This is a genomic window from Azospirillum sp. Sh1, from assembly GCF_008365135.1.
Classification (GTDB): Bacteria; Pseudomonadota; Alphaproteobacteria; order Azospirillales; family Azospirillaceae; genus Azospirillum; species Azospirillum oryzae.
In genome coordinates this window covers 1-110,787 of sequence record NZ_VTTK01000014.1, presented here as the reverse complement: position 1 = coordinate 110,787, position 110,787 = coordinate 1, and the positions used below count along the sequence as shown (strand labels likewise).

General features: G+C 66.5%; 110 protein-coding genes (1 of these 110 only partly in view). 48 read left to right on the top strand and 62 right to left on the bottom strand.

Annotated features, from left to right (window positions below; translation table 11 throughout):
- A protein-coding gene (locus FZ029_RS16340; protein WP_149270130.1) for an alpha/beta hydrolase crosses the window boundary here: on the top strand, positions 1–487 show its 3' portion. The gene continues 320 nt to the left of window position 1, outside the view; only the last 487 of its 807 coding nucleotides appear in the window; its start codon lies off the left edge, out of view; the stop codon is at positions 485–487.
- A 7-nt stretch (positions 488–494) separates the two neighbouring features.
- Here the strand turns inward: FZ029_RS16340 and FZ029_RS16335 are convergent, their stop codons facing one another.
- The 3 genes from FZ029_RS16335 to FZ029_RS16325 form a co-directional block, all read right to left on the bottom strand.
- Positions 495–725, bottom strand: a complete 231-nt coding sequence (locus tag FZ029_RS16335; RefSeq protein WP_149197127.1) for a zinc ribbon domain-containing protein — start codon at positions 723–725, stop codon at positions 495–497.
- Positions 726–814: 89 nt separating this feature from the next.
- Positions 815–1,021 carry a heavy metal-associated domain-containing protein gene (locus tag FZ029_RS16330; protein ID WP_149270127.1) on the bottom strand — a complete coding sequence of 69 codons (207 nt, stop codon included), beginning with the start codon at positions 1,019–1,021 and terminating at the stop codon, positions 815–817.
- A gap of 28 nt (positions 1,022–1,049) precedes the next feature.
- Entirely contained in the window at positions 1,050–2,189 is a 1,140-nt protein-coding gene (locus FZ029_RS16325) for a divergent polysaccharide deacetylase family protein (protein WP_247892329.1), read from the bottom strand.
- Between the two features lie 126 nt (positions 2,190–2,315).
- Here FZ029_RS16325 and FZ029_RS16320 point away from each other — a divergent pair, with 126 nt between their 5' ends.
- From FZ029_RS16320 to lexA, 8 genes are all read left to right on the top strand, one after another.
- A complete protein-coding gene (locus FZ029_RS16320; protein ID WP_149270125.1) occupies positions 2,316–2,768 on the top strand; it encodes an STY0301 family protein in 453 nt (150 codons plus the stop codon).
- Positions 2,769–2,928: 160 nt separating this feature from the next.
- The gene (locus FZ029_RS16315; protein WP_149270123.1) at positions 2,929–3,537 is read left to right on the top strand and encodes an aminodeoxychorismate/anthranilate synthase component II; all 609 of its coding nucleotides are present in this window, start codon (positions 2,929–2,931) and stop codon (positions 3,535–3,537) included.
- Complete coding sequence (trpD, locus tag FZ029_RS16310; protein WP_149270121.1) at positions 3,534–4,568, top strand: anthranilate phosphoribosyltransferase; 1,035 nt, start codon at positions 3,534–3,536, stop codon at positions 4,566–4,568. The genes FZ029_RS16315 and trpD overlap by 4 nt, the downstream gene beginning before the upstream one ends.
- On the top strand, positions 4,568–5,371 hold the full coding sequence (gene trpC, locus FZ029_RS16305) for an indole-3-glycerol phosphate synthase TrpC (RefSeq protein WP_149270119.1): 804 nt from the start codon (positions 4,568–4,570) through the stop codon (positions 5,369–5,371). The genes trpD and trpC overlap by 1 nt, the downstream gene beginning before the upstream one ends.
- 4 nt (positions 5,372–5,375) lie before the next feature.
- Positions 5,376–5,849 (top strand): GNAT family N-acetyltransferase, encoded by a 474-nt coding sequence (locus tag FZ029_RS16300; RefSeq protein ID WP_149270117.1) that lies wholly within the window; start codon positions 5,376–5,378, stop codon positions 5,847–5,849.
- Complete coding sequence (gene moaC / locus FZ029_RS16295; RefSeq protein WP_149270115.1) at positions 5,846–6,340, top strand: cyclic pyranopterin monophosphate synthase MoaC; 495 nt, start codon at positions 5,846–5,848, stop codon at positions 6,338–6,340. Before FZ029_RS16300 ends, moaC begins: the two co-directional genes overlap by 4 nt.
- 4 nt (positions 6,341–6,344) lie before the next feature.
- On the top strand, positions 6,345–7,574 hold the full coding sequence (gene glp, locus FZ029_RS16290; RefSeq protein WP_149270113.1) for a gephyrin-like molybdotransferase Glp: 1,230 nt from the start codon (positions 6,345–6,347) through the stop codon (positions 7,572–7,574).
- 200 nt (positions 7,575–7,774) lie between these two features.
- The gene (lexA, locus tag FZ029_RS16285; RefSeq protein ID WP_149270111.1) at positions 7,775–8,500 is read left to right on the top strand and encodes a transcriptional repressor LexA; all 726 of its coding nucleotides are present in this window, start codon (positions 7,775–7,777) and stop codon (positions 8,498–8,500) included.
- 121 nt (positions 8,501–8,621) lie between these two features.
- Here the strand turns inward: lexA and FZ029_RS16280 are convergent, their stop codons facing one another.
- Positions 8,622–10,775 (bottom strand): ComEC/Rec2 family competence protein, encoded by a 2,154-nt coding sequence (locus FZ029_RS16280; RefSeq protein ID WP_149270109.1) that lies wholly within the window; start codon positions 10,773–10,775, stop codon positions 8,622–8,624.
- A 156-nt stretch (positions 10,776–10,931) separates the two neighbouring features.
- On the opposite strand from FZ029_RS16280, the gene gltX reads away from it, so the two are divergent.
- The 3 genes from gltX to FZ029_RS33025 all read left to right on the top strand — a co-directional run bounded on the left by gltX (position 10,932) and on the right by FZ029_RS33025 (position 13,948).
- Positions 10,932–12,338: a glutamate--tRNA ligase gene (gltX, locus tag FZ029_RS16275; protein ID WP_149270106.1), complete on the top strand. Its 1,407-nt coding sequence runs from the start codon at positions 10,932–10,934 to the stop codon at positions 12,336–12,338.
- A 100-nt stretch (positions 12,339–12,438) separates the two neighbouring features.
- Complete coding sequence (gene gltA / locus FZ029_RS16270) at positions 12,439–13,752, top strand: citrate synthase (RefSeq protein ID WP_149197138.1); 1,314 nt, start codon at positions 12,439–12,441, stop codon at positions 13,750–13,752.
- 22 nt (positions 13,753–13,774) lie between these two features.
- Complete coding sequence (locus FZ029_RS33025) at positions 13,775–13,948, top strand: hypothetical protein (protein WP_158280154.1); 174 nt, start codon at positions 13,775–13,777, stop codon at positions 13,946–13,948.
- Positions 13,949–13,957: 9 nt separating this feature from the next.
- Here the strand turns inward: FZ029_RS33025 and FZ029_RS16265 are convergent, their stop codons facing one another.
- Positions 13,958–14,356: a rhodanese-like domain-containing protein gene (locus FZ029_RS16265; protein ID WP_149270104.1), complete on the bottom strand. Its 399-nt coding sequence runs from the start codon at positions 14,354–14,356 to the stop codon at positions 13,958–13,960.
- A gap of 100 nt (positions 14,357–14,456) precedes the next feature.
- Here FZ029_RS16265 and ftrA point away from each other — a divergent pair, with 100 nt between their 5' ends.
- A complete protein-coding gene (gene ftrA, locus FZ029_RS16255) occupies positions 14,457–15,485 on the top strand; it encodes a transcriptional regulator FtrA (RefSeq protein ID WP_149270102.1) in 1,029 nt (342 codons plus the stop codon).
- 12 nt (positions 15,486–15,497) lie between these two features.
- On the opposite strand, the gene gloA is transcribed toward ftrA, so the two are convergent.
- The 16 genes from gloA to aspS all read right to left on the bottom strand — a co-directional run bounded on the left by gloA (position 15,498) and on the right by aspS (position 31,738).
- Positions 15,498–15,893, bottom strand: coding sequence for a lactoylglutathione lyase (gene gloA, locus FZ029_RS16250; RefSeq protein WP_149270101.1), 396 nt, complete (start codon positions 15,891–15,893; stop codon positions 15,498–15,500).
- Positions 15,894–15,910: 17 nt separating this feature from the next.
- Entirely contained in the window at positions 15,911–17,122 is a 1,212-nt protein-coding gene (gene lpxB, locus FZ029_RS16245) for a lipid-A-disaccharide synthase (RefSeq protein WP_149270100.1), read from the bottom strand.
- Positions 17,119–17,976: a UDP-2,3-diacylglucosamine diphosphatase LpxI gene (gene lpxI, locus FZ029_RS16240; protein ID WP_149270099.1), complete on the bottom strand. Its 858-nt coding sequence runs from the start codon at positions 17,974–17,976 to the stop codon at positions 17,119–17,121. The genes lpxB and lpxI overlap by 4 nt, the downstream gene beginning before the upstream one ends.
- Before the next feature lie 12 nt (positions 17,977–17,988).
- On the bottom strand, positions 17,989–18,783 hold the full coding sequence (gene lpxA, locus FZ029_RS16235; RefSeq protein WP_109151385.1) for an acyl-ACP--UDP-N-acetylglucosamine O-acyltransferase: 795 nt from the start codon (positions 18,781–18,783) through the stop codon (positions 17,989–17,991).
- Positions 18,780–19,262, bottom strand: coding sequence for a 3-hydroxyacyl-ACP dehydratase FabZ (fabZ, locus tag FZ029_RS16230; protein WP_085089229.1), 483 nt, complete (start codon positions 19,260–19,262; stop codon positions 18,780–18,782). Before fabZ ends, lpxA begins: the two co-directional genes overlap by 4 nt.
- Before the next feature lie 214 nt (positions 19,263–19,476).
- The gene (locus tag FZ029_RS16225; protein WP_149270098.1) at positions 19,477–20,121 is read right to left on the bottom strand and encodes an OmpH family outer membrane protein; all 645 of its coding nucleotides are present in this window, start codon (positions 20,119–20,121) and stop codon (positions 19,477–19,479) included.
- A 1-nt stretch (position 20,122) separates the two neighbouring features.
- Positions 20,123–22,462: an outer membrane protein assembly factor BamA gene (gene bamA, locus FZ029_RS16220; RefSeq protein WP_149197144.1), complete on the bottom strand. Its 2,340-nt coding sequence runs from the start codon at positions 22,460–22,462 to the stop codon at positions 20,123–20,125.
- 27 nt (positions 22,463–22,489) lie between these two features.
- Complete coding sequence (gene rseP / locus FZ029_RS16215; protein WP_149197145.1) at positions 22,490–23,623, bottom strand: RIP metalloprotease RseP; 1,134 nt, start codon at positions 23,621–23,623, stop codon at positions 22,490–22,492.
- 36 nt (positions 23,624–23,659) lie between these two features.
- Entirely contained in the window at positions 23,660–24,868 is a 1,209-nt protein-coding gene (locus tag FZ029_RS16210; protein WP_149270097.1) for a 1-deoxy-D-xylulose-5-phosphate reductoisomerase, read from the bottom strand.
- Entirely contained in the window at positions 24,859–25,671 is an 813-nt protein-coding gene (locus tag FZ029_RS16205; protein ID WP_247892328.1) for a phosphatidate cytidylyltransferase, read from the bottom strand. The genes FZ029_RS16210 and FZ029_RS16205 overlap by 10 nt, the downstream gene beginning before the upstream one ends.
- Before the next feature lie 19 nt (positions 25,672–25,690).
- Positions 25,691–26,431 (bottom strand): isoprenyl transferase, encoded by a 741-nt coding sequence (locus tag FZ029_RS16200; RefSeq protein ID WP_149197148.1) that lies wholly within the window; start codon positions 26,429–26,431, stop codon positions 25,691–25,693.
- Between the two features lie 6 nt (positions 26,432–26,437).
- Positions 26,438–26,959, bottom strand: coding sequence for a ribosome recycling factor (gene frr, locus FZ029_RS16195; protein WP_042442829.1), 522 nt, complete (start codon positions 26,957–26,959; stop codon positions 26,438–26,440).
- 40 nt (positions 26,960–26,999) lie between these two features.
- Complete coding sequence (gene pyrH / locus FZ029_RS16190; protein WP_149197149.1) at positions 27,000–27,755, bottom strand: UMP kinase; 756 nt, start codon at positions 27,753–27,755, stop codon at positions 27,000–27,002.
- A gap of 66 nt (positions 27,756–27,821) precedes the next feature.
- Positions 27,822–28,754, bottom strand: coding sequence for a translation elongation factor Ts (gene tsf / locus FZ029_RS16185; protein WP_149197150.1), 933 nt, complete (start codon positions 28,752–28,754; stop codon positions 27,822–27,824).
- Between the two features lie 133 nt (positions 28,755–28,887).
- On the bottom strand, positions 28,888–29,670 hold the full coding sequence (gene rpsB, locus FZ029_RS16180; RefSeq protein ID WP_109155550.1) for a 30S ribosomal protein S2: 783 nt from the start codon (positions 29,668–29,670) through the stop codon (positions 28,888–28,890).
- Positions 29,671–29,911: 241 nt separating this feature from the next.
- Positions 29,912–31,738: an aspartate--tRNA ligase gene (gene aspS / locus FZ029_RS16175; RefSeq protein WP_149197151.1), complete on the bottom strand. Its 1,827-nt coding sequence runs from the start codon at positions 31,736–31,738 to the stop codon at positions 29,912–29,914.
- A 343-nt stretch (positions 31,739–32,081) separates the two neighbouring features.
- Between aspS and rnd the strand changes: the two genes are divergently transcribed.
- Complete coding sequence (gene rnd / locus FZ029_RS16170) at positions 32,082–33,272, top strand: ribonuclease D (protein WP_149270095.1); 1,191 nt, start codon at positions 32,082–32,084, stop codon at positions 33,270–33,272.
- 283 nt (positions 33,273–33,555) lie between these two features.
- On the top strand, positions 33,556–34,842 hold the full coding sequence (locus FZ029_RS16165; RefSeq protein ID WP_149197153.1) for an EAL domain-containing protein: 1,287 nt from the start codon (positions 33,556–33,558) through the stop codon (positions 34,840–34,842).
- 10 nt (positions 34,843–34,852) lie between these two features.
- Here FZ029_RS16165 and FZ029_RS16160 read toward each other — a convergent pair whose 3' ends face one another.
- Entirely contained in the window at positions 34,853–35,614 is a 762-nt protein-coding gene (locus tag FZ029_RS16160) for an SDR family NAD(P)-dependent oxidoreductase (protein WP_149270094.1), read from the bottom strand.
- A gap of 142 nt (positions 35,615–35,756) precedes the next feature.
- On the opposite strand from FZ029_RS16160, the gene FZ029_RS16155 reads away from it, so the two are divergent.
- On the top strand, positions 35,757–36,623 hold the full coding sequence (locus FZ029_RS16155; RefSeq protein WP_149270093.1) for a YicC/YloC family endoribonuclease: 867 nt from the start codon (positions 35,757–35,759) through the stop codon (positions 36,621–36,623).
- Positions 36,624–36,645: 22 nt separating this feature from the next.
- The gene (gene gmk / locus FZ029_RS16150; protein WP_149270092.1) at positions 36,646–37,293 is read left to right on the top strand and encodes a guanylate kinase; all 648 of its coding nucleotides are present in this window, start codon (positions 36,646–36,648) and stop codon (positions 37,291–37,293) included.
- Here gmk and FZ029_RS16145 read toward each other — a convergent pair whose 3' ends face one another.
- Positions 37,294–38,025, bottom strand: coding sequence for a DUF6065 family protein (locus FZ029_RS16145; RefSeq protein WP_149270091.1), 732 nt, complete (start codon positions 38,023–38,025; stop codon positions 37,294–37,296).
- 234 nt (positions 38,026–38,259) lie between these two features.
- On the opposite strand from FZ029_RS16145, the gene FZ029_RS16140 reads away from it, so the two are divergent.
- The 3 genes from FZ029_RS16140 to FZ029_RS16130 all read left to right on the top strand — a co-directional run bounded on the left by FZ029_RS16140 (position 38,260) and on the right by FZ029_RS16130 (position 41,604).
- Positions 38,260–39,948 (top strand): cache domain-containing protein, encoded by a 1,689-nt coding sequence (locus tag FZ029_RS16140; protein WP_188051955.1) that lies wholly within the window; start codon positions 38,260–38,262, stop codon positions 39,946–39,948.
- Between the two features lie 92 nt (positions 39,949–40,040).
- Positions 40,041–41,168, top strand: coding sequence for a PLP-dependent cysteine synthase family protein (locus FZ029_RS16135; RefSeq protein ID WP_149270089.1), 1,128 nt, complete (start codon positions 40,041–40,043; stop codon positions 41,166–41,168).
- A gap of 16 nt (positions 41,169–41,184) precedes the next feature.
- Positions 41,185–41,604, top strand: coding sequence for a winged helix-turn-helix domain-containing protein (locus FZ029_RS16130; RefSeq protein ID WP_149197160.1), 420 nt, complete (start codon positions 41,185–41,187; stop codon positions 41,602–41,604).
- A 96-nt stretch (positions 41,605–41,700) separates the two neighbouring features.
- Here the strand turns inward: FZ029_RS16130 and FZ029_RS16125 are convergent, their stop codons facing one another.
- Both FZ029_RS16125 and FZ029_RS16120 read right to left on the bottom strand, forming a co-directional pair.
- A complete protein-coding gene (locus FZ029_RS16125; RefSeq protein ID WP_085089209.1) occupies positions 41,701–41,943 on the bottom strand; it encodes an Lrp/AsnC ligand binding domain-containing protein in 243 nt (80 codons plus the stop codon).
- Positions 41,944–41,947: 4 nt separating this feature from the next.
- Positions 41,948–43,522 carry a DEAD/DEAH box helicase gene (locus FZ029_RS16120; protein ID WP_149270088.1) on the bottom strand — a complete coding sequence of 525 codons (1,575 nt, stop codon included), beginning with the start codon at positions 43,520–43,522 and terminating at the stop codon, positions 41,948–41,950.
- 257 nt (positions 43,523–43,779) lie between these two features.
- Between FZ029_RS16120 and FZ029_RS16115 the strand changes: the two genes are divergently transcribed.
- Together FZ029_RS16115 and FZ029_RS16110 are read left to right on the top strand one after the other, a co-directional pair.
- Positions 43,780–44,325 (top strand): hydrolase, encoded by a 546-nt coding sequence (locus tag FZ029_RS16115; protein ID WP_149270087.1) that lies wholly within the window; start codon positions 43,780–43,782, stop codon positions 44,323–44,325.
- Between the two features lie 16 nt (positions 44,326–44,341).
- A complete protein-coding gene (locus FZ029_RS16110) occupies positions 44,342–45,070 on the top strand; it encodes an alpha/beta fold hydrolase (protein ID WP_149270086.1) in 729 nt (242 codons plus the stop codon).
- A gap of 5 nt (positions 45,071–45,075) precedes the next feature.
- Here the strand turns inward: FZ029_RS16110 and FZ029_RS16105 are convergent, their stop codons facing one another.
- From FZ029_RS16105 to parE, 5 genes are all read right to left on the bottom strand, one after another.
- Entirely contained in the window at positions 45,076–45,630 is a 555-nt protein-coding gene (locus FZ029_RS16105; protein ID WP_149270085.1) for a hypothetical protein, read from the bottom strand.
- A gap of 89 nt (positions 45,631–45,719) precedes the next feature.
- Positions 45,720–46,526: a hypothetical protein gene (locus FZ029_RS16100; protein WP_247892327.1), complete on the bottom strand. Its 807-nt coding sequence runs from the start codon at positions 46,524–46,526 to the stop codon at positions 45,720–45,722.
- Between the two features lie 125 nt (positions 46,527–46,651).
- Positions 46,652–47,146 (bottom strand): hypothetical protein, encoded by a 495-nt coding sequence (locus FZ029_RS16095; RefSeq protein WP_149197165.1) that lies wholly within the window; start codon positions 47,144–47,146, stop codon positions 46,652–46,654.
- A complete protein-coding gene (locus FZ029_RS16090; protein WP_211104158.1) occupies positions 47,088–47,762 on the bottom strand; it encodes a hypothetical protein in 675 nt (224 codons plus the stop codon). The genes FZ029_RS16095 and FZ029_RS16090 overlap by 59 nt, the downstream gene beginning before the upstream one ends.
- A gap of 9 nt (positions 47,763–47,771) precedes the next feature.
- Positions 47,772–49,760: a DNA topoisomerase IV subunit B gene (parE, locus tag FZ029_RS16085; protein ID WP_149197167.1), complete on the bottom strand. Its 1,989-nt coding sequence runs from the start codon at positions 49,758–49,760 to the stop codon at positions 47,772–47,774.
- 108 nt (positions 49,761–49,868) lie between these two features.
- Here parE and FZ029_RS16080 point away from each other — a divergent pair, with 108 nt between their 5' ends.
- On the top strand, positions 49,869–50,264 hold the full coding sequence (locus tag FZ029_RS16080) for an acyl-CoA thioesterase (RefSeq protein WP_085089201.1): 396 nt from the start codon (positions 49,869–49,871) through the stop codon (positions 50,262–50,264).
- A 6-nt stretch (positions 50,265–50,270) separates the two neighbouring features.
- On the opposite strand, the gene FZ029_RS16075 is transcribed toward FZ029_RS16080, so the two are convergent.
- The 4 genes from FZ029_RS16075 to FZ029_RS16060 form a co-directional block, all read right to left on the bottom strand.
- Positions 50,271–50,705, bottom strand: a complete 435-nt coding sequence (locus FZ029_RS16075; protein WP_149270083.1) for an ArsC/Spx/MgsR family protein — start codon at positions 50,703–50,705, stop codon at positions 50,271–50,273.
- A 150-nt stretch (positions 50,706–50,855) separates the two neighbouring features.
- Entirely contained in the window at positions 50,856–51,884 is a 1,029-nt protein-coding gene (locus tag FZ029_RS16070; protein ID WP_149270082.1) for an ABC transporter substrate-binding protein, read from the bottom strand.
- A gap of 24 nt (positions 51,885–51,908) precedes the next feature.
- The gene (locus FZ029_RS16065) at positions 51,909–52,709 is read right to left on the bottom strand and encodes an ABC transporter permease (RefSeq protein WP_149197170.1); all 801 of its coding nucleotides are present in this window, start codon (positions 52,707–52,709) and stop codon (positions 51,909–51,911) included.
- 7 nt (positions 52,710–52,716) lie between these two features.
- Positions 52,717–53,538, bottom strand: a complete 822-nt coding sequence (locus tag FZ029_RS16060) for an ABC transporter ATP-binding protein (protein ID WP_149270081.1) — start codon at positions 53,536–53,538, stop codon at positions 52,717–52,719.
- 268 nt (positions 53,539–53,806) lie between these two features.
- Between FZ029_RS16060 and ftsH the strand changes: the two genes are divergently transcribed.
- From ftsH to FZ029_RS16040, 4 genes are all read left to right on the top strand, one after another.
- A complete protein-coding gene (ftsH, locus tag FZ029_RS16055) occupies positions 53,807–55,588 on the top strand; it encodes an ATP-dependent zinc metalloprotease FtsH (RefSeq protein WP_149270080.1) in 1,782 nt (593 codons plus the stop codon).
- Positions 55,589–55,718: 130 nt separating this feature from the next.
- Positions 55,719–56,507, top strand: coding sequence for a transporter substrate-binding domain-containing protein (locus FZ029_RS16050; RefSeq protein WP_149270079.1), 789 nt, complete (start codon positions 55,719–55,721; stop codon positions 56,505–56,507).
- On the top strand, positions 56,504–58,114 hold the full coding sequence (locus FZ029_RS16045) for a SpoIIE family protein phosphatase (RefSeq protein WP_149270078.1): 1,611 nt from the start codon (positions 56,504–56,506) through the stop codon (positions 58,112–58,114). Before FZ029_RS16050 ends, FZ029_RS16045 begins: the two co-directional genes overlap by 4 nt.
- A gap of 165 nt (positions 58,115–58,279) precedes the next feature.
- The gene (locus tag FZ029_RS16040; protein WP_149270077.1) at positions 58,280–59,038 is read left to right on the top strand and encodes a response regulator transcription factor; all 759 of its coding nucleotides are present in this window, start codon (positions 58,280–58,282) and stop codon (positions 59,036–59,038) included.
- 1 nt (position 59,039) lies between these two features.
- Here the strand turns inward: FZ029_RS16040 and FZ029_RS16035 are convergent, their stop codons facing one another.
- The 4 genes from FZ029_RS16035 to FZ029_RS16020 all read right to left on the bottom strand — a co-directional run bounded on the left by FZ029_RS16035 (position 59,040) and on the right by FZ029_RS16020 (position 62,943).
- Positions 59,040–60,095 (bottom strand): HAMP domain-containing sensor histidine kinase, encoded by a 1,056-nt coding sequence (locus FZ029_RS16035; protein WP_149270076.1) that lies wholly within the window; start codon positions 60,093–60,095, stop codon positions 59,040–59,042.
- Positions 60,092–60,490: a DUF1987 domain-containing protein gene (locus tag FZ029_RS16030; RefSeq protein WP_149270075.1), complete on the bottom strand. Its 399-nt coding sequence runs from the start codon at positions 60,488–60,490 to the stop codon at positions 60,092–60,094. Before FZ029_RS16030 ends, FZ029_RS16035 begins: the two co-directional genes overlap by 4 nt.
- A gap of 23 nt (positions 60,491–60,513) precedes the next feature.
- Positions 60,514–61,065, bottom strand: coding sequence for a SiaB family protein kinase (locus FZ029_RS16025; RefSeq protein ID WP_149197178.1), 552 nt, complete (start codon positions 61,063–61,065; stop codon positions 60,514–60,516).
- Between the two features lie 117 nt (positions 61,066–61,182).
- A complete protein-coding gene (locus FZ029_RS16020; protein ID WP_247892326.1) occupies positions 61,183–62,943 on the bottom strand; it encodes a DUF3369 domain-containing protein in 1,761 nt (586 codons plus the stop codon).
- A 479-nt stretch (positions 62,944–63,422) separates the two neighbouring features.
- On the opposite strand from FZ029_RS16020, the gene FZ029_RS16015 reads away from it, so the two are divergent.
- Entirely contained in the window at positions 63,423–65,117 is a 1,695-nt protein-coding gene (locus FZ029_RS16015) for a histidine kinase dimerization/phosphoacceptor domain -containing protein (protein ID WP_149270073.1), read from the top strand.
- Between the two features lie 36 nt (positions 65,118–65,153).
- On the opposite strand, the gene hisE is transcribed toward FZ029_RS16015, so the two are convergent.
- Positions 65,154–65,594, bottom strand: coding sequence for a phosphoribosyl-ATP diphosphatase (hisE, locus tag FZ029_RS16010; protein ID WP_149270072.1), 441 nt, complete (start codon positions 65,592–65,594; stop codon positions 65,154–65,156).
- 261 nt (positions 65,595–65,855) lie between these two features.
- Between hisE and FZ029_RS16005 the strand changes: the two genes are divergently transcribed.
- Together FZ029_RS16005 and FZ029_RS16000 are read left to right on the top strand one after the other, a co-directional pair.
- Complete coding sequence (locus tag FZ029_RS16005) at positions 65,856–66,050, top strand: hypothetical protein (protein ID WP_247892325.1); 195 nt, start codon at positions 65,856–65,858, stop codon at positions 66,048–66,050.
- Positions 66,051–66,090: 40 nt separating this feature from the next.
- Positions 66,091–66,288 carry a hypothetical protein gene (locus FZ029_RS16000; protein WP_149270070.1) on the top strand — a complete coding sequence of 66 codons (198 nt, stop codon included), beginning with the start codon at positions 66,091–66,093 and terminating at the stop codon, positions 66,286–66,288.
- 113 nt (positions 66,289–66,401) lie between these two features.
- Here the strand turns inward: FZ029_RS16000 and FZ029_RS15995 are convergent, their stop codons facing one another.
- Positions 66,402–67,136 carry a Crp/Fnr family transcriptional regulator gene (locus tag FZ029_RS15995; RefSeq protein WP_149270069.1) on the bottom strand — a complete coding sequence of 245 codons (735 nt, stop codon included), beginning with the start codon at positions 67,134–67,136 and terminating at the stop codon, positions 66,402–66,404.
- 203 nt (positions 67,137–67,339) lie between these two features.
- Here FZ029_RS15995 and FZ029_RS15990 point away from each other — a divergent pair, with 203 nt between their 5' ends.
- Together FZ029_RS15990 and FZ029_RS15985 are read left to right on the top strand one after the other, a co-directional pair.
- Entirely contained in the window at positions 67,340–67,741 is a 402-nt protein-coding gene (locus FZ029_RS15990; protein ID WP_149270068.1) for a hypothetical protein, read from the top strand.
- A gap of 127 nt (positions 67,742–67,868) precedes the next feature.
- Complete coding sequence (locus tag FZ029_RS15985; RefSeq protein WP_149197185.1) at positions 67,869–68,657, top strand: DUF502 domain-containing protein; 789 nt, start codon at positions 67,869–67,871, stop codon at positions 68,655–68,657.
- Here FZ029_RS15985 and recG read toward each other — a convergent pair.
- Positions 68,609–70,690, bottom strand: coding sequence for an ATP-dependent DNA helicase RecG (recG, locus tag FZ029_RS15980; RefSeq protein ID WP_149270067.1), 2,082 nt, complete (start codon positions 70,688–70,690; stop codon positions 68,609–68,611). The genes FZ029_RS15985 and recG overlap by 49 nt on opposite strands.
- 703 nt (positions 70,691–71,393) lie before the next feature.
- Between recG and FZ029_RS15975 the strand changes: the two genes are divergently transcribed.
- Complete coding sequence (locus FZ029_RS15975) at positions 71,394–71,633, top strand: hypothetical protein (RefSeq protein WP_149270066.1); 240 nt, start codon at positions 71,394–71,396, stop codon at positions 71,631–71,633.
- Between the two features lie 26 nt (positions 71,634–71,659).
- Here the strand turns inward: FZ029_RS15975 and FZ029_RS15970 are convergent, their stop codons facing one another.
- From FZ029_RS15970 to FZ029_RS15940, 7 genes are all read right to left on the bottom strand, one after another.
- Positions 71,660–71,950, bottom strand: coding sequence for a DUF2934 domain-containing protein (locus FZ029_RS15970; protein ID WP_149270065.1), 291 nt, complete (start codon positions 71,948–71,950; stop codon positions 71,660–71,662).
- 124 nt (positions 71,951–72,074) lie between these two features.
- The gene (gene mltG / locus FZ029_RS15965) at positions 72,075–73,082 is read right to left on the bottom strand and encodes an endolytic transglycosylase MltG (protein WP_149270064.1); all 1,008 of its coding nucleotides are present in this window, start codon (positions 73,080–73,082) and stop codon (positions 72,075–72,077) included.
- A gap of 48 nt (positions 73,083–73,130) precedes the next feature.
- A complete protein-coding gene (gene fabF / locus FZ029_RS15960) occupies positions 73,131–74,393 on the bottom strand; it encodes a beta-ketoacyl-ACP synthase II (RefSeq protein WP_149270063.1) in 1,263 nt (420 codons plus the stop codon).
- A gap of 127 nt (positions 74,394–74,520) precedes the next feature.
- Positions 74,521–74,760, bottom strand: a complete 240-nt coding sequence (locus FZ029_RS15955) for an acyl carrier protein (RefSeq protein ID WP_014247969.1) — start codon at positions 74,758–74,760, stop codon at positions 74,521–74,523.
- Between the two features lie 188 nt (positions 74,761–74,948).
- Complete coding sequence (gene fabG, locus FZ029_RS15950) at positions 74,949–75,686, bottom strand: 3-oxoacyl-[acyl-carrier-protein] reductase (RefSeq protein ID WP_109074453.1); 738 nt, start codon at positions 75,684–75,686, stop codon at positions 74,949–74,951.
- A 41-nt stretch (positions 75,687–75,727) separates the two neighbouring features.
- Complete coding sequence (gene fabD / locus FZ029_RS15945) at positions 75,728–76,669, bottom strand: ACP S-malonyltransferase (protein ID WP_109074454.1); 942 nt, start codon at positions 76,667–76,669, stop codon at positions 75,728–75,730.
- Positions 76,670–76,935: 266 nt separating this feature from the next.
- Positions 76,936–77,922 (bottom strand): acyltransferase, encoded by a 987-nt coding sequence (locus tag FZ029_RS15940; protein ID WP_247892324.1) that lies wholly within the window; start codon positions 77,920–77,922, stop codon positions 76,936–76,938.
- A gap of 418 nt (positions 77,923–78,340) precedes the next feature.
- Here FZ029_RS15940 and rpsF point away from each other — a divergent pair, with 418 nt between their 5' ends.
- The 9 genes from rpsF (at position 78,341) to FZ029_RS15895 (ending at position 85,731) form a co-directional block, all read left to right on the top strand.
- Positions 78,341–78,781, top strand: a complete 441-nt coding sequence (rpsF, locus tag FZ029_RS15935) for a 30S ribosomal protein S6 (protein ID WP_149270061.1) — start codon at positions 78,341–78,343, stop codon at positions 78,779–78,781.
- Positions 78,782–79,051, top strand: coding sequence for a 30S ribosomal protein S18 (gene rpsR / locus FZ029_RS15930; protein WP_012974291.1), 270 nt, complete (start codon positions 78,782–78,784; stop codon positions 79,049–79,051).
- A 48-nt stretch (positions 79,052–79,099) separates the two neighbouring features.
- The gene (locus FZ029_RS15925; RefSeq protein WP_149270060.1) at positions 79,100–80,059 is read left to right on the top strand and encodes a DUF2232 domain-containing protein; all 960 of its coding nucleotides are present in this window, start codon (positions 79,100–79,102) and stop codon (positions 80,057–80,059) included.
- The gene (rplI, locus tag FZ029_RS15920) at positions 80,059–80,619 is read left to right on the top strand and encodes a 50S ribosomal protein L9 (protein WP_149197194.1); all 561 of its coding nucleotides are present in this window, start codon (positions 80,059–80,061) and stop codon (positions 80,617–80,619) included. The genes FZ029_RS15925 and rplI overlap by 1 nt, the downstream gene beginning before the upstream one ends.
- A 254-nt stretch (positions 80,620–80,873) precedes the next feature.
- The gene (locus FZ029_RS15915; RefSeq protein ID WP_247892323.1) at positions 80,874–82,142 is read left to right on the top strand and encodes a cyclopropane-fatty-acyl-phospholipid synthase family protein; all 1,269 of its coding nucleotides are present in this window, start codon (positions 80,874–80,876) and stop codon (positions 82,140–82,142) included.
- A gap of 325 nt (positions 82,143–82,467) precedes the next feature.
- Positions 82,468–83,691: an NADP-dependent isocitrate dehydrogenase gene (locus tag FZ029_RS15910; RefSeq protein ID WP_085089173.1), complete on the top strand. Its 1,224-nt coding sequence runs from the start codon at positions 82,468–82,470 to the stop codon at positions 83,689–83,691.
- Between the two features lie 148 nt (positions 83,692–83,839).
- Positions 83,840–84,220, top strand: a complete 381-nt coding sequence (locus FZ029_RS15905; RefSeq protein ID WP_149270059.1) for an oxidoreductase — start codon at positions 83,840–83,842, stop codon at positions 84,218–84,220.
- 106 nt (positions 84,221–84,326) lie between these two features.
- Positions 84,327–85,283 carry an SPFH domain-containing protein gene (locus FZ029_RS15900; RefSeq protein ID WP_149270058.1) on the top strand — a complete coding sequence of 319 codons (957 nt, stop codon included), beginning with the start codon at positions 84,327–84,329 and terminating at the stop codon, positions 85,281–85,283.
- 4 nt (positions 85,284–85,287) lie between these two features.
- A complete protein-coding gene (locus FZ029_RS15895) occupies positions 85,288–85,731 on the top strand; it encodes an NfeD family protein (RefSeq protein ID WP_149270057.1) in 444 nt (147 codons plus the stop codon).
- Between the two features lie 93 nt (positions 85,732–85,824).
- On the opposite strand, the gene FZ029_RS15890 is transcribed toward FZ029_RS15895, so the two are convergent.
- From FZ029_RS15890 to FZ029_RS15865, 6 genes are all read right to left on the bottom strand, one after another.
- On the bottom strand, positions 85,825–86,193 hold the full coding sequence (locus FZ029_RS15890; protein ID WP_149197199.1) for a GcrA family cell cycle regulator: 369 nt from the start codon (positions 86,191–86,193) through the stop codon (positions 85,825–85,827).
- 174 nt (positions 86,194–86,367) lie between these two features.
- On the bottom strand, positions 86,368–87,168 hold the full coding sequence (locus FZ029_RS15885; protein ID WP_149270056.1) for an anti-sigma factor: 801 nt from the start codon (positions 87,166–87,168) through the stop codon (positions 86,368–86,370).
- Positions 87,168–87,719, bottom strand: coding sequence for an RNA polymerase sigma factor (locus tag FZ029_RS15880; RefSeq protein WP_149270055.1), 552 nt, complete (start codon positions 87,717–87,719; stop codon positions 87,168–87,170). Before FZ029_RS15880 ends, FZ029_RS15885 begins: the two co-directional genes overlap by 1 nt.
- 42 nt (positions 87,720–87,761) lie before the next feature.
- Entirely contained in the window at positions 87,762–89,207 is a 1,446-nt protein-coding gene (locus FZ029_RS15875) for an NADP-dependent isocitrate dehydrogenase (protein WP_149197202.1), read from the bottom strand.
- Positions 89,208–89,346: 139 nt separating this feature from the next.
- Positions 89,347–91,458 carry a multicopper oxidase family protein gene (locus FZ029_RS15870; RefSeq protein WP_149270054.1) on the bottom strand — a complete coding sequence of 704 codons (2,112 nt, stop codon included), beginning with the start codon at positions 91,456–91,458 and terminating at the stop codon, positions 89,347–89,349.
- A gap of 181 nt (positions 91,459–91,639) precedes the next feature.
- Positions 91,640–92,380 carry a hypothetical protein gene (locus tag FZ029_RS15865; RefSeq protein ID WP_149270053.1) on the bottom strand — a complete coding sequence of 247 codons (741 nt, stop codon included), beginning with the start codon at positions 92,378–92,380 and terminating at the stop codon, positions 91,640–91,642.
- 215 nt (positions 92,381–92,595) lie between these two features.
- Between FZ029_RS15865 and FZ029_RS15860 the strand changes: the two genes are divergently transcribed.
- A complete protein-coding gene (locus FZ029_RS15860; protein WP_149270052.1) occupies positions 92,596–92,820 on the top strand; it encodes a hypothetical protein in 225 nt (74 codons plus the stop codon).
- A 141-nt stretch (positions 92,821–92,961) separates the two neighbouring features.
- On the opposite strand, the gene FZ029_RS15855 is transcribed toward FZ029_RS15860, so the two are convergent.
- Positions 92,962–93,723 carry a hypothetical protein gene (locus FZ029_RS15855; RefSeq protein ID WP_149270051.1) on the bottom strand — a complete coding sequence of 254 codons (762 nt, stop codon included), beginning with the start codon at positions 93,721–93,723 and terminating at the stop codon, positions 92,962–92,964.
- Positions 93,724–93,934: 211 nt separating this feature from the next.
- Here FZ029_RS15855 and FZ029_RS15850 point away from each other — a divergent pair, with 211 nt between their 5' ends.
- Positions 93,935–94,948, top strand: a complete 1,014-nt coding sequence (locus FZ029_RS15850; RefSeq protein WP_149270050.1) for a TauD/TfdA family dioxygenase — start codon at positions 93,935–93,937, stop codon at positions 94,946–94,948.
- 105 nt (positions 94,949–95,053) lie between these two features.
- Here the strand turns inward: FZ029_RS15850 and FZ029_RS15845 are convergent, their stop codons facing one another.
- Entirely contained in the window at positions 95,054–96,244 is a 1,191-nt protein-coding gene (locus FZ029_RS15845) for a VWA domain-containing protein (RefSeq protein WP_149270049.1), read from the bottom strand.
- An 85-nt stretch (positions 96,245–96,329) separates the two neighbouring features.
- Here FZ029_RS15845 and FZ029_RS15840 point away from each other — a divergent pair, with 85 nt between their 5' ends.
- Both FZ029_RS15840 and ccoG read left to right on the top strand, forming a co-directional pair.
- Positions 96,330–96,908: an HD domain-containing protein gene (locus FZ029_RS15840; protein WP_149270048.1), complete on the top strand. Its 579-nt coding sequence runs from the start codon at positions 96,330–96,332 to the stop codon at positions 96,906–96,908.
- 106 nt (positions 96,909–97,014) lie between these two features.
- Positions 97,015–98,532: a cytochrome c oxidase accessory protein CcoG gene (gene ccoG / locus FZ029_RS15835; RefSeq protein ID WP_149270047.1), complete on the top strand. Its 1,518-nt coding sequence runs from the start codon at positions 97,015–97,017 to the stop codon at positions 98,530–98,532.
- A 172-nt stretch (positions 98,533–98,704) separates the two neighbouring features.
- Here ccoG and FZ029_RS15830 read toward each other — a convergent pair whose 3' ends face one another.
- Positions 98,705–101,542, bottom strand: coding sequence for a [protein-PII] uridylyltransferase (locus FZ029_RS15830; protein WP_149197212.1), 2,838 nt, complete (start codon positions 101,540–101,542; stop codon positions 98,705–98,707).
- A 216-nt stretch (positions 101,543–101,758) separates the two neighbouring features.
- On the opposite strand from FZ029_RS15830, the gene FZ029_RS15825 reads away from it, so the two are divergent.
- Positions 101,759–102,109, top strand: a complete 351-nt coding sequence (locus FZ029_RS15825; RefSeq protein WP_149270046.1) for a hypothetical protein — start codon at positions 101,759–101,761, stop codon at positions 102,107–102,109.
- 154 nt (positions 102,110–102,263) lie between these two features.
- Here FZ029_RS15825 and FZ029_RS15820 read toward each other — a convergent pair whose 3' ends face one another.
- A complete protein-coding gene (locus FZ029_RS15820) occupies positions 102,264–102,770 on the bottom strand; it encodes a hypothetical protein (RefSeq protein ID WP_149270045.1) in 507 nt (168 codons plus the stop codon).
- A 249-nt stretch (positions 102,771–103,019) separates the two neighbouring features.
- Between FZ029_RS15820 and mutS the strand changes: the two genes are divergently transcribed.
- Positions 103,020–105,653 carry a DNA mismatch repair protein MutS gene (gene mutS / locus FZ029_RS15815; RefSeq protein ID WP_149270193.1) on the top strand — a complete coding sequence of 878 codons (2,634 nt, stop codon included), beginning with the start codon at positions 103,020–103,022 and terminating at the stop codon, positions 105,651–105,653.
- A 128-nt stretch (positions 105,654–105,781) separates the two neighbouring features.
- Here the strand turns inward: mutS and FZ029_RS15810 are convergent, their stop codons facing one another.
- The 4 genes from FZ029_RS15810 to radA all read right to left on the bottom strand — a co-directional run bounded on the left by FZ029_RS15810 (position 105,782) and on the right by radA (position 110,482).
- A complete protein-coding gene (locus tag FZ029_RS15810; RefSeq protein ID WP_149270044.1) occupies positions 105,782–106,489 on the bottom strand; it encodes an SDR family NAD(P)-dependent oxidoreductase in 708 nt (235 codons plus the stop codon).
- A gap of 77 nt (positions 106,490–106,566) precedes the next feature.
- Positions 106,567–108,015 carry an amidophosphoribosyltransferase gene (gene purF, locus FZ029_RS15805; protein ID WP_149197217.1) on the bottom strand — a complete coding sequence of 483 codons (1,449 nt, stop codon included), beginning with the start codon at positions 108,013–108,015 and terminating at the stop codon, positions 106,567–106,569.
- 105 nt (positions 108,016–108,120) lie between these two features.
- Entirely contained in the window at positions 108,121–108,810 is a 690-nt protein-coding gene (locus FZ029_RS15800; protein ID WP_149270043.1) for a CvpA family protein, read from the bottom strand.
- 223 nt (positions 108,811–109,033) lie between these two features.
- Positions 109,034–110,482 (bottom strand): DNA repair protein RadA, encoded by a 1,449-nt coding sequence (gene radA, locus FZ029_RS15790; RefSeq protein ID WP_149270041.1) that lies wholly within the window; start codon positions 110,480–110,482, stop codon positions 109,034–109,036.
- Positions 110,483–110,787 lie beyond the last annotated feature (305 nt).

The window sequence follows — 110,787 nt, the reverse complement described above, 5'->3', positions numbered from 1 at the left end:
CCGGTTTCCGGCCGGCGTGCTGATGGCGTCCGCACCGCCCTATGGCCTGCTGTCCTCCACCATGGGGCTGGCCTGGCGCTCGCCCTATGTGTTCCAGCAGATGTCGATGCTGATGACCTTCGGCGAGAAGGCGATCGACCCCGACGCCATCCGCCGCGCCATGTTCTCCGACAAGATGCCGCGCGCCGAAGCGGCCAAGTACGAGAGCTGCCTGCAGGAGGAATCGCGCCGCGTCCTGCTGGACATCGGTGGCTGGATCCCCTTCCCCGTCCTGCCGCCGCGCGACATGCCGATGCTGGTGATGGGCGCGGAGGAAGACCTGCTGTTCCCCCGTGCCGAGGTCGTCGCCACCGCGGCCGCGCTGGGCACCCCGCCGGTGTTCATGCCGGGCATGGGCCATGCGATGATGCTGGAGCAGGACTGGCAGTCGGCGGCCGAGCGCGTAGAGGCGTGGATCGCCGCGACGGTGACCGCCGAAGTGGCCTGAGGCCGCCCTACGCCTTGGGCCGCTCCGACCGGGAATAGTTGCTGAAGTGCCCTTCCTTGGCCGCCATCCGGCGGGCGGACTGGACAACGGCGCCGGACTTTCCTTCCGGCGCCACGTTCGACAGCTGGCGGGTCAGGTCGGCGCTGCCACAGGACGGGCAGGCGGGAGTCTCACCGGAGCGCACCAGGGTCTCGAACCCATGGTCGCAGGCCTTGCAGCGATAGGAATAGAGCGGCATTGCACCCTCGCGGAACGGATCGCATCGCCCCGAGCATGCCGCAATATCCATATCAAGAAAATGGTTTTGTTGCGCCGCACCCAAATCGGTCAGGCAGCAGCCCCAGCGAAATCGAATCCGGTCGCCTCGACCGCCTGCCGCACCACATCGGCGGGAACGTCGCCATCGACCAGCACGGTGCCGGTGGCGAGATCGACGGTCACCGCGGCATCGGGGGCCGCCTTGGTGATCGCGTTGGAAACGGAGCGGGCGCAGCCGCCGCAGGTCATTCCATCCACCTTGTACGCATCGGCCATCGTCACAGGGCTCCCCTTTTCGGTCGGGTCAGCCGCCGGCATGGTGCGTCCGCACCACCGCGCTGACCGGGACAAGAACGAAGCCACGCTTTTGCACGTCCGGCAGCCAGGACGCCAGAGCCTCGATTGTCGCATCATGCGGGTGGCCGATGGCGACGGCATAGCCCTGCCGTTTTGCCACCTGTTCCGTCTTCGCCAGCTGGGCCTTCACCGCCGCCACCGTCTCTTCGTTGTCGAGGAAGATGTCGCGGCCGACCCAGGGCATCTTCAGCTCCTTCGCCAACCCGATCCCGGCGCTGTTGGGCGTCGTCCGGCTATCCAGCCACAGCAGCCCGCGGCGGTGCAGCTCCGCCAATACCGGCGCCAGCGCCGCCCTGTCGGCGGTGAAACGGCTGCCCATATGGTTGTTCACCCCGACATAACCGTCGAAGCTGTCCAGCGCCGCGCGGAACCGCTTCACGATCTCGCCCTTGTCCAGCGAGACCAGCAGAGCGTTCGGCCCCGGATCGGCCTTCACGCTGGGTTCCATCGGCATGTGCAGCATCAGCTCGTGCCCGTTGGCGCGGGCCGCCTTCGACTGGGCCGACAGATCGCGGGCATAGGGCAGCCAGGACAGCGTCAGCGGCCCATGGAGCCCGGCCATCCGCGCCGAGCGTTTGCGGTCCAGCCCCATGTCGTCGATGACGATGGCGATGATCGGCTTGCCCGGCGGCACCTCGGCCGGCAGCGCGTTCTTGCGCCACAGCGCGGCATTGCCGCTTGGGGCCTGCACCGGCGGCAGGGCGGGAGGGACCGGCGGCGGCAGCATCGCCACCGTCGTGGCGGGTGGACGCGCCTCGGCCTTGTCCTGCGCCGGCTTTTCCGGCACCGCATGTTCCGGCCCCTCCGCCGCGTGCGCCGGTGTCTCGGCCTTGACCGCAGGCGATGAAGGCGGCGTCGCGGGCAGCACAGAGGGAGGCGCAGGCGGCACCGCAGCCTGCTGAACCGGCGCCTGCTGCGCCTGCCCGCCGCCGGACCGTCCACCGGTCAGAGTCGCGACGCCCATCGCCACGGCGAACACCACGGCGACCGCAGCCAAAGCCAGAACGAAGGGATTCGACAGAAACGGGGGAAGCGAAGTCTTGCGTGCTTTCGAAGGCGCCTTGCGGGCCATGGTGACGATGTCCATCCTGCGACCGGGGCGCCGCACAGTGGCACCCCGTCGTCGTCGCCGCAACCGCCCAAACGGCGCAAAAGGCCGGGGCGGCAGGCCCCCTGCGCTCACCGGCCAAACCCACCCTGAAGAGTCCGTCCGATGCGTCCGATCTTTGTTACCGCAGCGCTCCTGCTGGCCACGTCCGCCCCGGCGCAGGCCGCCGGCGGCCTGCAATGCCCGGCCGGACTGACGGTCCAGGCACAGCCCGACGCCCCCGGCGGCTGGTCGCCCTATCCCGGCCGCGACAGCCACGGATTCGCCGGCATCACCATCGTCGAGGGCGACCGCGCCAGCGAAATGACCAGCGCCGCGCCCGCCACCCTGGCTCCCGACCGCGAGGTCCGGCGCGGCCGCAGCATCGTTCAGGTCTGGGAGTTCACCGGCGCCCGGCAACGCAACGTGTTCCTGGTCTGCCGCTATCGCGACACCCAGGCGACGCTCGCCGCCGACCTGCAGCGCCACATCCGGCGCTGCACCCTGACGCTGGCGACCGACATCCGCGGCACCGTGCTGGACGACCCGAAGGCGCCGCCGCAGCTTGACTGCCGGTGAAGCGGCGAAGTTCTGCGCGGAGGCTGGAAATCCGCCCCCTCAGCCGCTAGGGTGTTCCTCGTTGGAACAGGGCCGGAACGGCCCCGCGTTGGAACAGGGCCGGAACGGTCCAGACGGCCCGGACGAAGTTGGCCGGGCGAAGGTGGAAGGCGGAAGGCGCATGCTGCTGCTCATCGATAACTACGACAGCTTTACCTACAACCTCGTCCATTACCTGGGCGAGCTTGGCGCCGACGTGCAGGTCCGCCGCAACGACGCCCTGACGGTGGAACAGGCGATGGCTCTCCGCCCCGACGGCATCGTGCTCTCCCCCGGCCCCTGCGACCCCGACCGCGCCGGCATCTGCCTGCCCCTGATCGACGCCGCCGCCGAGGCCCGCCTGCCGCTGTTGGGCGTCTGCCTGGGCCACCAGTCCATCGGCCAATCCTTCGGCGGCCGGGTGATCCGCGCGCCGGTCCCCATGCACGGCAAGGTCGACAACATCCGGCATGAGGGCCGCGGCGTACTGGCCGGCCTACCCAGCCCGTTCCGTGCCACCCGTTACCACTCGCTGATCGTCGAGCGCGACACGCTGCCCGCCTGCCTGGAGGTGACCGGCGAGACCGCCGACGGCCTGATCATGGCGCTGGCACACCGCGAGCTGCCGATCCACGGCGTGCAGTTCCATCCCGAGAGCATCGAGAGCGAACACGGCCACAAGATCCTGCAGAACTTCCTGGATCTGACCAATCCTCGCCTGGAGAACGCGGCCCTGGAGAGCGCAGCATGAGCGGCGATCTGTCCGACATGAAGGCCATCCTGGGCAAGGTCGCCACCGGCGCCGCCCTGACCGAGGCCGAGGCCGGCTTCGCCTTCGACATCATCATGTCCGGCAATGCCACCCCGTCGCAAATGGGCGGCTTCCTGATGGCGCTGCGCGTCCGCGGCGAGACGGTGGACGAGATCACCGGCGCCGCCCGCGTCATGCGCGCCAAGGCGATCCCGGTCGAGGCGCCTCCCGGCACCATCGACACCTGCGGCACCGGCGGCGACGGCGCCGGCACCTACAACATCTCCACCGCCGCGGCGCTTGTGGTGTCGTCCTGCGGCGTGCCGGTCGCCAAGCACGGCAACCGCGCCATCTCCTCGAAATCCGGGGCCGCCGACGTGCTGGGCTCGCTGGGCGTCAACCTCGACTGCGACTTCGCGCTGGTGCGCAAGGCGCTGTGGGATGCCCACATCGCCTTCCTGATGGCGCCGCGCCACCACCTCGCCATGCGCAACGTCGGCCCGACCCGCGTCGAGCTTGGCACCCGCACCGTCTTCAACCTGCTTGGACCGCTCGCCAACCCGGCGACCGCCAGGCGGCAGGTGCTCGGCGTCTTCTCCAAGCAGTGGGTGGAGCCGCTGGCGCAGGTGCTGAAGCGGCTGGGGTCCGAGGCCGCCTGGGTCGCCCATGGCTCCGACGGGCTGGACGAGATCACCACCACCGGCCCCACCACCGTCGCCCAGTTGAAGGACGGCGAGGTGTCGGTGTTCGAGGTGACGCCGGAGGATGCCGGCCTGCCCCGTGCCCGCATCGAGGACCTGAAGGGCGGCGACGCCCAGGTCAACGCCGAGGCGATCCACGCCCTGTTCGACGGGGTGCGCAGCCCCTACCGCGACATCGTCCTGCTGAACGCCGCCGCCGCCCTGCATGTGGCTGGCAAGGCCGCGACGCTGAAGGAAGGTGTGGCCATGGCCGCCGACGCCATCGACAGCGGCGGCGCCCGCGACCGCCTGCGCCGGCTGGTCGCCATCACCAACGAGGCGGTGGCCTGATGAGCGACGTTCTGACCCGCATCAACGACGACAAGCGCGCGCTGGTCGCCACCCGCAAGGCCGCCCGTCCGCTGTCGGAGGTGGAGGCTGCCGCGAAGGCCGCCAACGAAACCAACCCGCCGCGCGGTTTCATCCGGGCGCTCAGCGCCGCGGTGGAGGCCGGCCGCTATGGCCTGATCGCCGAGATCAAGAAGGCCAGCCCGTCCAAGGGCCTGATCCGCGCCGACTTCGACCCGCCGGCCCTTGCCCGCGCCTACCGCGAGGGAGGCGCCAGCTGCCTGTCGGTGCTGACCGACGAGCCCTATTTCCAGGGCAAGGACGAGTATCTGGTCGCCGCCCGCGCCGCGGTCGATCTGCCGGTGCTGCGCAAGGACTTCATGGTCGATCCCTATCAGATCGTGGAGGCCCGCGCGCTGGGCGCCGACTGCATCCTCATCATCATGGCGTCCCTGTCCGACGCCCAGGCGGCGGAGATCGAGGATGCCGCGCTTGCCCAGGGTCTGGACGTGCTGGTCGAGGTGCATGACCGCGCCGAACTGGACCGTGCGCTGCTGCTGAAAACGCCGCTGCTGGGCGTCAACAACCGCAACCTCAAGACGCTGGCCGTCGACATCGCGACGACGGAGGAACTGGCGGCCAACGTGCCGGCCGACCGCATGCTGGTGGCGGAAAGCGGCCTCTACACACCCGCCGATCTGGCCCGGATGGCGAAGGTCGGGGCGCGCTGCTTCCTGGTCGGCGAATCGCTGATGCGGCAGGCCGACGTGACCGCCGCCACCCGCGCCCTGCTGGCCCCGGTGTGATGCCATGACCAATGTGATGATCGCCGCGGAAAGCCCGCGCCAGGATGCGGTGATCGCTCTGGTCGCCGCGCTCGACCGCTATCTTCTGGACCTCTATCCGGCGGACACCTGCCACCTGCTGGACATCGACTCCCTGGAGGCGCCGGACGTCCGCTTCTTCGTCGCCCGCAAGGACGGCGTTCCGGTCGGCTGCGCCGCCCTGCGGGTCGATCCCGCCGGCTATGGCGAAGTGAAGCGCATGTATGTCGATGCCGCTGCCCGCGGCCACCGCATCGGCGACCGTCTGCTCGCCCGGCTGGAGGAGCAGGCGCGGGATGAGGGGCTGACCGCCCTGCTGCTCGAATCGGGCATCCACCAGCACGAGGCGCTGGCGCTCTACCGCAAGGCCGGATTCACCGACCGCGGCCCTTACGCCTGCTATGCGGACAACGGCGTCAGCGTCTTCATGGAAAAGCCCTTGCTGGAGACCGTCCGATGACCGGCTTCACCCACTTCGACGCCGAAGGCAAGGCGGTGATGGTCGACGTCTCCGACAAGGCGGAGACCGAACGCACCGCCACCGCCGCAGCCAGTGTGCTGATGCTGCCGGAAACCCTGGCGCTCATCATGCAGGGCGGGGTGAAGAAGGGCGACGTTCTGTCGGTCGCCCGGCTGGCCGGCATCATGGGGGCCAAGCGCACGCCGGACCTGATCCCGCTGTGCCACCCGCTGATGCTGACCTCGGTCAAGGTCGACCTGTCCTGCGACCCCGCGCGCAATGCCGTGGACGTGACCGCGACCTGCAAGCTTAAGGGCCAGACCGGCGTGGAGATGGAGGCGCTGACCGCGGTCACCGTCGCCGCCCTGACCGTCTACGACATGTGCAAGGCGGTGGACCGCGGCATGACCATCACCGACGTCCGCCTTCTGCACAAAGCCGGCGGCAAGAGCGGCGAATGGGGTGCCGCCGCCCCGAACGCTGGAGCATGAGCCGATGATCTCCGTCGCCGAGGCGCGCGCCCGCATCCTGTCGGCCTTCGCCCCTCTGCCGGCGGAGACCGTTGCCCTGCCCGACGCGCTCGGCCGCGTGCTGGCCGAACCGGTGGTCGCGCGGCTGACCCAGCCGCCCTTCCATGCCGCCGCGATGGATGGCTGGGCCGTGCGCGCCGCCGACATCGCCGCCGCGACCGCCGAGGCTCCCATCCCGCTGCGCCGCATCGGCGAATCCGCCGCCGGCCATGCCTACACCGGCAGCGTCGGCCCGGGCGAGGCGGTGCGCATCTTCACCGGCGCGCCCCTTCCCGACGGTGCCGACGCCGTGGTGATGCAGGAGGATTGCAGCGCCGACGACACCATCGTCCGCATCGGCCGCGCCGTGGTTGCCGGCCGCTTCGTCCGCGAAGCCGGCTTCGATTTCATCCTGGGCCAGGAACTTCTGCCGAAGGGCCGGCGCCTGACCGCCCGCGACATCGCGCTGGCCGCCGGCGGCAACGTGCCCTGGTTGTCGGTCCACCGCCGGCCGCGCATCGCCATTCTCGCCACCGGCGACGAGATCGCCCTGCCCGGCGATCCGCTGGGTCCGAGCCAGATCGTCAGCACCAACGCGCTCGGCCTTTGCGCCCTGGTGACCGCCCAAGGCGGCCTCGCCCACAATCTGGGGGTCGCCAAGGATACCCCGGAGAGCGTGGCGGCGCTGGCGAAGGGGGCCGCCGGCTGCGACCTGCTGGTCACCACCGGCGGGGCCGCCCATGGCGATTACGACCTCGTGCGCGACGTGCTGGCCGAACGCGGCGTGGCCCTGGAGGTGCAGACTGTGGCAATGCGACCGGGCAAGGCGCTGATGTTCGGCCGCGCCGGGTCGGTGCCTCTGCTGGGCCTGCCCGGCAACCCGGTGTCCACCGGTGTCACCGCCGTCCTGTTCCTGCGCCCGATCCTGCGCCTGTTGCAGGGGCTGCCGCCCGAGGACGACCGCTTGCCGCTGCGCGCCCGCCTGACCACCGCGCTGAAGGCCAACGACCGGCGCGAAGAGTATCTGCGCGCGACGCTCGCCACCAGCCCGGACGGCGCCCTGACCGTCACCCCCTTCGCCCGGCAGGACAGCGCCATCACCACCCTCTACGCCCAGGCCGATTGCCTGATCCCCCGCCCGCCCAACGCCGACCCGGAACCGGCCGGCGCCATGGTGACGGTGCTTCCCCTGACCGATGGAGCGCTCAGCATCTAGACTTGGCGACAGGCCCCCGAACGGCGGATTGAACAGTTGAACAACACCGCGAAGACTGTTTCACGGCGTTCCAAATGTTCCGTTCAAGTTCTAAAAGAAGCCGACGGGGGGCTTGACGCGCGGCAGGAACCAAACTAGAACATGGAGGCAACGTTTGGTTTTTGTTCCATCTTCAGTCTGGCGACGGCCGGGAGGCATCCATGCTCACGCGCAAGCAGCACGAATTGCTGCTGTTCATCCACGAACGGCTCGGCCAGGGCGGTGTCTCGCCGTCGTTCGACGAGATGAAGGACGCCCTGGGGCTGAAGTCCAAGTCGGGCATCCACCGCCTCATCACCGGGCTTGAAGAGCGCGGCTTCATCCGCCGCCTGCCCCACCGCGCCCGCGCGCTGGAGGTTCTCCGCCTGCCGGAAGGCCTGGACGCCGCCCGCAGCCGCAGCGCCGCGCCCAAGCCGAAGTTCCAGCCCAACGTCATCAAGGGCGATTTCGCCTTCGCCAGCCGCGACACCACGCCTCCCGCCGCGACGCCCGCCGCCGCCAACGAGACCGTTCAGCTTCCGCTCTACGGCCGCATCGCCGCCGGCACGCCGATCGAAGCTCTGCGCGACAACAGCGCCTTCGTCGACATCCCCGCCTCGATGCTGACCGCCGGCGACCATTATGCGCTGGAGGTTTCCGGCGACTCGATGATCGAGGCCGGCATCCTCGACCATGACACCATCATCATCCAGCGTTGCGACGCGGCGGAGAACGGCACCATCGTCGTCGCCCTGGTCGATGAAGGCGAGGTGACGTTGAAGCGCCTGCGCCGCAAGGGCAATACGGTTGCCCTGGAACCCGCCAACGCCGCCTACGAAACCCGCATCTTCGGCGCCGACCGCGTCCGCGTGCAGGGCAAGCTGGTCGGTCTGGTCCGCAAGTACTGAGGCCCTGTTGCCCCCTCCCCAACCCTCCCCCACCTTTGGTGGGAGAGGGAGTGAGCGGCAGAGCAGCGGAGTTCCCTCTCCCGCGAAGCGGGGGAGGGATAGGGAGGGGCAACAGCATCTCTCACCTCCCCCCGGTCCAAGGCCGGTCTCCCCTAAGCCCCCGCACGGTCTCCACCTTTATCCCTTCGGCCGTCACCGTCAGCGTATGCGCCCCTTCATGCCGCAGCGCCCATCGGTCGACGACCACGCCAGCCCGGCATCCCCGGGCCACCGCCGCCGTCACCACCGCATCCGCCGCTCCACAATCCTCGTCCAGCGAGTCCGGCAGCCGTGGCAACGCCAGCGTCTTCCCCCGTAGCCGGTACAGACACCCGAGAGCATCGCAACTCAGCGACCGCTCACCCTCGCTCCATCGCCCCGCCGCCGGCCAGGGATCCGCTGCCGTCCGCTCCCCGTCGCGTTCCCTCCAGGTCTCGGTCACCCGCCCGCCTCCCTTGCCCGAGGCACTGAGCCGCCCGTCCGGCAGCCTCACCGCCACCACCGTCCCGTCCCCCGCCACCAGCACATCCGGCCGTTCCACCAGCATCGGCGAGGCCAACCCCGCCAGGATCGGCAGCATCCCCAACCAGCGCCACCGCCGCCTCCATACACACAGCCACAGTCCGCCCGCCACCAGCGCCGCGAATCCCTCCGCCGGCATCGCCGGCACCGTCAGCGAGGCCCAGGGCAACCGGCCGAAGAACGCCGCGGTCCAGATCACCGCCCGATCGCCCCAGTTCATGGCGATCAACGCCGGCGCCTCCAGCCCGAAGGGCAGCAGCGCATAGGCGATCAGGCTCCACGGCATGACCCAGAAGGATGTGATGGGAATCGCGATCAGATTCGACAGCACGCCATAGAAGGCGATCTGCTGAAAGTGGAAGAGCGAGAAGGGCAAGGTCGCCAGCGTCGCCACCACGCTGGTCAGCAGGATCCCGCCGACATAGAACAGCCCGCGCCCAAGCCACCCCGCGTCGCGCCGCCACTCCGCCAGCCTGACACTGCCGCGCTCGAACGCCGCGATCAGCGCCACCACCGCCGCGAACGACATCTGGAAGCTCGGCCCCAGCATTCCCTCCGGGTCCATGGCGATGGTGACCAGACCGGCGAAGGCGACCAGCCGCATGCTCAGCGGATGGCGATCCAGCATGATCGCGCCCATCACCATGCCGGTCATCAGCACCGACCGCACCGTCGGCAACGGCGCCCCGACCAGCAACGTATAGGCCAGCGCCGACACGATCCCGAACAGCGCCGCGATCTTCTTGATCGGCCATCGCAGCGCGATATAGGGGACCGACGCCAGCAGCGCCCGCACCACATAGAACAGGATGCCCGCCGCGATGCCGACATGCAGGCCGGAAATCGACAGAAGATGCGCCAGCCCGCTGTTGCGGAAATCGTCCAGCGTCGCCTCCGGAATGCCGAACTCCTCGCCATTCAGCAGTGCGGTGGTGACGCTCGCCTCCACCGGGTCGCCGATCGCCGCCGCGACACGCTCCGCAATGGCTCCCCGCGCCCGTTCGAAGGCGATGGCGACAGTGTTCCAGCCCGTCACCGGCGGTGCCTCCACCTGCTCTACCGCCCCCGTGGCGAAGCCGGTTCCACCCAGCCCCATGAACCAGGCCCGTCGCTGGAAGTCGAAGGCTCCGGGTTCGGCCGGCGCCTGCGGCGGCAACAGCGTCGCCCGCAGCCGAACCACCGATCCCGGGACGGGCGCGGGATTGCGGTCGGACAGGCGGATTCTCAAGGCGGCCGGCGTCTGCTCCAGTGCCAGTCTGCTGACCGTCGCCTCGCGCAATGTGATCCGCACGGCACCCGGCCGCCGCTCCACCGCCATCACCCGGCCGGTGACGGTGGCGCCAGCGATGCTTCGGGCCAGGACCGGCGCCGCCATGCGGACCGTATGCGCCTGCGCCACCAGAAATCCGGCCGCCACCATCAGCAGAGCCATCGCCACTCCGGCCAATGCGAACCAGCGCCGCACCGCCAACAGCAGAACAACCGCCCCACCGACACCCGCGAGCCCGCCCCACCAGACCGGCTCCTGCCGCAAGCCGAAATACAGCGACACCCCCGCCCCGAAAGCGACAGGCAGCCACAGAACCCAACGCTCCCCCTCGGCCCCTGCCAATGCCGCGAGTCGCCCGCCCGCGCGCACCAACAGGCGCCGCCACCGTCCGCCGAGCGCCGGTGGGCCGTCCGCCGTCTCATCCGGCCAGCCGGCGGCAGTCACCGGCAGCGGCTTCCCGGCCCAGCGATGCCGCCCGCGGGCCCTTCAGCGACCGTCCATGCATGCATCGCATTGCCTCCAAGCCGGGTGGCTGTGTTAAACCACGATGTCGAACCACCGGCGCATCATACCAGCGCCGAACCGGAAATTGAGAGACCGATGACCGTCGTCACCCGCTTCGCTCCGTCGCCGACCGGCTTTCTGCACATCGGCGGTGGCCGCACCGCCCTGTTCAACTGGCTGTACGCCCGCAACACCGGCGGCAAGTTCCTGCTGCGGATCGAAGACACCGACCGGCAACGCTCGACCCAGGCGGCGGTCGACGCCATCCTGGACGGGCTGCAGTGGCTGGGCCTGGATTGGGACGGCGATGCGGTCAGCCAGTTCGAGCGCAAGGACCGCCACGCCGAGGTGGCGCACCAGATGCTGGCCGCCGGCAAGGCCTATCGCTGCTATTGCAGCCCGGCGGAGCTGGAGGAGATGCGCGCGGCCCAGAAGGCGGCCGGGCAGCCGATGCGTTATGATGGCCGCTGGCGCGACCGTCCCGAGTCCGATGCCCCTCCGGGCGTGGCCCCGGTGATCCGGCTGAAGGCGCCGCAGGAGGGCGAGACCGTCCTGAACGACCTCGTCCAGGGCGAGGTGACGGTGCAGAACGCCCAGCTGGACGATCTGATCCTGCTGCGCGCCGACGGAACGCCGACCTATCTGCTGGCTGTGGTGGTCGACGATCACGACATGAACGTCACCCATGTGATCCGTGGCGACGACCATCTGACCAACACCTTCCGTCAGATCCAGATCTTCAACGCCATGGGCTGGGACCTGCCGCGCTTCGGCCATATCCCGCTGATCCATGGCCCCGACGGCGCCAAGCTGTCCAAGCGCCACGGTGCGCTGGGCGTCGACGCCTACCGCGACATGGGCTATCTGCCGGAGGCGGTCCGCAACTATCTGCTGCGGCTCGGCTGGTCGCATGGCGACGACGAGATCATCTCGACCGAACAGGCCATCGAGTGGTTCAACCTGGAGAGCATCGGCCGCTCGCCGTCGCGCTTCGATTTCGCCAAGCTCGAGAATCTGAATGCCCATTACATGCGGCTTGCCGACGATTCCCGACTGGTCGGCCTGGTCGCCCCGCGCTTGGAAGCGGATCTCGGACGCGGCCTGAGCGACGCCGAACGCGACCTTCTGACGCGGGCGATGAATGGTCTGAAGCAGCGCGCCCGCACCGTGGTCGATCTGGCGCAGAGCGCACGCTTCTATGTCGCGCCGCAGCCGCTCAGCTATGACGAAAAAGCATCGGCGCTTTTGGACGAAAAGGGCCGCAATCTGTTGAAAGAACTGGCGGCGGCCTTCGCCCAAGAGCCGGAATTCACCGCCGCTGCGCTGGAATCGCAGGTCCGCGCCTTCGCCGAGGCACGGGGCGAAAAGCTGGGCAAGGTGGCGCAGCCGTTGCGCGCCGCGCTGACCGGGTCGACGGTGTCGCCGCCGATCTTCGAAGTGGCCGAACTGCTGGGCCGCGAAGCGACGCTTTCTCGCATTCGCGATGCAGCGGGTGCAGCATAATGGTCACTTCCGTGCGTTGCCATCGGGCAGCCTTGGAACTATGCTGCGCCGACGAAAAAAGGGCGCCAAGCCCGACCCTCAACGATAAGGACGTGCCGAGATGACCCAGACTGAGGACGGCAAGGACACCGTAACCCTCATCGACAATAAGACGGGCAAGCAGGTCACGATGCCGATCATGCACGGCAGCGTCGGGCCGAGCGTGATCGACATCCGCAAGCTCTACGCCGCGACCGGCTATTTCACCTACGATCCGGGCTTTACCTCCACGGGTAGCTGCGAATCGGGCATCACCTACATCGACGGCGACGAGGGTGTGCTGCTGCACCGCGGCTACGCCATCGATGAACTGGCCGAGCATTCGACTTTCCCGGAAGTCTGCTTCCTTCTGCTCAACAACCATCTGCCCACCGCGGCCGAGCGCACGGAGTTCGAGAACATCCTGCGCCGCCACTCGATGGTGCACGAGCAGCTGACCAAGTTCTACAGCGGCTTCCGCCGTGACGCCCACCCGATGGCGATCATGTGCGGTGTCGTCGGCGCCCTGTCGGCCTTCTACCACGACTCGCTGGACATCAACGATCCGCAGGCACGCAAGATCGCCGCGCACCGCCTGATCGCCAAGATGCCGACGATCGCGGCCATGGCCTACAAGTATTCGACCGGCCAGCCCTTCATGTATCCGCGCAACGACCTGTCGTATGCGGAGAACTTCCTCTACATGACCTTCGGAACGCCCTGCGAGCCGTTCAAGGTCAACCCGATCCTGTCCAAGGCGATGGACAAGATCTTCATCCTGCATGCCGACCACGAACAGAACGCCTCGACCTCGACCGTCCGTCTGGCCGGTTCGTCGGGCGCCAACCCGTTCGCCTGCATCGCCGCCGGCATCGCCTCGCTGTGGGGTCCGGCCCATGGCGGCGCGAACGAGGCCGTGCTGAAGATGCTGGAGGAGATCGGCTCGGTGGATCGCATCCCCGAGTTCGTCCGCCGCGCCAAGGACAAGAACGACAACTTCCGCCTGATGGGCTTCGGCCACCGGGTCTACAAGAACTACGACCCGCGCGCCCAGGTCATGCGCCAGACCTGCCACGAGGTTCTGGGCGAGCTCGGCATCAAGGACGAGCCGCTGCTGGACATCGCGATGGAGCTGGAGAAGATCGCCCTGTCGGACGAGTACTTCATCGAGAAGAAGCTCTATCCGAACGTCGACTTCTACTCGGGCATCATCCTGAAGGCGATGGGCTTCCCGACCAGCATGTTCACCGTGCTGTTCGCGCTGGCCCGCACCGTCGGCTGGATCAGCCAGTGGAAGGAGATGATCGAAGACCCGGTGCAGAAGATCGGCCGTCCGCGTCAGCTCTACACCGGCGACACCAAGCGGCCGTTCGTGCCGCTGGCCGAGCGTGGCTAACCGGCCCACAGCCCACATGGGAATGGGCGGCTCCAACGGAGCCGCCCAAGACCCGACTGCGTACATCGTTCCGGCCCGGCGGGTGCGTCTGCGCCCGCCGGCCAACGACAACAGGGCGCCGCTAGGCTGGCGCGTCCGCCGGCTGATCGTTTACCTGTTGATCCTGGCACTGATCGCCGGGATCGTCTTCATCTGAGGCGACGCCTCAGGTCTCACACTCCAGTGCGAAACCTTCGTCAATCCACCCCGTGATGCCGCCGATCATCAGTTTGACCGGCCGCCCGATCCTGGCCAGCCTCAAGGCGGCGCGATCTGCACCGTTGCAATGGGGTCCGGCGCAATAGACCACGAACAGCGTGCCGTCCGGCCAATCCACCATCCGCCGCTCGGTGATCTTGCCATGCGGCAGGTTCAGCGCTCCGGGCAGATGCCCCCGCGCGAACGCTGCGGGGCCGCGGACATCGAGCAGGATGAAGTCCCGGGTTCCCGATTTCAGCGTCTCATGAACGTCCCAGCAATCAGTCTCCAGCGATAGCCGCTTCGTAAAATGAGCCGCCGCCAACTCGGACGGCGCAGCAGGAATTTCGGTGACGAGACTGGGCATGGGATCCTCGTTGCTGGAGTCTAGTTGGAAGTGATGACCACATCATTCCAATCGCTCCTTCGACTGGAAAGTGGCGCAACTGCCAGCTATCGTGCAGATCATGCCAAACGCCACGCCCCCGCTTGTCGTAGCCCTCGCCTATGACGGCCTCTGCACCTTCGAGTTCGGCGTCGCCGTCGAGGTGTTCGGCCTGTCGCGCCCGGAACTCGGGCCGGATTGGTACCGCTTCGCGGTCGCCGCACTCGATGCCGGACCGCTGCGCGCGGTGGGCGGCATCCGCGTGGAGGCCGATGGCGGGCTCGACCTGCTCAACCAGGCCGACATCATCATCATCCCCGGATGGCGCGGCGCACGGGAACCGGTGCCGGGCGACCTGATCGCCGCGCTGTGCCGGGCCGACAAACGCGGTACGCGCATCCTGTCGATCTGCTCCGGCACCTTCGTTCTTGCCGCCGCCGGGCTTCTGAACGGACGCCGGGCGACCACGCACTGGCGATATGCCGCGACGCTCGGTGAACTCTACCCCGATATCCGGGTGATGCCCGACGTGCTGTATGTGGACGAAGGCAACATCCTGACTTCGGCCGGCAGTGCAGCCGGCATCGACCTCTGTCTGCATCTGGTCCGCCGCGATTTCGGACCAGAGGCGGCAAACAGCGTGGCCCGCCGTCTGGTCGTTCAGCCCCACCGCGAGGGCGGGCAGGCCCAATTCATCGAAACGCCGGTGCCGACCGCCCGCGAAGGAGCCCGCCTAGCCCCCTTGCTCGATCATTTGCGGGAGAGGCTGTCGGAAGAACACAGCCTGTCCGGCATGGCATCGCGGGCGGGGATGAGTCTCCGCACGTTCCTGCGCCGGTTCCAGTCCCTGACCGGCACCACGCCCGGCGACTGGCTGCTGACCGAGCGGCTGAGCCGCGCCCGTGACCTCCTGGAAACGAGCAGCCTGCCGGTGGAGGAGGTGGCGACCCTGACCGGCTTCGGCTCCGCCGCCACCCTCCGTCACCATTTCCGCCGCAGGCTGGGGCTCAGCCCGGCCAATTATCGCGAACGCTTCCGCCATGTGGCCGGGCCCGCGCCAACAAAAAAGGGCGCGGTCATCACCGACCACGCCCCTCCTCACGACCCTTGACCGAAGGGCCGCTCACTTCTTCTCGATCAGTTCCACCTTGTACCCGTCCGGGTCTTCGATGAAGGCGATCACCGTGGTTCCATGCTTCATCGGACCCGGCGGACGCGGAATCTTGACACCTTCGGCCGCCAGCTTTTCGCAGGTGGCATAGATGTCCGGAACGCCGAGCGCGATATGACCATAGGCGGTACCGATCTCGTACGGCTCCTTCTGATCCCAGTTATGGGTCAATTCCAGAACGGCGGTATCGGACTCCTCGCCATAACCGACGAAGGCGAGGGTGAAGCGGCCACCCTCATAGTCGTTGCGGCGCAGCAGCTTCATGCCGAGCAACCGCGTGTAGAAGTCCAGCGACTTCTCCAGGTCCAGCACGCGCAGCATCGTGTGCAGCAGACGAAATTCACTCATGGTCTCTGATCTCCCATTCAGGGCTTTCCCTCTTGGGGCCCATTCAAGCGTCGCTCCGCAATGACGTCCAGAACCGCACGGGCGGCCCGTTCGCTGGGCGGAGTGTCGCCTTGCCCCAACCAGCGGGCCACCTCGCCAACGCCATCGATCTGCGCCTGACGTGCCGCCGGATCGTCCAGCAGGCGCCCCAATTCGGTGGCCAGTCTATCCGGACGGCAATCCTGCTGCAGCAGTTCGGGAACCAGCATCCGATCAAGCATCAGGTTGACGAGGTTGACGTATTTCACCCGGATCAACCGACGATAGAGCGCGACCGTGACCGGATTGAGCCGATAGGCGATGACCGTCGGCAGCCGCGCAAGAGCCAACTCCAGAGAAACAGTGCCGGACGCGGCGAGTGCCGCTTCCGCCGCGGCAAAGGCATCGTATTTTTCAGCGTCGCCTTCCACCAGCACAGTTCGGACCGGCCAGTCGGCGATCGCCGCCGCCACCCGGTCGCGTACCGTGGCCACTGTCGGCACCACCGCCATCAAAGTCGGGTGGGAGGGGAGTAACCGCTCCAGCGTTGCACGGAAATCCGGCAGCAAGCGCGACACTTCGCCTTTGCGGCTGCCTGGAAGAACGGCGACCACGCGGTCTGCCGGTCCGATCCCATGACGATTGCGGAAGCCGACACCGTCGCCCTTCCCCGCTCCGCCCTCGACCACGGAATGGCCGACGAACGTGCAGGCCAGCCCTTCCCTTTCGAAATAGGGCGGCTCGAAGGGTAGCACGGCAAGCAGATGATCGTAGATGGCGGCATATTTCGCCGCACGCTTCGGCTTCCAGGCCCAGACCGTCGGTGCGACGTAATGGATCAGTGGGATGGAGGGTGCCGCCGCACGCACCTTCTTCGCCACGCGCACGGTAAAGCCAGGCGAGTCGATGCCGATCACGGCGTCGGGCTGTACGCGCATGACTTCCGCGACCGTCTGGTCGATACGACGGATCAGGTTAGGCAGGTGCGGCAGCAGTTCGAAGACGCCGAACAGGGTCAGTTCCGCCATGGGAAAGAAGCTGACCAGCCCCTCCGCCATCATCTTCTCTCCGCCGATGCCGACGAACCTCACCTTTCCGCTGGTCAGCCGCTTGGCCGCAGCCATCAGCCGGGCGCCCAGCGCGTCGCCGGACGGCTCGCCGGCAATCAGGAACAGCGTAGGACCGCCGTCGGCGGCAAGCGGGCCGCTCATTGCGGAATCTCGATACCGACAACGAACAGGCCGAGGCGATCCGCAGCCTCCGCCACCGCAGTGCGGTCCACCAGCAGGCTGCCGCCCGCCTCGATCGCGATCCCCCGCAGTCCGGCAGCCGCGGCCATTTCCACCGTGGTGACACCCATCGTGGGAAGGTCGATGCGGCGATCCTGCTTCGGCTTCTTCACCTTGACCAGAACACCACCGGTTCCCGGACGCGCCAATGCGGCACAGCGGGCGAGCATGGCGTCGGTTCCCTCGATTGCCTCGACCGCCAGAACGATTCCCTGCTGAACCACCGCACCCTGCCCGACGTCCAGCGCGCCCATTGCGCGGGCGACTTCGACCGCACGGGCGATGTCCCGCTCCGCGTCCGCATCGGGTGCGAGACGGCCGACCGGCCCGGCAACGGTCAGCAGATCCTTCAACAAATCATGCAATCCGACCACACGGAACCCATCCTCCTCGACCTCGCGCACAACGGCGCGCAGCAGACCGTCATCGCCGAGTGCGCGGGTGCCGACGCGGGCAAGGAAACGTGCGGTGCGCCAATCCGGCATCAGTTCGGTGAAGGAGGGACGCTTCACCGGACCGGCGAGAACGACCTCCCCCACGCCCTCCTCGTGCAGGCGCCGCAGGATCGTGCCGGCGGCACCGAAGCGGCTCCAGACATGGGGCACTCCCGCCACCGTCTCGGGATCGGTGTGTCCGTCGAAGGCAACGATGAAGACCTCGCGCCCCTGCCCGCGCACCGCGTTGGCGATGCGAGCCGGAAGCGTACCGCCGCCGGCCAGGATAGCCAGCTTCCGACCCGCTGCCGGCGATCCGGTGCCTTGTGTGGTATCGGCCATCGGCCGGTCGCCTCAGCTCTCGCGCGGCTGGCAGAGAGACCGGGCTTCCTTGGCCCGGATGAAGGAGAGAACGTCCGAAATCAATGCACGCTCGCCGAAATCGCGACCGACCTCATCCACCCGCTCGGCAAAGGTACCCTCCGGACCGAACAACATGCGATAGGCGGCACGCAGCGCGTGGATGTCGTCCTTCTTGAAGCCCCGCCGCTCCAGGCCGACCAGATTCAGGCCGGCCAGGCGGGCGCGGTCCCCCATGACCAAGCCGAAGGGAATCACGTCGTTCTCGACGCCGGACATGCCGCCGATCATGGCGTGGGAGCCGATGCGCACGAACTGGCGCACCGCCGACAGCCCGCCGATGATGACATAATCACCCAGCGTGACGTGACCGCCCAGCGTGGCGTTGTTGGCCATGATGACATGGTCGCCGACGATGCAGTCGTGGGCCACATGCGAGCCCATCATGAACAGCCCGTCGTCGCCGACACGGGTGATCATGCCGCCGCCTTCGGTGCCCGGGTTCATCGTCACATGTTCGCGGATCTGATTGCGCGCACCGATGACGAGTTCCGACGGCTCGCCGTGGAACTTCAGATCCTGCGGCCGGTGTCCGATGGACGCGAAAGGATAGATGACGGTTTCGGCGCCGATGCTGGTGCGCCCGTCGACCGCAACATGCGAAACCAGCCGAACGCCGTCGCCCAGCGTCACGTCGGGGCCGACGACGCAGAAGGGGCCGATGCTAACCCCCTCCCCCAGCTTGGCCGCGGGATCGACGATGGCGGACGGATGGATGGTCACGGTCATTTTTCGTCCAGGATCATGGCGGAATAGACGGCTTCAGCGACGAGGACGCCGTTGACCTTGGCCTCGCCCTTGAACTTCCACACGTTGGCGCGCTGACGCTGCTTGGTGACGTGGATGTGGATGGTGTCGCCAGGGGTGACGGGGCGGCGGAAGCGCGCCTCGTCGACGGTCATGAAATAGACCAGCTTGCCTTCCGCGTCGGGACCCAGGGTCGCCACGACCAGCACGGCGGAGGTCTGAGCCATCGCCTCGATGATCAGCACGCCGGGCATGACCGGGCGCGACGGGAAGTGGCCTTGGAAGAAAGGCTCGTTGATCGTGACGTTCTTCACGCCGGTGGCGCCTTCGCCCAGCGTCACATCGATCACCCGGTCGATCATCAGGATCGGGTAGCGATGCGGGATCATCTTCATGATCCGCGTGATGTCGATGTCGTCGATCTTATTGCTTTGCGCGTTGTTGTCCGCCGTCACGTCCATTGCCCGGCCGCCCGCCTTTCCACCAACCGATAGAATTCAGTATTCCCTGTTTCAGGGGAACGGGCACCGCCGTCCCCAAGGGGAACACCGGTGCCTTATTGTTTGCTCCGCCTTCTTGCCCCATTTCCGCGGCGACCGCAACCGCCGAACCTGGAAACGGAACAGGGCCGCCACCGTCCCGCTCGGGATGGCGACGGCCCCGTTCATACAAGCATCACTGCTTGGGGACGTTCAGCGCGACCTGCGGCAACTTCTTGTTCACGCGCTCCATCACCGCGTCGGTGACGTCGAGCTGCGTGTCGACCAGAACGAACTGCTGGCGGGCCAGAACGAGATTCGCGCCGCGCTCGCGGGAGATGTCGGCGACAACCTCGACCATCGTCTTGTGAACGACGGCCATCGCTTCGTTCAGGCTGGTCTCCAGAGCGCGCTTGCGGTTCTGGACCGTCTTCTGCACGTCGGCGACCTGCTTTTCGAAATCGCGGCGCTTGTTGGCAAGAGCTTCCGGCGACAGGACGGTCTGCTGCTTGCGCAGTTCGTCCTCGTTCTTGCGGAGCTTGTCCTCCAGCGCGGAAATTTCCTTCTGGTAGGAATCTCGCAGCGATTCGAAGGACTTGGTGATGCCCTTCGACGCGGCGGATTCCTGCATGATCTTCTGGACGTCGATCACGGCGATGACAGGCGCCTTGAGCTCCGCACCCGGACCCGGCACTTCGGCCTTCGGGGCGTCGGTCTTGGGCGCCGTTTGGGCCGGAGCCGCCTGGGCCATGGCCGAGGTCGCGGCAAAGAGGAGACCGGCAGCCGTAACGGCCGACAGGGCGGCGACGCGGAACGGCGTCTTCGACAGGGTGGATTGCATCTTAGAACCTGGTTCCGAAGCTGAAGCGGATAAGCTCTTTCTTGTCGTAGCCTTCCTTGCGGATCGGCAGGGCGACATCGAGCCGGATGGGGCCGAACGGCGACTTCCACGACACGCCGGTGCCGATGGAGACGCGGATGCTCTCGTCATCCTTCACGTTCGGATCGCTGATATCGACCTTGCCCAGCGTGCCGACATCGGTGAAGGCATGGCCAAGCAGACCGAATTCCTCCGGCAGGCCGAAGGGGAAGCTCATTTCCACCGAGGCGCGGGCATAGCGCGTGCCGCCCAGCGCGTCGCCGGTCGAAATGTCGCGCGGGCCGATACCGGCGGTGTTGAAGCCGCGCAGGGTGTCGCCGCCGATGAAGAAGCGGTCGCCCAGGTCGACCTTCTTGCCGAGACCGTGGATGTAGCCGATTTCGCCGGTGGTGCTGAGCACCCACTGGTCCTCGCCGAGTGGCAGATAGTAACCGGCAGCCAGCTTGTTCCGCAGGAAGCGCACCGACCCACCGAGACCGGCGATGTCGTTGGTCAGGCGGACGAAATAGCCCTCGGTCGGCGTCAGCTTGCTGTTGCGGACGTCGTAGGTCAGTTCCTGTCCGATCAGCGAGGTCAGACGCTCACCGCGCTGCTCCTGGATGTACTTCGACGCCGTGGTCGGCACTTCCTCGATCAGCGTGTCCTGCAGCTGGTAGTAAACGCGCTGGCGCAGGCGCTCGGTCAGCGGATAGCCGAGGCGCAGGGCGAAGCCGGTGTTCTTCTCGTTGAACGAGCTTTCGTCCTGATAGTTGTAGCGCGTCCGGAAGACGTCGACACCGGCCGACAGATCGCGGTCCATGAAGTACGGCTCCGTGAAGGAGATATCGTACAGCTGGCGCCGGCCGGACAGCGTGGCGCCCAGACGCAGATCCTGACCGCGGCCGAGGAGGTTGCGTTCGCGGATGGAGAAGTCACCCAACGGACCGTCGGAGGTCGAGAAGCCCGCGCCGATGGAGATTTCACCGGTGGACTGCTCAGCGACGTCGACGTTGACGACGGTACGGTCCGGCGCACTGCTCTCGGACGTCGTGATGTTCACGCGCTCGAAGAAGCCGAGATCCTTGATGCGCTGCTCCGACCGCTTCAGCTTCGACGCGTTGAAGGGGTCACCTTCGGACAGCAGCATCTCGCGGCGAATCACCTTGTCGAGCGTCCGGACGTTGCCCGAAATATCGATGCGATCGACGAAGGTGCGCGGCCCCTCGTTGATCTCGTAGGTGATGTCGATGGTGTGGGTTTCACGATTGCGCGAAATCCGCGGACGGACATCGACGAAGGCGTACTGCAGATCGCCGACCGCGCTGGTCAGCTTCGTGATGGTGTCTTCCACCTTCTGGGCGTTGTACCAGTCGCCCTCGGTGGTGGTGACGCTGTTCTGCAGAACCGCGGGGTCGAGCTGCTTCAGCGAAGTCTTGATATCGACCTTGCCGAACTTGTACCGCTCGCCTTCCTCGATGGTAAAGGTGATGAAGAAATCCGATTTGTCCGGAGTCAACTCGGCGACCGCCGACACGACGCGGAAATCGGCATAGCCTTCCTTCAGGTAGAAGCGGCGCAGCAGATCGCGATCGTAGTTCAGGCGATCCGGATCGTAATTGTCATCCGACGACAGGAACCGCCACCAGGCGGATTCCTTGGTCTGGACGTTCTCGCGCAGGGTTCCGTCCGAGAAATGCTCGTTGCCGATGAAGGTGATGCCCCGCACGCCGGTGCGCACGCCTTCATTGATCTCGAACACCAGATCGACGCGGTTCTGGTCGAGCTGGATGATCTTCGGTTCGACCGTCGCGCCGAATCGGCCTTGCCGCCGGTAGATCTCCTGGATGCGCTGGACGTCGGACTGGACCCGGGTCCGGGTATAGACGACGCGGGGACGCAACTGGATTTCCTTCTCCAGCGTGTCCTTCTCGATGCGCCGATTGCCCTCGAACGCGATGCGGTTGATGATCGGGTTCTCCGCCACCGTGACCACCAGCGTATCGCCCTCGCGCTTCAGCACGACGTCGGCGAACAGGCCGGTGTTGAACAGCGACTTCAACGACTGGTCGATCCGGTCGGGATCGAACGGATCGCCGGGCTGGACGGTCAGGTAGGAGCGGACCGTGGAGGGTTCGATGCGCTGGGTGCCTTCGACCCGGATGTCGCGCACCGTGCCGCCACTGAACACCTGGCTGACCGTGGACCCGGTGACCGCCGGGGCCCGACCGGGCGAGGCGGCGGTTTGGGCGAGGGCGACAGACACCGTCGTCATGGCGCAGCCGGCCATCAGGCCCGCCACCAGAACTTTGCTCGACACCGGCAAATCACGCTCCCTGGCAAGGGGCTGGTTTTAGGAAACCAGTCCCCGGAAGAAATCGACCACGCGCAATTGAACAAGGTCGTTCCACGTGGCGAAGACCATGAGCGTTAATACCAAGGCCAATCCAATTCGGAAACCGTATTCTTGCGCTCGCGCTCCAAGCGGCCGGCCGAGAAGCTTTTCGATGCCGTAAAAAAGCAGGTGACCGCCGTCCAGCATCGGCACCGGAAACAGGTTGATGAGGCCCAGGTTCACAGACAGGAAAGTCATGAACCAGACCAGCGGATACCAGCCGGATTGCGCCACCTCGCCCGACATCTGGGCGATCCGCAGGGGGCCGCCCAACTCCTCCGTCCCGCGCGATCCCTGGACCATCTGGCCCAATGCGGTGAAGGTGCCGGTGATCATGCCTGCGACTTCACGTCCCGCCTGCCAGACGGCGGTCAGGGGGTCATGACGCATCATGCCGACGCTGCCGCGGCTGATCCCGAGCAGACCGATCTGGTGAGCATTGCCGAGTCGGTCGGTGACCGTCTGCGACTCCGGCGTGACGGTCAGGGTCATCACCCGCCCATCACGCTTCAGTTCGATGGCCAGCGGTTCGCCCGGGCGGATCGAAACGATCTGCCGGATCTCTTCGAATCGCTGAACCCCGGTACCATCGACCGACAGGATCAGATCACCCGGCTGGATGCCGGCGCGTTCCGCCGCACTGCCGGGCTGAATGCCACCGACGTCCGGCGGGGTGAAAGACTGGCCGGCGGTCATGAACAGCAGGGAAAGAACGACGATGGAGAAGACGAAATTCGCGATCGGTCCGGCCGCGACGATGGCTGCGCGCTGCCCCACCCGCTTGTGGTGGAAAGATACCGCACGCTCCTCCGCCGACATGGCGGTCAGATGGGCGCCCGGCGTGCTGGCCGGATCGGCATCGCCGAACATCTTGACGTAGCCGCCGAGCGGCAGTGCGCTGAACTTCCAGCGCGTGCCCGCCCGGTCGGTGAAGCCGAACAGTTCCGGTCCGAAGCCGATGGAGAAGGTTTCGATCCGCACGCCGTTGCGACGCGCGATCAGATAGTGACCAAGCTCGTGTACGAAGACGAGCACGGTGAGGACCAGCAGAAAGGCCAGCACCGAGGTCCAGAAACCGCCGATAACGTCCATATCAACCCTTGCGCCTTCCAGCGCCTCGAACGCGGATCATCGGCTGCCAACCGCCGTCGCACCGATGGCCGCAACGCGGCCGGCGGCATCCCGCCTCGCGTCCGCGTCGGCCTCCCGCACGGCGGCGAGATCGCGCAGCGGGCGGTGGGGCAACGCCGTCAACGTCTCCTCGACAATCCGTTCGATGTCGAGGAAGCCGATCCGGCGGTCGAGAAACGCCTGGACGGCCACCTCGTTGGCGGCACTGAGTATAGTAGGAGCGCCCCCCCCGCTTTGCAAGGCGGCCCGGGCCAGCCTAAGTGCAGGGAAACGCACGGGATCAGGAGCCTCGAAGGTCAGCGTCGCCGCCTTGACCAGATCGAGCCGCTCCGCCGGCGTGGCGATGCGGGCGGGCCAGCCGAGCGCATAGGCGATCGGCGTGCGCATGTCGGGTGTGCCGAGCTGCGCCAGAACCGAGCCGTCGACATATTCGACCAGCGAATGGATGACGGACTGCGGATGGACCAGCACGTCGATACGTTCTTCCGGGATGCCGAACAGGAAGTGGGCTTCGATCAGCTCCAGCCCCTTGTTCATCATCGTGGCGCTGTCGACGGAAATCTTGGCGCCCATGTCCCAGGTCGGATGGGCGACCGCCTGCTCCCGCGTCGCAGCGGCCATGAAGGCGCGATCCCTGGTGCGGAAGGGACCGCCGGAAGCCGTCAGGATCAGGCGGGCGACGCTGTCGGTGCGGTCGAAATCGAAAACCTGGTAGATGGCGGAATGCTCGCTGTCGACCGGCAGCAGCGTCGCGCCGTGGGCCTTCACCTCTTCCATCATCAGGGCACCGGCGCAGACCAGCACCTCCTTGTTGGCGAAGGCGACGATGGCGCCACGCCGGACGGCGGCGAGCGTCGGCTCAAGGCCGGCGGCGCCGACGATGGCGGCCATCACCCAATCGGCCGGACGTTCCGCCGCCGCGGCAACCGCTTCGGACCCGGCCGCGACCTCGATGCCGGTGCCGGAGAGAAGGCTCTTCAACTCGGCATAGGCTGCGGGGTCGGCGACCACGGCCAAGCGGGCGTTCAGTTGCCGGGCCTGTTGAGCCAGCAGAGAGACGTTGCGGTTGGCGGTCAGCGCCTCCACCGGAAAACGCTCCGGATCGCGGGAGACGAGGTCCACGGTCTGCGTTCCGACCGAGCCTGTCGACCCGAGGATCGTTACGCTGCGCGGCGCATCAGGCCCCGCTCCCGCTTTCACCACCATGACAGAACCGATCCAACGGCCGCGTGAAACAGGGCCAGCACCGGGGCCGCGGCCAGAAGCCCGTCGATGCGGTCGAGGATGCCGCCATGCCCAGGAATGAGCTGGCCGCTGTCCTTTACATTGTAGCGCCGCTTGACCGCCGATTCGAACAGGTCGCCGGCCTGCCCGACCACGGCGACGGCCGCGCCAACCGCCAAAGCGATGTCCGGGCGCGCCGTTCCGAAGGCGAGAGCCACCAGCCAGCCGAACAGGGCCGACGAGGCCATGCCGCCGATCAGACCGGCCCAGGTCTTCTTGGGGCTGATGCGCGGCGCCAGCTTAGGCCCGCCTATGCTGCGGCCCGCGGCATAGGCCCCGATGTCGGTCGCCCAGATGGCGATGAGGACGAACAGGAAGAGAGACAGCCCGGACTCCGGCAGATCACGCAGCCACATCAGGCCGGCCATGCCGACAGCGACATAAAGCACGCCAAACCCGAGAAGGTTGCGGTCGGCGCCGCCACCGACTATGGCGGTCAGAACGGCAAAGGCTGCCGCCACCCCCAGCCCGGCGGCCGGACCGGCGGCGATCTGCGCCATCAACGCGACGATGATGCCGACCGCCGCCATGATGCGGGCCGGCAAGCGGCGGGCGCTGGGAACGATGCTGGTCCATTCGGAGACGGCGACCACCGATCCGAAGGCAATCAGGGCATGGAACACCCAGCCGCCGATCCAGACGGCACCCAGCACGACCGGCGCCATGACCAATGCCGACAGGACGCGAACCTTGAGGTCCCCCGCCCTGGATGGCTTGGCCGGCACTGCGAGCGAATCCGGCGTGTCAGCGGGACCCGGCGGTGGTGGCGCCGAAGCGGCGTTCCCGTCGATGGAACTCTTCAATCGCCGCCTCCAGATCGCGCTTGGTGAAATCGGGCCAGAGCGTATCGACGAAGACCAGCTCGGCATAGGCCGCCTGCCACAGCAGAAAATTGCTGATTCGCTTCTCGCCACTGGTGCGGATGATCAGGTCGGGATCGGGTATGTCGGCCGTGTAGAGCCGCGCCGACAGCGCGTCCTCATCGATGGCCTCGGGCGCCAGACGCCCGGCGGCCACCTCTTCCGCCAGCCGGCGAGCCGCGTGGACGATCTCCAGGCGCGAGCCGTAGCTGAGTGCCACCACGAGCGTCATAACCCGGTTGTCGCGGGTCAGTCCCTCGGCATTGTCGATCAGCCGGTTGATGTCCTCCGACAGCCGCGTACGGTCACCGATCACCCGCAGGCGGACGCCCGCCCGGTGCAGTTCGGCGACTTCGCTGCGCAGGTAGAAGCGCAGCAGACCCATCAGGTCGCTGACCTCCTCCTCCGGCCGGCGCCAGTTCTCCGAGGAGAAGCTGAAGATCGTCAGAGTGCCGATGCCAAGTTCGCGCGCCGCTTCCACGGTGCGGCGGACGGCGTCCACGCCCTTCTTGTGCCCGGCGGTGCGCGGCAGGCCGCGCGCCTTGGCCCAGCGCCCGTTGCCATCCATGATGATGGCGACATGCCCTGGGGCCGTGTTGGACCGGTTGTCGTCCGCGTCGCGCATTCCGGATCAGACCTGCATGATTTCCTTTTCTTTTTGCGCAAGCGAGTCGTCGACCAGCTTGATGTGCTGGTCGGTCAGCACCTGCACCTTGTCCGCCTGGACCTTGTGCTCGTCCTGGGTGATCTCGCTGGCCTTCTCGGCCTTCTTCAGGCCGTCCATGCCGTCGCGACGGATGTTGCGGATGGCGACACGGCACTGTTCGGCATATTTGTGGGCGACCTTCGCCAGTTCGGCGCGGCGCTCCTGGGTCAGATCGGGCAGCGGCACACGGATGACCTGCCCCTCGGCCTGTGGGTTCAAGCCCAGGCCGCTGTCGCGGATGGCCTTTTCGACCGCCTTGGTCATGCCGCGGTCCCACACCTGCACCGAGATCAGGCGCGGCTCCGGAACGGAGACGGTCGCCACCTCGCGCAGGTGCATGCGGCTGCCATAGGCCTCCACCATCACCGGTTCGAGCAGATTGGACGAGGCGCGGCCAGTGCGCAGACCGCCCAGTTCCTTGCGAAACGAGTCAAGCGCGCCTTCCATGCGGCGCTTCAGATCCGATAGGTCGGGCGCAGCCACGGGCCTACTCCCTTTCTTCCGTTATGATGGTGTGCTTGCCACGGCCCTGCATCACTTCGGCGAAGGCGCCGGGCGTGTGGATCGAGAAGACCAGAATGGGAATGTGGTTCTCGCGCGACAGCGCGATCGCCGAAGCGTCCATCACCTGCAGGTCCTTGGTCAGGACATCCATGTAGGTGAGGCGTTCATAGTGCTGGGCCGACGGATCCTTCTTCGGATCGGCGGTGTAGACGCCATCGACCTGCGTGCCCTTCAGAAGACCGTCACAGCCCATTTCGGAGGCGCGCAGCGCCGCGGCGGTGTCGGTGGTGAAGAAGGGGTTGCCGGTGCCGGCGGCGAAGATCACCACCCGGCCCTTTTCCATGTGGCGGACGGCGCGGCGCCGGATATAGGGCTCGCAGACCGTCGACATGGGAATGGCCGACTGCACCCGCGTGCTGACGCCCATCCGTTCGAGCGCGCTCTGCATCGAGAGCGCGTTCATCACGGTGGCGAGCATGCCGATATAGTCGGCCGACGCACGCTCCATGCCGTTCGCCGCACCCTTCACACCCCGGAAGATGTTCCCCCCGCCGATGACCAGACTGACCTGGACGCCGAGTGCGATGACCGCCTTCACCTCGTTGGCGATGCGGTTCACCATCTCCGGGTCCAGACCATAGTCGCGCTGACCCATCAGCGCTTCGCCCGACACCTTGAGGAGGACGCGCTTATAGCGGACGCCCTCGGCCGGCGCGGTGGTCCCGGTGGTTTCGACCATGGGGGGAACGCTCCCTTGCAGTTTCGAAATGCGGCGTGCGGACCTAAGCGTTCGACCTTACCGGTCTCAGCCCTGACCGCCGGCAGCGGCAGCGACTTCGGCGGCGAAGTCCGACTGGGCCTTCTCGATGCCCTCGCCCAGCGCGAAGCGGGTGAAGGCCGTGACCTTGACCGGAGCGCCGATGTCCTTGGCGGCGTTCTCCACCACCTTGCGGACCTTGGTCTCGCCGTCGATCACATAGGTCTGCTCCAGCAGGCAGACTTCCTCGTAGTACTTGCGGACGCGGCCTTCGACCATCTTCTCGATGATGGCTTCCGGCTTGCCCGAAGCGCGGGCCTGCTCGGCCAGCACGTTGCGCTCACGCTCCAGCGACGAGCTGTCGACATCGGCGATGTCCAGCGCGTCCGGACGGGCGGCGGCGATGTGCATGGCGATCTGCTTGCCCAGATCGGCCAGCTTGGCCGTGTCGCCGGTCGACTCCAGGGCGACCAGGACGCCGATCTTGCCCAGGCCCGGCGCGATGGCCGAGTGGACGTAGCTGACGACGACACCGGCCGAGACCGACAGGGTGACGGCGCGGCGCAGGTTCATGTTCTCGCCGACGGTGGCGATCAGGCTGGTCAGCTCGTCCTGCGCGGTGTGCGAGGTGCCCGGATAGGTCGCGGCCTTCAGTGCCTCGACGTCGCCGGCAGAGGTCAGCGCCAGCTCGGCGGCCTTGGCGGCGAAAGCCTGGAACTTGTCGTTGCGGGCGACGAAGTCGGTCTCGGCGTTCACCTCGACGACGGCACCCTTGGTGCCGGCGGTGGCGACGGCGACCAGACCCTCGGCGGCGACGCGGCCCGACTTCTTCGCAGCGGCGGCGAGGCCCTTCTTGCGCAGCCAGTCGACGGCGCCCTCGAGGTCGCCCTGCGTCTCGTTCAGCGCCTTCTTGCAGTCCATCATGCCCGCGCCGGTCTTCTCGCGCAGTTCCTTGACGAGCGAGGCGGTAATCTCGGCCATGTTGCGCCCTCTTCCTTCCAAGCGATCCGGCAGGCGGATCGGATTGAGTCACAAAGTCAAAACGGGTGGCAACCCATAAAAAAGGCAGCCGGGCCATAGGTCATAAGGCCCGGCTGCCCTTGAACCGTCAGGGTCAGGCCTGGGCGGTCTCGGCGGCGGTCTCTTCCTCCGGCAGCTGCTCGGCCGGGGCGTCCTCGGCGGCGCCGACGTCGATGCCGGCGGCGCTCATCTCAGCCTGCAGGCCGTCAAGCACGGCGCCGACCGTCAGGTCGCAGTACAGCTCGATGGCGCGCAGGGCGTCGTCGTTGCCGGGGATCGGGAAGGCCACGCCGTCCGGATCGGAGTTGCTGTCGAGGACCGCGATGACCGGGATGCCCAGCTTGTTGGCTTCCTTGACCGCGATCGACTCCTTGTTGGTGTCGATGATGAAGATGACGTCCGGCAGGCCGCCCATCTCCTTGATGCCGCCCAGCGCACGCTCCAGCTTGTCGCGCTCGCGGGTCAGTTCCAGCACTTCGCGCTTGGTCAGGCCCGAGGTGTCGCCGCCCAGACGCTCTTCCATCTCGCGCAGGCGCTTGATCGACTGGGAGATCGTCTTCCAGTTGGTCAGCATGCCGCCGAGCCAGCGGTGGTTGACGTAGTACTGGCCGCACTTGGCGGCGGCCTCGGCGATGCGCTCCTGGGCCTGGCGCTTGGTGCCGACGAACAGGACGCGGCCACCGCCGGCGACGACGTCACGCACGGCCTGCAGGGCGCGGTGCAGCATCGGGACGGTCTGCTCGAGGTCGATGATGTGCACGCCATTGCGGACGCCGAAGATGTACTGGTTCATCTTCGGGTTCCAGCGGCGGGTGTGGTGGCCGAAGTGGACACCGGCTTCCAGCAGCTGGCGCATGGTGAAGGTGGGCATGGTCATGTGGAAAAAATCCCTTTTTCCGGTTGCTCCGCCGCGGGCATTGTCGACAGCGCATGGAAACCATGGATGAAGACACCGGATCGGGCCATCGGAGTAAAACCGAGGGTCCGCCAGCCCGCGTGAGGTTTTGACGACGGCGCTTACATAGCCCCGCACGCGCATGTTGACAAGGGAAAAGGCCACCCGGACCAGCGTCCGGATGGCCTTTTCACCAAACCGCCAAGGACCGGTGAAAGTTCCTTTACGCCTGCGGCGCGGACGGGGCGGCGACCTTCGGCTTCGGCAGGTCTAGCTTCAGGTGCAACTCCTTCAGACGGGCGGTATCCACCGGCGCCGGGGCCTGCATCAGGAGATCTTCGGCGCGCTGGTTCAGCGGGAAGGCGATGACCTCGCGGATGTTCGGTTCGTCGGCCAGCAGCATGACGATGCGGTCGATGCCCGGGGCCGAACCGCCGTGCGGCGGGGCGCCCAGCTTGAACGCGCTCAGCATGCCGCCGAATCGGGCTTCCAGCTCCTCCGGCGGATAGCCGGCGATCTCGAAGGCCTTGTACATCACTTCCGGCAGATGGTTTCGGATGGCGCCGGACGACAGCTCCACACCATTGCAGACGATGTCGTACTGGTAGGCCTTGATGTCGAGCGGGTTCATCGTCTCCAGCGCCTTCAGGCCGCCCTGGGGCATAGAGAACGGGTTGTGGCTGAAGATGACCTTGTTGGTCTCTTCATCCAGCTCGTACATCGGGAAGTCGACGATCCAGCAGAAGCGGAAGGCGTTCTTCTCGATCAGGTCCAGTTCCTCGCCGATGCGGGTGCGGGCGAGGCCGGCCAGCTTGGCCGCCGGGCCGGGCTGGTCGCAGACGAAGAAGATCGCGTCGCCGTCCTCGAGACCGGCCAGTTCGCGCAAGGCGGCCTGGGCGGCGTCCGGCACGAACTTGGCGATCGGACCTTTGCCGCCGCCGGCCTCCATGACGATGTAGCCGAGGCCGGGAGCGCCGAGACCGCGGGCCCAGTCGTTCAGCTTGTCGAAGAAGCTGCGCGGACGGTCGGAGACCTTCGGAGCGCGGATGGCGCGGACGACGCCGCCCTTTTCCAGCGTCTGCTTGAAGGCGCGGAATTCGACGTCGTCGCGCTTGAACACCTCGGTCACGTCGGTGATGACGAGCGGGTTGCGCAGGTCCGGCTTGTCGTTGCCGTACTTCAGCATCGATTCGGCGAAGGAGATGCGGCGGAACGGCAGGCCGTCGATGGCCGGCTTCGAGTCGCGGCGGAAGCCGCCGAACTCGTCGAAGATGCCGTGCAGCACCGGCTCGATGGCGGCGAAGACGTCTTCCTGGGTGACGAAGGACATCTCGAAATCGAGCTGGTAGAACTCGCCCGGGCTGCGGTCGGCGCGGGCATCCTCGTCGCGGAAGCAGGGGGCGATCTGGAAGTAGCGGTCGAAGCCGGCGACCATCAGCAGCTGCTTGAACTGCTGCGGCGCCTGCGGCAGGGCGTAGAACTTGCCGGGATGGTTGCGGCTGGGCACCAGATAGTCGCGCGCGCCCTCGGGCGACGAGGCGGTGAGGATCGGCGTCTGGAACTCGGTGAAGCCCTGGTCGATCATGCGGCGGCGCGCCGAGGCGATCACGCGCGAACGCAGCATGATGTTCTCGTGGATGCGCTCGCGGCGCAGGTCGAGGAAGCGGTAGCGCAGGCGCACGTCCTCGCCGGCGTCGGTATCCTGGTTGACCTGTAGCGGAATCTGCTCCGCCTCGCCTTCAACGGTCAGCTCGGCGATCTGCAGTTCGATGCGGCCGGTGGGCAGCTTGTCGTTGATGGTCTCGGCCGTGCGCTTCACCACCTTGCCGGTGACGGTGATGACCGATTCCAGCTTCAGCCGGTTGGCGACCTCGAAGGCCGGGTTGGAGGTATCGACCACGCACTGCGTCAGGCCGTAATGGTCGCGCAGGTCGATGAACAGCAGCTGTCCATGGTCGCGCTTCCGGTTCATCCAGCCCGACAGGCGGACGGTTTCACCGGCATTCTCTTCACGAAGCTGGCCGCAGGTGTGCGTGCGGTAGGGGTGCATGGGTCGAAACACCTTGAAAAGGGCGGATTCCGGCGGAAAAAGCGGTTCGACACACCACACCGGACGCGCGCGAAAGTCAAGCCGCGATAGGGTGCAGCGCAGTGCGGCGGGTGCCCGGATGAAACGCTTGGAACAGCATGAAACATCCTGGGCCACCCTGTTCAACCGTTCAATCCGCCGTCAGGCCGGCTGCCGGACCACAGTTTAACACTGCCGTCGCCGTGGGATAAGCGGAGCGGGAAAATCCGGCCGGCCGCCCGCCCGGCCTGTCCTTTTGCGACGCGCATCGCCTCCGCGCGTCGGCGGACTTTCAAGCACCCGTTTGGTCGTGTATGAAGCAACCATGACGCTCATCACGACAACCGACGCCCTTCAGGCCTTCTGTCAGTCGCTGGCAGGGGCCGAGTACATCACGGTCGACACCGAGTTCCTGCGGGAAAAGACCTATTGGCCGCAACTGTGCCTCGTGCAGGTCGGCGGGCCCGACGGCGCGGTCGCAATCGACCCGCTCGCCGAGGGCATCGACCTGGCGCCGCTGTTCGCGCTGATGAGCGACCCGTCGGTGCTGAAGGTGTTCCACGCCGCCCGTCAGGACGTGGAGATCTTCTGGCACCTGTCCGGCCAGATCCCGCATCCGCTGTTCGACACCCAGGTCGCGGCGATGGTCTGCGGCTTTGGCGAGAGCGTCGGCTACGAGACGCTGGTGACCAAGCTGGCCGGCGCCCGCATCGACAAGTCCAGCCGCTTCACCGACTGGTCGCACCGGCCGCTGACCGAGCGGCAGCTGACCTACGCCCTGTCCGACGTCATCCATCTGCGCCCGGCCTATGAGAAGCTGAAGCGCCGCCTCGCCCGCTCCGGCCGCTCGCACTGGCTGGAAGAGGAGATGGCGATCCTGACCGACCCGGCGACCTATCAGGTCGATCCGGAAAGCTCCTACATGCGGCTGAAGGTGCGGACCAACAAGCCGCGCTTCATGGCCATCCTGAAGGAGCTGGCGGCATGGCGCGAGCGCGAGGCCCAGCGCCGCGACCAGCCGCGGTCCCGCGTGCTGCGCGACGAGGCGCTGCTGGAGATCGCGGCCCATGCGCCGACCACCGTCGACGATCTTGCCCGCACGCGCGGACTGGGCCGCGGCTTCGCCGAGGGGCGCCAGGGTGCCGACGTGCTGGCCGCGGTACAGGCCGGACTTGACCTGCCGGACAGCGCCCTGCCCCGCGTCGAACCGCGCGAGGAACCGCCGCCCGGATTGCAACCGATCGTCGAATTGCTGCGCGTGCTTCTGAAGATGAAGTGCGACGAGAACAATGTCGCGGCGAAGTTGGTGGCGTCCTCGGCCGATCTGGAAGCTTTGGCGGCCGATGATCGGGCAGAGATTCCGGCGATGCAGGGCTGGCGGCGCGAACTGTTCGGCAATGATGCGCTTGCCCTGAAGCACGGAAAGATCGGCCTTGCGGTCATAGACCGTCGCGTCCGCATCGTTCCTGCTGGCGAACCGCGCCAGTCGACCGATTCGGCCGAATCCGAAACTTGACCTTTTCGGATGGCGTCGCTTCGATGATTGCGGCGCCTTTTGCGGCGGTCCGGGTGCCTCCTGCGCCCGGACTTTAGCCTTAAGGGCTTTTTAAAGAAAGTTACCGTTAAGATCGGTTCGGCTTCGTAGGATCGGATGGATCGGGCATGCCCGGCCGGTTCGCGGGCCGCCGGAGTCGGCCGGGCGAAAATGCCCGGACGGAAAGCAAAAGGCTGCCGAACAACGAGCGGCCGGAGACTGGGTGGTTGGCAGGCGCGACGCTTGTTGTGGGAGTGAGCAAGGTATGAGCAGGTTTGGCGGCAGACCACCGGTTGGACGGGACCGTGTCCGGCTTTCCACAACGGAAAAGCAGGCCGCCGTCGCCGCCGCCAAGGACCAGAAGCCGGATTTCGACAACGACAAGCTCCTGAACCTGCTGCGGTCGGCGAAGAACGAACTGCAGGGCATGCGGCTGATCCACATGCATCTGTCGCTGCTGAAGGACCGCGATCCGACCAGCCAGATGATGGTCCGCTCGATCATCCAGGAATTGGCGACCAAGGCCTCCTATCTGCAGTCCTTCAACATCTCCAACGGCGACGTCATCATCCTCTACAAGGGGCTGAAGCTGACGGGCGTGACCGACGTCTGCCAGACGGTGGAACAGGTCTTCCTGTCGAAGACGACGCTGACCGGCCCGAATCCCTACAAGGAATATTCGCTCTATTCGATCATGGAACTGGCGTTGAACTTCATCAACGTCATCCGTTTCATCGAAGAACTGCAGGCGAGCGAGACCGGGCAACACGTCACCGAGACCAAGCCGCCGATCACGCTGGAAGAACTGGGCAAGCTCGAACGCTCGATGCAGATGTTCGACCTGTCGCCCTTCCTGTTCAACCAGGGCATCGCCAACATCGGCGGCGGCGATGCGGAGATGGAGTATTATGAACTCTACATCTCCATCAAGCTGCTCCAGGAGCGGCTGTGCCCCGATTACGACATCACCGCCAACAAGTGGCTGTTCAATTACTTCACCGCCAATCTCGACCAGTCGGTTCTGCGTGCGTTGAACCATGGCCTGAGCTTCATGCGCGGGCGGCGGATCGGCATCAACATCAACCTGTCGACCGTCATCTCCACCGGCTTCGTGAAGTTCGATGAACGGCTGCCGATCGATTTCCGCGGGCAGGTGGTGCTGGAGGTGTCGAAGGGCGACCTGATCGAGAATCTGTCGCTGTTCAACGAGGTGGTGGAGTTCGCGCAGGACCGCCGGTACCAGATCGCGGTGGACGGGCTGAACCCGTTCTGGGTGACGAACTTCGATCTGGAATATCTGAACGCCGACTATGCCAAGATCTTCTGGTCCAACGACATGCTGGAGATGGACCCGCAGTTCGAGAAGTATTTCCGCGACCGCATCGCCGAACAGGACCGCTGCAAGTTCATCCTGGCGCGCTGCGACAGCGTGACCAGCCTGGTCTATGCCCACAAGATGGGGATCAATCTGGTCCAGGGCCGCGCGGTCGACAACATTATGCGCAAGGGCGTCAGCGTCCGCGAGGCCATCGCGCACGCCAAGGTCGATTGAAGCCAGCGGGTTACGGCTTCCGCGGCGCCTGCCGCAACAGACCGTCGGTCCAGGCCGGGGGAAGCAGGGCCAGCAGCCAGACCGCGGCCATCATCGGCCAGGGAAAGGCGATTCGCGCCCTGTTGCGTTCCAGTCCACGGCGGATGACGCGGGCGGCGGCATCGGTTTCCATCAGGAACGGCATGGGAAAGCGGTTGACCGCCGTCATCCGGCTTTTGACGAAGCCCGGGCAGATCACCGACACGCCGATCCCCTCCCCGGCCAGATCGCCGCGCAACGCCTCGCCATAGACCCGGACCATCGCCTTGCTGGCGCAATAGGCCGGCGCGCCGGGAAGGCCGCGGAATCCCGCCAGTGACGCCATGATGGCGATCTGCCCGCGCCGCCGCGCCCGCATGGCCGGAAGCAGCGGATGGATGCTGTTCAACACGCCGTCGATGTTGACTGACAGGATGCGCCGGGCCTGCTCCTCCGTCTCACCGCCATCGCCGGTGCCGGCCGACATGCCGGCGTTGGCGATCAGCAGCTCGACCGGCGTTGCGGCATCGACCCGCGCCAGCCAGCCGGCCATGGCGGCGCGGTCGGCCACGTCGATCACCGCCGTCTCGACCTGGGCACCGGCAGCACGGCAGCGCCCAGCCACCGCCTCCAGCCGCGTAAGATCCCGGCCTGTCAGGGCGAGCGCCGTGCCGGGGGCGGCATAGAGAAGCGCCAGGGCCTCGCCGATGCCGCTGGATGCGCCGGTAATCACGATGGAACGCGGCTGCTTCATGGAGTCCCTGCCCGGTTCGTGGGATGCCGCATGGCGCGGACGCTTGTTGTAGGTCGGTGTGGCGTTTATAAGCACCACACCGACCTACACCGCTTTTCAAAAGAGGCCGCCTTTGCCAGCCCATCGCCCCGTCATAGCCAGCATGACCGGTTTCGCGCGCGTCGACGGGCACGGCGACGGTTATTCCTGGACCTTCGAGGCCAAGAGCGTCAATGGCCGCAGCCTGGATCTGCGCTGCCGCCTGCCGTCGGGCTTCGACAGCGTCGAGGCGGTGGCGCGTGCCGAGCTGCCCAAGCGGCTGGCCCGCGGCAACGTCAACCTGACGCTGACCGTCAACCGCGCCCAGGCGGTCTCCCAACTGCGCATCAACCGTGAGCTTCTCACCCAGGTGCTGGAGATCGCGCGGGAGATCGAGGGGGCCGGCGCCGCCCCGCCGCGGCTGGATTCGCTGTTGGCGGTCCGCGGCATCATCGAGCCGGTGGAAGAGGACGAGACCGAGGCGCGCGAGCGTGTCGAATCGGTGCTGAAGGGCGAACTGGCCAAGCTGATCGACCAGCTGGTGGTCAACCGCCTCGCCGAGGGCGCCCGCATCGCCGAGGTTCTGAACGGCCATCTCGACGAGATCGCCCGGCTGGTCGAGGCGGCGTCGGCCTGCGCCTCCACCCAGCCGGAAGCGCTGCGCGAGAAGCTGCGCGCCCAGGTCGCCGCCATCCTCGGCTCCTTCCCCGCCCTGTCGGAAGACCGGCTGGCACAGGAGGCGGCGATCCTGATCGGCAAGGCCGATGTGCGCGAGGAGCTTGACCGGCTGCGCGCCCATATCCAGGCCGCGCGTGACCTGATGGCGGAGGGCGGGGCCATCGGCCGCCGGTTCGACTTCCTGTGCCAGGAGTTCAACCGCGAGGCCAACACGCTCTGCTCCAAGTCGGCGGACGTCGAACTGACCCGCATCGGCCTGTCGCTGAAAGCCTCGATCGAGCAGCTTCGCGAGCAGGTCCAGAACATCGAGTAATCATCAACACCGAGTGAGCGCCATGGCTGCGACCAACACCTCCCTGATCCACCGGCGCGGCCTGATGCTGGTGCTGTCCTCCCCGTCGGGTGCCGGCAAGACCACCATCGCCCGCGGCCTGCTGGAGCGCGATGCCGGCATCACCATGTCGGTGTCGGTGACGACCCGGCCGATGCGCCCCGGCGAGGCCGAAGGGCTGGACTATTACTTCATCGACCAGCAGCGCTTCGATCATATGGCGGAAACCGGCGACCTGCTGGAGCATGCCCGTGTCTTCGGCAACTGCTATGGCACGCCGCGGGTGGCGGTGGAGGATGCGCTGGGCGCCGGCCGCGACGTGCTGTTCGCCATCGACTGGCAGGGCGCGCAGCAACTGGCGCAGAACGCCCGCGACGATCTGGTCAGCGTCTTCGTCCTGCCGCCGTCGGTCGGTGAGTTGGAACGCCGCCTGCGCGGGCGTGGCCAGGATTCGGAGGAGGTCATCGCCAACCGCATGGCGAAGGCGTCCAACGAGATTAGCCACTGGCCGGAATACGACTATGTCATCGTCAACAGCGACGTGAATGAAAGCATCGCCGCGGTGGAAGCGATCCTGCACGCCGAACGGCTGCGCCGCCGCCGTCAGGTTGGCCTGCCGGAATTCGTGCGCAGCATTCAGGACACACTGTAACTACTTGTCCGGAAACGGCTTCGCCCGGACCTTGATCTCGTGGCCGGGCGGGCCGTCGCTGCCGTCCGGCTGTTTGCCGCGGTAATAGCCCTTCTGCCAGCGTTCCTGCGCGGCGGCGCTGCCCGGCGTCTGCAGGTCGGTATTGAACTGGCTGCGCGAGGCCGCCCAGGCGCGGTACTGCGCCGCCGTTTCCGGATCGCTGTCGAGGTCGCGGACCTCCGGCGTCAGGCTTTCCACCAAGCCCCGCTGGATCGGCATCAGATGGGCGAAGGGTTCGCCCTTCTCCCAGGTGACCGGCACGCCGGGCGCGGTGAATTTCCAGTTCATGGTGAATGGGTACGGTGACCAGTCGGTCTCGATGATCCCCGACAGGCCCATGATCCCATGCTTCGGGTGGTTCAGCGGTCCGGTCACCATCAGGTTGACGCCCGGCGGCGTGCGGAACAGCGCCGCGACGTGGAAGGTCAGCACGCCGCTGCCGAAATGGCTGGCGGGCTGCAGGGGGTGCTGCTCCTCCGCGGTGACGGTGATGGCCTCCACACCGATTCCGCCATCCCACACCGCCGTCACCCGCACGGGGCAGCAGACCTCCCAGCCATGCATGCTGGCGATGTTCAGCGGCAGGCAGCGATAGCCGTATTGCTCCGGCAGGGCGTCGATCCAGTCGCGGGTCGGACGGGCCGGGCGGATGTCGGGCAGCACGCCCGAGAGCGGATAAGCGATCAGCGTCATGGCGCCGCATCCTGCCAGACTTCGCCATCGGGTGTAACCCGGAGGCTGGCGATGGTCACAACCGACCGCCTGTCCATACGGATTATTCCTAGGCCAGCGTTAGAGATTGCGCAGTCGCGAAGTACTCAAGTATGTGTCACACTTCGCATTAGAGTTAGATCAATTAGCGAACCGCACTATGCCGTACCCGCAGGAGACGGCCGCGGTGGCGCGCGTATCGTGTGGGGCTGGGCAATGTTCACCAAACTCAACAGCATCAAGGCGAAGCTCCTGATCCTTCAGGGGCTGTTCCTCGTCACCATCCTGGTGGCCGGCATCTGGTCCGCGACCTCGAAGCGCGAGACGATGGTCGAGGGATACCGCAAATCCATCGAGGCGGTGGTGCAGACCTCGCTGTCGATCATGAAATCCTATGACGCGCGCGCCGCCAAGGGCGAGTTCAGCCGGGAAGAGGCGCAGACCCGCGCGAAGTCTGCGCTGCGTGCCCTGCGCTTCTTCGGCAACGAATACATGTTCGGCTACGAGTTCGACGGCACCAACGTGTTCCACGGCGTCCGCCCCGACCTGGAAGGCACCCGCAAGCTGGCCGATTTCAAGGACAGCAACGGCGTGCTGGTGATCCGTGGGCTGATCGACTCGGCGCGCGGCGGCGACGGCACCCTGGTCTACAACTTTCCCAAGGCCGGCGGCACCGAACCGTTTCCAAAGCTGTCCTATGCCGCGATCTATGAACCGTGGGGCTGGATGATCGGCACCGGCGTCTACATCGACGACGTCGACGCCGCTTTCCGCAGCACTCTGATCAACACGCTGGCGGTGACGCTGGCGGCGGCGCTGCTGCTGGGGCTGTTCGGCTTCCGGCTGGTGTCGCGCATCGGCAAGGGTCTGGACGGCATCGCCGCAGCCACCGGCCGCATCGCCAAGGGCGATCTCGGCGCCCAGGTCGCCGGCACCGACCGCACCGACGAGGTTGGGGCGCTGGCCCGCTCGGTCGAGACCCTGCGTCTCAGCGCCATCGAGGCGGAGGATTTGCGCCGCCGTCACGCAGCGCTGGAACGGGAAGCCGATGAGGCTCGCCGCTCCACCATGAAGCGGCTGGCCGACGAGTTCGAAAGCACGGTCGGCGCCCTGGTCCGCTCGGTTGCCGAGTCGGCCGGGCAGCTGACCCACACGTCGGGCGCCATGAGCAGCGGGGCGGAACAGACCACCCGACTGATGGACGGCGCCGCCCGCGCCGCGGGGACGACCTCCGGCAATGTCCAGGCGGTGGCCGGCGCCACCGAGGAGCTGGCCGCCTCCATCCGCGAGATCGCCCAGCAGATCGCCGAATCGACCACCGGCTCGGCCCGCGCGGTGGAGGATGTGCGCCGGACCTATGCCCTGATCGAGCAGTTGGACAGCGTTGCCCGGCGCACCGTGGAGGTGGTCGACCTGATCCGCTCCATCGCCGAGCAGACCAACCTGTTGGCCTTGAACGCCACCATCGAGGCCGCCCGTGCCGGCGAAGCGGGCAAGGGCTTCGCCGTGGTCGCCAGCGAGGTGAAGAACCTCGCCAACCAGACCGCCAAGGCCACCGACGACGTTCAGGCGCAGATCGCCGCCATGACCGACGCCACCTCGTCGGTGGTCGAGGCGATGCGCGGCGTCGGCGGCGCCATCGAGACGGTGAACAGCGTCGCGTCCAGCATCTCCGCCGCCATCGAGGAACAGGGTGCGGCAACCCGCGACATCAGCCGCAACGTCAACGAGGCGGCTCAGGGCGTCAGTTCGGTGTCCGACAGTCTGAACATGGTGTGCAGCCACGCCACGGCCACCGGCCAGGCATCCGTCGAGGTCGCCGCTGCGGCCCGCGCGGTGGGCGAGCGCGCCGACCGCATGCTGGGCGAGGTGTCGGCCTTCGTCGCCCGCATCCGTCAGGGCTGAGGGTCTTGCCGCGGGGAGCGGGTGCGGCGCCGGATGCAATCGGCAACAATCCGCGCTATGGATGGGTTCTGCCAATCGCCGGACAGGATGCCATGACCACCCCCTCCCCCGCCGCAGCTTTCCCTACCGTCGCCCGCCGGGGCTGGCTCGACGAGGCGCTGCGCCGACTCGAGGCGGACGTGAACCGCTCGGCCGACACCCACCTGCTGCGGCTGCCGATCCCGGCGGCGCAGGGGATCACGCTGTACCTGAAGGATGAATCGACCCACCCCACCGGCAGCCTGAAGCACCGGCTGGCGCGGTCGCTGTTCCTCTACGCCATCTGCAATGGCTGGGTGCGCGAGGGCACGACGGTGATCGAGGCGTCGTCGGGATCGACGGCGGTGTCGGAGGCCTATTTCGCCCAATTGCTGGAGCTGCCATTCGTCGCCGTGGTGCCGCGCAACACCTCGCCGACCAAGATCGCGCAGATCGAGTTCTATGGCGGTCGCTGCCATATGGTGGAGCGCGCGTCGGAGGTCTGTTCCGAGGCGCAGCGGCTGGCCCGCGATTGCGACGGCCATTTCATGGACCAGTTCACCTATGCGGAGCGCGCCACCGACTGGCGCGGCAACAACAACATCGCCCAGTCGATCTTCGAACAGCTGTCGCAGGAACCGCATCCGGTGCCGGACTGGATCGTTTGCGGCGCCGGCACCGGCGGCACCTCGGCCACCTTCGGGCGCTATGTGCGCTACCGCCGGCTGCCGACGCGGGTGTGCGTCGCCGATCCGGAGCATTCGGCTTTCTTCGCCGGATTCCGCGACAACGACCCGAAGGCCAATGTCGGGCGGGGGTCCGGCATCGAAGGCATCGGGCGGCCGACGGTGGAGCCGTCCTTCCAGCCGACGGTGATCGACCGGATGATCCGCGTGCCCGACGCCGCCAGCATAGCCGCCGTCTGGGTCCTGCGCGAGCGGCTGGGCCGCGCCTGCGGCGGCTCGACCGGCACCAATCTGGTGGGCTCCATCGAGTTGATCGCCGAAATGACGCGCGAGGGCCGGCAGGGCAGCGTCGCCACGCTGATCTGCGATCCCGGCGAACGCTATATGGGGACCTACTTCAACCGCGATTGGCTGCAGGCCAACGGGCTGGACATCGACCCGTGGTGCGAGCGGATCGACAGCTTCTTCCGGACCGGCGCCTGGAGCGGCGACGGTCTGGAAACGGCCGGGCGCTGACCGGGAGCCGGCGGCCATGACCCGCATGCGGATCCGCATCGATTTCGAGACCGGCGGCTCGATCGGTCCCGGCAAGATCGCTCTGCTGGAGCGGATCCGCGAGACCGGGTCGATCTCCGCCGCCGGGCGGGCGCTGGGCATGTCCTATCGGCGGGCATGGCTGCTGGTGGACGACCTGAACCGAATCTTCCGCGAGCCGGTGGTGAGTGCGGCGGTCGGTGGCAAGCATGGCGGCGGCACGGTGCTGACCGGGTTCGGCGAACAGGTGATCGACCATTACCGCGCGGTCGAGCGCGAAGCGCATGTGGCGACCGCCCATCGGCTGGCGGCACTGGCGGCGGGGATCAACCCGGATTACGGCGCGGACAAGCAGGTGGACGACGGGAGCTTTGCCGGCGATCCGGGGGTGGGGCCGGGGTGTGGCCCGGGGAGTTGAGCGGGGAGTTGAGCAGGTCCGGCGTCTCAGGCGACTTGAAACGAAAAAGGCCGGGCGCATTGCCCGGCCTTTTCATATTCCAACCCCGCGAACCGTCTATGCGAATGCCTTGTAGGCAATCAGCGTGAAGGTGTCGCGAACGCCGGGAAGCGTCTGCACATGCTCCGTCACGAAACGGCCGATGTCGTCGTCCTGCTTCAGGTAGCACTTCATCAGCAGATCGTACTGGCCGGAGATGGAGTGCACCTCCGACACCTGTTCGATCAGTTGCACGGCCTGATCGGCAACTTCATAGGCGCGACCGAGATCGCATTTGACCATGACGAAGATGGTCTGCACGGGCTCAGCCCTCCTCGGTCGAGGCTTCGCTGGACGGACGCGGGCGGGCCGAACGCAGCATGAAGGCCGGCATGTGATCGCCGAAGCCGATCACCGGCACGTCATCGTCATCGTCATCGCGGCGGCGGCGGCGGTCGCGATCACGGTCGCGGCGCGGCTCGTTGCTGCGTCGGGATTCGGCGGCGGCCAGCGATTCGCGGGGCTGGCGCTCCTCACGAACCGGACGGTCGTCGCGCGCGGAGCGTTCCTCGCGGACGGGACGCTCTTCCCGAGCCGGACGCTCTTCCCGAGCCGGACGCTCCTCGCGGGGGGCGGCGGCCTCCTCACGCGGGGCGCGCTCTTCACGACCGCCGCGGGGCGGACGGGCTTCCGAGCGGCTGTCGGGCTTGGCACCACGGCCGCCACGACCACGGCCGCGACCGCGGGAGCTGCCGTCTTCCTCGCCGAACTCGGCCGTCTCCAGGCCGTCGATGGCGATCATGGGAATCTCCCGCTTGATGAGGCGCGTGATTGCGCCGACAAGTTTCGTGTCGTCCGGCGTGGCCAGCATGAAGGCCCTGCCCTGCTTGCCGGCGCGGCCGGTGCGGCCGATCCGGTGGACATAGTCGTCGGGGGTCAGCGGCACGTCGAAATTGAAGACGTGGCTCAGTCCCTGGACGTCGATGCCGCGGGCGGCGACGTCGGAGCAGACCAGCAGCGAAATCTCGCCCTGCTTGAACCGCTCCAGCGTCTCGGTGCGCTTGGACTGCACCATGTCGCCATGCAGAGCGCCGACATTGAAGCCGTGGCGCTCCAACGACTTCTGCAGGACGGCGATGTCGCGCTTGCGGTTACAGAAGATGAAGGCGTTCTTGACGTCCTCGGTCTGCAGCAGATGGCGCAGCGCCTTGCGCTTGTCCATCTCGTGGACCAGGGCCAGCGCCTGGGTCACCGTCTCCGCCGGCGAGGCGGGCGGAGCGACGCTGATCTCCAGCGGCTGGGTCAGGAAGGCATCGGCCAGACGGCGGATTTCCGGCGGCATCGTCGCCGAGAAGAACAGCGTCTGGCGATTCTTCGGCAGCTTGCTGACGATGCGCTCGATGTCCGGGATGAAGCCCATGTCGAGCATGCGGTCGGCCTCGTCGATGACGAAGACCTTGATGTCGTTCAGCATGATGTTGCCGCGCTCGAACAGGTCGATGAGACGACCCGGAGTCGCGATCAGCACATCCACGCCACGGTCGAGCTTCTTCACCTGTTCGGTGAAGGTCTCGCCGCCGATCAGCAGCGCCATGCTGAGCTTGTGGTACTTGCCGTAGGTCTCGAAGCTTTCCGACACCTGGGCTGCCAGCTCTCGCGTCGGCTCCAGGATCAGAGACCGCGGCATCCGCGCGCGGGCACGGCCCGACGCCAGGATGTCGATCATGGGCAAGGTGAAGCTCGCCGTTTTGCCGGTGCCCGTCTGCGCGCAGCCCAGCACGTCGCGGCGTTGCAGGACACAGGGAATTGCCTGTTCCTGAATGGGCGTCGGTTGGGTGTAACCCTTGTCCTCGATGGCGCGCAGGACGTCAGGGCCAAGCCCAAGTTCCGAAAAAAGCATCCAACCTGTTTCTGTTCTGGAGTGCGGAAATCGAGCGTTCGACGCCCGATGCCTGGATGAGGCCGAAGAATAGGAAGTCAAAGCTGCATGTCAATAGATCCGATGTTCGGAAACCGAAAATCGGCGCGAAAACACGCCGCGTTGGCGAATTCGGCGCTCTGCGCTAGGCTGTCGTCCGGCAGTACCGCGAGTCGCGGCGCTTGCCGGCGCCCCGTTCGGGGGCTGTCCGCTTCAAATGGAACGGTCGAGAGCATTTGATGATTCTTCGTGCCCAGGAATCGGTGCTGGTGGTGGTGGATGTGCAGGAACGGCTGCTGCCGGCCATCCACGACTCCGAGCGCGTCGTCCGCAACGCCGCGATGCTGCTGAAGGGTGCCGCCGCCCTGTCGGTGCCGGTGCTGGTGACCGAACAATATCCGCGCGGCCTGGGACCGACGGTGGAGGCGGTGCGCACCCATCTGCCGGAAGGCACACCGGTGATCGAGAAGATCACCTTCGGCAGCACCGGCGAGCCGGCCTTCAATGCGGCGGTGGGGGCGTTGAATCGCCCGCAGATCGTGCTGTGCGGGACGGAGGCGCATGTCTGCGTGATGCAGACCGCGTTGGGACTGCGCCAGCAGGGCCATGCGGTCTATCTGGTCGCCGACGCGGCATCGTCGCGCACCCCCGCCAACCACGCCATGGCGCTTGAGCGGATGCGCGCCGCCGGCGTGACCATCGTCACCACCGAAATGGTGCTGTTCGAGTGGATGGAACGGGCCGGCACGCCGGTCTTCAAGGTCGTCAGCGCACTGGTGAAGTGAGCGCAGGAGAAGCCGCATGTCCCCGAACCCCTCCGGGAACCCGACCAGCCGCCCCACCCTGATCCTGCTGCCCGGCATGCCGCTGGACGCGGCGCTGTGGGACCATCAGGCCCGGCATCTTGGCGAGGTCGCCGACCCGCAGGTGGTCGAACTGGCCGACTGCGCGACCATCGCGGCGATGGCCGACAAGGTGCTGGCCCAGGCGCCGGAACGCTTCGCCGTCGCCGGCCTGTCGATGGGCGGCTATGTCGCGCTGGAGATCCTGCGCCGCGCGCCGGAGCGGGTGGAGCGGCTGGCCCTGCTCGACACCAACGCCCGCCCCGACACGGCGGAGGCGACGGCCACCCGGCGGGAGGCGGTGGCGCTCGCCCGGCAGGGGCGATACGGGCAGGTGATCCGCGCCGCCCTGCCCCGCCTGGTCCACCCGGACCGTTTGGCGGACGACGGATTTGTCCGTTCGGTCCTGGCGCAGATGGAGCGCGTGGGCGTCGACGGCTATGCGCGGGAGCAGGAGGCGATCATCGACCGGGTGGACAGCCGGCCGGGACTGGCCGCGATCCGCTGCCCGACTCTGGTGATCTGCGGACGCCAGGACATCCTGACGCCGCCGGCCCTGCATGAGGAGATGGCGGACGCCATTCCCGGCGCCCGGCTGGTGCTGATCGAAGACTGCGGCCATCTGTCGGCGATGGAACAGCCGCAGGCGGTCACCGCCCTGATGCGCGACTGGCTGCTGCGGGGCTGATCCACTCAGCAGTCGGATCCGTTGCAGAACAGATCCGCCCGCGGGCTGGGGAACAGCGAGAAGGTCATGTCGCTGATCAGGCTGCGGAAATCCGGATCGTCGGGCCCTTGCGGCCGGTCGAGCCAGCCGGTGGCGGAGGTCAGCGCGGCACCCGACCGGCAAAACGCCCCCTGCACGACGATGGCCCCGCCCGGTGGAGAGGTCCGGATCGGGCCGTTCGTGCACAGCTCCGAGTTCAGCGTGTTTTCCGCGACATTGAAGGCCAGCACCACCTTGTAGTCGCGTCGCGCCGTATCGTTGGGCGTGGTGGTGAGGGTGGTCTTCACGCCCATGACACGGTTCTGCATGTGGGGCAGCACCTTCTCCGCGAAACGCTCCGGCGGCAGACCGAAGGGGTCGCCGTGCAGCACCACCCGCAGGTCGCGGTTGCCCGCCGCATAGGCCACTTCGCTACGCGTATAGGCCGGGGCCGGCTCGCTCGCCACCACCCGCTCGTTGGAGCAGGCGGCAAGGGTCGAGGCGCCCAGCAAAAGGGCGGCGAGCGGCGGGAACATGCGCATTTTCAATTCGTCCGTTGGTGTCGCTGTTCCCGATATGGGGAGCAACGCCGCGCCGGACGAGAGGTTCAGCGCGGCGCGTGACCCTGGCGTCACACATCCTTCAGCCATTTGTCCGCGGCGCGGCCGATCAGGGACGGATAGTCGGGAAGCTCCGGCCCGATCAGCGGAAGATCGAATTCCGCGACGATCCGCGCCACCGTCGCCTCATTCAACGCCAGCCCGAGCGAACGGGCACGGCGGGCGATGGCAAGTTCCTGGCCCCAGACATAGACCCGCCGGGCACCGGTGTTGCGCGCCATGATCCGGGACTGCTCCATCCGCTCGTCGCCGTTGATCGGCAGCCAGATGTCGGACATCAGCGTGTCGGCCGGCTCGTCGGTGCGGAACTCCAGCGCGTCGGCGTTGACGATGGAAATCTTGGCCACGGCCTCGGCCGGAAGCTGGTCGAACAGGCCGACGTTGCGGTTGACCTCGATCACATCGGGATCCAGTTCGACCACCGTGACCCGCGTCACCTCCGGCCGCAGGGCCGCGTTCACCGCCGCCCAGCCCATGCCCATACCCATCACCACCGTATGGCCGGTGGCGGCACGGACGCCGATTTCCTGGCTTTCGATCTCCATTGGCGTCATCGACATCCAGCAGCGATACTCGCCGCCGGCCTCGCGCCGCATCAGGGCGGCGGTATCGGTCGTCATCAGTGCCGGACTCCAATAGCCGGCACTGAGCAGGATCGGCGCCACCTGCAAACGCCAGCGCCCGACCTCGCAGGGTTGATAGCGGGGAACGAAGAGGTCGGTGACGAAAGGGGTCAACGGCGACAGCGCGTCGGCAATCATCCCGGGCGGGATGGCATCGGCCGGAATGTCGGCGCCGGGATAGGCCAAGGGATGCATACGCCTCCTGCGGGTCGGGCCATGGTCCGCGAGACAATCTCCCGGAAATGGCGCTATCCCGAATGATAGACCAGGCGACACCTTCCCCAAAACAGCGAAATAATTACGGGATTTTCCACCCATTCCTATGCGGCGTCCGGGGTCGGATCGAGTGTGTCCTCCTCCGGCATCAAACCCGTGCGCAGATATTCGTAGGCACACCAGCGCGCGTCATGGGGCATCCGCGCCCGCCGCAAGGGCTCCGCCTCGACGAACAGCATCCTGCGGCGGAAGGCCATCGGGCTTTCGACCAGAAGGATCGGCTTCTCCGCCTGCACGCCCGGCGGGAACCAAGGGCGGCGAAGGAAGCGGCAAGGTTCCTCGGTCCATTCCGGTGGCGTGCCGAGGTGCCAGCGGCGCACCAGATGTTCGCCGACCGCGCCCGCATAGGCGTCAAGGACGTTGTCGCCAACGCACTCCGGAGAGTCCTGGACGCGGGCGTACCGCCTGCCCATGTCGCCGTCCATATAGAATTCGTCGAGGAACTCGCCCAACGCCACCGAGAAGGTCTGCCGTCCGGATTTATAGCGTCGGATGGCCTCGGCCAGCGTTCCAGGACGATGGTTCAGGTCGTCGGTCATCTTCACACTCCCGGGCAGCATAACCCTGGACGGTATCCTCGATCTTCGCGGCGATGCGCGCGTTTATTCCGGGAACCTGCGGATAGCAGAGCATCACAAGCTCCGCCAGCTGCTCTGCTGTAGCCAAGCCTGTGACATCCATCAGAAAATAGAGGTCGCGCCTGTCTCGGGCCAGCCCTTCGGGGTCGTCGAGCCGGTTGGCGAGCAACTTCATCGCCAGCATGTATTCCGGAGTCGGCAGATAGACGCGAAGACCGATCTGTCCATTTTTGGGATATTCCCCGAACGGAAGCAGATTAGGCTGCGGATTGCCCTTCGGCGGAGCAACGCTCTTTACCGCCTGATTGAGCCAGTCATCGGGAAGGCCGAGACGACGCCCGACGAGATCGGCAAGCTCGTAGCCGCGGCTTCGTTCGCTGAGGAACACCGCATCGACATCACGAGTCACGTCGCGGATGTTGCCGGCGAGCAGAAGGCACGATCCGCCATAGACGGCGATGTCGATGACCTTGCCATCCTGTGCGGCAAGGTCACCCATCATTTCAAATGCCCGTTCCAGCAGATTCCTCGACAGCTCCACTGCGCCTCCGCTGATCTCGAATCCCGGCGCTGCCAAGCGTCGCCGTCACACGTCGATGTCGTCGGCCTTCACGAACTTCGCGTTGTCCTGGATGAACTTGAAACGCAGCTCCGGCCGCTTGCCCATCAGATCCTCCACCAAGGACCGGGTGCGCTCGCATTCCGGCTTTTCCTCCGGGTCGGCGGCGTTGGGGACGACCACGCGCAGGAGCGAGCGCTTTGACGGGTCCATGGTCGTGTCGCGCAGCTGGGCCGGCATCATCTCGCCCAGGCCCTTGAAGCGGCTGATGTCGGGCTTCTTGCCCTTGAACATCTTCGACAGCAGTTCGTCCTTGTGGGCGTCGTCGCGCGCGTAGACCTGCTTGTTGCCGTGGCTGAGGCGGTAGAGCGGCGGCAGGGCGAGATAGAGGTGCCCCTCCTGGATCAGGCCCGGCATCTCACGATAGAAGAAGGTCATCAGCAGCGAAGCGATGTGGGCGCCGTCGACGTCGGCGTCCGTCATGATGATGACCCGCTCGTAGCGCAGCTTGTCGGTCGAGAAGTCCTTGCCGATGCCGCACCCCAGCGCCTGGGTCAGGTCGTTCAGCTCCTGGTTGGCCTTCATCTTGTCGACCGAGGCACTGGCGACGTTCAGGATCTTGCCGCGCAGCGGCAGGATGGCCTGAGTCTCGCGCTGACGCGCCTGCTTGGCGGAACCGCCTGCCGAATCGCCCTCCACCAGGAACAGCTCGGTGCCCTCCGGGGAGTTGCGCGAGCAGTCCGCCAGCTTGCCGGGCAGACGCAGGCGGCGGGTGGCCGACTTGCGCGTCATCTCCTTGGACTGCTTGCGGCGCGCCCGCTCCTCGGCCTTCTCGATCAGCCGTTCCAGCAGGCCGTTGGCGCTCTGCGGGTCGCCGGACAGCCAATGGTCGAAATGGTCCTTCACCGCGGTCTCGACGAGGCGCTGGGCCTCCGCCGTCACCAGCTTTTCCTTGGTCTGGCCCTGGAAATGCGGTTCGCGGATGAAGACCGAGAGCAGGACGCAGGCGTCGCCCATCACGTCATCGGCGGTGACCTGCCCGGCGCGCTTGTTGTTCGTCAGCTCGCCATAGGCCTTCAGGCCGCGGGTCAGCGCGGTGCGCAGGCCGGCCTCGTGCGTGCCGCCCTGCGGGGTCGGCACGGTGTTGCAGTAGGTGTGCGAGAAGCCCTCGTCATCGTCGGGCCACGCCACCGCCCATTCCACCCGGCCCTGGCCGTTGGGGAAGTCGAGCGCGCCGGCGAAGGGCAAGCGCGTCAGCGTCTTGCGGTCCTTCAGCGCGGCGTTCAGGTAGTCCTGAAGCCCGCCGGGGAAATGCAGGGTCTCCGACGCCGGCGTGGTGGCGTCGACCGACAGCAGGGACGGATCGCAGCTCCAGCGGATTTCGACGCCGCGGTAGAGATAGGCCTTTGAGCGCGCCAGCCGGTAGAGCCGGTGCGGTTCGAAGTGAGCGGTCTCGCCGAAGATTTCCGGGTCGGCATGGAAGCGGATGGTGGTGCCGCGCCGGTTGACGTTGCCCCGATGCCCCAGCGGCCCCTGCGGCAGGCCGCGGCTGTATTCCTGGACGTAGAGCTGCTTTTCGCGGGCGATCTCCACGGTCAGCCGATCCGACAGGGCGTTCACCACCGACAGGCCGACGCCGTGCAGGCCGCCCGAGGTCTGGTAGACCTTGTTGGAGAATTTGCCGCCGGAGTGCAGCGTGGTCATGATGACCTCCAGCGCCGACTTGCCCGGATATTTCGGGTGGTCGTCGATGGGGATGCCGCGCCCGTTGTCGCGGACCATCACCGTATAGTCGGCGGCCAGCTCCAGGTCGATTCGGCTGGCGTGACCGGCCACCGCCTCGTCCATGGCGTTGTCCAGGACCTCGGCCACCAGATGGTGCAGCGCACGGTCGTCGGTGCCGCCGATATACATGCCCGGACGGCGCCGGACAGGCTCCAGCCCCTCCAGAACCTCGATGTCCTGGGCGGAATAGCTGTCGGCCTTGGGGGCCGTGTTCTCGAAAAGATCGCTCATGACGGGATGATAGGAATTTCGTCAGGGGTGCGCAAGCGCGTCCTGGGCCGTTTATAGTGCGGTGCCACAGGCTTTGGGGCAGGAATTTTTCGTGACGCCGGAGGAAGCATGAGCGCAGCGGACACATACGACTTCGACAATGGCCCTGCCCTGCGGGCCATCGCGATGCCGGCGGACACCAATCCGAACGGCGACATCTTCGGCGGCTGGCTGCTGGCGCAGATGGATTTGGCCGGCGGGACGGTGGCGGTGCGGCGCAGCCATGGCCGCGTCGCCACCGTCGGGATCGAGGCGATGACCTTCCACAAGCCGGTCTTCGTCGGCGACGAGGTCAGCTGCTTCGCCCGGATCGAGAAGGTCGGCCGCACCTCGCTGCGCGTCCGCATCGAGACCTGGGTGAGACGCGAACGCTCCGGCTCCGACCCGATCAAGGTGACGGAGGGCGTGTTTACCTACGTCGCCATCGGCGAGGACCGCAAGCCGCGCGAAGTGCCGCCGGAGTGAGCGCCGTCAGGCCGCCGGCGCCTTGACGAAATGCTGATGGCCGTGGTCGCACTGGCCGCGGGCATGCTTGTCGTCGCAGCTTTCCCCGGAGGTCAGGCCGATCCAGGCATGCAGCGTGGTGGGGTCGAAGCCGGCCTCGCGGCGGTCGCCGACCTGGATCAGCGGGCGGCGGATCAGGTCGCGGTCGGCCAGCATCGCGGCCAGCGCGGCGGGCTCGTCAAGGGCGGCGGGATTGACGGCGCCGGACTTCACCGCGGCGGCGCGGCGGTTGAACCAGGAATCGACCTCCTTGTCGCCGAAGAAGGCGCGGAGATCGGCGGCGGTCAGATCGGCGGTGGCGAGGTCGCGTTCGACCAGCCTGTGGCCGGCGGCGGTCAGCTGCTGCTTCTGCCTGGCATTCGCCGGGCAACCGGCCATTCCATAAAAAATCACCTCGGCCATGGGGCACTCCGCTGCTGGATGGGGGATCCTGATCCGGGGAGCAATCAGGACCGATTTCGTCCAGTCTAACGGCGGTACAGCACGAAAAAGGGCGCGACATTCCGCCGCGCCCACATTTTTTCTATGGGTATTACGAAGCGGCCGTCGGGCTCACTTCTGCAGGCGCTTCAGGGCGTCCTCGACATACTGGTTGGTGTAGGTCTTGGACAGGTCGATGTTGGCGGACGCCACCGCCGGATCGAAGGCCTTCAGCACCTTCAGCGCGGCTTCGGCGCCGTCCTGGGTGAAACGGCCGTCGGGCGAATAGGTCGGCTTGGAATGCTCGAACGCCTGGGCGTAGAGGGTCTTGTTGCCCAAGAAATATTCCTCCGGCAGCACTTTCAGCACCTCTTCGGTGCTGGCCTTGTTCAGCCACAGCATGGTGCGGACGAAGACGTCGGCCAGCGCCTGGGTGGTCTTCGGGTTCTCCTTCACGAAGTCCGGCTTCATGTAGAGCACGGCGGCGGGATAGGGGCCGCCATAGACTTCCATCGTGCCCTTGGCGGTCCGGGTATCGGCCAGCACGGTGATGTCGCCGTCGGCCTCGGCCTGGCTGATGACCGGATCCAGGTTGACGATGGCGTCGATCTCTCCGCGCTTGATCGCGGCGATGGCGCTGGGACCGCCGCCGACGCCGATGACCGACACGTCCTCCGGCTTCATGCCCAGCGAGGTCAGGACGTAGTTCAACATGAAGTTGGTGGAGGAGCCGGGGGCGGTCACGCCGACCTTCTTGCCCTTCAGGTCCTTCACCGACTTGACGGTGCCGGCCTTGTTGACGGCGGCCAGCACGATGCCGGGATAGCGGCCGAGCTGCGTCACCGCGACGATGGGCTGGCCCTTGGCCTGCATCTGGATGGTGTGGTCATAGGCGCCGGTCACGACGTCGGCCGAGCCGCCGACCAGGGCCTGCAGGCTCTTGGCGCCGCCGCCGAAGTCGCTGATCTCGACGTTCAGACCGGCATCCTTGAAGTAGCCCAGACGTTCCGCCAGCGTCAGCGGCAGGTAATAGAGCAGCGGCTTGCCGCCGACGGCGATCTTGAGGTCGGTCTTTTCAAGCTTGTCCTGCGCCGCGGCCAGTCCGGCCGTTCCTAATGTCAGGGCGACCGCGGCGGCCGCGATCAGCGATTTGAGCTTCATTGGTTTCCTCCCCCAGTTGGATTTTCAGTGCTGCCCGCCGCTGGTGTCCTGCGGGCGCCAGTGCAGAAGCCGCTTTTCGATCATGGTGACGGCGGCGTCGATCAGGACGACGAAGATCGTCAGCACCAGCATGCCGGAGAAGACACCGACCGTATCGAACACGCCCTCCGCCTGATGGATGCGGTAGCCCAGCCCGGCGGCGGAGCCCAGATACTCGCCCACCACCGCACCGACCATGGCGAAGCCGACGGCGGTGTGCAGCGAGGAGAAGACCCAGGACAGGGCCGAGGGCAGATAGACGTGCCGGAACAGGTCGCGCGAACTGGCGCCCAGCATGCGGGCGTTGGCCAGGACCACCGGGCTGACCTCCTTCACACCCTGATAGACGTTGAAGAAGACGATGAAGAAGACCAGCGTCACCCCCAGCGCCACCTTCGACCAGATGCCGAGCCCGAGCCACAGCGCGAAGATCGGCGCCAGCACCACGCGGGGCAGCGCGTTGACCGCCTTGATGTAGGGGTCGAAGACGATCGAGACCAAGGGCGCGCGGGCGAACCAGAAGCCGAAGGCGATGCCCGCCACCGTGCCGATGACGAAGGCCAGCGCGGTTTCCAGCAGCGTGATGCCGAGATGGTACCAGATGACGCCCGAGGCGAAATCGGCCCAGGTGCGGGCCAGCACCGCCCCCGGCGTGCCGAAGAAGAAGGGGCTGAGAATCTTGGTGTCGGTCAGGACATGCCAGATCAGGAAGAAGGCGATCAGGACGCCCAGCTGAAGCAGCAGGATGACCGGACGGCTGGGCAGGCGTTTTGCGTGGGATCTCATGATGTCGTCACCGCAGCTTGGTCTGGGCGTAGCCCTTCAGCACCTCGTCGCGCAGCTGCGCCCAGATTTCCTGGTGCAATGCTAGGAAGCGCGGGGTCATGCGGATTTCCGCCACGTCGCGCGGACGGTCCAGGTCGATGCGGTATTCGCCGATCAGCCGAGCCCCCGGCCCGGCGGACAGCACCAGCACCCGGTCGGACATGGCGATGGCCTCCTCCAGATCGTGGGTGATGAAGACCACCGACTTGCGGTCCGCCGCCCACAGGTCGAGCAGCTCGTTCTCCATCATCTGGCGGGTCTGGACGTCGAGCGCCGAGAAGGGCTCGTCCATCAGGATGATCTTGGGATCGACGATCAGCGTCTGGGCCAGCGCCACGCGCTTGCGCATGCCGCCCGAAAGCTGGTGCGGGAAACGGTCGCCGAACCCCTCCAGCCCGACGCGGGACAGCCAGGGCAGCGCGCGCTCCCGCGCCTCCGCCCTCGAGACTCCGCGGAACTCCAGCCCGGCGGCGACATTGTCCAGCGCCGATTTCCAGGGCATCAGCGCCTCGGCCTGGAACATGTAGCCGGCCTTGGGATTGATGCCGGTCACCGGCTGCCCGAAGGTGAGCGCGCGGCCCTCGCTGGGTTTCAGCAGGCCGGCGGCGACGTTCAGCATCGTCGATTTGCCGCTGCCGGTCGGGCCGACGATCGACACGAACTCCCCATCGGCGACGGTGAAGCTGGCGCCCTGTACGGCGGTGTAGGAACGTCCCCGGCCGTCGGGTGAGGGAAAGGTGCAGGTCACGCCTTCCAACTGGAGGGCGGGCGCCGCGGCGGCCTCGGCCATGTCGGTATGGTCCTTATCTTTTTGGCGGTGCGGTTCGGCGGGCGATGCGCTTTGGTTGGAATGCCATACTGTCCGAACTGAAGCCTATCGGCAACCGCTTGAGATCTCCGTGGAATCCGAAAGGAGCCATTCCGCAAACGCACCGCTTACGGTGTCAAAGAAGGGACGCGGGCCCTTATCGGTTGCCGCGACGGCCCGCCGTCCAGCATCAATGGCCCCATCAATGGCATAGATCGAAAGCCAGTCCTTTCCCCTACGCGGAGCCGATATGCCCACGCTGCCGAAACGCCCGTTGATCGCACTGGCCGTCCTGGCCGCCTTGCTCGCCGCGTGGCTCGGTTTCGCCGCCTGGTACGATCACCACCAGCGGGCGGACGAGCGGCCGGCCACCTACAGCGCGCTGATCGAGCAGGCTGGCCGCGGGGAAATCAGCTCCATCACCTTTGCCAACGGCACCGGCCATGCGGTCGCCGCCGACGGCAGCCGCTATCGCGTGGTCATGCCGGTCACCGACGATCTGCTGAAGGAACTGCGCGCCCACACGGTCGCCATCTCCTTCGAAGAGGGTCCCGGCGGGCTGATGGCGCAGACGGTGGGCGTGCTGGACCGGGCCGCGCCCTTCGTGGTGGTGGCCCTGCTGATCGGCGGGCTGCTGATGAGCGGAGGGCAGTTCTTCGGCATGGGCCGCGCCACCCGCGTGCGGCCGGAGGACACCAACACGGTGTTCGCCGACGTGGCCGGCGTGGACGAGGCGAAGGAGGAACTGCGCGAGACGGTGCAGTTCCTGAAGGACCCGCGCCGCTTCGCCATGGCCGGCGCCCGCGTGCCGAAGGGCATCCTGCTGGTCGGCCCCCCCGGCACCGGCAAGACCATGCTGGCCAAGGCGGCGGCGGGCGAGGCCGGCGTGCCGTTCTTCGCCGCGTCGGGGTCGGATTTCGTCGAGATGTTCGTCGGTCTGGGCGCGGCGCGCGTGCGCAGCCTGTTCAAGACCGCCCGCGCCAATGCCCCCTGCATCCTGTTCATCGACGAGATCGACGCGCTGGCCGGCAAGCGCGGCGAATCGACCAGCCATTCCGAACGCGAGCAGACGCTGAACCAGCTGCTGGTCGAGATGGACGGCATCGTCGAGGGGGGCGAGGTGGTGGTGATCGCCGCCACCAACCGGTCGGAGATGCTGGACCCCGCCGTGCTGCGCCCCGGCCGCTTCGATCGCCATATCCATGTCAGCCTGCCCGACGTGGCCGGGCGCGAGGCCATCCTGGGTGTCCATGCCGGCCGGCTGACTCTGGCCCCGGACGTCTGCGCCCGCACGGTGGCGCGCGGCACGCCGGGCTTCTCCGGCGCCGAGCTTGCCAACCTGACCAACGAGGCGGCGCTTTCGGCGGCGCGCCAGGGCCGCGTCGTCGTCACCATGGCGGATTACGAGGCCGCCAAGGACCGCGTGCTGATGGGCACGGAACGCCGCAGCCTCGCCCTGACGGCGCACGAGCGGCGGCTGATCGCGGTGCATGAGGCCGGCCACGCGCTGGTGTCCTTGCGCTGCCCGCAGGCCGATCCGATCCACAAGGCGACCATCATCCCGCGCGGCGGCGCGCTGGGCATGGTGGTACGGCTGCCGGAGGGCGACCGCGTCTCGGTCTCGCGCGCCAAGCTGTTGGCCGACATCGCCGTCGCCATGGCCGGCCGCGCGGCAGAGGAGATGGCCTTCGGTCCCGATCAGGTCACCACCGGCGCCGAGGCCGACTTCCGCGCCGCCACCGATCTGGCCCGGCGCATGGTCACCGCCTGGGGCATGAGCGAGGAGATCGGCTTTGTCGCCCACGCGGCGGCGGAGCCGGGGGCGCGGTCGGAACGGACGGCCTGGCGAATCGACGAGGAGGTCCGCCGCCTCACCGACGAAGGCATGGAGCATGCCCGCCGCCTGCTGCGCACCAACCGCGCCGCGCTGGACGGCATCGCCCAGGCCCTGCTGGAGCGTGAGACCCTGAGCGGCGGCGAGATCGCCGAACTGGCCGACCGCGAGCAGGAGCGCGCCACCGAGGCGGCCTGAGGCCGGGCACGGGCAGTCGAACGTTTCCCCAGGCTATCCCCTGATAAGGAATTGTCCCGCATTGCGGCATGGGTGCATACGGGAGTAGACTGACCCTCACTCGAATAGGGGTTACAGGAGAGGGGGCGCGATGACGGGGCCGCTATCCCGCCGCAGGGTTCTGAAGACCGCGCTGCCTCTTCTTTCCGCCCTGCCCTTCCTGGCCTCCCGGCCGGCGGCGGCGCACTCGCCCCCCACCATCATCCGTGTCGGCGCCTATGAGTTTCCGCCCTATGTCGACGAAACGGGCGGCGGCGTCACGCGCGACCTGCTGGACCTGTTCAACGCCGCGCAGGATGAATTCCGGTTCGATTTGGTAAGGACCGCCCCGCAGCGGCGCTATGACGATCTGGAACAGGGGCGGTTCGACATGATCGCCTTCGAATGCCTCAACTGGGGCTGGCAGGATCGCCCGGTCGACGCCACCCGGCCTTTCCTGCGCGATGCGGAGGTGTTCGTCGCCAGGGCGGCACCGGGACTTGACCAGCGCTATTTCGACGACCTGAACGGCAAATCGATTCTCGGACGGCTGGGCTATCACTACGCCTTCGCTGGATTCGAGGCCGATCCCAAGCTGCTGGAGCAGCGCCATCACACCCGTGTCACGGTGACGCATGAGGGCAATGTCCGCAGCGTCGTCGCCGGCCGGGCCGACCTCGCCATCGTCACCCGCTCCTTCCTGACCCGCTTCCTGCAGCGCGAGCCGGAACTGGCCCGGCAGGTCCTGGTGTCCGAGCGCACCGACCAGATTTACGAACACACCATCCTGACGCGGCGCGACCGCAAGATCACCGCCGGCTGGCTCGATGCGCTGCTGGATCGGCTGGAGGCGGACGGACGGCTGGAGGCCCTCTGGCGGCGCAGCGGAATCATCGCGTGAGGCGGCGATCCTCGCTGCTGGCGCGGGTGGCCGGGGCCATCCTGCTGACGACGGCGAGCATCGGTGCCGCCGCCATGCTGCTGTCCGAGCAGATCGTCGAGGGGCAGCGCCACCAGGATCTGCTGCACCGGGCCGAACTGGTCGCCGCCACCCAGGCCGACGCGCTGAGCGGCCCGGTGTGGGAACTCGACAACCGCAGCGCCGAGCGCATGATCGAGGCGCTGACCGTCCGCGATCCGGCCATCCGCTCCATCGCCGTCTTCGAGAGCGACCGCGACGAACCGCTGGCACGCACCTCTTCGGGAGATGTCGGGGACAGCGCCGGTCGCATCACGGTCGAGCGCCCCATCGTCCTGCATGGGCGTGAGGGACGGGTGCAGACGGTCGGGCATCTGCGCATCGTCTATTCGACGGCCGAGGTGCGGCAGGCGACGCTGAACGCGCTGGCGCCGATGGCCGGGCTGTTGCTGCTGTCGCTGCTGGGGGCGATGGCGGCGCTGGGGCTGACGCTGAATCGCATGGTGCTGCGGCCGCTGCGGCGGTTGACCCAGCTGGCCAGCGCCATGGCGCGCGGCGATTATGGCGCCCGCATGGACGCCGGGCGGAGCGACGAGATCGGCGTGCTGGCCGACGGCTTCAACCGGATGGCGGCGACGGTGCAGGACCATACCAGCACCCTGGAAAGCCGGGTCCGCGAACGGACGGAGGCGCTGGCCGCCACCAACCGCGCCATCATGGACAGCATCAACTATGCCCAGTTGATCCAGTCCGCCATCCTGCCGTCGGCCGATGCCCTGTCGGCCGGGCTGACCGAGCATTTCGTGCTGTGGCGCCCGCGCGATGTGGTCAGCGGCGATTTCTATGTCTGCCGCGAGGTGGCCGACGGCTTCGTCGTCGCGGTGGCCGACTGCACCGGCCATGGCGTACCCGGCGCCTTCATGACGATGACCGCCAGCGCGATGCTGAACAACGTGCTGGACCAGATGGGAGCGGACGATCCGGCGGCGGTTCTGGCAGCCGTCGACCGCAAGGTCCGCGCCGCCCTGCACCAGGAGGGGAAGGCGCGCAGCGGGACGGACTGTTTCGACAATGGTCTGGATTTGGGGCTGTGCCACATCCGCCCGGCCGAAGGACTGCTGGTCTTTGCCGGCGCCCGTGTTCCGCTGCTGATGGTGACCGGCGGCGAGGTGACGGAACTGCGCGGCGATCGCCGCAGCCTGGGCTATCGCCCCAGCGCGATCGGGTCGGCCCCGGACCTCGCCCCGGGCGCTGACCCAGGTACTGCCCCAGGTACTGCCGAGTCGCCCTTCACCAACCACAGCATCGCCCTGCGCCCCGGCCAGACCTTCCTCATCGGCACCGATGGGCTGGTGGACCAGAATGGCGGTGAGCACGGGCGCAGTTTCGGCCGGATCAGGCTGCGCCAGCTGCTGAGCCAGGGCGGCGACGGACCGCTCGACCGGCTGAAGTCCGACCTGGAAAGCTCGCTGGACCGGTTTCAGGGCAGCCGCGAACAGCGGGACGACATCACCCTGTTCGGCTTCCGCGTGCGGCTGACCGACGCAGCCGCCGTTTCCGGCGCCGGATCCAGCCGCCGCGCTGCGTAAAACTCCTGACCCCCTCCCTCAAATCTGTTACAGAGATGCTATTTTCTGTGACAGGTTGTGACGGCAACCCATCGCGGATGGCAGGACGCCCTCGAGTTTGTTTTAAAATTTAGGCATCCTAGGGTATGCTGCACCCGCTGAAGTGGTGACAGGGGAGAGCACGGCATGGCAGGTCCGACGATCGTCGTGGTCGAAGACGAGAATTCCCTGCGGTCCGACATGGTCGAGTATCTGTCGAACTGCGGATTCGATGCGATCGGCGCGCGCGATGGGGCGGAACTGGACCGGCTGCTGCGGAACCGCAACGCCGCCATCATCATCCTGGACGTGAACCTGCCGGACGAGGACGGGTTCAAGATCGCGGCCCGGCTGCGTGACGGCCATGGCGCCGGCATCATCATGGTGACCGCCCGCAGTTCCACCGTCGACCGCGTGGTCGGGCTGGAGATCGGCGCCGACGCCTATCTGGTGAAGCCGGTCGAGCTTCGCGAACTGGAAGCGCAGGTGAAATCGCTGCTGCGCCGTCTGAGCGAGCGCGCCGCGGAAACGGCGAGCCAAGCCGCCAACGGGACCGCAGGCGGCGAGGCCGGCGATTCTGCCGACGAGGCGCGCTGGTCGCTGGACCCCACGGAATGGAGCCTGACCAATCCGGCCGGGATCCGAATCAGCCTGACCAGCATGGAGATGAAGCTGACCAGCCTGCTGGCCGCCCAGGCCCGCAAGCCGGCGACGCGCGACCAGATCTCGCAGGCGCTGTACAACCGCCGCTGGAACCCGGAAGACCGCTCCATCGACACCGTCGTCGGGCGCCTGCGCCACAAGGTGGAGGGCGCCATCGGCGGCCCGGCCCCGCTCAAGTCGGTGCACGGGGTCGGCTATGTCTTCTCCGCGCCGATCCGGGTGGTGGGAGCCGCGCAGGGATAAGTCAGTCCGACGCCGGCAATTCCTGGCCCGGCGACGCCCGATCGGGCGTGCGGCGGGGGAACAGCAGGGTGAAGCTGGTGCCGCGATCCGGCGCACTGTCCACGGTGATCGACCCCATCAGCGCTCCGACCACCAGATTGTGGACGATGTGCAGACCCAGCCCGCTGCCGCCGCGGCCGCGCCGGGTGGTGAAGAAGGGCTCGAACGCCCTGGCGCGATGCTCCTCGATCATGCCGCGCCCATTGTCGGTGAAGCACAGGCGGACGGTGTCGGGATCGGGGCGGTCGACCGTGATCGCCATGTCCCCTGCCCATCCGTCGGCGAACGCATGGGTCAGCGCGTTCATCACCAGATTCGACAGAATCTGCGACAGCACGCCGGGATAGCTGTCCAGTTCCAGGTCGGCCGGGCAGTTCACCGCGACCGCGTGGCCAGATGGACGCAGCTTCGGCTGCAGACTGACCAGCGTGTCCTGGATGTAGGCGGCAAGGTTGACGCTGCGCCGCTCGGCGCTGGCACGGTCGACCGCGACCTGTTTGAAGCCGGCGATCAGCTGCGCCGCCCTTTCGCAATTTCCGAGGATCAGGTCGGTGGTATCGATCGCGGTGGCGAGATAGCGGGCGAACTCCGCCTTGCCCAGCTCGCCGTCGGCGGCCCGCCGGCGCATCGCCAGGGTGGCGTCGGCCAGATGCGAGGCGCAGGAAACGGCGATGCCGACCGGCGTGTTGATCTCGTGGGCCACGCCGGCGACCAGCGCGCCCAGGGAGGCCAGTTTCTCCGACCGGATCATCGCCTCCTGCGCCTCGCGCAGCCTGTCCAGCGCCGCCTCCGCCTCGCTGCGCCGCCGCTCCAACTCGTGATTGGCGTCGCTCAGCTGGGCCTGCAGCCGATCGCTGACCCGCACGAGGCGCTGCTGCTCCCGCGTGCTGAGTTCGAAGGCGGCGATCAGGTCGCGGAACTCCGGCAGGCACTCCGGCGCCAGCGCGCCCAGCCTCTTCTCCAGCGCGCGGGCCTTGGCAAGCGCCTCCTCCTCCGCGGCGAAGAGGTTGAAGGTCACGGGGGCCCGCCGGCGGGCAACTCCCGCATTTGGAACACGACATGCCGCAAATCCTCGGCGAAGTCCTCGCCCAGTTCACGCATCGACTCGTCATTCTCCCCGACGCACCAGGTCACCGTCACCGGCCGCCCGCCCCGGGCCACCGTCTCCAGCATCTGGAAGATGTTCATCAGCGCCTTGGCGCTGGAGCTGTTGAAATAGAGAAGCTCCATGTCGAAGCGGATGGCGCCGCCGTCCGGACGGTCGAGAAAGCCGCGCAACGATTCGAACACCGGACCGAAGAAACCGGCGACATCGTCGGGGTACGATTCGCCGGTCATGCGTAAATGACCGCCGGCGAAATCGAAGAAGACGCCCGGCGTGCGTCCGGTGGCGGGGAGGGTCAGGCTGTCCATGGCGTATCGCTCGGTTCGGCCGCTCACACGCGGACCTTGAGGCAGAAGAAGCTGCGGTCCGCGTCCATCGCATCGAAATCATAGTCGATGGGATCGCTGGCCCGCCGTGCGATCTCGATCAGCCCCAGGGTCGCGCCACGGCTGCCGTCGTCCGGCTCCTCCCGAAGCTGTTCGCGGTAATAGGTCTTGATGCCGTCGCGATCCAGGCTCTTCAGATGGTCCAGCCGCTCCTTCAGGCGGGGAACCTCGCTGTTGCGCACGGTGTTGCCGCAGACGATGAAGACCTTGCCGCCCTCCATCCCGATGGTGACCATGCCGGCGCTGAGTTCCACCGTGCGGCCGGCGCTGCCCGACATCTTTTCCGCGGAATAGCGGATGATGTTCTGCATCTGCTCGACGAAGACCGAGAAGACGCGGCGGATGGTGGGGCCATCGGCCTCCTCCAGCGCCATTTTCTCGCGCAGCGCTTCGCCGAGGGAGTAAAGTATCCCTTCCGACAAGTATCCGCTGAAAGAGAACACGATCCCCCTCTCGTCGAGATCGCGTTTAATCGACGCATACTGTTGGGCGAGCATGGTTGTGGCCTGACGTTCCACAGGTGCCGGGAGTCAGCCGACTATGTCATCTCCAACGAGAAAGGGCCATAGTCTTTCGGGAATCAGGCATTCCGGCGACCGCGACATCGGGCTGCATCACACGGGAAGCACGACCCGGAAGGTCGAACCCTTTCCCAGCGTGCTGTCGACCGCGACGGCGCCGCCATGCAGATGGACGATCTGCTGCACGGTGTGCAGACCGATGCCGGTGCCGGGCACGCCGGAGGCGCCCGACCCGCGGAAGAAGCGGTCGAACAGGCGCGGAAGCTCCGGTTCGGGAATGCCGCGGCCATGGTCGGTCACTTCGATCACCGCCATGGCGCCGTCGGTGTCGCCGTGTAGATCGATCGCTTCGCCCAGGCCGGAATATTTGACGGCGTTGTTGACGAGATTGTTCAGGACCAGCCCGATCAGGTTGGCGTCGACCTCCGCCCGCCGCGGCAAACCGGCCAGGGTCATCCTGAATTCACGGTCGGGATAGGCGACGCGGAACGGCCGGACGACATTGTCGATCAGGTCGGCCAAGTCGACCTCGGCCCGCTCCAGCACGAGGGCGTTGGTCTGCAGCCGCTCGTCGGTCAGATGGGCGTCGATCAGACCGGTCAGACGCTGGACGCTGCCGCGGATCACCGCCAACCGTTCCAGCATCTCCGGCTCCACCTGCCCGGCCCGCATCGCCAGCAATTGCGCCGCGCTGTCGATGATGGCGAGCGGCGTGCGGAATTCGTGGCTGACCATGCCCAGGAACTGGCGCTGCCGGTCGCGGGCGAGAAGTTCGCGCTCCAGCGCCCGCTCCACCCGTTCCTTGGCCAGGATCAGCGCCTTCTGATTGGCGGCCAGTTCGAGCGTGCGCTCCTCCACCCGCTGCTCCAGCGAGTGGTTCAGCGCCACCAGCTCCTCGTACAGGCAGACATTGTCGAAGCCGATGGCGACACGGTTGCAGAACAGCTCCAGCAGGCGGTGCTCGTCCGCGGTGTAGGGCTCCGCCCGTTCAAGCCGGAAGATGGTCACGCCATGCTCGCGCGTGCGGAAGACCAGGACGCAACGGTCGTCGTGATAGAGGTTGCGCTGGGTCAGCAGGGCCTCCGCCACTTCCGCCGTCGCACCGACCGACAGGACATCGGCCACCGCCAGCCCGATGCGGCCGGAATAGACACCCAATCCCGCCACCACGGCGATCGTCCGGCTGCCGTCGGCGCGGTCGACCGGACGGCAGGCCAGGACCGCCGGCGCGCTGCCGTGATCGACGACGCGGGCGATCTGCTCCACCAGCCGTTCGACGAAGGCGCGCATCGGCCGCATCTCGAACAGCGGGGCGGAGGCGCTGAGAATCCGTTCCAGCCCCTGCCTGTTTCGCTCGATCGCCACGATGTCGCGCCAGGCGCGCAGGCCGCTGACCAGCGTGGTGAACAGACGCTGCGCGGTCAGCTCGCTCTTGGCCTTGTAGTCGTTGATGTCGTAGCCGACGATGACGTCCCGCTCCGGCGCCTGACCCGGCTGACCGGTGCGCAGAATGATCCGCATGCGGCGGTTGCCCAACTCCTCCCTGATGTGGCGTACCAGCTTAAGGCCGGCGTCCTCCGTCTCCATCACCACGTCGAGAAGGGCGATGGGCAGGTCGGGCCGCTGGGCGAGGACCGCCTTCGCCTCTTCCGCCGACAGGGCGCTCACCACCTCGAACGGGCGTCCGTCGAAGTCGAAGTCGCGCAGCAGCACCGCGGTCATGGCGTGAACCTGGGGATCGTCGTCCACCACCAGGACGGGCCAGGGCGCACCGGACGGCCGTTGAGAACTTGCAGCCGTCGCGGCGCCGTCCTCCGGGCCGAACAGCAGTTCGTCGTCCAACCCCCCGTCCATCACCGCCATCCGACGCCCCCGTCACACTATGCGCGATTGCCTATGCCCTGCCGCAATGGAACCACCGTACGGTGCCGCTTCCAAGACCGATAAGGCGGATTGGCAGCATTCGTTTCAATTTGTCGCATATGAACGAAGAGTCATGTACGGCGAAGCCAATGTTGTACAATGCTTTATTACGACGGCGCATAACGGAAAGCCCGGAAAGTAAGGGTGTGAAGTGTCGACGACCACAGTGTCCCTGCCCGGCCAGTGCCACCTCGGCCGCCTTGCCTTTGCGATTGACCGGGATGCTCATTTTCAAGGGCATCGACATCGGGCCGTCGATCGCCCCCCAGGATCGAAGCGATACGGAAGACCTCGACCTTTCAGGGAATTTGTACACTGTTTCATCACGACATGGTTGTTGAGTGACGGGCGTTGACCTTTGCGCTATTCTTGAGCCTCGCCACCCTCCATCAACGGACAATCTCGCCCCGATGACCCCTGCCGGCTTCGAACAGGATGCACATGCCGCAGGAAGCCCGGACACCGTCCGTGGGGGACGCAAGGCCGCTTCACCGGCGATTCTGGCGCTGCTGGCGGTCGCCCTCGCCCTTACGGCCGCCCTGCTGGTGTTTGCGGCCTATCAATACCGCAGCCAGGTGATCACCGAGGCGGAGGTTCGCAGCGCCGCGATCGCCCGCGTGCTGGAGGAGCATGCCGCCAAGACTCTTGGGATCCATGCCGCCACCCTGTCTCATATGGAGTGGATGGTCGATGATCTGGGTTGGGACCGGATCGACAGCTCTCCCCTGCTGCACGAACGCCTGAAAGCCATGGCGGCCCAGACGCCGGAGGTGCAGTCCTATTGGATCACCGACGAGAACGGACGCGTCCGCGTCAGCAGCTTCGAATGGCCGATACGCCCGCTCTCCGCGAGCGACCGCGAATATTTCCTCGCCCTTCTGAACCCGGGCAGCACCATCCACGTCGGCCCGCGGCTGACGGGCAAGATCAACTTCGAGATTTTCTTCACCCTCAGCCGCCGCATGGAACTGCCGAACCACCAGTTCCAGGGCGTGGCGCAGATCTCACTCCTGCCCAGCTATTTCGCCGACTTCTACCGTTCGGTCCTGCGAGGATCGAGCGACGTCATCCTGCTGATGCGTGAAGACGGCGAGGTGCTGGTCCGTACCCCGTCGGACGTCCCTGAGAACCGCGCCGACATCGGGCGCATGCCGGAACTGATCACGATCCCCGACAGGAACGGCGTCTTCCACGCGGTGACGCCGTCCGACGGGATCGAGCGGCTGATGGCCCGCCGCAAGGTGCCGGACATGCCGATCTATGTGGTCTACGGCACCGACGTCGGGTCGATCGAAAAGGCATGGCGCGACAGGGTGATACCATACGCGCTGTTCGCGATCCCGGCACTGGGGCTGCTTGTCCTGCTGGGCGGCATCGCGCTGCACCGGTCACGTCAGGCCGCCGAGGCGCAGGAGGCATTGCGCCGCTCCAACGAAGCGCTGGAGGACCGGATCACCGAACGCACCCGGCACCTCGATCAGGCCTTGGCCGACAAGGAGGTGTTGCTGCGCGACATCCATCACCGGGTGAAGAACAATCTGCAGGTGATCCTCAGCCTGCTGGAACTGCAGGCGCAGCGCGCGCCGGAACTGGAGGCGCCCTTCAGCGAGGCGTTGACCCGCATCAACACGATGGGACTGATCCATGAGCAGATCTACCGCGCCACCGGCGTATCCGTGGTCGCGCTCGACAGCTTCATCGAGGCCCTGGCCGGGCATCTGAACAGCTTCCACAGCCGTCCGGGCAGGACCATCGCCATCAGGCATCGGGTGGAACCGCTCAGCCTCGACCTCAATCGTGTGGTGCCCTTCGCCCTGATCCTGAACGAGGTGGTGTCGAACGCCTTCAAGCACGCCTTCACCGGCCGCTGTACCGGGACCATCGACATCGTGGTGACGGCGGAGAACGGATCGCTGCACTTGACGATCCAGGACGACGGCACCGGCGCCCCCGAACCCGAGGACCCCTCCACCCCCGGACGGCGGTCGATGGGCATGGACCTGATCCGGGCCTTCGCCCGGCAGATACGCGGCGAGTATCATTTCACCAGAGACGCCGGCACACGGTTCGATCTGGTCTTCCCGCAGGAGAGCGACGCCGTTTAGAGACTGCCGAATGCTTCGATGAGCTTCTGACAGACCTCAGCGCTTGCAGCGTTTGGCCGTGCTCGGCTTGGGAGAATTGGCCACCACACCGTTGGCGGAGCCGTTGCCGCAGCCCGCGGCCGGGGCATTGATCGGTTCTTCGGACTTCGGAAGCTTTTCCGCGATGCCGAAAGCCAGTTCGCGCCGCCGCAACTCAGCCAGGATCTCGTCGGGCGCGATGTCGAAGTCGGCCAACAGCACGACCAGATTGTACAAGAGGTCGGCCGCTTCCATCACCAGCGCGCCGCGGTCACCGCGCATCGCCTCGATCGCCACCTCGATCGCCTCCTCCCCCACCTTCCGTGCCATGCGGGCTCGACCCTGCGCCAGCAGCTTTGCCGTGCGCGAGGCTTCGGGGACGGAGGAAGGCTCGCGCCGCAGGGTTTGCACGGCCTCGTGCAGGCTGCGGAGCGGATCGGGGCCGATGTATTGAACCATGTCCCTGAAATCGTTTTTCAAACCGGCGCTGTCAAGACGTTGATTGGTCGACCAAACATTTCACCGCCACCACTGGAGGATCGGAGCGCTTCCGGCGACCGGACGATAGTCCGTGATGCTGATTGATTTGATATTTGACCATTGGTCGAAGGAAATCTCTGTATAGCTGTAATTTTTGCAGCAGCCAGCAATGCAAAGGCAACGTATTTGGCATTGGGTATACCAGTATATAGTCTCCTCAACAGCCCGATGGAGACGACGATGACCACCACCACTTTCCAGCCCGGCACCGACAACCACGCTTCGAACGACGCCCTGCACGCGGTCGCCGAATTCCCGGTGGCCTGGTTCGAAGCCACCCCGGCCTATCTGCTTCTGCAGCCGGTCGGCGCCTTCCTCCGCGAATGGGTCGCCGCCACCCCGGCCGGCTTCGTCCTGAGCCTGCTGAAGCGCTGACGCCCGCCCCCCCGTCACCCCCAAATCAACGGAGTCGATCATGAGCATCCTCAGCCTTCATCACAGCGACCGCGGCCTCCATGCCGAAAGCCACACCCTGCACCCGGTTCGCGATTTCATCGCCGATTGGCTGGAAGCCACCCCCGCCGCCATCCTGCTGCGTCCGGTCGGTGCGTTCCTGACGGAATGGGTGAAGTCCACCCCGGCGCTGATCCTGTTCCAGTCCCTGCACCGCTGATCACAGCGCAAGAACAAGAAAATCTGAGGGTTTGAAAGGCGACCGCGGCACAGCCCAACCATTCGGGCGGCCGCGGCCTTTTCTTTTTTGGCGATCCGTTTTCGGCCTGCGCCTCAGGCGCCGCCGCGGACATCCTCGACCAGCAGTTCCAGCCGCGGAAGATCGCGCACGACCAATGCGTCGGAGCGGCGTTCCAGCATCCCGTCACGGGTCAGGTCGCTCAGCACGCGGGCCACGGTCTCGCGGGTGGTGCTGACGCGTGCGGCAATGTCGGAATGGACGGGGATCGGCGTTATGACCGCGGATGCGCCCTGCCGCGACGCGCGCCGGGCAAGGCGCAGCAGTTCGGCATGGACCCGGTTGTTTGCGCCGAGGGTCGACAGTTCCATGATGCGGTCGGTGGCGCCACGCAGCTTGTCGCACAGGCGCAGCATCATCGCCATCGCCAGTTCCGGATGGGCGGTCACCAGGGTCTGGAAGGGCTTCGCCGGCAGGAAGGCGATCAATGCTCCCTCCTCCAGCGCCACCACCGATGCGGAGCGCGGCCGGCCGTCCAGCGCCGACATCTCTCCCACCAGTTCCCCGGCATCGATATCGCTGAAGCTGATCTCGCGCCCGCCGGCCGAGTGGCTGAGCACCCGCACCCGCCCCTCCACCACGAAGGCGACGTCACGGGTCTCGGCCCAATGGTCGATCAACTGCTCGTCCGGAGCGAAGCGGCGCCAGCGGCATTGGCGCGCCACCGCGGCGCGCTGGCCGGCGGAAAGCGGACGCAGCAACTCGATGCGGTCCAGCCCAGCGGCCGGAGTGTCGGCCGGTGTATCGGGCAGACTGTCGGAATTGGTCATTTCGGCCTTCGGTACGGGAAGTTCCGGAGCCGCCCCGGACTGTTTGTTGCGCCAAAGGATAGCGTGACCTGCGCAAAGGTGGAAGGCGCTGTGACCAATGGCCGGTGTCAACCCTCCGTTAACGCCGAACGCGCAGAAGGGAACGACGCCTCGCCGACCCGTCCCTCAACCGCACCCCGTTCATCGTTGCCGGAGCGCCGACCATGTCCAGCCTGTTCACCGTGCCCACCGCCCGCCGTGTCGATTCGCAACGGCTGCTGTCGGTCGCCCTGATCCCCTTTGCCGCGGCCATCGCCATGGCGAGCACGGTCGCCGCCACCGGCTTCACCGCCAGCCCGTTGGGCGAGGCGAACAGCACGCTGGGCTTCCTGCTGGATTTCGTGAAGCTCTGCTATCTGGCCGTCGCCATGGCCCATCTGTCCGGCGCCATCGCCGACCGCACCTGCGGCGGCATGGCCGCCGGCCTGTCGATGGACGAGTTCGACGCGCCGGAACCGATGTCGCGCGAAGAGTTCTGGCGCGCCTTCCCCAACCATGTCGACGGCGCCGCAATCGCCGGGGCCGTCACCCTCATGTGTGTGATCGCCGGATCGCTGGTCGGCTGACCCATCACCGCCAAACGGCAGTTGAGAGAGGGCCGCGCTTGCCCCACTATGGCGCGGACAGACGATCGGCGGATGGGCGGGCGTGAGCGGAGATCAGACTGAACCGAAGGTCCCCGGAAGGGGTCAGGTGAAAGCCCAAAAGGCCCAGGCGGCCAAGACCCAGACGGCGGAACCGGCGCGGCACCGCCGCGAGGGCATCGGGTTCATGGGGCGGCTGCGCGCCTATTTCCTGGCCGGCATCCTGGTGACCGCCCCCATAGCCATCACCGTCTATATCGCCTGGTGGTTCGTCTCGCTGATCGACGGCTATATCCGCCCGCTGATCCCCAGCACCTACAATCCCGAAAACTACCTGCCCTTCTCGATTCCCGGCATCGGCGTGCTGGTGGTCATCGTCGCCGTCACCCTGATCGGCGCCTTCGCCGCCGGCTATGTCGGCCGTCTGGTGCTGGGCGTCGGCGAGGGGGTGGTCGGGCGCATGCCGGTCGTCCGCTCCGTCTATGGCGGGGTGAAGCAGATCTTCGAGACGGTGCTGGCGAAGAAATCCAATGCCTTCCGCGAGGTGGTGGCGATCCAGTATCCACGCCCCGGCGTGTGGTCGCTGGGCTTCATCACCGGCGCCGCCCACCCGGAGGTGCAATTGCAGCTGGCGGGCATCGCCGACGATTTCGTCAACGTCTTCATCCCCTGTGCGCCGCCCACCGCCGGCTATCTGGCGATGGTGCCGCGCCGCGAGGTGACCGTGCTGAACATGAGCGTCGAAGACGGGCTGAAGCTGGTGATGTCCGGCGGCATCGTCGTCCCGCCAGAGCGGCGCCCTACGCTGGTGGAGCCGCCGCCCGGCCCCGACCAAGAGGGCGGCGACGATCAGCCCGACCGCAAGGTCTTGGCCGCCGCGTCGCGTTCGAACAGGTAGAGCAGGGTCCGCAACGCCTGACCGCGCGGGCTGGCGAGGTCGGGGTCGCGGTCCACCACCAGCCGGGCATCGTCCCGCGCGACCGCCAGCAGGTCGCCATGTACGGCGAGGTCGGCCATCCGGAAGCCGGGCAGGCCGGATTGCCGGGTGCCCAGCACCTCGCCGGCGCCGCGCAGGCGCAGATCCTCCTCGGCGATGACGAAGCCGTCCTCGGTATCGCGCAGGGTCTTCAGCCGCGCCCGCGCCGTCTCCGTCAAGTTCGAATCGAACATCAGCAGGCAGCTCGACGGCTTCTCGCCACGCCCGACCCGTCCGCGCAACTGATGGAGCTGGGCGAGGCCGAAGCGCTCGGCATGCTCGATCACCATCACGGTCGCCTCGGGCACATTGACGCCGACCTCGATCACCGTGGTGGCGACCAGCACGTCCAGACTGCCCTCCGCGAAGGCCGCCATCACCGCGTCCTTGTCCGGCCCACGCATCTTGCCATGGACCAGTCCGACCCGGTCGCCGAAGGTGGCGCGCAGGAAGGCGTGACGCTCGGTGGCGGCGGCAAGGTCGCTCTGTTCCGATTCGTCGACCAGCGGACAAACCCAATAGACCCGCGCGCCCTCCGCCACCTTGCGCTGGATGCCGTGGACCACCTCCTCCAGCCGGTCGAGCGCGATGGTCACGGTCTGCACCGGCTTGCGGCCGGCCGGCTTTTCGGTCAGACGCGACACGTCCATGTCGCCATAGGCGGTCAGCGTCAGCGTGCGCGGAATCGGGGTGGCGGTCATCACCAGCACATCCACCGCCCGGCCCTTGGCCGACAGCTGGAGGCGCTGATGGACGCCGAAGCGGTGCTGTTCGTCGATCACCGCCAGCGCCAGATCCTTGAAGGCGACATCCTCCTGGAACAGGGCATGGGTGCCGACCAGCAGCGGCAGCTCGCCCGACGCCAGCCGGTCGAGCACGGCCTGACGAGCCTTGCCCTTGTCGCGGCCGGTCAGCAGGCCGATCTCCACGCCGGCGGCCTTGCACAACGGCGCGAGGCTTTCGGCATGCTGGCGGGCCAGGATTTCGGTAGGCGCCATCAGGGCAGCCTGGGCGCCGGTTTCCACCGCGTTCAGCATCGCCATCAGCGCGACCACGGTCTTGCCGCTGCCGACGTCGCCCTGGAGGAGCCGCAGCATGCGCCGCTCGGCGGCCATGTCGGCGTAGATATCTTCCAGCGAGGCCGCCTGCGAGCCGGTCAGCGAGAAGGGCAGAGCCGCCAGCGCCGCTTGGCGGAGCCTGCCGTCGCCCTCGGTCGCGCGCCCGGCCAGCCGGCGCTGGCTCGCCCGCACCAGCATCAGCGCCAGCTGGTTCGCCAGCAACTCGTCATAAGCCAGGCGGCAGCGGATCGGTGCGGTCGCGGCAAGGTCGCCCTCATCCTCCGGTGTATGGGCACGCCGCAGCGCCTCGGCCCAGCTGGGCCACTGGCGGCGGGCGAGCCATGCCGGATCCTGCCATTCATCGAGCGTCGGAATATCGTTCAGGGCGGCGCGCACCGCCTTGCGCAGGGTCTTGGCCGGCAGGCCGGCGGTCATCGGATAGACCGGCTCCACCAGTTCCAGTTCTTCCTTGGCATCGACCGGGACGACGGCATCGGGATGGGTGATCTGGGCGGTGTCGTTGAACCACTCCACCTTCCCGGAGACCACCATGGTGGTGCCGGCCGGAATCTGCTTCGACAGCCAGTCGCCGCGGACATGGAAATAGACCAGCTCCAGCACGCCGGTCTCGTCGGTGCAGCGGATCTTGTAGGGATGGCGCGGGTTCACCGGCGGCGCGTGCGAATCGATGCGCACGGTCAGGGTGGCGATGCGCCCGTGCGGCGCCTGCGCGATTTTCGGAGAGAAGCGGCGGTCTACGACGCCGCAGGGCAGATGCCACAGCAGGTCGACGACATGGGCACCGGCGAGCTTATCCACCAGCTTGCCCAGCCTGGGGCCGAGGCCGGGGAGTGCCGTGACCGGTTTGAACAGCGGAAACAGAATGGCGGGACGCACGGTCGGGTCGCTACCGGGAAAGCCTTCGACGGCATCCAGAAAGCCGGGTGGACCCAGCCACGTCAAGGCCACTGAACAGCATCGGAGAAAAGAAGGGACGGCGGAGCGCACCCGAGGCCAGGGGCCTATGGTGGGGGGCAACGTCGGCCTTGGATTTGGCCGCGGACGCGCTCCGCCGATAAGTACCATCCGGAGGCAAACGGGAGAACCGGACGGTCATATCCGATGGCAGGGGACCATCGGGAAGAGACACCAGATAAGAAGACGCTCATTCGTGACGGGCCGGTGTTTCAGGGGGGCTGGCCCGACCGCGTCACAAGAAGGACAATAGCCCGGCCGCCCTGTCCCCAACCTGACCCGTCCATGAAATCCACTTCATGAACTGTGGTCGTCCCATTGGTTGCAATGGTCAACAGAAAGCCGGTCCGCGGCACGTTCCCGGGCCGCCGGAGCCATCGAGCAGGGCCGGTCACTGAAGTTCTTTGGTGGCGGTCAGAACGGCGGCATGATCCGGTCACGAAATACGGCAGGCAATCGTCGGTTCGATAGAATCCGAAGTGGTAATTCTTAATCCCTGCCGGAGATATCTAGCATTTAAAGTTCTTTTAACCCTATTCGACGCCTAATCGGCCTTGCGGGACGTTCGATCCCGAGAAGACGCTCTACCGATCATTAGACCCACACGACACCAATGGAGCTACCCATGCCCGCACAGAAGGTCGCCGATGAAGTCCGCTTGGCCAGCCGCATCCATGCGCGCCTGCTGGACGCCTTCATCGACTTGACGGAGCGGGAACTGGCCGGATTGGCACCGGGCTTCGCAGAGGAAAGCCTGACGGAAGCCCTGGAGGCATTGCGCGCCGCCCGTAAGAACTACGGCACGACCGCCGGGGTGATGATCGTCTCGAACCTGGAGTTGCCGCAGGCCTCCAACGCCGCCTGATCCCGAGGGTCTCCGCCCAACACCGGTCAGGCGGAGGCCGGCTTGCGGGTGCGTGGCTTGCGCGCCTTGGAGGGCTCGGGAGTCGTCTGTTCCGGTTCGGCGGATTTCACTGCCGCCCGCGGCTTTGCATTGGTGGTCTTGCGCGGGGCCTTCACCACCGCGATGACCGGGGCGACATCGGCAACGGTCGCCGCTTCGGCCAGAATCGCGCGCTCGGCCTGGAACCAGTGGTCGGCCTCGCGGCCGTGCGGACGGCCCTCTTCCAGCCAGATCGCATAGGCGCGGTCACGGATGCGCTGTTCGACATCCACGCTCATCACATCTCCCCAGGGAATGGTGGTTGGGCTTGCTGCGATGCGAAGACTGCACAATTTGTGAATTACACGCAACCAAGCGGATCGTTATCGGCCCTCCGCCGCAGACCGCGGCACTCCCCGGCCTTCACTCCGATGACGTTTCGCCGTGATCGGGCTGCCGGCTCTGCTGGACCTCGCGCCATTTGGCGACGTTGCGGTTGTGGTCGGTCAGTGACTTGGCGAAAACATGGCCGCCGGTGCCGTCGGCAACGAAATACAAGAACTCGTGCCGCTCCGGCTTCATCACCGCCTGGATCGACGCCTTGCCGGGATTGGCGATGGGGCCCGGCGGAAGGCCGGTCACCACATAGGTGTTGTAGGGCGATTCGAATTTCCAGTCGTTGCGGGTCAGCGCCCGCCCCATCTCTCCGCTGCCATCGGTCAGCGCATAGATCACCGTCGGATCCGACTGCAGCTTCATGCCGGCTTCCAGCCGATTGACGAAAACCCCCGCCACCCGCGGCCGCTCGGCGGCGACACCGGTCTCCTTCTCGACGATGGACGCCAGCGTCAGCGCTTGCTGCGGCGTTTCGAAGGGAAGGTTCTGGTCGCGGGTCTTCCACGCCTCCGCCAAGGTCTGGGTCATCGCCGTCTGCATCCGCTCAATCAGGGCGGCGCGGCTGTCACCATAGGCGAAGTGGTAGGTCTCCGGCAGAAGCGAGCCTTCCTTCGGCGGCTTCGCGAGGTCGCCCGTCAGCACGGTCTCCCGTTCCAGAAGCGCCACCACTTGGGCCGAGGTCAGCCCTTCCGGCACGGTGATGCGATGCACGACGGTGCGGCCCTGGCGCATCTGCTCCAGGACACCCTCGATGCTGATTCCCGCTGGGAACTGGTATTCGCCGGCCTTCAACTCACGGAAGGTGCCGGATAGCTTGGCCGCGGCGACGAACACCAGCGGCGAGCCGATCACGCCGGAGTCGCCCAGCGTGATGGCAATGGCCTCAAGCCCGCTGCCTCGCGGGATGACGACCGTCTCGACCTGTTCCAACGGTCCGGGGGCCGAATAGCGCTGGTAACCCCAGACGCCGATCCCGCCCGCCGCACCGACCGCGAGGGCCAGCGTCCCCGCGAAAATCCGGAGACCCCAACCCATCGCTCACCTCTTGAATACTGCAGACCGCAACGTCGGTGGGAGATTCGCTTACGCGAATTCCTTGAACACCAGCGAGGCGTTGGTGCCGCCGAACCCGAAGGAGTTCGACAGCGCAGCGCGCACGCGGCGCTCCTGCGCGACCTTCGGCACCAGATTGACGCCCATGCAGCTTTCCGACGGATTGTCGAGATTGAGCGTGGGCGGCACGATGCCGTGGTTGATCGCCTTGATCGAGTAGATCGCCTCGACCGCACCGGCAGCCCCCAGCAGGTGGCCGATGGCCGACTTGGTGGAGGACATGGCCAAGCTGTCCATGGCGTCGCCGAACAGGCGCTTGACTGCACCCAGCTCGATCTCGTCGCCGAGCGGCGTCGAGGTGCCGTGGGCGTTGACGTAATCGATGTCGGACGGGTTCAGCCCGGCACGCTTCAGCGCACCCTTCATGGCGCGGAAACCGCCATTGCCGTCTTCCGCCGGGGCGGAGATGTGGTAGGCGTCGCCCGACAGGCCGTAACCGACGACCTCGGCATAGATGGTGGCGCCGCGCTTCTTGGCGTGCTCCAGCTCTTCCAGCACGACGACCCCGGCACCCTCGCCGATGACGAAGCCGTCGCGGTCCTTGTCATAGGGACGCGACGCCTTCTCGGGCGTGTCGTTGAAGTTGGTGGACAGCGCGCGCATGGCGGCGAAACCGCCGACGCCGAGACGGCTGACCGCCGCCTCCGTGCCGCCGGCGACCATGACGTCGGCATCGTCCCACATGATCAGACGGGCGGCATCGCCGATGGCGTGCGCGCCGGTCGAGCAGGCGGTGACGACCGCATGGTTGGGGCCCTTGAAACCGTGCTGGATCGAAATGTGGCCGGAGGCCAGATTGATCAGGCAGCCGGGGATGAAGAAGGGCGACAGGCGGCGCGGACCCTTTTCATGCAGGGTCACGGCGCCGTCGGCGATGCCCGGAAGGCCGCCGATGCCCGAACCGACCATGACGCCGGTCCGCTCGCGCTCTTCATCGGTCTGGGGAGTCCAACCGGAATCCTTGATTGCTTCCTGCGCCGCGGCGATGGCGAAGACGATGAAATCATCCATCTTGCGCTGATCCTTCGGCGAAACGAAGGAGTCGGCGTGGAACTCGCCGTCACCCGTTCCGCGCGGGAGCTGCCCGGCGACTTTGGAGGCCAGGTCCGAAGCATCGAACCCCGTGATGCCGCGGATTCCCGAATTTCCGGAAATCAGCCGCTCCCAGTTCAGCGCGTGGCCGACGCCGAGCGGCGTGACCATACCGAGTCCGGTGACGACGACACGTCTCATGAGGCTGTTCCTTGACCTTTCCTCGAATAAACTGTCGACGATCTGGTCGTCGACGGCCAGGCCCCGCGCTGCTGGTATCGCAAATGCGGTTCGCCTGGCCCTCGGGGGCTCAACGCCCGCGGCCCGATCAGGCGGCGGCGTTGGCCTTGATGAAGTCGATGGCGTCCTTCACCGACAGGATCTTCTCCGCGGCGTCGTCCGGGATCTCGACACCGAACTCTTCCTCGAAGGCCATGACCAGCTCGACGGTGTCGAGGCTGTCAGCGCCCAGATCGTCGATGAAGGAGGCGTTCTCCACCACCTTCGACTCCTCGACACCCAGGTGGTCCACAACGATCTTCTTCACGCGCTCGGCGATGTCGCTCATCTTTTAAGACCTTCCAATCCTTGAAACCGCTCGGGATAATCCGGTCGGAGCAACACGCGAAGAACGTGCCGTCCTGCCGCGAAAAGCCCCGTCCGATAACACATTTCAGCAGCCTTGACCAGCACCCGCGAGGGAGCCCGGTTGGCGCCGTTCTTCACACGTGGCGATGCCGCCCCGTCCGATCCTCATCAGATCATGGCCATGCCGCCGTTGATGTGCAGCGTCTGGCCGGTGACGTAGGCGGCCTCCTCGCTCGCGAGGTACACGACCCCGGCGGCGATCTCGTCCGGCTGGCCCATGCGGCCGGCCGGAATGGCGGGGAGCAGCTTCTGCTTCTGCTCGTCGTTCAGGGCGTCGGTCATGGCCGTGGTGATGAAACCCGGCGCGACGCAGTTGACGGTGATGTTGCGCGAGGCCAGCTCGGCCGCCAGCGACTTCGACATGCCGATCAGGCCGGCCTTGGACGCGGCATAGTTGGCCTGCCCCGGATTGCCGGTGACGCCGACGACCGACGTGATGTTGACGATGCGGCCCCAGCGGCGCTTCATCATGCCGCGCATGGCGGCCCGCGACAGGCGGAAGGCCGCCGTCAGGTTCACGTCGATGACCGACTGCCAGTCCTCGTCCTTCAGGCGCATCGCGATCTGGTCGCGGGTCAGCCCGGCGTTGTTGACGAGGATGTCGATCTTGCCCAGGGCCGCCTCGGCGTCCTTGAACAGCTGCTCGGTCGCCGCGGCCTCGGACAGGTTGCCGGGCACGACGAAGGCGCGCTCGCCCAACTCGGCGGCCAGGGCCTCCAGCGGGGCGACGCGGGTGCCGGACAGCGCGACGGCGGCGCCCTGGGCATGCAGCGCACGGGCGATCGACGCGCCGATGCCGCCGGACGCGCCGGTGACGAGGGCCGACTTGCCGGTCAGGTCAAACATGGATGGCCTCACGAGGCTGATGTATCACGGGTCTGATGCGGTCACAGGGTCTTCAGGAACGACTCGACATCGGCCGGCGTTCCGACCGACACCGCCGCCAGATCCTTGTCGATGCGCTTGGTCAGCCCGGCGAGAACCTTGCCCGACCCGACCTCGACCAGCCGCTCGACACCCTGCTCCTTCATATAGAGCACGCATTCGCGCCAGCGCACCATGCCGGTCACCTGTTCGACCAGCAGGCGGCGGATGGCGTTGGGGTCCGACACCGCCGAGGCGGTGACGTTCGCCACGACCGGAACCACCGGGGCGGAAATCGTGACGTTCGCCAGAGCCTCCGCCATCGCGTCGGCGGCCGGCTGCATCAGCGAGCAATGGAAGGGCGCCGACACCGGCAGGCGCACCGAGCGCTTCAGTCCGCGTTCCGCAGCCAGCGCGATGGCGCGGTCGATGGCGTCGGCACTGCCGGAAATCACCACCTGCCCGACCGAGTTATCGTTGGCGATGCTGCACACTTCACCCTGGGCGGCATCTGCGGCGATCGCCTGCGCCTGATCCAGGTCGGCGCCCAAGAGGGCTGCCATCGCGCCCTTGCCGACCGGCACCGCCTTCTGCATCGCCTGCCCGCGCAGCTTCAGCAGGCGCGCGGTGTCGCCCAGCGAGAAGGCGCCGGCGGCGCAGAGCGCCGAATATTCGCCCAACGAGTGGCCGGCGACGAAGGTGGCATGCTTGGACAGGTCGACCCCGCCCTCGCTCGCCAGAACCCGCATCACCGCGACGCTGACCGCCATCAGGGCGGGCTGCGCGTTCTCGGTCAGGGTCAGATCGGCCTCCGGGCCTTCGACCATCAGTCGCGACAGCCGCTGGTTCAGCGCGTCGTCCACCTCTTCGAAGGTGTGACGAGCGACTTCGAACGCTTCGGCGAGTTCGCGGCCCATGCCGACAGCCTGGCTGCCCTGCCCCGGAAAGACGAACGCCCTGGTCATGCTTCGGTGAAACCCTGGATGAATGCGCCCCGCCCCTGCGGCGGCACCATGGATTGGGCGACAGTCATACCCTCACTTTTGAGCAAGTCAAGCGACGCGCGATGACCAAAGCGACAATGGTGCGATAAAACGCCACGTATTGACGCAGAAGGCCCACGAAAAACCGCCGCGCGGAAGGGGTTGTTCGTGGGCTGACCCAGATGTACCGCAAATCGGGTCTTGTGGGCCTTGCACCTTATGCTGCGGCGCAAATCAAAGGGTCGCGGTCATGCCTTGCCCACCAGCGCCACCCTGGTCCAGGGCCTGATCCGCGCCAACGATTCCAGCATCATCGGACCGATCAGGCCGGCGATCAGCGCCACGCAGAAAATCACGCCGTCCGCAGCGTCCAGCCGGTGCAGCACCACCCGCGCACCGGCGGCGAACAGGGCGTGATGCAGATAGATCGCGTAGGAGGAGGCGCCCACTGTCCGGAATGCCCGGCTCGGCGGCATGGCATGCAGCAGCGTCACCGCTCCGCCCATCCCGCACAGAAGTGCGACGCCGCTGTTCCAGCCGAAATGCGGCAGGTACCCCCAAAGCGACGCCTGATGCAGGGCCACGCCGATGGCGAGCGCGGCACCGGCGGCGCCCAGCATCGCCTGACGGGGAACCATGGCGCGGAAGCGGGTCACCCCCACCCCCAGCAGGAAGTGCGGCAACAGGAAGCAGGCCTCGTTCACCGACAGGACGTTCGAATCGACATGGACCATCAGGCATGCAGCCACCGCAGCCGCCATGGCGAGCGCGAAGCCCCCCGGCCGGTCCATCGCGTGCAGCGCGTCGAGCAGCGCGACGCCCGTGAAGATCAGGAACAGCGCCTGCAGATACCAGAAGTGGGCATAGGAGAAGACGTAGATCCGCCACATCGAATCGGGAGCGGCGGTCCCGTTGGCACCGGGCGCATGGGTCTGCAGCAGATAGAAGAGAGTCGACACCACCAGGAACGGAAAGCCGAGCCGGCGCAGCTTCTTGACGAAGAAGGTACTCAGCCGGTCGCCTCTGGCCGGGTTCAGGGCGTACACGAGCCCCGAGATGAAGGTGAAGAGCGGCATGCGGATCAGTTCGAAGCTGTCGGTGGCATAGCGGTAGACCGACCCATCCGCCACCTGCATGCCGGCCCCGGGAATGCCGACCACGTGGTAGGCGACCAGCAGGATGCAGGCCAGCCCCCTCAGTTCCACGACATGATACGGCAACATGTTCTTGCGCATGGCTACTCCAGGCACCGGGCTGTCAGTGCCGCGGACGGAGCGCTCGGTCGACCGACGCACCGCGAACTCCGCCGTAAACGGCAGGCTGAACATGGCGCCTGGAGCGATCCAATGCACTTCGGTCAAATGCGCCGGAGCTTGTCCCGCGCGATAGCCACCCCTGCCCCACCCCGCCCAACCCATGCCCAAAGCAGCGCAGCGGGGGTCATCCGGCCAGCTCTCTATAACGCGAATAGATTTTTCCGAAAGGTGGCGCAGCCCGGCCCGGATTTCCGCTTGCTACCACCGCCGGCCTGTGCATACTGCGCCGCTTCATAACTCCTTGCCGGCGGTCCGCCGTCGGCTAGGCCCGGGCAGCTGATCCGATCCATGAGGGATGGGGCGCAGCGCCGGACCATGAACAGCCATGGGGAGTGCAATGGCACTTTACGAGTGCGTGCTGATCGCGCGCCAGGACATTTCGGCCGCCCAGGCCGAGCAGCTCTCTGAGCAGTTCGCCCAGATCGTTCGCGACAACGGCGGCACGATCGCCAAGAGCGAATACTGGGGTCTGAAGACCCTCACCTACAAGATCAAGAAGAACCGCAAGGGTCACTACACCCTCTTCAACATCGACGCTCCGGCCGCCGCCGTCGCCGAGATGGAGCGGAACATGAGCATCAGCGAAGACGTGCTGCGCTTCATGACCGTGCGTGTCGACGCCCTCGATGCCAACCCGTCGGCGATGATGCAGAGCCGCAACGAGCGTGGTGAGCGCGGCGATCGTGGCGACCGTGGTCCGCGTCGCTTCGACGACCGTGGCCCGCGCCCGCCGCGCCGCCAGGAAAACGTTGCCGCCGCCGAAGGGGAGTCCGCGTAAATGTCCGACAAGCAGACCACGGGCGCTCCGGCCCGCACCGGCGGCGCTCGCCGCCCGTTCTTCCGTCGCCGCAAGACCTGCCCGTTCTCGGGCGCGAATGCTCCGGCGATCGACTACAAGGACGTCAAGCTGCTGTCCCGCTTCATCTCCGAGCGCGGGAAGATCGTCCCGAGCCGCATCACCGCGGTCTCGACGAAGAAGCAGCGTGAACTGGCCCGCGCCATCAAGCGCGCCCGTTTCCTGGCCCTTCTCCCCTACGTGGTGAAGTAAGCCCGGCAACGGCCGAACTGTTTCGGTAAAGGTTTTCAAGGGGTTTCCATGGCCTTGGGTCCGGCCTTGCCGCTGGTGGTCGCCGTCGGCGGCGGTCTGGCAAGCGCGTTCTTCTACCTGTCGGTCACGTTCGGCGGGATGGGTGCGCTGATCCTTGGCTATCTGGCCCCCCTGCCCCTGTTCCTGACGGGACTGTGGCTGGGGGCGCCGGCGGTGACGCTGGCCGGTCTGGCCGGCGCCGCCGCGGTGATGCTGGGTACCTCCGGCAGCACGCTGGTGGCGCTGTCCTACCTGGTGACCGGGGCCGCCCCGGCGATCCTGGTGGTGCGGCAGTCGCTGCTGGCGCGCACGCGGGAGGATGGAACCCTGGAATGGTACCCCCCCGGCCGGGTCCTGATCGGCCTGACCGGGATGGGCGTGGCGGCCCTGCTCGCCGCGGTGATCCTGACGCTCGACCAGCCCGGTGGGTTGGAAGGGTTGATGCGGCAGACCCTGGCCCGAGTCGTCGAGCCGGCGTTCCGTTCGCAGGGCCAGCCGGCCCCGGATCCCGAGGAATTCTGGGTGGCGACCGTCCTGCCGGGGCTGGTTGCGGTCTCATGGCTTGTCATGACGATCGTCAACGCGGTGCTGGCGCAGGGGGCGCTGATGCGGTTCGGCCGCAACCGGCGCCCTGCCATGCGTCTGGCCGAGCTGGAATTGCCGTATTGGCTGGCGCCGCTGTTCGCGGTGGCGGTCGCGGCGGCTTCGGCCGTACCGGGAACCTTCGGGTTCCTGGCGGTCAATCTGGCTCTGATCCTGGCGGTACCCTTCGCCTTTGCCGGGCTTTCGGTGGTCCATGTATTCGCCAGCAGCAAATCGGCGCGCACGCTGATCCTGGTTGGCTTCTACATGATGCTGTTTCTCTTCGGGTGGCCGATCCTGCTTTTGGTCGGCCTGGGCATGATCGAGCAATGGATCGGGCTGCGCCGCCGGTTTTCCCCCGCGGCCCCCGGTCAGGAGGACGAGTGATGGAAGTTATTCTGCTGGAGCGGGTCGAGAAGCTCGGCCAGATGGGCCAGGTCGTCAATGTGCGTCCCGGCTTCGCCCGCAACTATCTGCTGCCGCAGAAGAAGGCCATGCGCGCCACCAAGGCGAACCTGGCCGTCTTCGAGAAGCAGAAGGCCCACCTTGAGGCCGTGAACCTGGAGCGCCGCAAGGACGCCGAGCAGGTCGCGACCAAGATGGACAACGTGACGGTCGTCGTGATCCGTCAGGCCGCCGAGACCGGCGTCCTGTACGGTTCCGTGACCACCCGCGACGTCTCCGACGCGCTGACCGCCGCCGGCTACAAGACCGACCGCAAGCAGGTCCAGATCGACACCCCAATCAAGACCCTGGGTCTGTTCAAGCTGCGCGTCGTCCTGCATCCGGAAGTGTCGATCACGGTCACGGTCAACGTCGCCCGTTCGGCCGAAGAGGCCGAGCTGCAGGCCCAGCGTGGTGGCATGATCACCGCCGCCGACCTGCGCGACGAGGAAGAAGAAGAGACCTACGTCGAAGAGACCGCGACCGAGGAAGAGGAGGGCTGATCGCCCTTCTGCGGCTGAAGTCCCGAAGACGCATTCGGGATTTTGGCGGCACGTCGTACCGCTCGTCCGGAAACCGCCCGCCCCACCCGGGGCCGGGCGGTTTTCCGCTTTCCGGGCGGGCCGCAGCGATGGCGGACATGACTGTGCGCATACGTCCGCAATACCCAATTGGGTAGCAGTTCTGACCGATTGACGAATTGTCGCACCCCTTCCTGCGCGCCATGCTTGGAACGGCACCGCGGAAGGAGTTCGGCATGCTGCTGGTTCGTCTGCTTGCCGCCGCCAAGGGCGACGGAACCCTCAATCTTATTACGGCCGATGGGAAACACCATCGGATCGGATCCGGGTCACCAAACCTGACCCTTCGCCTTCACGACCACGTCGTGGAACGCGACCTGCTCATCAATCCGCGCCTGCGGTTCGGTGAAGCCTATATGAACGGCCGCTTTTCGATCGAAGGCGGCGGCATCTACGACCTGCTGTCGATGCTGATGAGCGGTGCCGAGGTGCAGGGCGCCCTTGGCCGCGCCATGGAGTCGCTGTCGCCGCTGCTGCGTCGCGTCCAGCAATACAACCCGATGCGGCGGTCCCGCCAGAACGTCGAGCACCATTACAACCTGTCACGCCAGTTCTATCAGCTGTTCCTCGACCGGGACATGCAGTATTCCTGCGCCTACTTCGCGGGGCCCGGCCTGTCGCTGGACGAGGCCCAGGAGGCCAAGAAGCGCCACATCGCCGCCAAGCTGCTGATCGTGCCCGGCATGCGGGTGCTCGACATCGGCTGCGGTTGGGGCGGCATGGCGCTCTATCTGGCGCGGCACACCGGAGCGCGGGTGACCGGCATCACCCTGTCGTCGGAACAGCTCGCCGTGGCCCGCCAGCGGGCGGAGGAGGCGGGACTATCCGACCGGGTCACCTTCGAACTGCGCGACTATCGCGAATTCGCCGCCGCCCATCGCGGGGCCTTCGACCGCATCGTCTCGGTCGGCATGTTCGAGCATGTCGGCGTGCCGCATTACCACAATTACTTCAACGCGGTGCGCGACATGCTGAACGACGAGGGCGTGGCGCTGATCCATTCCATCGGCCGGCTGGATGGTCCGGCAAGCACCAACCCCTGGATCCGCAAATACATCTTCCCCGGCGGCTATTCCCCTGCCCTGTCGGAAGTGCTGCCGGTCATCGAGCGATCCGGCCTGCTGGCCACCGACCTGGAGGTTCTGCGCCTGCATTACGCCGAGACGTTGCGCCACTGGCGCGCCCGCTTCACCGCCCATTGGGAGGACGCGAAGGCGCTGTATGACGAGCGCTTCTGCCGGATGTGGGAGTTCTATCTGGCCGGAGCCGAGTTGGCCTTCCGGCTGCAGGGCCATATGGTGTTCCAGGTGCAGGTCGCGCGCTCGCTGGGCGCCGTGCCGCTGACACGCGACTACATGCTGAACGCGGAACGGGACCTCGCCGGCGCATCGAACGGCCAATCGGCGGAACTGCGGCCCTCGCGTACGCCGGAGTCGGCGGCCTGACCATTCCCGAGGCCGGATTTGAGGCTCCCACCGGCCATTCCGCCCCGCCAGGGGCTCAATCCGGCCAACCGGTAATACCAATTGACCATCATGGCCGGCTGCGGGGCTGCGTTGCAAGCGGAATCATGCGACATCGACGCCCGAGCCACCGGCGCGCCTTCCTTTCCGTCACGGGGCGATGCTATATAACCGCGATTGATTTCCGCCCGGGGTACCGGGGAGCCACCCAAGCGGCATGCTCCCTGGCAACAAGCGCCCGCTGGACGACGCGCCCGGCTCCCAAGGAATGACAACGCCCTTACCCGTTCGGGGAGATCTCGCACCCATGACCAAGATCAAGGTAGCCAATCCGGTCGTCGAACTCGACGGCGACGAGATGACGCGCATCATCTGGCAGTTCATCAAAGACAAGCTGATCCTGCCCTACCTCGACATCGACCTGAAGTACTACGACCTCGGCATCGAGAACCGCGACAAGACCGACGACAAGGTCACCGTCGAGTCCGCGAACGCCATCAAGCAGTATGGCGTCGGCGTGAAGTGCGCGACCATCACCCCGGACGAAGCTCGGGTGAAGGAGTTCAACCTCAAGAAGATGTGGAAGTCGCCGAACGGCACGATCCGCAACATCCTGGGCGGCACCGTCTTCCGCGAGCCGATCGTCTGCTCCAACGTTCCGCGCTACGTCCCGGGCTGGACCAAGCCGATCATCATCGGCCGTCACGCCTTCGGCGACCAGTACAAGGCCACCGACTTCGTCGTTCCCGGCCCGGGCAAGATGACGATCAAGTGGGAAGCGGCCGACGGCAGCCAGCAGATCGAGCATGAGGTGTTCGACTACCCGAGCGCCGGCGTGGCCATGGGCATGTACAACCTCGACGATTCGATCGAGGGCTTCGCCCACTCCAGCTTCATGTACGGCCTGGAGCGCGGCTACTCGGTCTATCTGTCGACGAAGAACACGATCCTGAAGGCCTATGACGGCCGCTTCAAGGACATCTTCCAGAAGGTCTTCGACGAGACCTACGCCGACCAGTTCAAGGCCAAGGGTCTGGTCTACGAACACCGCCTGATCGACGACATGGTCGCTTCGGCCCTGAAGTGGGAAGGCGGCTTCGTGTGGGCCTGCAAGAACTACGACGGCGACGTTGAGTCGGACGTCGTGGCGCAGGGCTTCGGCTCGCTCGGCCTGATGACTTCGGTCCTGGTCACGCCGGACGGCAAGACCGTCGAGGCCGAGGCCGCCCACGGCACGGTGACCCGCCACTATCGCGAGCACCAGAAGGGCAAGGAGACCTCGACCAACCCGATCGCCTCGATCTATGCCTGGACCCAGGGTCTGGCCTATCGCGGCAAGTTCGACAACACCCCGGACGTGATCAAGTTCGCCCAGACGCTGGAGCGCGTCTGCGTCGAGACCGTCGAGTCCGGTTTCATGACCAAGGATCTCGCCATCCTGATCGGCCCGCAGCAGCCGTGGCTGACCACCAAGCAGTTCCTGGACAAGCTGTCGGACAACCTGGAAAAGAAGATGGCCGCCTGGTCGTAAGGCCAGCGCCGTCTCTGTCCAGCGCTTATACTTCACAGGGTGCGACGCCGCGTCCGGGTCAATCCGGACGGCGGCTCAGCTAGGGTTCGGGCGGGGAGTTTCGGCTCCCCGCTTTTTTCTTGCCCGATTCGTGAAAGGACCGAACCCGATGCCCAACAATCTGTTTCGTGTTGCCGTCGTGGGCGCCGGCGAGACCGGAACGCCCCTGCTGCGCAAGTTGCTGGCCGCCCCCTTCGTCGAGCTGCTGGGTGTGGCGGATCTCGATCCGGAGGCGCCGGGCATGCAGCTTGCCAACCATCGCGGCGTGAAGACCACCACCAATTTCCACGAGCTGGCGCAGTTGGGCGAGCGGTTGGACGTGCTGATCGACGTCACCGGCGTACCGGCCGTGCGCGATGCGCTGCGCAAGGCAATGCAGGAGACCGGCAATCACCATACGGTGATCGTCCACGAGATGGTCGTGCAGCTGATGCTGTCGCTGCTGAACGGCGAACTGGTCAGGCTGAAGCACGACACCCAGGACTATTGAGACGGATCATCGCGACGGGGGCGGGATTTGCAGCCCCCGCGAATTGCCTCATGATGGGCAGAGGACGCCCGATGCGGCGTTCCCCTCATGTCAGGAGCGGCCATCGATGGAACTCGGCATTCTGGTTATCGCGGCGTTCGTGCTGGTCGTCATCCTGGCGATCACCAGCGTCCGCATCGTCCCCCAGGGCTTCAACTTCATCGTCGAACGGCTGGGCCGCTATCAGGAGACGCTGCATCCTGGCTTCAACGTGATCTTCCCGATCATCAGCTCGGTCCGGGCCAAGGTGGACATGCGCGAGACCGTGGTGGACGTGCCGTCGCAAAGCGTCATCACCAAGGACAATGCCGCGGTGACCGCCGACGGCGTGCTCTATTTCCAAGTGCTGGACCCGATGAAGGCGACCTATGAGGTCAATGACCTGCAGCGGGCGATCCAGACGCTGGCGATGACCACCACCCGCACGGTGATGGGCTCCATGGACCTGGACGAACTGCTGAGCCAGCGCGAGGCGATCAACGCCAGCCTGCTGCGCGCGGTGGACGAGGCCACGGCCTCCTGGGGCGTGCGGGTGACCCGCATCGAGCTGCGCGACATCACCCCGCCCGAAGATATCGTCCAGGCGATGGGCCGGCAGTTGAAGGCGGAGCGCCTCCGCCGCGCACAGATCCTGGAAGCCGACGCTGAGAAGGAAAGCCAGATCCGCATCGCGCAGGGCAAGCTGGAAGCCGCCAAACTGGAGGCCGAGGCGCGCGAACGGTTGGCGGAGGCGGAGGCCAAGGCCACCCGGCTGGTGTCGGAGGCGGTTGCACAGGGATCGAACCAGGCGCTGGGCTATTTCCTCGGCCAGAAATACATGGAAGCCTTGAAGGCTTTCGCCGCGTCTCCCAATCAGAAGACCATGATCCTGCCGGTGGAATTGGCCGGCGTTGCCGGTGCGCTGGCGGGCTTGGGCGATCTGGTGCGCGACGCCGCCCCGCCCCGGCCGCCCGCCTCGCCCTCACCCGCCCCGCGCAATCCCTGGTCGGTGCCGCCCACCACGACCGCGTCGGACGGGGAGTGAACGAATGTCGCCGCTGCTTTGGGGAGCGCTGGGTGCCGTACTGATCGCGGCGGAACTGGTGATCCCGGGTATCTTCCTGGTCTGGTTCGGCGGAGCTGCGCTGCTGACCGGGCTGGTGACGGCGCTGTGGCACGATTGGGGGTTGGTCAACGAGGCCGGTTTCTTCACCATCGCCGCCGGCGCGGCGGTCGGTGTCGCCATCGTCCTTTCACGCCGCCGCAATGCATCGGTGGAAGGCAATGCCGCGCGGATCAACGACCGCGCAGGCCAGCTTGTCGGACGCGCGGTGACGCTGAGCGAGCCGATCGTCAATGGACATGGACGGGTGTTCGTCGGCGATACGTTGTGGTCTGTCGAGGGGCCCGACCGGCCGGCAGGTGCGGCGATGCTGGTCGCCGGACACAAGGGGATGGTGCTGGTGCTGCGCGATGCGGCCGAGGGGCGGTGAGGCCTTCACTGCGCTGCCGATCTCAGGATTTCGCCAACAAAAAAGCCCGCCTCTCCCCCGAGAGCGGGCTTTTTTGAATGGCTTGTCGACCGGTCAGGCGGCGCCGACGTTGCGATCTTCCTCACGCTTCTTGCTGCCCGAGGCGGGCTGGTAGGCCAGCGCAGCGTGTTCCGCGCAATAGGGCATGCCGGGCAAGGCGTTCTTGCCGCAGAAATGGAAATCCTGGTGCTTGGGATCGCCGACCGGCCATTTGCACATCCGCTCCGTCAGGGCAAGGATGGTGGCGCCGCGCGTCGGCTTCTTCTTGATGGGCGACGGCCGGCCGGACAAGCCCAGGCGATGGGCCTTGCCGATGACCGCGTTGCGGGTGATGTCTCCCAGAATGTCGGCGATCTCGCTCGCGCTCAAACCCTGGGACCAGAGATCCTTGAGCTGTTGAATCCGCTCGTCCGTCCAACTCATCCCCGAGTACTCCCGATCCGGTGTCCGGTTATGCTGTGGCAAACAGGTCACGGTCTAGTGCCGTTTTCCATAAGCCGCAACATTTTGTGCCAGCCGGTGAAGAAGCTACCAGATGACGGCCGGAGACGATAGGGGGGCGCGGCAACATTCCTGTTGATAAGTCCGTGGGCAGACTCATGAATTCAGCGCGCCATAGACCTCTTCGGCGACGCCGGACAGGGTATCCCGATCGGCTTCTCCGGCGACGGCGAGCGCCAACCCATTGTCCTGCCAATACAAAGCGCGCACACCGCCATCCTGGGCGAAACGGAACGCTGAACCGGAGGTATTGGGAGAGGGGCGGATATACAACGTGATGCGACGCCCAGCCGCATCCTCGTACATGTACATTGCAACAGGTCCAGCGGAATCGGCCAAAAGCCGGCCGCCGATCAGTTGGTAGCCCCCTCTTGTGACTTTTGGGCAACGCATGTTCTTGCCCAGCCGCTTGGACAGCCAGTTCACCAGATGGGCCTCCTCATCGACACCGATCTCGACCGGATGGCGGACTTCGACGGAGAAGACGCGATGGGCGGCGACGGCATCGGCGATGAAAGCGGCGGTCAGCGGCTCGGCCCGCCAACCGACGCGGTCGCGCAACAGCCAGCCGCCGGCGCCGCCGGCGACGAACATCAGGAGGGAGGCGGCGATCGCCGTTCCCCACCATGCCCCCCTGCCCCGGCGTTGCGGGACCGGAGCGGCATGGTCGCGCGCGGTGAAGGGCGGGATCAGGCGGTCGGGCAGCGGCTGGTCGATCAGCGGGCCGAAGCTCTGGCCCAGCAGCGAGCGTTGGGCACGGTAGCGGTCGAAGCGCTGGGCGAGTTCGGGATTGTCGGCAAGGTGGCGCTCGACGTCGGCCAGCCGTTCCTCCGGCAACTCTCCGTCCAGCCAGGCATGCAGCTCGGCCTCGGTCACGGGATTGCGGGTGCCGCTCATCACTTGATCCTCCTGACGACCTGCTGGGTTCCACCGTCCAGCAGGACCCTCAATTTCTCGCGCGCCCGGGCCAGCCGCGACATCACCGTCCCGATCGGCAGTTCCAGAACCTCCGCCACCTCGCGGTAGGACAGCCCCTCCATCCCCGTCAGCAGCAGGATGGTGCGGTGTTCGTCGGTCAGCTGGGCGAAGGCGCGGACGAAGTCGCGCACCGCCCCGCGGTCGGCCGGCGGGGCGCTGAGCGCCAGATCGTCGGCCAGATCGTCCACCGGCACCTCCGCGCCGCGACGACGCCGGCCGCGTTGGCCGGAGATGTGCAGGTTGTGCAGGATCGTCATCAGCCAGCCGCCGAGCTTCGACGGGTCGCGCAAGGCATGGCGGTTGGCCAGCGCCTTCTCCACGCAGTCCTGCACGAGGTCGTCCGCGTCGGACCGGTTGCCCACCAGGGCGGTTGCATAGCGCCGGAGCCGCGGCACATGCGCGGCGATGGCGCGGTCGTCGATGTCTGGCGGGGTCATGTCGGGTCCGGGCAAGGCGTCGTCACCTGTCATGACGCCCTGCCCTGCCGCTTTATTCCCACCGCCGCCATGGGTTCACTGGCCCGGCGAGGAGAAGCCGGCCTTGCCGTCGAAATTGCAGAGGTTTTCGGTCTGGGTGAAGTCGATCCCGGCCGCCGCCAGCCGGCCAAGCAGATCGACGATGGCGCCATGCTGCACCGGGCCGTGCTGCGTCAGGAAGCGGCAGCGCCAATGGTCGGTGCAGAAGACGTCGGCGTTGCCGTCCGGCCAGACCCGCTGCGAGCGGTTGGAGATGCTGGTCAGCTTCAGCGCGTCGGTGGACAGCGGCAGCACCAGCTCCGCCAGATCGTCAGGCAGCCCGCCGGACCATTGCAGGAAGACGTCGACGCCGACCAGTTCCTTCAGCGCACGCACGCGCGGGGCCAGCCGGTTGATGCCGTCATAAGCCGGCCGCGCGGTCGAATAGCCCACCGGCGGCATGGTGACCGGGGTCTGGCCCAGCCGCTCCACCACCGCTTCGGCGAAGGCGGCGGTGCCGGCGCGCACGCGGCCCAGGCCGCGGGCATAGATGTCGGCGGTGTGGATGCCGTCCTCGATGGTCTTCAGCCACGCATTGTGGATGCGCGCGGCGATGTCGCCCTGGCCGATATGGACCAGCATCATCACCGCGGCCATCAGCAGGCCGGACGGGTTGGCGATGCCCTGACCGGCGATCATCGGGGCGGAGCCGTGGATCGCCTCGAACATGGCGCAGGTCTCGCCGATGTTGGCGGAACCGGCCAGCCCGACCGAGCCGGTCAGCTGGGCGGCGATGTCGGAAACGATGTCGCCATAGAGGTTCAGGGTGACGATGACGTCGAAGCGCTCCGGCTGGTCGGCCAGACGGGCGGCGCCGATGTCGACGATCATGTGATCGGCCTTGATCTCCGGATAGTCGGCCGCGATCTCGTAGAAGATTTTCAGGAACAGCCCGTCCGTCATCTTCATGACGTTGTCCTTGACGAAGGCCGTCACCTTTTGCCGGTGGTTGGAGCGGGCGAAGTCGAAGGCATAGCGGACGATTCGCTCCGACCCCGGCCGCGAGATCAGCTTGACCGACTGGATCACGTCGTCGGTCTGGCGATGCTCGATGCCGGCGTAGAGGTCTTCCTCGTTCTCGCGGATGATGACCACGTCCATGCGCGGGTGCCGGGTCCGCACATAGGGATGGTAGGACACGCAGGGACGGACATTGGCGAACAGGCCGAGCGTGGTGCGGGCGACCACGTTCAGCGACTTGTTGCCATATCCCTGGGGCATGGTGATCGGCCCCTTCAGGAAGACACGCGTGCGGCGGATCGACCCCCAGCCGGCGGCATCCAGCCCGCCGGGATGGCCCCGTTTGTAGACGGCCTCGCCGGCCGGAACCTCTTCCACCTTCAGCCGCGCGCCGGCCGCGTTCATCACATATAGCACCGCGTCCGTGATCTCTGGGCCGATGCCGTCGCCGCGTGCGACCGTGACGGGGGTGATATCGCGCATGCACTCACTCCAAGGGGACGCGCGACCGTAGACGCAAACAGGGGCCTTTTTCAATGGTTGGAGGCAGCGACGGATCGCAGCAACGGGCGGAGCGCACTCCCCGCCCCCCAGGTTCCGGGGGCAGGGAGTGCGCCACCGGTCAGTGGTGGGCCCCGGCGACGCCGCCTCGGCCGTCGGGCACGCCGATGCTGACATTCTGCATCATGCCCTGGTCCTCGTGGTCGAGGATGTGGCAGTGCAGCACATACTCGCCGATGAAACGCTCGTACCGGGTGCGGACGGTCACCTTATAGACGCCCTTCGGCGGCTGGGCGGTGGTGAGCGCGTTGGCGTTGTCGCTCTTCACCCAGATGGTGTCCTTCCACACGCCCTTCATGCCGGCATAGTCCGGATCGCCCGAGCCGGGCTCGCTGACGTCGCGGCCGTCGGGACCGATGATCGAGATGATCTCGAACGGGTTGACGTGGATGTGGAAAGGATGGCTGACGAAGTAGGATTCCAGTTCCCACTGCTGGGCGGTGCCCAGGATCACCGGCCGGTTGACCACGCTCGGCTGGTAGGCGGCGGCGCCCTTCGGACCATAGGTGCCGTCGGGATTCTCCACGACCTCGAAGCTGTTGGCCACCTGGAACAGCGGGTTGGTGCGCTTGCCCCCTTCCGGCGGCAGGTTGATGAAGAAGGTCAGTTCCTGCTTGGGCTGATGCATCACCTCATGCTCGGTGATCGGCCGGTGGGCGGTGAATTTGCTGAAGCGCGGGCAATAGGGGGTGTCGACCATGGTCTTACCGAAGCAACGCGCGGTCAGCCCGTCGATGACCTCCTTGGCGACCGACGGCGCGTATTTCGTCGCGTTGACCGTCAGCTGGCGGATGGTCTCCTTCACCGGGTCCTTGACCACCCGGTCGCCCTTCACGCGGACGAAGCCCAGCACGCCGGTGGCGGTGGCGGTCTGGTCCGGGCTGGCGTTGGCGGCCGCCGGCTTGTTGACGACGCAGTAGATGCCGGGTTCGGGGAAATTGACCAGCAGGTCGTCACGATAGCCCGGCTGCATCGGCACGCTGGTGCGCACCTGCCCTTCGTTCATGGTCAGGCCGTCGGAGGCCGCCAGGATGTAGGGCACCGGCTGCCCGGTGCAGCGTTCCTTGGCGAAGCGGTCCTGGTCGGCGGCCGACAGGGTCTTTTCGGCCTGGAAGAAGCCGGTGGGGTCCAGCTTGCGGAACTCCACCGTGATGGGGGAGCGGACGCCGCCATGGATCAGGCGCCAGCGTTCGGCCTGACCGGTCTTCGCATTGGCGAACATCGGGCGGACGCGGCCGTTGACGGTGGTGAAGCGCCCGGACTGCTCCCAGGTGCCCGGCCCGAACTGGTCGTAGGACACGACCTCGCCCACCTCGCCCGGCGCGCAGCTCCAGTCGATGGAGCCGTCGGACTTGGTCTTCAACTGGCCGTCCTTGGTGCAGGCGTAGGGGATCTGCTCGAACAGCAGGACCCGCTCGGTCATCGGCACGCCCTTGGGGCTCTTCAGCAGGGTGTCGAGGTCGCCGTTGGCGTCGGGGGTCGGCGGGCGGTCGCCGCGGATGATCAGCGCGCCGGCCATGCCGCTGCCGACCTGCAGAGCGGTCGAGCCGTGGCGGTGCGGGTGGTACCAGAAGGTGCCGGCCGGATGGTCGGCCGGGATGTTGTATTCATACTCGAAATCGACGCCGGGATTGATCGACACCAGGACGTTGTCGCTGTTTCCGGTCGGGCTGACCCAGACACCGTGGCTGTGCAGATTGGTGCCGTTGAAACAGTGCGGTTTGTTGATGTCCGCAGCCGCCTGATTGGCGCAGTTCGGATCGTCCGGCAACTGGTTGTGCAGCTTGATGCGGACGGTGTCGCCCGGCGTCGCTTCGATGGTCGGCGCGACATAGGGATGGGCGGGGTCGACATTGGTGCCGCGATAGCTGCGCAGCCGCACGGCGTCCGGACGGCCCTGGGACGGATTGCGGATGTAGCCGTCGGTGAAGGAGACGAACAGGTCGTAATTGCGCGACTGGCCGGCGTGCGGACGCGCGGTCGCCTGCGGCTGACGCATCAGCAGCGAGCCGACGCGCGGCGATTCGGAGTTGGTCAGGACCGGTGGATTGCCGAACGCCTCGCCGGCCGGTTCCGCAGCGTCCTTCGCCGCCGCCGCGGTTGCCGCCATGGCACCCGGCGCGCCGCCGAGCGCCAGGGGCAGCAGCAGGCCCAGCAAATATGTATGCCTCATGAATTACTCCCTATAAAAAGTCTTATGGGAGCCGATATGATTCCTGATAATTGATATTTTCAACTTTAATACACGTCATTCCATGTGGCCGGTCTGTCGGGGCGGGGGGTGGCGGGAGGACGATGGAACGTTTGAAACGCCGTGAACCGTTTTCCGGGCGGCGTTCCAACGTTGCATCCGCTTATCGGCGGCGGGTGAAGGCGCCCTGCCCGCCCTGCCGTTCCAGCGCCGAGCCGAGGTTGGGGTAGGGATCGTCGGGATTGTAGGTCCAGGGATAGACGCCCTTCGGCCCCTCGGATTCCGGCCGGGCGAGGATGGCGGCGACCGCCTTCGGGTCGGGCGGCGTGCGCTCGCGCAGCGCGCCGGGGACGGAGTCGTCGTCGAACGGCTCGGCCGCGTCGGCAAGGCCGGCCGAAGCAGCCAGGGGCGCCGGCTGCGGATCGGCGGGCGGGAGGTTCGGAGATTTGCCGGAGGGAGCGGCGGCGGGGGCGCTCTCCCTGCGCTCCATGCCCGGCTGGGAGTCGAAATCCTTGAACAGGCCGAGCCGCTCGGCCAGCCAGCGCACGGTGGAGGGATCGCCGGAGGAGACCAGCCGCTCGACCTGCTCCGTCACCAGGGCGCGCAGCGAGGCGAGCCGAAGGTCCGATTCGCGGTTCAGCGCCTGCCTCTCCCACCAGACGCGATGGCGGAAGGCCTGCGACCCGTAATAGGCCCGCCACAGCGTGGTGCGGCTGCACCCCATGGCACGGGCGACCTGCTGGAACGAGGCCCCGCGCGCCAGCATGCCGGCGGCCATGATCCACTGTTCCTCGTGGAAACGCGAACCGGGGACGAGCGAGCCCTCGGGCGGGACCGGCGGCTCCTCGGCCCAGAGCGGGAAACTGTCGTCGCGGCGGCTGGTGGGGGACAGGCAATCGGGCATGGGGCGTCTCCGGGATCGGGTGGGTGGACGCTCCTATTTCAGCGGGAAATTTGGCGGGCTGGTAGGATAATTTTCATATTTCGAAGTTCAGCAAACACGCTGGTGACGTCGATAGCGTTGCGATACCGGCGGGGCGCGGAAAGCGCGGACCCCTTGGCTTTTGACGATCGATGTGCTCATCTGTAGGATTAAGTGCAGTTCGTCGGAGATCGACCATGGGCAACCAACTTAGACCATTGGAGCATCGTAGCGAAAAGAGGGGAGGCACTGATCCCGCCAATCGCGACAACATTACAAGTCGTTTTGTGATGCCTGCACGCGCGGATGCCGAACCGTCCTGTAAAGCAGATACCATTGCGCGCGTAAAAGCGCTGTCAGAAGGTCCGGCTTCTGGTGAGGCGATGAGCAGCGAAGATTACCTCCGCTGGTTAAACGATTGACATCCTCATCGCGTAAACGGAAAGTTGAAGTGGAAAGAGAATTTTTGCCGTTTACCCGAGAATTAAATGCGTACAAATACGCTCACCGCCTTAGAGCTTGCATGTCGAGAGCGACAACGCGACTCAAACACCCTGAATTCTTCAAGGACAGAACGATCCTTTAGAGTGACTATCGAGTGCGCGCACCAAAACATATCTACACAAATCCACAACATCCACATCAACTTCATTCGCCGCAATTTTTAACCTTGTGTAGTCGTAGCATCTCATCTCAAACGAAGTGTTCACAAAACGCTCCTCACAATCACCCCATTCATTTCGCGGAAGGTGAGATTTGCTTCTTATCAGAACTTTCATTTGATTTTTGTTATGGCAGGGAATCTCTTCCTCAAGGATTGCAAGACCGGCCAAAAGCAGATAACGGACTGCCCCTTGAAAATCCTTTGTACTAGGAAGATTTTGAGCTACCTGCTCAACTCTATTGACTTGCTTACGACACAACGACAAATTATAATTTTCGATCTTATTCGCGTATTCTTTAGATAAAAATAGACGACGCTCTGGTTCTGCTATTTTTGAATTTAATCTTCCAAGCCAATTTTCAACCTCGTTCTTAGAGGCGGATTCGACAACATTATACAAAACTACGTAGAAATTTTTAAGCGCCTCGCCAGGAAAATCTCCGAATCCTTTTAAACCACGCCGACCAACACCCTGACAATAGACGATATGGGTGCGCGAATCTTTATGGAAGTCGTGTTTCATTTTCAATTTTACTAAATCGACTAACCTATCGACTAGCTCTTCATGTGCATTCTTCTGAGAATCATTATCCGAATACGAAGCCACATTTCTCAGCGGCTCGTATTCCATTGAAAAATAGCTCTTGCGCTCATCGACCATGGTTTGTTCCCTCAGGTCGCAAATCGGGACGAGTCCCATTTCCCCTCACATGCCCTTACAACGCTATCTTCAGCTCAAGGCTAGTCGATAAACGTTGGCTGAACAACCCGGGAATCGCTCTACGGTTCCAACTTGATATCAAGGCTTAAAAGCGAATATTCGTATACGAAATACCTGTGGACTATAAAATTCAGTTGCGCTGAGCGCCAATTTGTCTATTTTCTGGGTCATGCAGGATAAGATATTCGAAATATCTCGTTCGATCACTGAGGCATTGCTTCGTGCTATGCCTATTGCCGATCCGTGCCAAGATCCGAACGCATTTCGCAATGGTGTAAAAGCAACTTTAGAGTCCCACCTTCCTAGCGAAGCAGCCAATGCACTGAAAGATTTGAGCAGTGGCTTAGCACCCTATGTAGTGCTAAGAACTAGCGCTGACTTAAGCAATCTTCCGGAGACGCCGACTACGTTTGCGCCTCAACCAAATAGTTCTTGGTGGCCGATAGCATGGATGACAATTGGCGCGATGGCCATAGCTGACGCACGCCTAATTTCCTACCGCTGCGAAAATGACGGTGCGGCGTTCGTTAACCTCGTTTCGATGCCAGTGGGCGCCGAGTCGGTCAGACTATCCGAGAAATCGGGAAGCGCAATGCGTGGGCACACTGACGCAGTTTCCTTCCCATTTCCGAGCGAGTATTCAGAGGGAGATAATCAACACTCGCCCTCCCCTGACCTTTTGATACTTGTTTGCCTAAAAAATCCCGAAGGCGTTCCAACAAACATCGCCTTACTTGAGGAAATACTACAGGAATTGACTGACGATGAAGAAAACGCTCTCAAAGAACTTCATTACGGCGTAACATCTCAAAGAACATTTAAAACAGATTACAAGAGAATCCCGAGCGCTTTACTTAGCGATCGAGAAGATCAAGGGCTGTCGTTTCGATTCAGTCACAGCTCTGTTACAACTATCGATACTGCGCCAGAGGAGGCCATATCCGCGTTAAAGAAAATTCAGAGCACTCTCCCCAATATTTACATGCCTCTTCCACTACAACCCGGTGACATCTGTATACTTAACAATCGTACTGTTGTACATGGACGTGGCGCACCCGGTAACGCATTTGGCGGATCAACGCGATGGCTGCTAAGAACATACGGCTGGAGAGAAGGCACAATAGGAAATATTGAAAACACTGATATTGCGCACCTTCATACTTAAAAACAAGAAAACGATATTTAAATGAATTTATGACTACTTAAACCTTGCCCCATGAAGCAATTTATATTAAAAGAATTCTGATTTTTGCGCCCTCGGAGTGCGCCCTCACCTCCCCAACTCCCGCATAGCACCGTCCAGCCCCTCCAGCGTCAATGGGAACATACGGCCTCCCATCAGGCGCTGGAGCAGGCGGGTGCTTTCCGTGTAGTCCCAGTATTGCGGCGGGGTCGGGTTCAGCCACACCGCCTTGGCGTAGACCGACAGCAGGCGCTGCATCCACACCTGCCCGGCTTCCTCGTTCCAGTGCTCGACGCTGCCGCCGGGATAGACGATCTCGTAGGGGCTCATGGCGGCGTCGCCGACGAAGACCAGCTTGTAGTCGGCGGGATAGGTGTGCAGGACGTCCCAGGTGGACAGGCGCTCGGTGTGGCGGCGGGCGTTGTCGCGCCAGACGCCCTCGTAGACGCAGTTGTGGAAATAGAAGTGCTCCAGGTGCTTGAATTCGCTGCGCGCGGCGGAGAACAGCTCCTCCACCAGACGGATGTGGTCGTCCATCGAGCCGCCGATGTCGAGGAACAGCAGCACCTTGATCGTGTTGTGACGCTCCGGAACCATCTTCAGGTCGAGCCAGCCGGCGTTGTTGGCGGTGGCGCGGATGGTGCCGGGCAGGTCCAGTTCGCTGGCCGCCCCGCTGCGGGCGAATTTGCGCAGGCGGCGCAGGGCCACCTTGATGTTGCGGGTACCGATCTCCACCCGGTCGTCCAGGTTCTTGAACTCGCGGCGGTCCCACACCTTGACGGCGCGGCGGTGACGGCTCTCGTGCTGGCCGATGCGCACGCCCTCCGGGTTGTAGCCGTAGGCGCCGAAGGGCGAGGTGCCGGCGGTGCCGATCCATTTCGATCCGCCCTGGTGCCGGCCCTTCTGCTCGGCCAGACGCTGGGCCAGCGTCTCCATCAGCTTGTCCCATCCGCCGAGCGCCTGGACCTGCGCCTTCTCCTCGTCGGTCAGGAAGCGTTCGGCCAGCTTGCGCAGCCATTCCTCCGGCAGGTCGGTGACGGCGACCTCCTCGCCGGCGGGCACGTCGTCGGTCAGGCCCTTGAAGGTGGCGCCGAAGACGCGGTCGAAACGGTCGAGGTTGCGTTCGTCCTTAACCAAGCATGCACGACTGAGATAATAGAAGTCCTCGACGCGGAAGGACGCGGTGCCCTGCTTCATGGCCTCCATGAGCGTCAGGTACTCCGTCAGCGAGACGGGGACGCCGGCCTTGCGCAGATCGAAGAAGAATGACGTGAACATGGGCGCGGTCCTTCGCATCGGGGTTCCCCAAGGGCGGGGTTCCCCAGGGCGGAGAATAATGCAATGCCCCAGCCGAGAGAACAGCATGAGCCTACCTAACGCTCCCCTGCCCAACGCTCCCCTCCTGGATTTCGCGCGGGCGCTGGATTTCGCCGCGCACAAGCACATCGACCAGCGCCGCAAGGGCGTGCGGGCCGAACCCTACGTCAACCACCTGTCGGAAGTTGCCCTGCTGGTGGCGCAGGCGACGGAGGGCAAGGACCCGGTCGTGGTGATCGCCGCCCTGCTGCACGACACGCTGGAGGACACCGACGCCAGCTATGAGGAGATCGAGGAGCTGTTCGGCACCGAGGTGGTGCAGGTCGTCGCCGAGACCACCGACGACAAGCGCATGTCGAAGGCCGAGCGCAAGCAGCACCAGATCGACGCCGCGCCCCATGCCTCGCGGCGGGCGAAGCTGGTGAAGCTGGCCGACAAGGTGTCGAACCTGCGCTCCATGGCGCACAGCCCGCCCGCCGACTGGCCGCTGTCGCGCAAGGTCGAGTATTTCGAATGGGCCTATGCGGTGGTCGCGGGGCTGCGCGGCGTCGATGCCCGGCTGGAGGCTCTGTTCGACCGCGCCTATCACGACGGGCTGGCGGAACTGCGCGGGCAGACGGTGTAATCCTCCGCGGATTGATTTCGCGCAATGCGGCTTCATCACGGAAGTCTTATGGAGAAGGGACGACACGAGACGCCACCCGCGCCGCTGACGGCCGAGGAAAGATGCCATGTCCCTTCCGCAAGAAGACACCACCCTCACCCGCCGCCCCGCTCAAGCGGCCAAGGCGACCGCCCCTTCCCACGCAGAGCCGCATGAAGAGCCGGGACGCCACTGGTTCGTCAACCGGCCCAAGGTCTATGCCGCCGACGTGAAGGGCCGGTTCCGGCAGATCAAATGGGCGGCACTGATCGTCCTGCTGGCGATCTACTACATCACGCCGTGGATCCGCTGGGAACGCGGGCCGGGGATTCCGGACCAGGCGGTGCTGATCGACATGGTCGGGCGCCGGGCCTACTTCCTGTGGATCGAGATCTGGCCGCAGGAGGTCTATTACCTGACCGGCCTGCTGATCCTGGGCGCCTTCGGCATCTTCTTCGCCACCACGCTGGCCGGGCGCATCTGGTGCGGCTATGCCTGCCCGCAGACGGTGTGGACCGACCTGTTCATGTGGGTGGAGCGCAAGATCGAAGGGCCGCGCACCGCCCGCATCCGCCTGGACAAGGCGCCGATGACCGGTGCGAAGCTGGCGCGCAAGGGGGCCAAGCATGCGGCGTGGGTCGGCATCTCGCTGCTGACCGGCGGGGCGTGGGTGTTCTATTTCAACGACGCGCCGACGCTGATGAACGAACTGCTGCACGGGGAGATCACCAGCGGCGTCGCCACCTTCATCGCGCTGTTCACCTTCACGACCTATTTCTTCGCCGGCTGGGCGCGCGAGCAGATCTGCATCTATGTCTGCCCGTGGCGCAGCTTCCAGTCGGCGATGGTCGACGAGGACACCTTCCTGGTCACCTATGAGGACTGGCGCGGCGAAGGCCGCGGGCCGATGCGCAAGTCGCAGAGCTGGGAGGAACGGCAGGCTGCGGGCCTTGGCGACTGCATCGACTGCAAGCAGTGCGTCCATGTCTGCCCGACCGGCACCGACATCCGCGAGGGTCAGCAGATCTCCTGCATCGGCTGCGGCCTGTGCGTCGATGCCTGCAACGACGTGATGCGGCAGATCGGCCGGCCGATCGACCTCGTGCGCTTCGACACCCAATCGAACCAGATCGCCAAGATCGACGGCAAGCCGGAGCGGGTGAAGCTGGTCCGGCCGCGCACGGTGATCTACTCGCTGATCATGCTGGTGGTGCTGTGTGCCATGGGCATCGCGCTGATGCTGCGGCCGACGCTGGACGTCAGCGTGCTGCGCGACCGGGCGCCGCTGTTCGTGACGCTGTCCGACGGGTCGGTGCAGAACGCCTACACCATCAAGGTGCTGAACAAGACGCACGTCGCCCGCAGCTATCTCGTGACGTTCGACGGCCTGCGCGACGCGCATCTGTCGGTGGCGGGCGATGAAGCCGCCGGCAGCGGCGGCAGCCTGACGCTGAAGGCCGATGCCGACACGGTGGCGACCTACCGGGTGTTCGTGAAGGTGCCGGCGGCCTCGGTGAAGCCGGGCTCGACCGACGTGTCGGTGATCGCCAAGGACCAGACCAGCGGCGAAGTCGGCAAGCACGCCAGCGTGTTCATGGCGCCTTGAGGGGTGGGGGGTAGCAAGCATATCCCTCTCCCGCCCCGGGAGAGGGAGGGACCCAAGCGAAGCTTGGGAGGGTGAGGGGTGTGGCGAGGATCGGAAATCCATGTCCACATTGCCCCTCACCCTCCCCGCCTTCGGCGGGTCCCCTCCCTCTCCCGGGGCGGGAGAGGGGCTTTTAGGTTACCTTCGTCCGCGTCCGCTTCACCGTCGTCGGCGGGGGGGCGTCGCCGGTGGGGTCGTCGAGCGCGCTCAGCAGGCGTTCCTTGATCTTCGCCAGCTTGCCTTCATGCGTCACCTTCAGGCCGAAGACGTCCTTCACATAGAAGACGTCGATGGCCTTCTCGCCGAAGGTGGAGACCTTGGCCGAACTGATCTGCAGGGTCAGGTTCGACAACGCGCGGGTCAGGTCGTAGAGCAGGCCGGGACGGTCGCGGCCGTTGACCTCGATCACCGTGTGGGTGGTGGAGGCGTTGTTGTCGATCAGCACGCGCGGCGGCACATGGAAGACGCGGGTGCGGCTGGCCTGGGTGGTGCGGCGGGTGGACAGGTCGTTCAGCGGCTTCAGCTGGCCCGACAGTACCTTCTCGATCATCACCGACAGCCGGGCGAGCTTGTCGCCGCTCTCGAACGCACCGCCGGCGGCGGCGTCCTGGACCGAGAAGACGTCGAGCGCCATGCCGTTGGTCATGGTGAAGATGCGGGCATCGACGATGTCGGCGCCGCAGGCGGCCAGCGCCCCGGCAAGGCGGGAGAACAGGCCGCTGTGGTCGGTGGCGTAGATCGTCACCTCCGTCACCGCCCGGCCGCGGTCGACGCGGGTCTCCACCGTCAGCGGGCGCTGTTCCCGCTCCGCCTCGCGGACGAGGCGGGCCTGATGGGCCAGGGTATCGGTGTCGAAGGCCAGCCAGTAACCGGGATAGCCGAGGCTCTTGTGACGCTCGAACGCCTCCTCGTCGAAGTCGGTCAGTTCGGCGCGCAAGGCGGCCTGTGCCGACTGGATGCGCCGGCCGCGCCCCTCCACCGTCATGCCGCCGGACATCAGCTCTTCCGAGCGGTTGTAGAGTTCGCGGAGAAGCGTGGCCTTCCAGTTGTTCCAGCGCTGCGGGCCGACGGCGCGGATGTCGGCGACCGTCAGCACCAGCAGCAGGCGCAGACGTTCCGGCGACTGGACCAGGGCCACGAAGTCGCGGACGGTCTTGTCGTCCTCCAGATCGCGCTTGAAGGCGGTGTGCGACATGGCGAGGTGCCAGCGCACCAGCCACGCCACCGTCTCCGTCTCCTCCGCCGTCAGGCCCAGACGCGGGCAGAGCTTTTCGGCGACGCGGGCGCCCAGCACGGAATGGTCGCCGCCGCGGCCCTTGGCGATGTCGTGCAGAAGGACGGCGACATAGAGCGCGCGCTTCGAGACGACCTTGTGGATCACCTCGGTGGACAGCGGCAACTCGTCGACATGCTCGCGCGACGCGATCTTGTGCAGGATGCCGAGAGCGAACAGCGTGTGCTCGTCCACCGTGTAGACATGGTACATGTCATACTGCATCTGCGCGACGACCCGGCCGAAGTCGGGGATGAAGCGGGCCATCACCCCGGCCTCGTTCATGCGGCGAAGCGTGATCTCCGGATCCTTGGGGCCGGTCAGGATGTCGAGGAAGAGGCGGTTGGCCTCCGGATCGTTGCGCAGCTTCGGGCCGATGGCGGTCAGCGAGCGGGTGATGGAGCGCAGCGCCGCCGGGTGGATGTCGATGTCGTTCATCTGCGCGGTGTGGAACAGGCGGATCATGTCGATCGGCTGTTCCTTGAACTGCTTGTCGCTGCGGGCGTTCAGCCGTTCGCCGTCGACGATGAAGCCGTCCACGTCCTTGCGCCGGGCGACCGACGCCAGACGCAGCAGGTTGAACTTGGGCGGGCGCTTCGACTCGGCCTCCAGCGCGGCGCAGAAGATGCGCGTCAGGTCGCCGACATCCTTGGCGACCAGGAAGTAGTGCTTCATGAAGCGCTCGACGCCCTTGGTGCCGGCATGGTCGGTGTAGCCCATGGCGGCACCGATGCTGGTCTGGACGTCGAAGGTCAGGCGGTCTTCCAGACGGCCGGTCAGGTAATGCAGGTGGCAGCGCGCGGTCCACAGGAAGTTCTGCGCCTTGGCGAAGCGCTGCGCCTCCTCCGGCGTCAACACCTTCTTGCCGACCAGCTCGTCGACGCCCTCCACCCGGTAGAGGTACTTGGCGATCCAGAACAGGGTCTGCAGGTCGCGCAAGCCGCCCTTGCCGTCCTTCAGGTTGGGTTCCAGCACATAGCGGCTGTCGCCCATCTTCAGATGGCGGTTGTCGCGCTCCGCCAGCTTGGCCTCGACGAATTCGGGGCCGGTTCCTGCGACGACCTCCTTGTCGTAGCGCTTGCGCAGCTCGGCGAACAGCTTGCCCGGCCCCCAGAGATAGCGGGATTCCAGAATGGCGGTGCGGATGGTGACGTCGGCCTTGGACTGGCGGATGCACTCGTCCACGCTGCGCACGGCATGGCCGACCTTCAGCCCCAGATCCCACAGGATGTAGAGCATGTATTCGACCACCTGCTCCACCCGCGGCGTGCGCTTGTAGGGCAGCAGGAACAGGAGGTCGATGTCCGAGAAGGGCGCCAGCTCGCCACGGCCATAGCCGCCGGTGGCCGCCACGTCGAACACCTCGCCGGAGGTCGGGTTGGCGGTGGGGAAGATGAAGCGGACGGTGAAGTCGGCCAGCGTGCCGACCAGCCGGTCGGCGAGATAGCAGTTCTCCCGCACGCACTGCTCGCCCGATCCGCCGGCGTCGAAGCGTTGCCGGACCTCGGCCCTGCCCTCGGCCAGCGCCTTGCGCAGGCAGGCGATCAGCGCCGGGCGCAGCTTGTCGCCGGTGCCGTGTTCGGCGACCAGATCCTCAAGCTCCCCCGCCAGCTTGCGGCGGGAGATGATGGCGCGCTTGTTCGGGATGGCGGGCGCGGGCGACTCGGGCGGGGGCGGCGCCTTGGAGCGGGACAGCATCGGTCGGGGAAAACCTCGGCTTCTAAAGCGGCGTGCAGGCGATCCGGAATGGCCGCAACGGCCGCACTATAGCGGTAAAGCCTTCAGGTAGCACGCCCGCACTGGAAAACCAGTGCGCCCCGCCTGCTTGTGCCTGTGGTTGTGACGGCCGTCACAGCGGTTCCCGTGTTGCGGGGCCAGACTGCTGCCTGTGAACGGTTTTGCGGGAGATGGGCCATGACCGGCCGGACGATCACGGGACGCGCGGCGGGTGAAGCTTCGGTGAAGGGGCGGCGGGAACTGGCGGCGCTGAACGACGCGCTGACGCTGGCCGAACGCGGGCTGGGGCGGCAGACCACGGCGGCGCTGATGGCGCGGCTGCTGCGGGTCGCCGCGATGTTCCCGCGGTCGGTGGACGACACGCTGATGTGGCAGGTGACCGACCTCGTCACCGGCGACGACGTTTCGGACGGCGTGAAGCTGACGCTGATCCGCATGGGTTGGGCGTCCATCGTCCAGGCGCAGTACCGGGCGCATGGGCTGCGGATGGTGGAGCGGCAGCGGGTGGAGCGGGCGCGGGCGGCTTGAAGAAGTCGTTGCGACGGATGCCCCCTCCCCATCCCTCCCCCGCTTCGCGGGAGAGGGGGTAGAACGCCTGCAGAGGTTCTACAACGGAGTAGCGGCAGTCCCCTCTCCCGCAAAGCGGGGGAGGGTTAGGGAGGGGGCAAACAGTTCCCCATCCTCACCCCTCCCGCACGCTCACATGCACGTTCGCCCCGCCCTCGCGCTCCAGCAGCGCGGCGGCCTGGGCTTCCCGATCCGGCGATTCGACGCGCACCCACAGGATGACGCCGCCGGCTTCCAGCGCGCGGGTGAACTCGTCGGGCTTGGGGTGGCTGGTCAACTCGTCCAGATAGTCCTTGATGGCGGCACCGCCGACGCCCGCCGCGACCAACGCCGCCAGCGCGGCCTCGATGGGACCGCCGACGATGGCGATCAGGCCGGCGGTGGTCAGGGGGAAGGCGTATTTCAGTTCGCCCACCAGACCGGTCAGCGCCTCGTCCCGCGGCTTGCCCTTCGGATCCGCGACATCCAGCGAGGCGTGGCTGGCGAGGACCGACAGGTCGGCACGGTCGAAGCCGGCCGCCAGCAGCGCCTCCACCGCACGGTCGAAACCGGCGCGGGTGGAGAAGAGGGCAACGACCTCCCGCACCTCGGCGGGTACGGTTTCCTCGGTCATTTGCGTCATGATAGCCGTCTCCCTATTATTTTTCAGCTTGCCCTATTGTAGCGACCGGCGGCGCGCGCCCGTCAACCGCAACAGGGACGCATGCGGAGTCGTTCGTGCGCGTCCTGTTGTCCCATGCTCCGCCATCCCGCCTATCCCGCGGCTGCATATCCCGTGATAGGGTGCGCGCCTGACAAAACACCCACCCAAGGCCCCGTGGTTCCCGTGTCCGATACCGCAGAAATCGTCATCCCGCCCGACGCCACGCCGATGATGGCGCAGTATCTGGAGATCAAGCAGGCGCATCCCGACTGCCTGCTGTTCTACCGGATGGGCGACTTCTACGAGATGTTCTTTCAGGATGCGGTGAACGCCGCCGCGGCGCTGGACATCGCGCTGACCAAGCGCGGCCAGCATCTGGGCGAAGACATCCCGATGTGCGGCGTGCCGGTGCACAGCCACGAGAATTACCTGCAGCGCCTGATCCGCCAGGGCTTCCGCGTCGCCATCTGCGAGCAGATGGAAGACCCGGCGGAGGCGAAGAAGCGCGGGGCGAAATCGGTGGTGAAGCGCGGCGTCATCCGCATCGTCACCCCCGGCACCCTGACCGAGGACAGCCTGCTCGACGCCCGCTCCTCCAACTGGCTGGCGGCGGTGGCGGAGACGGCGGGCGGGCTGGGGCTGGCCTGGCTGGAGATGTCCACCGGCGAGCTGGTGGTGCAGCCGGTGGAGCGCACCGGACTGGGGGCGGCGCTGGGGCGGCTTGATCCGCAGGAAGTGCTGATCTCCGAAAAGTTGAGCCAGACGCCGGAACTGTTCGAGCTGTGGGGCGAATGGAAGTCGCGGCTGACCGTGCAGCCCAACCCGCGATTCGACAGCGAGAACGGCAAGCAGCGCCTGCTGAGCCAATATGGCGTCGGCACGCTGGACGCCTTCGGCAATTTCAGCCGGGCGGAAGTCGCGGCGGCCGGCGCGCTGGTGGGGTATGTCGAGCTGACGCAGAAGGGGCGCGTGCCCCGGCTGTCGCCGCCGCGCCGGCTGGGGCCGGGGGCGGTGATGGAGATCGACGCCTCCACCGCGCGCAACCTGGAACTGACGCGGACGCTGAGCGGGGAGCGGCGCGGCAGCCTGCTCGCCACCATCGACCGCACGGTGACGGGGGCGGGAGCGCGGCTGCTCTGCGCCCATCTGGCGGCGCCGCTGACCGATCCGGCCGCCATCGGCCGCCGGCTGGACATGGTGGAGTTCGCGCTGGCCGAGGAGCGGTTGCGCGGCGAGCTGCGGCAGGCTTTGCGGAGCTGCCCCGATCTGGAACGGGCGCTGTCGCGGCTGACGCTGGGGCGTGGGGGACCGCGCGATCTCGCGGCGATCCGCGACGGGCTGCGGCAGGCGGGTCTGATCCGCGAACTGCTGGCAGGATCCATGCCGCTGCCGGACGGGCTGGCGGCGCTCGACAAGCGGCTGGGCGCGCATTCGGAACTGGTCGACCAGCTGACCCAGGCGCTTGCGCCGGAGCTGCCGCTGCTGGCGCGCGACGGCGGCTTCATCGCGCGCGACTACAGCTATGCGCTGGACGAGCTGGTGACGCTGCGCGACGAGAGCCGGCGGCTGATCGCCGGGTTGCAGACGAAATATGCCGAGATCGCCGGGGTGCCGTCGCTGAAGGTCAAGCACAACAATGTGCTGGGCTATCACATCGAGGTCACCGCCGCCCATGCCGACAAGCTGATGTCGGACCGGGCCCGCGAGGTCTTCATGCACCGGCAGACCATGGCGAACGCCGTGCGTTTCGGCACGGTGGAGCTGTCGGACCTGGAGCGGCGGATTTCGGAGGCCGCCGACCGGGCGCTGGCGGTGGAGCTGGAGCTGTTCGGCGGGCTGGTCGAGGCGGTGGCGGCGAAGGCCGACGCCATCGCCCAGGCGGCGCACGCGCTGGCGGCGCTGGACGTTGCCACCTCGCTGGCCGAACTGGCGGAGGAACGGCGCTACAGCCGGCCGCTAGTGGATGACAGCCTCGCCTTCTCGATCAAGGGCGGGCGGCATCCGGTGGTGGAGGCGGTGCTGGACGCCGGCCATGCCGGGCCGTTCGTGGCCAACGACTGCGATCTGGCGCCGGACAACCGGCTGTGGCTGCTGACCGGCCCGAACATGGCCGGTAAATCGACCTTCCTGCGACAGAATGCGCTGATCGCGGTGCTGGCGCAGATGGGCGGCTTCGTGCCGGCGGAACACGCGCATATCGGGGTGGTGGACCGGCTGTACAGCCGCGTCGGCGCCGCCGACGATCTGGCGCGCGGGCGCTCCACCTTCATGGTCGAGATGGTGGAGACGGCGGCGATCCTGAACCAGTCCGGTGCGCGGGCGCTGGTGATCCTGGACGAGATCGGGCGCGGGACGGCGACCTTCGACGGGCTGTCGATCGCCTGGGCCTGCGTCGAGCATCTGCACGATGTGAACCGCTGCCGGGCGCTGTTCGCCACGCACTATCACGAGTTGACGATGCTGGCGTCGAAGCTGCCGGCGCTGTCCTGCCACACCATGCGGATCAAGGAGTGGCAGGGCGACGTGGTGTTCCTGCACGAGGTGACCGCGGGGGCGGCGGATCGCAGCTACGGCATCCACGTCGCCAAGCTGGCCGGCCTGCCGCCGGCGGTGGTCGGGCGGGCGGACGAGGTGCTGAAGCTGCTGGAATCGGGCGACCAGAACGCGACGATCCACCGACTGGCCGAGGATCTGCCGCTGTTCAGCGCGGCGCTGAAGCGGCCGGCGCCCAAGGTGGAGGCGGAGGTCGCGCCTGCGGGGCCGTCGGCGGTGGAGGAGGCGCTGTCGGGGATCGACCCGGACAGTCTGACGCCCCGGCAGGCGTTGGAGGAGCTGTATCGGCTAAGGGGGATGCTGCGCTGATTCCTCGTAGGATCCCTTCTCCCCCCTGGGGAGAAGGTTAGGATGAGGGGGTTCGGCGTAGCCGAAGACGTTCGGCAAATGCATCCCCCTCACCCCGACCCTCTCCCCGGGGGGAGAGGGAGATTTCCTCACTGCGCCTGCACCAGCTCGCCATGCCGCTCGCAGGCGGCTTCGGCCAGTTCCACGAACGGCTCGGTCACGTCGGCGGGCTGGGCGACCTTCGTCGGGTCCTCGCCCGGAAATGCCTGGGTGCGCAGCTTGCTCGCCACCACGCCGGGGTCGATCAGGTTGACGCGCAGGGTCGAACCGGTGACCTCCATCGCGTAGGTCTTCACGATCATCTCCAACGCCGCCTTGCTGGCGCCGTAGGGCATCCAGTAATGATGCGGCGCCTTGGCGGCGGCCGAGGTGACGAAGATGGCGCGGCCGGTGCCCGATGCGCGCAGCAGCGGGTCCATCGAACGGATCAGGCGATAGTTGGCCGTCACGTTCAGGTCCATCACCCGCGACCACAGCTTCGGATCGTACTGGGCGACCGGGCCGAGCGCCTCCAGAGCGCCGGCATTGCCGACGACGACGTCCAGCTTGCCGAAACGCTGGTAGAGCGCGTGGCCGAGCTGGTCGATCTTGTCGTAGTCGCGCATGTCCATCGGCACCAGGGTCGCCGACTGGCCGGAGATCTTCTGGATGGCGTCGTCGGTCTCCTCCAGCCCGCCGACGGTGCGGGCGACCAGGACCAGATGGGCGCCTTCGGCGGCGAAGCGCTTGGCGACGGCGGCGCCGATGCCGCGCGATGCACCGGTGACGAGGGCGATGCGGCCGGAGAGACGGGACATGGTGACGACTCGTTTCCTGGGATTATTATTCGTTCACATACGAAAAACCCTCTCCCGGGGCGGGAGAGGGTGTTAACTCAGGCGCGGACGGCGACGTTCGCCTCGACCGGCGGATTTTCCAGCGCGTCGGTCAGCGGGATCGGGTAGTCGCCGGTGAAGCAGGCGTCGCAATAGCCGAGATTGGCCGGGTCGCGCTTTTCCTCGCCCATCGCCCGGTACAGGCCGTCGAGCGAGATGAAGGCGAGGCTGTCGGCCTGGATGAACTCGCGCATCTGCTCCACCGTCATGCGGTGGGCCAGCAGCTTTCCCTGCTCCGGCGTGTCGATGCCGTAGAAGCAGGGGTGCGAGGTCGGCGGGCTGGAGATGCGCATGTGCACTTCGGCGGCGCCGGCGGCGCGGACCATCTCGACGATCTTCTTCGAGGTGGTGCCGCGGACGATGCTGTCGTCGACCAGCACGACGCGCTTGCCCTCGATCATCGCGCGGTTGGCGTTGTGCTTCAGCTTGACGCCGAGGTGGCGGATCTGGTCGGTCGGCTCGATGAAGGTGCGGCCGACATAGTGGTTGCGGATGATGCCGAGGTCGAAGGGCACGCCGGCTTCCTGGGCATAGCCCAGCGCCGCGGGCACGCCGCTGTCGGGCACCGGCACGATCACGTCGGCGGGCACGCCGGCCTCGCGGGCCAGCTCACGGCCGATGCGCTGGCGTGCCTGATAGACGGAGGTGCCCTCCATCACGCTGTCGGGACGGGCGAAGTAGATGTATTCGAAGATGCACAGGCGGCGCTGCTGCGGCTGGAACGGGCGCAGGCTGTGAAGGCCGCTGCCGTCGATGACGATCATCTCGCCCGGTTCGACGTCGCGGACATAGTCGGCGCCGACGATGTCGAAGGCGCAGGTCTCGCTGGCCAGGATATAGGTGTCGCCCAGCTTGCCCAGCACCAGCGGACGGACGCCGAGAGCGTCACGCACGCCGATCACTTCCTTGGAGGTCAGCGCCACCAGCGAGAAGGCGCCCTCGACCTGCCGCACCGCCTCGATCAGGCGGTCGACCGGCGAGCCGCCGCGGGCGGTCGCCATCAGGTGGACGATCACCTCGGTGTCGGTGGAGGACTGGAACAGGCAGCCGCGGCGGACCAGCTGGCGGCGCAGCACCTGGGCGTTGGTCAGGTTGCCGTTGTGCGCCAGCGCGAAGCCGCCGAACTCGAAATCGGCGTAGAGCGGCTGGACGTTGCGGATCGAGGTGTCGCCGGTGGTGGCGTAGCGCACATGGCCGATGGCGCTGCCGCCCTTCAGCTTGGCGATGATCGCCTCGGAGCTGAAATGGTCGCCGACCAGGCCCAGCGTGTGCTGGAGATGGAAGCGCCCACCGTCGAAGCTGACGATGCCCGCCGCCTCCTGCCCGCGGTGCTGCAGGGCGTGCAGGCCCAGCGCCGTGATGGCGCCCGCCTGCGGGTTGCCGTAGATGCCGAACACGCCGCACTCTTCGCGCAGCTTGTCGTCGTCGAACGGATGCGTCGTCAGCATCACCAGAAGTCCTTCGTCCAAGAGGCGCCGGAGGCGCGCGTCAGCACATGCAACGGAAAGAAACGGTCCACAAACGTCGATAGCGCCGAAACCGAGCGGTCAAGCTCAGCGGGCGTTGTTCTGCATCAGCCTTTCAAGGTCGGCGCGGTCGCGGTCCTTATAACCGGTATCGGGCGCCTGCGCACCCCCGGTCTTCGCGGGGCTGGGCACCGGTGTCGACAGGCGGTCGAGCGCCTGCTTGGCTTCCATCGCCTGACGCGCACGATCGCGCGCCATGTCCATCTGGCCGAGCCCTTCCCGGCGCAGGGTCTCCGGCACGAAGGCATAGAGGGTCTCGGCGCCGGCGGCCAGTAGCGGACGGGTCTTCGCCTGCTGCAGCCACACCGGCTGTTCGGCCGGGTTGGGCACCAGCCACAGGAAGAACAGGTAGGCGATGGACACCAGCACCCCACCCTTCACCAGCCCGAAGGCGAAGCCCAGCGTGCGGTCCAGCGCCGACAGCGCCGAGGCCTGCACCCCGCGCGACAGGCTGCGGCCCAGCAGCGACAGCACGATCAGCGCGACGATGAACACCGCCACCGCCGAGGCGGCGTAGGCCAGCATCTCGAACCGGATATAGATCTGCGCGTAGGGAAGGACATGGGGCAGCGCGTAGAGCGTGACGATCGCGGCGCCGGCCCAGGCGGCGACCGACACCACCTCGGCCACCAGACCCCGGCTGAAGGCCAGTAGTGCAGCCAGAAGCACGACGGCGATGACGACGATGTCCACCGGATTGACGGGAAGGTTATCCATTGCCCTTAGCCGATTATTGGAATGCCGAATGAAAGAGGCGCCTGCAGCTTACGACCGTTGCATTCGGAAACCTCGGCCTTTCCGAACAAACCACGTCATTCCCGCGAAGGCGGGAATCCAGCCGCTCCGGCGCATTCGCCGTTGGGTTTCCTGGATCCCCGCCTTCGCGGGGATGACGGCCGTTCTTTGCAAAGACCATGGTTCAGACCGCAAATCCCGTGGTTCAGATGTATTCGTCATCGCGCCAGCGGCGCGTGTCGTTGTCGTCGTGAGGGCGCCGCGAGGGCGGCCGGCCGGAGGAGCCCTGCGGCTGGAACAGCGGCATCAGCTCGCCCAACTGCTGGAGTTCGATCGTCTTCAGGCCGTTGTCGCCGCGGCTGCCCTTCTTGCCGGTGCGCCGCGCCGGGAAGATGGCGGAGGAGAAGCCGAGCTTCGCCGCCTCCTTCAGGCGCGTGTCGCTCTGGCCGACGGCGCGGACCTCGCCCGACAGGCCGATCTCGCCGAACACCACCGCATCGGCCGGCACCGGCTCCCCGGTCAGGGAGGAGACCAGGGCGGCGGCGACGGCGAGGTCGGCGGCGGGTTCGGTGATGCGCAGGCCGCCGGCAACGTTCAGATAGACGTCGTTGGCGCCGATCTGCACGCCGCAGCGCGCCTCCAGCACCGCCAGCACCATGGCGAGGCGGGCCTGGTCCCAGCCGACCACCGCGCGGCGCGGCGTGCCCAGCGGCGACGGGGCAACCAGCGCCTGCACCTCCACCAGGACTGGGCGGGTGCCCTCCATCCCGGCGAAGACGGCGGCGCCGGACACGTCACCGCGCCGTTCGGCCAGGAACAGGGCGGACGGGTTGGCGACCTCGCCGAGGCCGGCGTCGCCCATCTCGAACACGCCGATCTCGTCGGTCGGGCCGAAGCGGTTCTTCACCGCGCGCAGGATGCGGAACTGGTGGCCGCGCTCGCCTTCGAAATAGAGGACGGTGTCCACCATGTGCTCCAGCACGCGGGGACCTGCGATCATGCCTTCCTTGGTCACGTGGCCGACCAGCAGCAGGACGACTCCGCGCCGCTTGGCGATGCGGATCAGTTCCTGCGCGCTGGCGCGGACCTGGGCGACGGTGCCGGGGGCGCTGTCCAGATTGTCCATGTACATGGTCTGGATCGAGTCGATGACGATAACCTCCGGCCCCTTGGCGTCGTCCAGCGAGGCGACGATGTCGCGCACGCTGGTGGCCGAGGCCAGATCGACGGGGGCGGTGGCGCAGCCCAGGCGTTGGGCGCGCAGCCGGACCTGATCGACCGCCTCCTCGCCCGAGACATAGGCGCAGCGGTGGTCCTGCGACAGCCGGGCCATCGCCTGGAGCAGAAGGGTCGACTTGCCGATGCCGGGATCGCCGCCGATCAGGATGGCCGAGCCGGGAACCAGACCGCCGCCGCAGACGCGGTCGAACTCGGCGATGCCGGTCATGCGCCGGGGCGGCGCCTCGCTGGAGCCGTGCAGCCCGACGAAGTCGATGCGGCGGCCGCGCGCGCTGCCCAGTCCCTTGGGCGCGCTGTCGGGCGCCGCCTCCTCGACGAGGCTGTTCCATTCGCCGCAGGCGTCGCACTTGCCTGCCCATTTCGGGAAGGAGGCGCCGCAGGCCTGACAGACATATCGGGTGGTGGGCTTCGCCAAAGGTCTGGTAGTCCGATGGGGATAGGGCCCGCCACATATAGCAAGCCGTTCCGCCGAATCCTACGTTTGCAGGGGTGGAATGCAGGAGCTTTTTTCAGACCGGTGCCGTGATAGGGTGCTGGACGGTTTGCAGATCGATGAGACGATCTGAGGATGGAGTCCCCTCTCCCCCCCCGGGAGAGGGGTAGGGGGGGGGGGGCGCGCGGCGGCCCTTTACCGAGAATCCACGCAATGCATCCCCCTCCCCCCCCCCCCCTCCCCCCGGGGGGGGGGGGGGGTCTCGTGCTTTCTCAGCCCACCCCCAC

What these genes read in the sequence shown, in the direction of transcription:
- rnd (WP_149270095.1), top strand. Translation starts at nt 32,082, where the DNA reads ATGACGCTCATCACGACAACCGACGCCCTTCAGGCCTTCTGTCAGTCG.
- FZ029_RS15810 (WP_149270044.1), bottom strand. Translation starts at nt 106,489, where the DNA reads ATGTCCCGTCTCTCCGGCCGCATCGCCCTCGTCACCGGTGCATCGCGC.
- rplI (WP_149197194.1), top strand. Translation starts at nt 80,059, where the DNA reads ATGGAAGTTATTCTGCTGGAGCGGGTCGAGAAGCTCGGCCAGATGGGC.
- FZ029_RS16145 (WP_149270091.1), bottom strand. Translation starts at nt 38,025, where the DNA reads ATGACGCTGATCGCTTATCCGCTCTCGGGCGTGCTGCCCGACATCCGC.
- tsf (WP_149197150.1), bottom strand. Translation starts at nt 28,754, where the DNA reads ATGGCCGAGATTACCGCCTCGCTCGTCAAGGAACTGCGCGAGAAGACC.
- FZ029_RS16030 (WP_149270075.1), bottom strand. Translation starts at nt 60,490, where the DNA reads ATGGACAGCCTGACCCTCCCCGCCACCGGACGCACGCCGGGCGTCTTC.
- FZ029_RS15865 (WP_149270053.1), bottom strand. Translation starts at nt 92,380, where the DNA reads ATGCCCGATTGCCTGTCCCCCACCAGCCGCCGCGACGACAGTTTCCCG.
- rpsB (WP_109155550.1), bottom strand. Translation starts at nt 29,670, where the DNA reads ATGACCATGCCCACCTTCACCATGCGCCAGCTGCTGGAAGCCGGTGTC.
- FZ029_RS15995 (WP_149270069.1), bottom strand. Translation starts at nt 67,136, where the DNA reads ATGACCAATTCCGACAGTCTGCCCGATACACCGGCCGACACTCCGGCC.
- lpxB (WP_149270100.1), bottom strand. Translation starts at nt 17,122, where the DNA reads ATGAGCGGCCCGCTTGCCGCCGACGGCGGTCCTACGCTGTTCCTGATT.
- trpD (WP_149270121.1), top strand. Translation starts at nt 3,534, where the DNA reads ATGAGCGGCGATCTGTCCGACATGAAGGCCATCCTGGGCAAGGTCGCC.
- rpsR (WP_012974291.1), top strand. Translation starts at nt 78,782, where the DNA reads ATGTCCGACAAGCAGACCACGGGCGCTCCGGCCCGCACCGGCGGCGCT.
- FZ029_RS15955 (WP_014247969.1), bottom strand. Translation starts at nt 74,760, where the DNA reads ATGAGCGACATCGCCGAGCGCGTGAAGAAGATCGTTGTGGACCACCTG.
- FZ029_RS16115 (WP_149270087.1), top strand. Translation starts at nt 43,780, where the DNA reads ATGATTCTTCGTGCCCAGGAATCGGTGCTGGTGGTGGTGGATGTGCAG.
- fabG (WP_109074453.1), bottom strand. Translation starts at nt 75,686, where the DNA reads ATGTTTGACCTGACCGGCAAGTCGGCCCTCGTCACCGGCGCGTCCGGC.
- FZ029_RS15925 (WP_149270060.1), top strand. Translation starts at nt 79,100, where the DNA reads ATGGCCTTGGGTCCGGCCTTGCCGCTGGTGGTCGCCGTCGGCGGCGGT.
- FZ029_RS15880 (WP_149270055.1), bottom strand. Translation starts at nt 87,719, where the DNA reads ATGACAGGTGACGACGCCTTGCCCGGACCCGACATGACCCCGCCAGAC.
- FZ029_RS15820 (WP_149270045.1), bottom strand. Translation starts at nt 102,770, where the DNA reads ATGACGCAAATGACCGAGGAAACCGTACCCGCCGAGGTGCGGGAGGTC.
- FZ029_RS16025 (WP_149197178.1), bottom strand. Translation starts at nt 61,065, where the DNA reads ATGCTCGCCCAACAGTATGCGTCGATTAAACGCGATCTCGACGAGAGG.
- FZ029_RS15825 (WP_149270046.1), top strand. Translation starts at nt 101,759, where the DNA reads ATGACCGGCCGGACGATCACGGGACGCGCGGCGGGTGAAGCTTCGGTG.
- ftsH (WP_149270080.1), top strand. Translation starts at nt 53,807, where the DNA reads ATGCCCACGCTGCCGAAACGCCCGTTGATCGCACTGGCCGTCCTGGCC.
- FZ029_RS16130 (WP_149197160.1), top strand. Translation starts at nt 41,185, where the DNA reads ATGACCCGCATGCGGATCCGCATCGATTTCGAGACCGGCGGCTCGATC.
- FZ029_RS16065 (WP_149197170.1), bottom strand. Translation starts at nt 52,709, where the DNA reads ATGAGATCCCACGCAAAACGCCTGCCCAGCCGTCCGGTCATCCTGCTG.
- gltA (WP_149197138.1), top strand. Translation starts at nt 12,439, where the DNA reads ATGACCCAGACTGAGGACGGCAAGGACACCGTAACCCTCATCGACAAT.
- FZ029_RS16050 (WP_149270079.1), top strand. Translation starts at nt 55,719, where the DNA reads ATGACGGGGCCGCTATCCCGCCGCAGGGTTCTGAAGACCGCGCTGCCT.
- FZ029_RS16105 (WP_149270085.1), bottom strand. Translation starts at nt 45,630, where the DNA reads ATGCGCATGTTCCCGCCGCTCGCCGCCCTTTTGCTGGGCGCCTCGACC.
- FZ029_RS15915 (WP_247892323.1), top strand. Translation starts at nt 80,874, where the DNA reads ATGCTGCTGGTTCGTCTGCTTGCCGCCGCCAAGGGCGACGGAACCCTC.
- FZ029_RS16075 (WP_149270083.1), bottom strand. Translation starts at nt 50,705, where the DNA reads ATGGCCGAGGTGATTTTTTATGGAATGGCCGGTTGCCCGGCGAATGCC.
- FZ029_RS16110 (WP_149270086.1), top strand. Translation starts at nt 44,342, where the DNA reads ATGTCCCCGAACCCCTCCGGGAACCCGACCAGCCGCCCCACCCTGATC.
- FZ029_RS16120 (WP_149270088.1), bottom strand. Translation starts at nt 43,522, where the DNA reads ATGCTTTTTTCGGAACTTGGGCTTGGCCCTGACGTCCTGCGCGCCATC.
- purF (WP_149197217.1), bottom strand. Translation starts at nt 108,015, where the DNA reads ATGCTGACGACGCATCCGTTCGACGACGACAAGCTGCGCGAAGAGTGC.
- fabF (WP_149270063.1), bottom strand. Translation starts at nt 74,393, where the DNA reads ATGAGACGTGTCGTCGTCACCGGACTCGGTATGGTCACGCCGCTCGGC.
- FZ029_RS15990 (WP_149270068.1), top strand. Translation starts at nt 67,340, where the DNA reads ATGTCCAGCCTGTTCACCGTGCCCACCGCCCGCCGTGTCGATTCGCAA.
- FZ029_RS16095 (WP_149197165.1), bottom strand. Translation starts at nt 47,146, where the DNA reads ATGACCGACGACCTGAACCATCGTCCTGGAACGCTGGCCGAGGCCATC.
- FZ029_RS16060 (WP_149270081.1), bottom strand. Translation starts at nt 53,538, where the DNA reads ATGGCCGAGGCCGCCGCGGCGCCCGCCCTCCAGTTGGAAGGCGTGACC.
- mltG (WP_149270064.1), bottom strand. Translation starts at nt 73,082, where the DNA reads ATGGGTTGGGGTCTCCGGATTTTCGCGGGGACGCTGGCCCTCGCGGTC.
- FZ029_RS16140 (WP_188051955.1), top strand. Translation starts at nt 38,260, where the DNA reads ATGTTCACCAAACTCAACAGCATCAAGGCGAAGCTCCTGATCCTTCAG.
- FZ029_RS15895 (WP_149270057.1), top strand. Translation starts at nt 85,288, where the DNA reads ATGTCGCCGCTGCTTTGGGGAGCGCTGGGTGCCGTACTGATCGCGGCG.
- FZ029_RS15900 (WP_149270058.1), top strand. Translation starts at nt 84,327, where the DNA reads ATGGAACTCGGCATTCTGGTTATCGCGGCGTTCGTGCTGGTCGTCATC.
- FZ029_RS16000 (WP_149270070.1), top strand. Translation starts at nt 66,091, where the DNA reads ATGAGCATCCTCAGCCTTCATCACAGCGACCGCGGCCTCCATGCCGAA.
- gloA (WP_149270101.1), bottom strand. Translation starts at nt 15,893, where the DNA reads ATGAGTGAATTTCGTCTGCTGCACACGATGCTGCGCGTGCTGGACCTG.
- FZ029_RS15860 (WP_149270052.1), top strand. Translation starts at nt 92,596, where the DNA reads ATGGGCAACCAACTTAGACCATTGGAGCATCGTAGCGAAAAGAGGGGA.
- FZ029_RS16200 (WP_149197148.1), bottom strand. Translation starts at nt 26,431, where the DNA reads ATGCGCGACGCGGACGACAACCGGTCCAACACGGCCCCAGGGCATGTC.
- FZ029_RS16080 (WP_085089201.1), top strand. Translation starts at nt 49,869, where the DNA reads ATGAGCGCAGCGGACACATACGACTTCGACAATGGCCCTGCCCTGCGG.
- FZ029_RS15875 (WP_149197202.1), bottom strand. Translation starts at nt 89,207, where the DNA reads ATGCGCGATATCACCCCCGTCACGGTCGCACGCGGCGACGGCATCGGC.
- fabZ (WP_085089229.1), bottom strand. Translation starts at nt 19,262, where the DNA reads ATGGACGTGACGGCGGACAACAACGCGCAAAGCAATAAGATCGACGAC.
- FZ029_RS15885 (WP_149270056.1), bottom strand. Translation starts at nt 87,168, where the DNA reads ATGAGCGGCACCCGCAATCCCGTGACCGAGGCCGAGCTGCATGCCTGG.
- FZ029_RS16100 (WP_247892327.1), bottom strand. Translation starts at nt 46,526, where the DNA reads ATGCATCCCTTGGCCTATCCCGGCGCCGACATTCCGGCCGATGCCATC.
- moaC (WP_149270115.1), top strand. Translation starts at nt 5,846, where the DNA reads ATGACCGGCTTCACCCACTTCGACGCCGAAGGCAAGGCGGTGATGGTC.
- ccoG (WP_149270047.1), top strand. Translation starts at nt 97,015, where the DNA reads ATGTCCCTTCCGCAAGAAGACACCACCCTCACCCGCCGCCCCGCTCAA.
- frr (WP_042442829.1), bottom strand. Translation starts at nt 26,959, where the DNA reads ATGGAAGGCGCGCTTGACTCGTTTCGCAAGGAACTGGGCGGTCTGCGC.
- fabD (WP_109074454.1), bottom strand. Translation starts at nt 76,669, where the DNA reads ATGACCAGGGCGTTCGTCTTTCCGGGGCAGGGCAGCCAGGCTGTCGGC.
- lexA (WP_149270111.1), top strand. Translation starts at nt 7,775, where the DNA reads ATGCTCACGCGCAAGCAGCACGAATTGCTGCTGTTCATCCACGAACGG.
- FZ029_RS16225 (WP_149270098.1), bottom strand. Translation starts at nt 20,121, where the DNA reads ATGCAATCCACCCTGTCGAAGACGCCGTTCCGCGTCGCCGCCCTGTCG.
- FZ029_RS16325 (WP_247892329.1), bottom strand. Translation starts at nt 2,189, where the DNA reads ATGGACATCGTCACCATGGCCCGCAAGGCGCCTTCGAAAGCACGCAAG.
- FZ029_RS16020 (WP_247892326.1), bottom strand. Translation starts at nt 62,943, where the DNA reads ATGGACGGGGGGTTGGACGACGAACTGCTGTTCGGCCCGGAGGACGGC.
- FZ029_RS16165 (WP_149197153.1), top strand. Translation starts at nt 33,556, where the DNA reads ATGAGCAGGTTTGGCGGCAGACCACCGGTTGGACGGGACCGTGTCCGG.
- FZ029_RS16330 (WP_149270127.1), bottom strand. Translation starts at nt 1,021, where the DNA reads ATGGCCGATGCGTACAAGGTGGATGGAATGACCTGCGGCGGCTGCGCC.
- FZ029_RS16070 (WP_149270082.1), bottom strand. Translation starts at nt 51,884, where the DNA reads ATGAAGCTCAAATCGCTGATCGCGGCCGCCGCGGTCGCCCTGACATTA.
- FZ029_RS15910 (WP_085089173.1), top strand. Translation starts at nt 82,468, where the DNA reads ATGACCAAGATCAAGGTAGCCAATCCGGTCGTCGAACTCGACGGCGAC.
- FZ029_RS15800 (WP_149270043.1), bottom strand. Translation starts at nt 108,810, where the DNA reads ATGGATAACCTTCCCGTCAATCCGGTGGACATCGTCGTCATCGCCGTC.
- hisE (WP_149270072.1), bottom strand. Translation starts at nt 65,594, where the DNA reads ATGGTTCAATACATCGGCCCCGATCCGCTCCGCAGCCTGCACGAGGCC.
- FZ029_RS15830 (WP_149197212.1), bottom strand. Translation starts at nt 101,542, where the DNA reads ATGCTGTCCCGCTCCAAGGCGCCGCCCCCGCCCGAGTCGCCCGCGCCC.
- trpC (WP_149270119.1), top strand. Translation starts at nt 4,568, where the DNA reads ATGAGCGACGTTCTGACCCGCATCAACGACGACAAGCGCGCGCTGGTC.
- FZ029_RS15975 (WP_149270066.1), top strand. Translation starts at nt 71,394, where the DNA reads ATGCCCGCACAGAAGGTCGCCGATGAAGTCCGCTTGGCCAGCCGCATC.
- FZ029_RS15855 (WP_149270051.1), bottom strand. Translation starts at nt 93,723, where the DNA reads ATGGTCGATGAGCGCAAGAGCTATTTTTCAATGGAATACGAGCCGCTG.
- ftrA (WP_149270102.1), top strand. Translation starts at nt 14,457, where the DNA reads ATGCCAAACGCCACGCCCCCGCTTGTCGTAGCCCTCGCCTATGACGGC.
- FZ029_RS15845 (WP_149270049.1), bottom strand. Translation starts at nt 96,244, where the DNA reads ATGTTCACGTCATTCTTCTTCGATCTGCGCAAGGCCGGCGTCCCCGTC.
- FZ029_RS15905 (WP_149270059.1), top strand. Translation starts at nt 83,840, where the DNA reads ATGCCCAACAATCTGTTTCGTGTTGCCGTCGTGGGCGCCGGCGAGACC.
- rpsF (WP_149270061.1), top strand. Translation starts at nt 78,341, where the DNA reads ATGGCACTTTACGAGTGCGTGCTGATCGCGCGCCAGGACATTTCGGCC.
- gltX (WP_149270106.1), top strand. Translation starts at nt 10,932, where the DNA reads ATGACCGTCGTCACCCGCTTCGCTCCGTCGCCGACCGGCTTTCTGCAC.
- FZ029_RS16320 (WP_149270125.1), top strand. Translation starts at nt 2,316, where the DNA reads ATGCGTCCGATCTTTGTTACCGCAGCGCTCCTGCTGGCCACGTCCGCC.
- FZ029_RS15890 (WP_149197199.1), bottom strand. Translation starts at nt 86,193, where the DNA reads ATGAGTTGGACGGACGAGCGGATTCAACAGCTCAAGGATCTCTGGTCC.
- FZ029_RS16135 (WP_149270089.1), top strand. Translation starts at nt 40,041, where the DNA reads ATGACCACCCCCTCCCCCGCCGCAGCTTTCCCTACCGTCGCCCGCCGG.
- FZ029_RS16005 (WP_247892325.1), top strand. Translation starts at nt 65,856, where the DNA reads ATGACCACCACCACTTTCCAGCCCGGCACCGACAACCACGCTTCGAAC.
- aspS (WP_149197151.1), bottom strand. Translation starts at nt 31,738, where the DNA reads ATGCACCCCTACCGCACGCACACCTGCGGCCAGCTTCGTGAAGAGAAT.
- FZ029_RS16015 (WP_149270073.1), top strand. Translation starts at nt 63,423, where the DNA reads ATGACCCCTGCCGGCTTCGAACAGGATGCACATGCCGCAGGAAGCCCG.
- parE (WP_149197167.1), bottom strand. Translation starts at nt 49,760, where the DNA reads ATGAGCGATCTTTTCGAGAACACGGCCCCCAAGGCCGACAGCTATTCC.
- FZ029_RS16160 (WP_149270094.1), bottom strand. Translation starts at nt 35,614, where the DNA reads ATGAAGCAGCCGCGTTCCATCGTGATTACCGGCGCATCCAGCGGCATC.
- gmk (WP_149270092.1), top strand. Translation starts at nt 36,646, where the DNA reads ATGGCTGCGACCAACACCTCCCTGATCCACCGGCGCGGCCTGATGCTG.
- FZ029_RS15970 (WP_149270065.1), bottom strand. Translation starts at nt 71,950, where the DNA reads ATGAGCGTGGATGTCGAACAGCGCATCCGTGACCGCGCCTATGCGATC.
- FZ029_RS16210 (WP_149270097.1), bottom strand. Translation starts at nt 24,868, where the DNA reads ATGGTGGTGAAAGCGGGAGCGGGGCCTGATGCGCCGCGCAGCGTAACG.
- FZ029_RS15940 (WP_247892324.1), bottom strand. Translation starts at nt 77,922, where the DNA reads ATGCGCAAGAACATGTTGCCGTATCATGTCGTGGAACTGAGGGGGCTG.
- lpxA (WP_109151385.1), bottom strand. Translation starts at nt 18,783, where the DNA reads ATGACCGTGACCATCCATCCGTCCGCCATCGTCGATCCCGCGGCCAAG.
- FZ029_RS33025 (WP_158280154.1), top strand. Translation starts at nt 13,775, where the DNA reads ATGGGCGGCTCCAACGGAGCCGCCCAAGACCCGACTGCGTACATCGTT.
- FZ029_RS15870 (WP_149270054.1), bottom strand. Translation starts at nt 91,458, where the DNA reads ATGAGGCATACATATTTGCTGGGCCTGCTGCTGCCCCTGGCGCTCGGC.
- FZ029_RS15840 (WP_149270048.1), top strand. Translation starts at nt 96,330, where the DNA reads ATGAGCCTACCTAACGCTCCCCTGCCCAACGCTCCCCTCCTGGATTTC.
- lpxI (WP_149270099.1), bottom strand. Translation starts at nt 17,976, where the DNA reads ATGGCCGATACCACACAAGGCACCGGATCGCCGGCAGCGGGTCGGAAG.
- mutS (WP_149270193.1), top strand. Translation starts at nt 103,020, where the DNA reads ATGATGGCGCAGTATCTGGAGATCAAGCAGGCGCATCCCGACTGCCTG.
- FZ029_RS16040 (WP_149270077.1), top strand. Translation starts at nt 58,280, where the DNA reads ATGGCAGGTCCGACGATCGTCGTGGTCGAAGACGAGAATTCCCTGCGG.
- glp (WP_149270113.1), top strand. Translation starts at nt 6,345, where the DNA reads ATGATCTCCGTCGCCGAGGCGCGCGCCCGCATCCTGTCGGCCTTCGCC.
- FZ029_RS16300 (WP_149270117.1), top strand. Translation starts at nt 5,376, where the DNA reads ATGACCAATGTGATGATCGCCGCGGAAAGCCCGCGCCAGGATGCGGTG.
- FZ029_RS16155 (WP_149270093.1), top strand. Translation starts at nt 35,757, where the DNA reads ATGACCGGTTTCGCGCGCGTCGACGGGCACGGCGACGGTTATTCCTGG.
- rseP (WP_149197145.1), bottom strand. Translation starts at nt 23,623, where the DNA reads ATGGACGTTATCGGCGGTTTCTGGACCTCGGTGCTGGCCTTTCTGCTG.
- FZ029_RS16335 (WP_149197127.1), bottom strand. Translation starts at nt 725, where the DNA reads ATGCCGCTCTATTCCTATCGCTGCAAGGCCTGCGACCATGGGTTCGAG.
- FZ029_RS16315 (WP_149270123.1), top strand. Translation starts at nt 2,929, where the DNA reads ATGCTGCTGCTCATCGATAACTACGACAGCTTTACCTACAACCTCGTC.
- FZ029_RS16265 (WP_149270104.1), bottom strand. Translation starts at nt 14,356, where the DNA reads ATGCCCAGTCTCGTCACCGAAATTCCTGCTGCGCCGTCCGAGTTGGCG.
- pyrH (WP_149197149.1), bottom strand. Translation starts at nt 27,755, where the DNA reads ATGGTCGAAACCACCGGGACCACCGCGCCGGCCGAGGGCGTCCGCTAT.